General features: G+C 71.2%; 98 protein-coding genes (2 of these 98 running past the window's edge). 37 read left to right on the forward strand and 61 right to left on the reverse strand.

The features are described from left to right. The 7 genes from ACTWJ8_RS33630 to ACTWJ8_RS33660 all read right to left on the reverse strand — a co-directional run. A protein-coding gene (locus tag ACTWJ8_RS33630) for an LLM class flavin-dependent oxidoreductase (RefSeq protein WP_443261311.1) crosses the window boundary here: on the reverse strand, window positions 1-822 show its 5' portion. The gene continues 219 nt to the left of window position 1, outside the view; 822 of the gene's 1,041 nt are visible here — the first part of the coding sequence; its start codon is at window positions 820-822; the stop codon falls past the left edge of the window. After that, window positions 819-1,139, reverse strand: a complete 321-nt coding sequence (gene fdxA / locus ACTWJ8_RS33635) for a ferredoxin (RefSeq protein WP_443261312.1) — start codon at window positions 1,137-1,139, stop codon at window positions 819-821. Before fdxA ends, ACTWJ8_RS33630 begins: the two co-directional genes overlap by 4 nt. 7 nt (window positions 1,140-1,146) lie before the next feature. Further along, window positions 1,147-2,151, reverse strand: a complete 1,005-nt coding sequence (locus ACTWJ8_RS33640) for an NAD(P)/FAD-dependent oxidoreductase (RefSeq protein WP_443261313.1) — start codon at window positions 2,149-2,151, stop codon at window positions 1,147-1,149. Between the two features lie 134 nt (window positions 2,152-2,285). After that, complete coding sequence (locus ACTWJ8_RS33645; protein ID WP_443261314.1) at window positions 2,286-3,137, reverse strand: IclR family transcriptional regulator; 852 nt, start codon at window positions 3,135-3,137, stop codon at window positions 2,286-2,288. Continuing rightward, complete coding sequence (locus tag ACTWJ8_RS33650) at window positions 3,134-4,093, reverse strand: catechol 1,2-dioxygenase (RefSeq protein ID WP_443261315.1); 960 nt, start codon at window positions 4,091-4,093, stop codon at window positions 3,134-3,136. Before ACTWJ8_RS33650 ends, ACTWJ8_RS33645 begins: the two co-directional genes overlap by 4 nt. After that, complete coding sequence (locus ACTWJ8_RS33655; RefSeq protein ID WP_443261316.1) at window positions 4,090-5,454, reverse strand: M20 family metallopeptidase; 1,365 nt, start codon at window positions 5,452-5,454, stop codon at window positions 4,090-4,092. Before ACTWJ8_RS33655 ends, ACTWJ8_RS33650 begins: the two co-directional genes overlap by 4 nt. A gap of 115 nt (window positions 5,455-5,569) precedes the next feature. Next, complete coding sequence (locus tag ACTWJ8_RS33660; RefSeq protein WP_443261317.1) at window positions 5,570-6,814, reverse strand: aromatic ring-hydroxylating oxygenase subunit alpha; 1,245 nt, start codon at window positions 6,812-6,814, stop codon at window positions 5,570-5,572. 162 nt (window positions 6,815-6,976) lie between these two features. Between ACTWJ8_RS33660 and ACTWJ8_RS33665 the strand changes: the two genes are divergently transcribed. Beyond that, a complete protein-coding gene (locus tag ACTWJ8_RS33665) occupies window positions 6,977-8,470 on the forward strand; it encodes an AMP-binding protein (RefSeq protein ID WP_443261318.1) in 1,494 nt (497 codons plus the stop codon). Between the two features lie 75 nt (window positions 8,471-8,545). Here the strand turns inward: ACTWJ8_RS33665 and ACTWJ8_RS33670 are convergent, their stop codons facing one another. The 8 genes from ACTWJ8_RS33670 to ACTWJ8_RS33705 all read right to left on the reverse strand — a co-directional run bounded on the left by ACTWJ8_RS33670 (window position 8,546) and on the right by ACTWJ8_RS33705 (window position 17,648). Then, window positions 8,546-9,493 carry a quinone oxidoreductase family protein gene (locus ACTWJ8_RS33670; RefSeq protein WP_443261319.1) on the reverse strand — a complete coding sequence of 316 codons (948 nt, stop codon included), beginning with the start codon at window positions 9,491-9,493 and terminating at the stop codon, window positions 8,546-8,548. Next, entirely contained in the window at window positions 9,493-10,347 is an 855-nt protein-coding gene (locus ACTWJ8_RS33675; protein ID WP_443261320.1) for an alpha/beta fold hydrolase, read from the reverse strand. The genes ACTWJ8_RS33670 and ACTWJ8_RS33675 overlap by 1 nt, the downstream gene beginning before the upstream one ends. A gap of 43 nt (window positions 10,348-10,390) precedes the next feature. After that, window positions 10,391-11,239 (reverse strand): alpha/beta fold hydrolase, encoded by an 849-nt coding sequence (locus ACTWJ8_RS33680; RefSeq protein WP_443261322.1) that lies wholly within the window; start codon window positions 11,237-11,239, stop codon window positions 10,391-10,393. A 106-nt stretch (window positions 11,240-11,345) separates the two neighbouring features. Beyond that, on the reverse strand, window positions 11,346-12,107 hold the full coding sequence (locus tag ACTWJ8_RS33685) for an SDR family NAD(P)-dependent oxidoreductase (RefSeq protein WP_443261323.1): 762 nt from the start codon (window positions 12,105-12,107) through the stop codon (window positions 11,346-11,348). Between the two features lie 84 nt (window positions 12,108-12,191). Beyond that, complete coding sequence (locus ACTWJ8_RS33690; protein WP_443261324.1) at window positions 12,192-12,989, reverse strand: enoyl-CoA hydratase/isomerase family protein; 798 nt, start codon at window positions 12,987-12,989, stop codon at window positions 12,192-12,194. Continuing rightward, complete coding sequence (locus ACTWJ8_RS33695) at window positions 12,986-15,289, reverse strand: CoA transferase (RefSeq protein WP_443261325.1); 2,304 nt, start codon at window positions 15,287-15,289, stop codon at window positions 12,986-12,988. Before ACTWJ8_RS33695 ends, ACTWJ8_RS33690 begins: the two co-directional genes overlap by 4 nt. Window positions 15,290-15,403: 114 nt before the next feature. Continuing rightward, window positions 15,404-16,201, reverse strand: a complete 798-nt coding sequence (locus ACTWJ8_RS33700) for an IclR family transcriptional regulator (protein ID WP_443261326.1) — start codon at window positions 16,199-16,201, stop codon at window positions 15,404-15,406. A gap of 88 nt (window positions 16,202-16,289) precedes the next feature. Continuing rightward, entirely contained in the window at window positions 16,290-17,648 is a 1,359-nt protein-coding gene (locus ACTWJ8_RS33705; RefSeq protein ID WP_443261327.1) for an MFS transporter, read from the reverse strand. A 167-nt stretch (window positions 17,649-17,815) separates the two neighbouring features. On the opposite strand from ACTWJ8_RS33705, the gene ACTWJ8_RS33710 reads away from it, so the two are divergent. The 5 genes from ACTWJ8_RS33710 to ACTWJ8_RS33730 all read left to right on the forward strand — a co-directional run bounded on the left by ACTWJ8_RS33710 (window position 17,816) and on the right by ACTWJ8_RS33730 (window position 22,690). Further along, on the forward strand, window positions 17,816-18,802 hold the full coding sequence (locus ACTWJ8_RS33710) for an ABC transporter substrate-binding protein (protein WP_443261328.1): 987 nt from the start codon (window positions 17,816-17,818) through the stop codon (window positions 18,800-18,802). Between the two features lie 139 nt (window positions 18,803-18,941). Continuing rightward, complete coding sequence (locus ACTWJ8_RS33715; protein ID WP_443261330.1) at window positions 18,942-19,949, forward strand: ABC transporter substrate-binding protein; 1,008 nt, start codon at window positions 18,942-18,944, stop codon at window positions 19,947-19,949. Continuing rightward, the gene (locus ACTWJ8_RS33720) at window positions 19,946-20,839 is read left to right on the forward strand and encodes an ABC transporter ATP-binding protein (protein WP_443261332.1); all 894 of its coding nucleotides are present in this window, start codon (window positions 19,946-19,948) and stop codon (window positions 20,837-20,839) included. The genes ACTWJ8_RS33715 and ACTWJ8_RS33720 overlap by 4 nt, the downstream gene beginning before the upstream one ends. Next, window positions 20,836-21,666 (forward strand): ABC transporter permease, encoded by an 831-nt coding sequence (locus tag ACTWJ8_RS33725; protein ID WP_443261333.1) that lies wholly within the window; start codon window positions 20,836-20,838, stop codon window positions 21,664-21,666. Before ACTWJ8_RS33720 ends, ACTWJ8_RS33725 begins: the two co-directional genes overlap by 4 nt. Window positions 21,667-21,715: 49 nt before the next feature. Further along, window positions 21,716-22,690 carry a quinone oxidoreductase family protein gene (locus ACTWJ8_RS33730; protein ID WP_443261334.1) on the forward strand — a complete coding sequence of 325 codons (975 nt, stop codon included), beginning with the start codon at window positions 21,716-21,718 and terminating at the stop codon, window positions 22,688-22,690. A gap of 33 nt (window positions 22,691-22,723) precedes the next feature. Here the strand turns inward: ACTWJ8_RS33730 and ACTWJ8_RS33735 are convergent, their stop codons facing one another. The 6 genes from ACTWJ8_RS33735 to ACTWJ8_RS33760 all read right to left on the reverse strand — a co-directional run bounded on the left by ACTWJ8_RS33735 (window position 22,724) and on the right by ACTWJ8_RS33760 (window position 29,233). Further along, a complete protein-coding gene (locus ACTWJ8_RS33735; RefSeq protein WP_443261335.1) occupies window positions 22,724-23,209 on the reverse strand; it encodes a glutathione peroxidase in 486 nt (161 codons plus the stop codon). Window positions 23,210-23,284: 75 nt separating this feature from the next. After that, window positions 23,285-24,916: a carboxylesterase/lipase family protein gene (locus tag ACTWJ8_RS33740; protein ID WP_443261336.1), complete on the reverse strand. Its 1,632-nt coding sequence runs from the start codon at window positions 24,914-24,916 to the stop codon at window positions 23,285-23,287. Between the two features lie 78 nt (window positions 24,917-24,994). Then, entirely contained in the window at window positions 24,995-26,371 is a 1,377-nt protein-coding gene (locus ACTWJ8_RS33745; protein WP_443261337.1) for an MFS transporter, read from the reverse strand. 84 nt (window positions 26,372-26,455) lie between these two features. Then, window positions 26,456-27,409, reverse strand: coding sequence for a PDR/VanB family oxidoreductase (locus tag ACTWJ8_RS33750; protein ID WP_443261338.1), 954 nt, complete (start codon window positions 27,407-27,409; stop codon window positions 26,456-26,458). Then, window positions 27,406-27,942: an aromatic-ring-hydroxylating dioxygenase subunit beta gene (locus ACTWJ8_RS33755; RefSeq protein WP_443261339.1), complete on the reverse strand. Its 537-nt coding sequence runs from the start codon at window positions 27,940-27,942 to the stop codon at window positions 27,406-27,408. Before ACTWJ8_RS33755 ends, ACTWJ8_RS33750 begins: the two co-directional genes overlap by 4 nt. Continuing rightward, complete coding sequence (locus tag ACTWJ8_RS33760) at window positions 27,935-29,233, reverse strand: aromatic ring-hydroxylating oxygenase subunit alpha (RefSeq protein WP_356373474.1); 1,299 nt, start codon at window positions 29,231-29,233, stop codon at window positions 27,935-27,937. The genes ACTWJ8_RS33755 and ACTWJ8_RS33760 overlap by 8 nt, the downstream gene beginning before the upstream one ends. A 166-nt stretch (window positions 29,234-29,399) precedes the next feature. Between ACTWJ8_RS33760 and ACTWJ8_RS33765 the strand changes: the two genes are divergently transcribed. Then, window positions 29,400-29,708, forward strand: coding sequence for a hypothetical protein (locus ACTWJ8_RS33765; RefSeq protein ID WP_356373473.1), 309 nt, complete (start codon window positions 29,400-29,402; stop codon window positions 29,706-29,708). Then, window positions 29,705-30,988, forward strand: coding sequence for an amidase (locus ACTWJ8_RS33770; protein ID WP_443261340.1), 1,284 nt, complete (start codon window positions 29,705-29,707; stop codon window positions 30,986-30,988). Before ACTWJ8_RS33765 ends, ACTWJ8_RS33770 begins: the two co-directional genes overlap by 4 nt. Here ACTWJ8_RS33770 and ACTWJ8_RS33775 read toward each other — a convergent pair. Continuing rightward, window positions 30,975-31,580, reverse strand: a complete 606-nt coding sequence (locus ACTWJ8_RS33775; RefSeq protein ID WP_443261341.1) for a nuclear transport factor 2 family protein — start codon at window positions 31,578-31,580, stop codon at window positions 30,975-30,977. The two genes, ACTWJ8_RS33770 and ACTWJ8_RS33775, sit on opposite strands and share 14 nt — an antisense overlap. 133 nt (window positions 31,581-31,713) lie before the next feature. Here ACTWJ8_RS33775 and ACTWJ8_RS33780 point away from each other — a divergent pair, with 133 nt between their 5' ends. Next, window positions 31,714-32,517, forward strand: a complete 804-nt coding sequence (locus ACTWJ8_RS33780) for an IclR family transcriptional regulator (protein WP_443261342.1) — start codon at window positions 31,714-31,716, stop codon at window positions 32,515-32,517. A gap of 34 nt (window positions 32,518-32,551) precedes the next feature. On the opposite strand, the gene ACTWJ8_RS33785 is transcribed toward ACTWJ8_RS33780, so the two are convergent. The 7 genes from ACTWJ8_RS33785 to ACTWJ8_RS33815 form a co-directional block, all read right to left on the reverse strand. Then, a complete protein-coding gene (locus ACTWJ8_RS33785) occupies window positions 32,552-33,508 on the reverse strand; it encodes a 3-carboxyethylcatechol 2,3-dioxygenase (RefSeq protein ID WP_443261343.1) in 957 nt (318 codons plus the stop codon). Continuing rightward, the gene (gene mhpA / locus ACTWJ8_RS33790) at window positions 33,505-35,226 is read right to left on the reverse strand and encodes a bifunctional 3-(3-hydroxy-phenyl)propionate/3-hydroxycinnamic acid hydroxylase MhpA (protein ID WP_443261344.1); all 1,722 of its coding nucleotides are present in this window, start codon (window positions 35,224-35,226) and stop codon (window positions 33,505-33,507) included. Before mhpA ends, ACTWJ8_RS33785 begins: the two co-directional genes overlap by 4 nt. Window positions 35,227-35,268: 42 nt before the next feature. Next, the gene (locus ACTWJ8_RS33795) at window positions 35,269-36,129 is read right to left on the reverse strand and encodes an alpha/beta fold hydrolase (protein ID WP_443261345.1); all 861 of its coding nucleotides are present in this window, start codon (window positions 36,127-36,129) and stop codon (window positions 35,269-35,271) included. A gap of 212 nt (window positions 36,130-36,341) precedes the next feature. Continuing rightward, window positions 36,342-37,397 carry a 4-hydroxy-2-oxovalerate aldolase gene (gene dmpG / locus ACTWJ8_RS33800; RefSeq protein ID WP_443261347.1) on the reverse strand — a complete coding sequence of 352 codons (1,056 nt, stop codon included), beginning with the start codon at window positions 37,395-37,397 and terminating at the stop codon, window positions 36,342-36,344. Further along, window positions 37,394-38,341, reverse strand: a complete 948-nt coding sequence (locus ACTWJ8_RS33805; protein ID WP_443261348.1) for an acetaldehyde dehydrogenase (acetylating) — start codon at window positions 38,339-38,341, stop codon at window positions 37,394-37,396. Before ACTWJ8_RS33805 ends, dmpG begins: the two co-directional genes overlap by 4 nt. Beyond that, a complete protein-coding gene (locus ACTWJ8_RS33810) occupies window positions 38,338-39,174 on the reverse strand; it encodes a 2-keto-4-pentenoate hydratase (RefSeq protein WP_443261349.1) in 837 nt (278 codons plus the stop codon). The genes ACTWJ8_RS33805 and ACTWJ8_RS33810 overlap by 4 nt, the downstream gene beginning before the upstream one ends. Window positions 39,175-39,245: 71 nt before the next feature. Further along, a complete protein-coding gene (locus ACTWJ8_RS33815; RefSeq protein WP_443261350.1) occupies window positions 39,246-40,010 on the reverse strand; it encodes an IclR family transcriptional regulator in 765 nt (254 codons plus the stop codon). A gap of 204 nt (window positions 40,011-40,214) precedes the next feature. Between ACTWJ8_RS33815 and ACTWJ8_RS33820 the strand changes: the two genes are divergently transcribed. The 4 genes from ACTWJ8_RS33820 (at window position 40,215) to ACTWJ8_RS33835 (ending at window position 44,234) form a co-directional block, all read left to right on the forward strand. Further along, window positions 40,215-40,901 (forward strand): IclR family transcriptional regulator, encoded by a 687-nt coding sequence (locus ACTWJ8_RS33820; RefSeq protein WP_356373462.1) that lies wholly within the window; start codon window positions 40,215-40,217, stop codon window positions 40,899-40,901. Window positions 40,902-41,181: 280 nt separating this feature from the next. Then, complete coding sequence (locus tag ACTWJ8_RS33825; RefSeq protein ID WP_443261351.1) at window positions 41,182-42,567, forward strand: MFS transporter; 1,386 nt, start codon at window positions 41,182-41,184, stop codon at window positions 42,565-42,567. A gap of 174 nt (window positions 42,568-42,741) precedes the next feature. Next, window positions 42,742-43,593 (forward strand): patatin-like phospholipase family protein, encoded by an 852-nt coding sequence (locus ACTWJ8_RS33830; RefSeq protein ID WP_443261352.1) that lies wholly within the window; start codon window positions 42,742-42,744, stop codon window positions 43,591-43,593. A 203-nt stretch (window positions 43,594-43,796) separates the two neighbouring features. Next, entirely contained in the window at window positions 43,797-44,234 is a 438-nt protein-coding gene (locus ACTWJ8_RS33835) for a hypothetical protein (RefSeq protein WP_443261353.1), read from the forward strand. 20 nt (window positions 44,235-44,254) lie between these two features. Here ACTWJ8_RS33835 and ACTWJ8_RS33840 read toward each other — a convergent pair whose 3' ends face one another. Together ACTWJ8_RS33840 and ACTWJ8_RS33845 are read right to left on the reverse strand one after the other, a co-directional pair. Beyond that, a complete protein-coding gene (locus ACTWJ8_RS33840) occupies window positions 44,255-44,389 on the reverse strand; it encodes a hypothetical protein (RefSeq protein ID WP_443261354.1) in 135 nt (44 codons plus the stop codon). 531 nt (window positions 44,390-44,920) lie between these two features. Continuing rightward, a complete protein-coding gene (locus ACTWJ8_RS33845; RefSeq protein WP_443261355.1) occupies window positions 44,921-45,964 on the reverse strand; it encodes a LacI family DNA-binding transcriptional regulator in 1,044 nt (347 codons plus the stop codon). Between the two features lie 399 nt (window positions 45,965-46,363). Here ACTWJ8_RS33845 and ACTWJ8_RS33850 point away from each other — a divergent pair, with 399 nt between their 5' ends. The 4 genes from ACTWJ8_RS33850 (at window position 46,364) to ACTWJ8_RS33865 (ending at window position 51,147) form a co-directional block, all read left to right on the forward strand. Beyond that, window positions 46,364-47,674: an extracellular solute-binding protein gene (locus ACTWJ8_RS33850; RefSeq protein WP_356373458.1), complete on the forward strand. Its 1,311-nt coding sequence runs from the start codon at window positions 46,364-46,366 to the stop codon at window positions 47,672-47,674. Between the two features lie 115 nt (window positions 47,675-47,789). Then, window positions 47,790-48,737 (forward strand): carbohydrate ABC transporter permease, encoded by a 948-nt coding sequence (locus ACTWJ8_RS33855; RefSeq protein ID WP_356373457.1) that lies wholly within the window; start codon window positions 47,790-47,792, stop codon window positions 48,735-48,737. 15 nt (window positions 48,738-48,752) lie between these two features. Continuing rightward, on the forward strand, window positions 48,753-49,673 hold the full coding sequence (locus ACTWJ8_RS33860) for a carbohydrate ABC transporter permease (protein ID WP_443261356.1): 921 nt from the start codon (window positions 48,753-48,755) through the stop codon (window positions 49,671-49,673). Window positions 49,674-49,749: 76 nt separating this feature from the next. Next, window positions 49,750-51,147 (forward strand): GH1 family beta-glucosidase, encoded by a 1,398-nt coding sequence (locus ACTWJ8_RS33865; protein WP_443261357.1) that lies wholly within the window; start codon window positions 49,750-49,752, stop codon window positions 51,145-51,147. Window positions 51,148-51,168: 21 nt separating this feature from the next. Here the strand turns inward: ACTWJ8_RS33865 and ACTWJ8_RS33870 are convergent, their stop codons facing one another. Next, window positions 51,169-52,116, reverse strand: a complete 948-nt coding sequence (locus ACTWJ8_RS33870) for an MBL fold metallo-hydrolase (RefSeq protein ID WP_443261358.1) — start codon at window positions 52,114-52,116, stop codon at window positions 51,169-51,171. Window positions 52,117-52,252: 136 nt separating this feature from the next. Here ACTWJ8_RS33870 and ACTWJ8_RS33875 point away from each other — a divergent pair, with 136 nt between their 5' ends. Then, window positions 52,253-55,006, forward strand: a complete 2,754-nt coding sequence (locus ACTWJ8_RS33875) for a helix-turn-helix transcriptional regulator (RefSeq protein WP_443261359.1) — start codon at window positions 52,253-52,255, stop codon at window positions 55,004-55,006. Here the strand turns inward: ACTWJ8_RS33875 and ACTWJ8_RS33880 are convergent. Genes ACTWJ8_RS33880 through ACTWJ8_RS33890 form a run of 3 tightly spaced genes read right to left on the reverse strand, consistent with a single transcriptional unit; the run spans window position 55,003 to window position 58,201 of the window. Next, window positions 55,003-56,331: an amidohydrolase family protein gene (locus tag ACTWJ8_RS33880; protein WP_443261360.1), complete on the reverse strand. Its 1,329-nt coding sequence runs from the start codon at window positions 56,329-56,331 to the stop codon at window positions 55,003-55,005. The genes ACTWJ8_RS33875 and ACTWJ8_RS33880 overlap by 4 nt on opposite strands. Then, window positions 56,328-56,813 carry a nucleoside deaminase gene (locus ACTWJ8_RS33885; protein WP_443261361.1) on the reverse strand — a complete coding sequence of 162 codons (486 nt, stop codon included), beginning with the start codon at window positions 56,811-56,813 and terminating at the stop codon, window positions 56,328-56,330. The genes ACTWJ8_RS33880 and ACTWJ8_RS33885 overlap by 4 nt, the downstream gene beginning before the upstream one ends. Further along, window positions 56,810-58,201 (reverse strand): purine-cytosine permease family protein, encoded by a 1,392-nt coding sequence (locus ACTWJ8_RS33890; RefSeq protein WP_443261362.1) that lies wholly within the window; start codon window positions 58,199-58,201, stop codon window positions 56,810-56,812. Before ACTWJ8_RS33890 ends, ACTWJ8_RS33885 begins: the two co-directional genes overlap by 4 nt. A 292-nt stretch (window positions 58,202-58,493) precedes the next feature. Between ACTWJ8_RS33890 and ACTWJ8_RS33895 the strand changes: the two genes are divergently transcribed. Both ACTWJ8_RS33895 and ACTWJ8_RS33900 read left to right on the forward strand, forming a co-directional pair. Further along, complete coding sequence (locus ACTWJ8_RS33895) at window positions 58,494-60,017, forward strand: PucR family transcriptional regulator (protein ID WP_443261363.1); 1,524 nt, start codon at window positions 58,494-58,496, stop codon at window positions 60,015-60,017. A 120-nt stretch (window positions 60,018-60,137) separates the two neighbouring features. Continuing rightward, window positions 60,138-61,319: a PP2C family protein-serine/threonine phosphatase gene (locus tag ACTWJ8_RS33900; protein ID WP_443261364.1), complete on the forward strand. Its 1,182-nt coding sequence runs from the start codon at window positions 60,138-60,140 to the stop codon at window positions 61,317-61,319. An 18-nt stretch (window positions 61,320-61,337) separates the two neighbouring features. On the opposite strand, the gene ACTWJ8_RS33905 is transcribed toward ACTWJ8_RS33900, so the two are convergent. From ACTWJ8_RS33905 to ACTWJ8_RS33930, 6 genes are all read right to left on the reverse strand, one after another. Beyond that, window positions 61,338-62,666, reverse strand: a complete 1,329-nt coding sequence (locus ACTWJ8_RS33905; protein ID WP_443261365.1) for an ROK family protein — start codon at window positions 62,664-62,666, stop codon at window positions 61,338-61,340. A gap of 95 nt (window positions 62,667-62,761) precedes the next feature. Then, window positions 62,762-63,793 (reverse strand): sugar phosphate isomerase/epimerase family protein, encoded by a 1,032-nt coding sequence (locus tag ACTWJ8_RS33910; protein ID WP_443261366.1) that lies wholly within the window; start codon window positions 63,791-63,793, stop codon window positions 62,762-62,764. Continuing rightward, complete coding sequence (locus ACTWJ8_RS33915; protein ID WP_443261367.1) at window positions 63,790-64,908, reverse strand: Gfo/Idh/MocA family protein; 1,119 nt, start codon at window positions 64,906-64,908, stop codon at window positions 63,790-63,792. Before ACTWJ8_RS33915 ends, ACTWJ8_RS33910 begins: the two co-directional genes overlap by 4 nt. A 50-nt stretch (window positions 64,909-64,958) precedes the next feature. Beyond that, window positions 64,959-65,861: a sugar phosphate isomerase/epimerase family protein gene (locus tag ACTWJ8_RS33920; RefSeq protein WP_443261368.1), complete on the reverse strand. Its 903-nt coding sequence runs from the start codon at window positions 65,859-65,861 to the stop codon at window positions 64,959-64,961. Beyond that, window positions 65,858-66,256: a C-glycoside deglycosidase beta subunit domain-containing protein gene (locus ACTWJ8_RS33925; protein WP_356373442.1), complete on the reverse strand. Its 399-nt coding sequence runs from the start codon at window positions 66,254-66,256 to the stop codon at window positions 65,858-65,860. Before ACTWJ8_RS33925 ends, ACTWJ8_RS33920 begins: the two co-directional genes overlap by 4 nt. A gap of 40 nt (window positions 66,257-66,296) precedes the next feature. After that, window positions 66,297-67,838 carry a GMC oxidoreductase gene (locus tag ACTWJ8_RS33930; RefSeq protein ID WP_443261369.1) on the reverse strand — a complete coding sequence of 514 codons (1,542 nt, stop codon included), beginning with the start codon at window positions 67,836-67,838 and terminating at the stop codon, window positions 66,297-66,299. Between the two features lie 234 nt (window positions 67,839-68,072). Here ACTWJ8_RS33930 and ACTWJ8_RS33935 point away from each other — a divergent pair, with 234 nt between their 5' ends. Continuing rightward, on the forward strand, window positions 68,073-69,524 hold the full coding sequence (locus tag ACTWJ8_RS33935) for an MFS transporter (RefSeq protein WP_443261370.1): 1,452 nt from the start codon (window positions 68,073-68,075) through the stop codon (window positions 69,522-69,524). A 527-nt stretch (window positions 69,525-70,051) separates the two neighbouring features. Further along, window positions 70,052-70,393, forward strand: a complete 342-nt coding sequence (locus ACTWJ8_RS33940) for a MerR family transcriptional regulator (RefSeq protein WP_356373439.1) — start codon at window positions 70,052-70,054, stop codon at window positions 70,391-70,393. Window positions 70,394-70,423: 30 nt separating this feature from the next. Here the strand turns inward: ACTWJ8_RS33940 and ACTWJ8_RS33945 are convergent, their stop codons facing one another. The 4 genes from ACTWJ8_RS33945 to ACTWJ8_RS33960 all read right to left on the reverse strand — a co-directional run bounded on the left by ACTWJ8_RS33945 (window position 70,424) and on the right by ACTWJ8_RS33960 (window position 72,256). Beyond that, window positions 70,424-70,741, reverse strand: coding sequence for an SCO5918 family protein (locus ACTWJ8_RS33945; protein ID WP_356373438.1), 318 nt, complete (start codon window positions 70,739-70,741; stop codon window positions 70,424-70,426). Window positions 70,742-70,782: 41 nt separating this feature from the next. After that, window positions 70,783-71,070 (reverse strand): CBS domain-containing protein, encoded by a 288-nt coding sequence (locus ACTWJ8_RS33950; protein ID WP_443261371.1) that lies wholly within the window; start codon window positions 71,068-71,070, stop codon window positions 70,783-70,785. 228 nt (window positions 71,071-71,298) lie between these two features. Then, window positions 71,299-71,502 (reverse strand): cold-shock protein, encoded by a 204-nt coding sequence (locus ACTWJ8_RS33955; protein ID WP_356373437.1) that lies wholly within the window; start codon window positions 71,500-71,502, stop codon window positions 71,299-71,301. 247 nt (window positions 71,503-71,749) lie between these two features. Continuing rightward, on the reverse strand, window positions 71,750-72,256 hold the full coding sequence (locus ACTWJ8_RS33960) for a DUF4383 domain-containing protein (protein ID WP_443261372.1): 507 nt from the start codon (window positions 72,254-72,256) through the stop codon (window positions 71,750-71,752). A gap of 172 nt (window positions 72,257-72,428) precedes the next feature. On the opposite strand from ACTWJ8_RS33960, the gene ACTWJ8_RS33965 reads away from it, so the two are divergent. Next, a complete protein-coding gene (locus ACTWJ8_RS33965) occupies window positions 72,429-73,922 on the forward strand; it encodes a cryptochrome/photolyase family protein (protein ID WP_443261373.1) in 1,494 nt (497 codons plus the stop codon). A 3-nt stretch (window positions 73,923-73,925) separates the two neighbouring features. Here ACTWJ8_RS33965 and ACTWJ8_RS33970 read toward each other — a convergent pair whose 3' ends face one another. After that, on the reverse strand, window positions 73,926-75,173 hold the full coding sequence (locus ACTWJ8_RS33970) for an NAD(P)/FAD-dependent oxidoreductase (RefSeq protein ID WP_443261374.1): 1,248 nt from the start codon (window positions 75,171-75,173) through the stop codon (window positions 73,926-73,928). A gap of 98 nt (window positions 75,174-75,271) precedes the next feature. Further along, a complete protein-coding gene (locus ACTWJ8_RS33975) occupies window positions 75,272-76,270 on the reverse strand; it encodes a MerR family transcriptional regulator (RefSeq protein WP_356373433.1) in 999 nt (332 codons plus the stop codon). Window positions 76,271-76,488: 218 nt separating this feature from the next. Here ACTWJ8_RS33975 and ACTWJ8_RS33980 point away from each other — a divergent pair, with 218 nt between their 5' ends. Further along, window positions 76,489-77,094 carry a sigma-70 family RNA polymerase sigma factor gene (locus ACTWJ8_RS33980; RefSeq protein ID WP_356373432.1) on the forward strand — a complete coding sequence of 202 codons (606 nt, stop codon included), beginning with the start codon at window positions 76,489-76,491 and terminating at the stop codon, window positions 77,092-77,094. Between the two features lie 31 nt (window positions 77,095-77,125). On the opposite strand, the gene ACTWJ8_RS33985 is transcribed toward ACTWJ8_RS33980, so the two are convergent. After that, window positions 77,126-78,736: a sigma factor gene (locus ACTWJ8_RS33985; RefSeq protein WP_443261375.1), complete on the reverse strand. Its 1,611-nt coding sequence runs from the start codon at window positions 78,734-78,736 to the stop codon at window positions 77,126-77,128. Between the two features lie 228 nt (window positions 78,737-78,964). On the opposite strand from ACTWJ8_RS33985, the gene ACTWJ8_RS33990 reads away from it, so the two are divergent. Continuing rightward, window positions 78,965-79,405 (forward strand): SsgA family sporulation/cell division regulator, encoded by a 441-nt coding sequence (locus tag ACTWJ8_RS33990; RefSeq protein WP_443261376.1) that lies wholly within the window; start codon window positions 78,965-78,967, stop codon window positions 79,403-79,405. An 18-nt stretch (window positions 79,406-79,423) separates the two neighbouring features. On the opposite strand, the gene ACTWJ8_RS33995 is transcribed toward ACTWJ8_RS33990, so the two are convergent. The 5 genes from ACTWJ8_RS33995 to ACTWJ8_RS34015 form a co-directional block, all read right to left on the reverse strand. Continuing rightward, window positions 79,424-79,879 carry a VOC family protein gene (locus ACTWJ8_RS33995; RefSeq protein ID WP_443261377.1) on the reverse strand — a complete coding sequence of 152 codons (456 nt, stop codon included), beginning with the start codon at window positions 79,877-79,879 and terminating at the stop codon, window positions 79,424-79,426. Between the two features lie 639 nt (window positions 79,880-80,518). Then, entirely contained in the window at window positions 80,519-81,430 is a 912-nt protein-coding gene (locus ACTWJ8_RS34000; protein WP_443261378.1) for a pentapeptide repeat-containing protein, read from the reverse strand. A 44-nt stretch (window positions 81,431-81,474) separates the two neighbouring features. Then, on the reverse strand, window positions 81,475-81,675 hold the full coding sequence (locus ACTWJ8_RS34005) for a hypothetical protein (RefSeq protein WP_443261379.1): 201 nt from the start codon (window positions 81,673-81,675) through the stop codon (window positions 81,475-81,477). 37 nt (window positions 81,676-81,712) lie between these two features. After that, window positions 81,713-82,480 (reverse strand): hypothetical protein, encoded by a 768-nt coding sequence (locus ACTWJ8_RS34010; RefSeq protein WP_443261380.1) that lies wholly within the window; start codon window positions 82,478-82,480, stop codon window positions 81,713-81,715. Window positions 82,481-82,886: 406 nt separating this feature from the next. After that, complete coding sequence (locus tag ACTWJ8_RS34015) at window positions 82,887-83,174, reverse strand: hypothetical protein (protein ID WP_443261381.1); 288 nt, start codon at window positions 83,172-83,174, stop codon at window positions 82,887-82,889. A 266-nt stretch (window positions 83,175-83,440) separates the two neighbouring features. On the opposite strand from ACTWJ8_RS34015, the gene ACTWJ8_RS34020 reads away from it, so the two are divergent. The 7 genes from ACTWJ8_RS34020 (at window position 83,441) to ACTWJ8_RS34050 (ending at window position 93,857) form a co-directional block, all read left to right on the forward strand. Then, on the forward strand, window positions 83,441-83,956 hold the full coding sequence (locus tag ACTWJ8_RS34020) for a winged helix-turn-helix domain-containing protein (protein WP_443261382.1): 516 nt from the start codon (window positions 83,441-83,443) through the stop codon (window positions 83,954-83,956). Further along, entirely contained in the window at window positions 83,953-84,528 is a 576-nt protein-coding gene (locus tag ACTWJ8_RS34025) for a transposase (RefSeq protein ID WP_443261383.1), read from the forward strand. The genes ACTWJ8_RS34020 and ACTWJ8_RS34025 overlap by 4 nt, the downstream gene beginning before the upstream one ends. 369 nt (window positions 84,529-84,897) lie before the next feature. Then, a complete protein-coding gene (locus tag ACTWJ8_RS34030; protein WP_443261384.1) occupies window positions 84,898-85,857 on the forward strand; it encodes a LamG-like jellyroll fold domain-containing protein in 960 nt (319 codons plus the stop codon). 62 nt (window positions 85,858-85,919) lie between these two features. After that, on the forward strand, window positions 85,920-88,115 hold the full coding sequence (locus ACTWJ8_RS34035) for a PQQ-dependent sugar dehydrogenase (protein ID WP_443261385.1): 2,196 nt from the start codon (window positions 85,920-85,922) through the stop codon (window positions 88,113-88,115). Window positions 88,116-88,266: 151 nt separating this feature from the next. Beyond that, window positions 88,267-90,252 (forward strand): ATP-binding protein, encoded by a 1,986-nt coding sequence (locus ACTWJ8_RS34040; protein WP_443261386.1) that lies wholly within the window; start codon window positions 88,267-88,269, stop codon window positions 90,250-90,252. Between the two features lie 57 nt (window positions 90,253-90,309). Then, a complete protein-coding gene (locus tag ACTWJ8_RS34045; RefSeq protein WP_443261387.1) occupies window positions 90,310-91,632 on the forward strand; it encodes an SUKH-4 family immunity protein in 1,323 nt (440 codons plus the stop codon). Between the two features lie 68 nt (window positions 91,633-91,700). Beyond that, window positions 91,701-93,857, forward strand: a complete 2,157-nt coding sequence (locus tag ACTWJ8_RS34050) for a hypothetical protein (protein ID WP_443261388.1) — start codon at window positions 91,701-91,703, stop codon at window positions 93,855-93,857. A gap of 49 nt (window positions 93,858-93,906) precedes the next feature. Here the strand turns inward: ACTWJ8_RS34050 and ACTWJ8_RS34055 are convergent, their stop codons facing one another. The 7 genes from ACTWJ8_RS34055 to ACTWJ8_RS34085 form a co-directional block, all read right to left on the reverse strand. After that, window positions 93,907-96,099 carry an SUKH-4 family immunity protein gene (locus ACTWJ8_RS34055; RefSeq protein ID WP_443261389.1) on the reverse strand — a complete coding sequence of 731 codons (2,193 nt, stop codon included), beginning with the start codon at window positions 96,097-96,099 and terminating at the stop codon, window positions 93,907-93,909. 30 nt (window positions 96,100-96,129) lie between these two features. Next, window positions 96,130-96,405, reverse strand: coding sequence for a DUF6406 domain-containing protein (locus ACTWJ8_RS34060; protein WP_356373418.1), 276 nt, complete (start codon window positions 96,403-96,405; stop codon window positions 96,130-96,132). Next, window positions 96,402-103,289 (reverse strand): toxin glutamine deamidase domain-containing protein, encoded by a 6,888-nt coding sequence (locus tag ACTWJ8_RS34065; RefSeq protein ID WP_443265081.1) that lies wholly within the window; start codon window positions 103,287-103,289, stop codon window positions 96,402-96,404. Before ACTWJ8_RS34065 ends, ACTWJ8_RS34060 begins: the two co-directional genes overlap by 4 nt. A gap of 117 nt (window positions 103,290-103,406) precedes the next feature. Next, the gene (locus ACTWJ8_RS34070; RefSeq protein WP_443261390.1) at window positions 103,407-103,718 is read right to left on the reverse strand and encodes a hypothetical protein; all 312 of its coding nucleotides are present in this window, start codon (window positions 103,716-103,718) and stop codon (window positions 103,407-103,409) included. 67 nt (window positions 103,719-103,785) lie between these two features. Next, on the reverse strand, window positions 103,786-104,256 hold the full coding sequence (locus tag ACTWJ8_RS34075; protein ID WP_443261391.1) for a hypothetical protein: 471 nt from the start codon (window positions 104,254-104,256) through the stop codon (window positions 103,786-103,788). A 193-nt stretch (window positions 104,257-104,449) separates the two neighbouring features. Continuing rightward, window positions 104,450-104,920: a hypothetical protein gene (locus tag ACTWJ8_RS34080; RefSeq protein WP_443261392.1), complete on the reverse strand. Its 471-nt coding sequence runs from the start codon at window positions 104,918-104,920 to the stop codon at window positions 104,450-104,452. 186 nt (window positions 104,921-105,106) lie between these two features. Then, window positions 105,107-105,559 carry a MarR family winged helix-turn-helix transcriptional regulator gene (locus ACTWJ8_RS34085; protein ID WP_356373410.1) on the reverse strand — a complete coding sequence of 151 codons (453 nt, stop codon included), beginning with the start codon at window positions 105,557-105,559 and terminating at the stop codon, window positions 105,107-105,109. Window positions 105,560-105,689: 130 nt separating this feature from the next. On the opposite strand from ACTWJ8_RS34085, the gene ACTWJ8_RS34090 reads away from it, so the two are divergent. After that, a complete protein-coding gene (locus ACTWJ8_RS34090; RefSeq protein ID WP_443261393.1) occupies window positions 105,690-106,232 on the forward strand; it encodes a phenolic acid decarboxylase in 543 nt (180 codons plus the stop codon). A 22-nt stretch (window positions 106,233-106,254) separates the two neighbouring features. Here ACTWJ8_RS34090 and ACTWJ8_RS34095 read toward each other — a convergent pair whose 3' ends face one another. Next, window positions 106,255-107,739, reverse strand: a complete 1,485-nt coding sequence (locus tag ACTWJ8_RS34095; RefSeq protein ID WP_443261394.1) for an amidohydrolase family protein — start codon at window positions 107,737-107,739, stop codon at window positions 106,255-106,257. 178 nt (window positions 107,740-107,917) lie between these two features. Between ACTWJ8_RS34095 and ACTWJ8_RS34100 the strand changes: the two genes are divergently transcribed. From ACTWJ8_RS34100 to ACTWJ8_RS34115, 4 genes are all read left to right on the forward strand, one after another. Beyond that, window positions 107,918-108,781 carry a hypothetical protein gene (locus tag ACTWJ8_RS34100; protein WP_443261395.1) on the forward strand — a complete coding sequence of 288 codons (864 nt, stop codon included), beginning with the start codon at window positions 107,918-107,920 and terminating at the stop codon, window positions 108,779-108,781. A gap of 25 nt (window positions 108,782-108,806) precedes the next feature. Next, on the forward strand, window positions 108,807-110,846 hold the full coding sequence (locus ACTWJ8_RS34105; protein ID WP_443261396.1) for an ATP-binding protein: 2,040 nt from the start codon (window positions 108,807-108,809) through the stop codon (window positions 110,844-110,846). Then, window positions 110,833-112,467, forward strand: a complete 1,635-nt coding sequence (locus ACTWJ8_RS34110) for a hypothetical protein (protein WP_443261397.1) — start codon at window positions 110,833-110,835, stop codon at window positions 112,465-112,467. Before ACTWJ8_RS34105 ends, ACTWJ8_RS34110 begins: the two co-directional genes overlap by 14 nt. A 102-nt stretch (window positions 112,468-112,569) precedes the next feature. Beyond that, window positions 112,570-113,462 carry the 5' portion of a hypothetical protein gene (locus tag ACTWJ8_RS34115; protein ID WP_443261398.1) on the forward strand. It continues 637 nt past the right edge of the window, so only the first 893 of its 1,530 coding nucleotides appear in the window; its start codon is at window positions 112,570-112,572; its stop codon lies off the right edge, out of view.

The raw sequence follows: 113,462 nt of genomic DNA on the forward strand, positions 1-113,462 counted from the left end.
GTCCCAGTCCTCGGCGTGCACCAGGTCCGGATACACACCTTCGACGGTGTCGGGTACGTCGACGTGGATGCCGGCGAGTGCGAGGAACGGGGCGCCGCCGTTCTGGGCGATCGAGGCACAGATGGGCTTGATGCGACGGGCCGCCGCCTCGACGTCGTCGGTCACCTCGCAGTACGCGGACACCGTCACGGGCACCGTCCCCACCGCGCGGCCGGCCGCCCGCTCACCCTCCCGTACGCGGGCCGTGGCACCGGAGAGCGTACGCGGCGAGACACCGCTGAGGAGGATGGCACCGTCGGCCGCCTCACCGGCGAGGCGCAGATTCCGCGGGCCGCTGGCCGCCAGGTGCAGCGGCACCCCGGGTTGGGGATCGCGCAGCCGGGAGCGGACCGTTCCCGCGGGCCCGGCGAACTCGTGCTCCTCGCCGTCCAGGAGGGAGCGCAACAGGGCGAGGCCCGCACGCATCTCGCCGGTCGTGCTCTGGCGCAGCCCGACGGGACCGACGGAGCTGTTGCCCACACCGAGGCCGAGGGTGAAGCGGCCCGGTGCCAGTTCGGCGACGCTGCGGGCGGCGGAGGCGACGACGGCCGGATGGCGTGTCGCCAGATTGGTGACCGCCGTGCCCAGGCCGATCCGCTCGGTGCCGAGCGCGGCGGCCGTGAGCGTGGTGAACACGTCGCGCCACAGCAGCTGCGAGTCCGGGAACCAAGCGGCGTCGAACCCGAGTCGCTCCGCTCTGCGTACGGTCGCCGTGATCCGGTCGGCGCGGTCGCAGGGCGGGACACGTACGCCGACCGACACACGCTCCGTGGAGGCAGTCACCTGGCACTCACCAGCGGGGTGTCGACGCCCACGGGACCGAGCGGCGTCGCGCCGCCGGGGGAGCCGAGGGCGGCGTCGCGGCCGGGGAGGATCTCCACGAAGAAGGCCTTGTTGTCCTCGCGGAAGTCGGGGTCGGCCTTGCGGTCGACAGTGATCGCCTGCTCGGGGCAGGCGACTTCGCAGGCCCCGCAGTCGATGCACTCCATGGGGTTGATGTAGAGCTTGCGCTCGCCCTCGTAGATGCAGTCGACCGGGCACTCCTCCATGCAGGACCGGTCCATGATGTCGACGCAGGAAGAGCCGATGACGTACGCCATGGTGTGTTCAGTGCTCCTTCTCGGTGGAGTGGCCGGGGAACAGGGCCGCCTCCGGATCGATGACGGTGGCCGCGTTGTTGACGGCGGTGGCGGCCTCGCCGAAGCCGACCGAGATCAGGCGGACCTTGCCGGGGTAGTCGGTGATGTCACCGGCGGCGAACACCCGCGGCAGATTGGTGGCCATGTGGGTGTCGACGGTGATCTTCCGGGCGTTGAGGTCCAGGCCCCAGTGCTGCAGCGGTCCGAGGTCGGCGAGGAAGCCGAGCGCGGCGACGACGGTTCCGGCCGGGACGAGGCGGATCTCCTTGGTGGTGCGGTGCCGGATCTCGGCCCGCTCCACCCGGTCGGCGCCGATGAGCCGGCTGACCTCGCTGTCCGTGACGATCTCGACGCCGAGGTCGCGGACCTTCTCCACGGACGCCGCGTGGGCGCGGAAACGCGCGGTGCGGTGCACGAGGGTGACCGAGCGGGCGATCGGGGCGAGCAGCGCGGCCCAGTCGAAGGCGCTGTCGCCGCCGCCGACGACCAGCACGTCCCGGTCCGCGTGCGCGGACGGGTCCGGCACGAAGTACTCGAGCCCACGGCCCAGGAACTCCTCCCCGGCGGGCAGCGGGCGCGGAGTGAAAGTCCCCACGCCGCCCGTGATGACGACCGCCTTGGCCCGCACCGTCGCCCCCTGATCGCTGCGGACGACGGGCAGCCCTTCGGCGTCGTGCGTCAGCTCGGCGGCCCGGTGGCCAAGGAGGTAGTGCGGGGAGTACGGCTCGGCCTGGGCGACGAGGCCGTCCACCAGGTCGCGGCCGCGCACGGACAGGAAGCCGGCGATGTCGAAGATCGGTTTCTCCGGGTACATCGCGCTGATCTGCCCGCCGAGCTGCGGAAGGACGTCCATCACGGTGACGGTCAGGCCGCGGAACCCGGCGTAGTACGCGCCGTACAGGCCCGCGGGTCCCGCGCCGATGATCAGGACGTCGGTGGTCAGGACGCCGGTGTCGTCGGTGAGTTGGCTCATGTCGTGAGCGTAGGAACGGGGGAGCGGTTCCCCCTACGGAGTCGTTCCGGTGAGCAGGACGGTCCCGGCGGACATGCGTCACGACACGGCGAGGGGCCCGCCGTCCGGCGGGCCCCTTCGCGATGCGGGTGCGGTCAGGCGAGCGAGCGGCCGATGCCCAGCGCGGCGGTCCGCAGCGCCGTCGTGTGCCCGGCGGCGTCCATCCGGTAGGTGGGCGCCGTGATGGACAGGGCGCCCACCAGGGTGGTGCCTCCGGCGAACACCGGGACGGCCAGGCTCGCGTAGCCGAGCCTGATCTCCTCGGACTCCAGCGCGATGCCCTCGTCCCGGATCCGGTCCAGCTGGGTCCGCAGCCGCCCCGGTGAGACCACGGTGTGCCGGGTGACCGGCTTGAGGCCGCCCCGGACGACGTCCACGAAGAGCGAGGGCGGCGAGTGGGCGAGGATCGCCTTTCCGGTGCCCGTGCAGTACAGCGGGAGCCGGCCCGCGATCCGTGACTCGGCGTTCAGGCCGCGGTGCGGGAAGATCTTGTCCAGGTAGACGACGTCCAGGCTGTCGGGGATGGCGAAGTGGATGGTCTCGCGCGTGATCAGGAGCAGATCCTCCATGTACGGCTGCACGGCCTCGCGCAGGATGCGCTGCCGGTGCACCCGCTGCCCCAGCTCGAACAGCCGCAGGCCGAGCCGGTAGTCGCAGCCCTCGCGCTCCAGCAGTCCCCAGGTGACCAGCTCCTGGGCGAGCCGGTGCACCGTCGCCTTGGCCGCCCCCGACCTGCGTACCAGCTCGGCCAGCGACAGCGCCGCGTCGTCGGCGGTGAAGGCCTCCAGGATCGGACGGACCTTGCCCAGAACCGAGTTCATCGGGTCGGCCCCGCCCGCGGCGGCCTCGGGCACCGGCTCGTCGGGGCGCGCGGCGAGCACGAACCCCGCGGGCGCCGCGGTCCCCGGGCGGCGATCGGCCGTCGGTGCCCCGGCCGCCGCGCTCATGCCGACTGCCCCGCGTCCACGGCCGCGGGGTCGATGACCGCGACCCCCATCCCGGTGAGCCACTCGGGCATCGGCTCGTAGGCCAGCCGCCGGGCGGGTGCGTGGTCGAGGGCGGCGGCCATCAGCAGCCACGTCCGCAGCTCCTGCGCGCCGTTGCCCGCGGCCTTCTCCAGTTCCTCGGTCGTGTACGCGGTGAGGCGGTGGGCCTCGCCGCGTTCGAGGAGTGTGAGGAACTCGTCGTCGAACTCCGGGGTGAGGGACGCCTCCGCGGCCCGGATGATCTCGCGGCGCCGCTTGTCGTAGTCCTGCCAGTTCTCGCGGCCGTTGAGCCACGCGCCGACCATGAACTCCTCGTCGTCGCCGTGCGGTTCGCGCCAGTCGGGCCACGGCAGCCGGTGCGAGAGTCCACCCGAGCCGACCACCGCGACCCGCCGGTCGCCGGGGAAGGCCAGCACCGCCTCGCGGATGGCGTGCCCCAGTTCCTCGCACCGCTCGAGCGTCGGCAGCGGGTGGGCGAAGACGTTCACGACGAGCGGCACGATCTCCACGTCGAGCCCGTCCAGCAGGTACTGGATGGCGTGCGACTGCCCGTGGTCGATCTGGAGTTTCGCGGAGAACGCGGGGTCGAAGCGCCCGCTCTCCACCAGCGAGTCGGCGATGTGCTGGGCGAGCGGTACGTCAACCGGCTGTGGGCCCTTGGGAGTTCCGGACTCGCCGCTCGCGACGCATTCGCCGACACCGAGTGTGAACGGCGGGATCAGGTCGAGCCAGAACCCGCGGAAGTGGTTGGAGCCGATCAGGACGACGGTGTCGGGCCTGGCCCGTGCCAGCTCGTCGCGGGCCGCGCCGAGCGCGTCGCGGAAGCGTTCGGCGCGGTCCTTGTGGACCGTCTCGTCCCAGTGCGTGTTCATCAGCGTGCTGTGGGAGGCCCCCACGCCGAGCACGATCTCGCTCATGCCGTTGCTCCTTCCGGCTCCGGCGCGGCATCGCAGTCCGCGCGGGAGCGGGTGACGGTGTCGACCGCCGTACGGATCAGGTGGCGGGTCAGTCTCTGCATCTCCCGTACGGAGACGGTGTTCATGCCGCGGGTGAAGTCGATGTCGAACGGCGCCTCGGTCACCTTCGGCATCCCGATCCGCACGGTCGGGATGCCACGCCCGCGCAGGATGTTCGCGTCGGTGGCTCCGCTGTTCCCCGTGACGACCTCGTGGGGGCGCCCCTCCAGGGCCTCCCACCCGGCGACCGCGCTGCGGAACACCCAGCTCTCGCGGCTCGTGGAGGTCCCGGGAATCGCCAGGGTCATCTCCACCGTCGCGTCGAGCCCCGGTACGGAGCGCCGCAACTCCTCGACGGCGCTTATGAATTCGCGCTTCGCCTGCATCGGCGTCGTCCCCGGGGCGATCCGCAGGTCCACTCTCAGCGTGCACGCCGCCGGGGTGGCGGCGGCGAGCCGGGGCCAGCCGCCGCGCACCGACGACACGATGCCCTGCGGCGCGACGGTGCCGCTGGTGTGCCGCTTCGCGTACTCGTCGAACCACTGCTCCAGGTGCCGTACGACGTCGCCGGCGCGGTCGATGGCGTTCTCGTACGGGAGCCGGTGGCGCGAGCCCACGTACGTGTGGGTGCCGTGCACGGTCACCTCGAACCACACCAGGCCGACCTCGTCCCACGACACGGTCCAGCCCGGCTTCGCGATGACCGCGTAGTCCGTCCACACGCCCTGCTCCAGGAGGTACGAACAGCCCACGCCCTGGCCGGTGTTGAACCGGGTACTGCCGGGCCGGGCGTTGGTCGGCATGCCGCCCGCGCCGAACGCGGCCACCAGGTCACCGGTGAGCGGCACCCCGGCCAGCGCGATCGCCTCGGCGGCCAACATCACGCAGGCCGCGTGGCCCTTGGGGTTGGAGGCGCCGAGCCCGGTCACCAGGTCGTCGTAGACGGTGGCCTCGGGACGCATGTCCTCCCGCAGCTTCGGTCCGGCCCACGGCAGGTCCTCGCCCTCGTCGCCCACGGTGAACGTGTCGATCGGTGCGTACAGCATCAGGTCGGGCCCGCTGCCGTCGCCCTCCAGGCGGGCCCAGGCGTTCGCCTGCCGGGCGTCGAGCGGCTGGGCGGTCGCGCGCAGGCCGGCGGATTCGAGGGTGCCCGCGATGTGTTCGGCGAGCGGGCGCTCGTCACCGGTCGGGCTGGGGACACCGACGAGTCCCACGATCAGTTCGCGCAGCCGCTCCTCGGTGACATGACTCCATGCCTCCGACACCCACCCGCGGCGCCGTTCGTCGAGGCCGGCGAGGCCGTCCGTCGCGGCGGCGCTCACTGGTTGATCCGGTGGACCTGGGTCATCGTCGTCCGCGCGACGAGCCGCTTCGCGCGGGGCACCGCCACCGCGATCGCGACGCCGAGCAGAATCCTGATGAGGGTGCGGGCCATGGTCAGGCCTCCGTTTCCGTGGTGGTGGCGGGGTCGGTGACCCCGGCGGCGGCGAGCTTCTTGCCGTACTCCTCCTCGCTGAGATTGCGCCAGGAGGTCAGTGACACGTCGGGGCGGTACAGCTTCTCCGGGGGCGCGTCGGTGACATCGACCATCCATGCGTCCTGGCCGGAGAACTGCCCGTGGAACAGCCAGCGGACGGCGCCGAGGTACTTGGCGTAGAAGCGGAGCGTGTCCCAGCCCTGCTTGAAGTTGACCATCACACCGACGTACTGGTGGTGGTCGGCGTCGACCGGGACGTAGAACTCGTAGTGGATGAACTTCGGGTACGCGATCCGCAGCACGCCCGGCATCGAGAGGGAGGCGAAGCCGGGGAACCCCTGGGCCTCGATCACCGGGTCGACGGAGTCGGACCTGCCGGTGTTGCCGAGGTTGAAGGTCTCCTTCGGCGGCTGCTTCTTCCACCACCGCTTGTTGGACCAGCGGCCCACGCCGGGGAAGTCGGCCTCCCAGTAGACCTCGTCCTGGACGCGGTAGATCCAGCGGCCCTCGGGGACGATCCGGGTGATGTTCCAGGTCGGCATCGGCTTGAAGAGCCGCCAGAGGGCCGTCCGGTGAAGGTACTTGGCGTGCCCCTCGTCGAAGCCGTTCTCGCAGGCGAAGCGCCAGTTCCCGGCGCGCGGCTCGATGCGGCCGCCCATCACGAAGGCGTTCGACACCAGCTCCTCGGGAAGCTGCTCGTCGATCGGGTGCGGCTCCTCGTCGGCGACCGGGATGTACACCCACACCATGCCGAGCCGCTCCTCGACGGCGTACGTGCGCACGCCCAACTTGCCCGTGAGGCGGCAGCCGGGTCCGTCGGTGATGACCGCGGACAGCTTGCCGGTGGGCAGGTCGAACGTCCAGCCGTGGTACGGGCAGCTGACGGTGCCGGGGAACTGCTGGTTGCCCTCGGACAGCGGGACGCCGCGGTGCGGGCAGCGGTTGTGCAGCGCGTACACGGTGCCGCTGTCACGGATCAGCGTGATCTTCTCGCCGCACAGGGTGAACGGTTTCGGATCGCCGGTGATGTGGCTCGCCCAGGTGACCGGGTACCAGTAGCCGCGGAAACCGGACGCCGCCGCGTCGTAGTGGGGCCAGGACGACCAGTCCTGCCGGCCGATCTTGTCGGCGGCTCCGCGGGCCGCCCTGGCGGCGCCCTTCGCGGCGGAACCCTTCACGGCGGGGGATCGTTCGCTCGTCGTCATCTCGTCGTGGCCTCCTGCTCAAGTGGGTGTGCGGCATGAGCATCCGCCGCTGCCCCGACACCCGCCTATGAACCTGTTCCGGTGAACGGACCGGGGCGGCCGTGGACCGGTCAGTGAACCGGCGGCCTTGAACGGGCGGGCGACGGTGGACAGCATCTGCCCATGAACCGCATGACGATTCCCGGCCTCGTCGACGCGGCGGCCGCACACCACGGCGAGCGGCCCTTCCTCACCGTCGACGGGACCAGGCGCACGTACGCGCAGACGCGCACCGCCGCGGCCACCATGGCGGGCGCGCTCGCTGCGCGCGGCTGCCGGCCCGGCGACCGGGTCGCCGCGCTGCTCCCCAACCGTGTCGAACTCGTCGACCTCGTCCTCGGCTGCGCCTGGCTCGGCGCGGTCGTGGTCCCGCTCAACACGGCCCTGCACGGGCGACTGCTCCGGCACGCGCTGGACGAGTCGAAGCCGCGCTTCCTCTACGTGGACGGGGCGTGGGCCGAGCGCGCGGCGGAGACCGGATACGGGGGCGAGGTGTGGGTCACGGATACGTCGCGGGCGCCCGTCCCTTTCGTGCACGAGGCGCTCGACCCCCACCCTTCGCGGCCGGGGGACACGGCCGCCGTCCTGCTCACGTCCGGCACCACCGGCCCTTCGCGCGGGGTGCGCTGCCCGCACGCGCAGTTCGTCTGGTGGGGCAGGAACGTGGCCGACGCGCTGCGCCTGACCGCCGACGACACCCTCTACACCTGCCTGCCCCTGTTCCACACCAACGCCCTCAACACGCTGTCGCAGGCCATGACGGTGGGCGCCTCGATCGTGGTGGACCGCAGGTTCTCCGCCTCGCGCCACTGGGCCAGGGCGGCCGAGACGGGAGCCACGTGCGTGTACGTGCTGGGTGCCATGGCGCCGATGCTGCTCGCCCGGCCGCCGGGGCCCGCCGACCGGGCCCACCGGGCCTGGCGCGGACTGGGGCCCGGCACCCCCGGCGCGCTGTGGGAGGTGTTCCGCGAACGGTTCGGTGTGTCACTCGTCGACGGGTTCGGCTCCACCGAGACGAACCTGGTCATCGGCTCTGCGCCCGAGGACTGCCGGCCCGGGTACATGGGCACGGTCCGTGAAGGATTCGAGGCGCGGGTCGTCGACGCACACCTCGAAACGGTGCCGGACGGCACGCCGGGGGAGCTGCTGGTCCGCACCGACCAGGACCACGCCTTCGCCACCGGTTACGTGGGCGACGCGGCGCCGGAGCCGGACGCGTGGCGCCGCACCGGCGACCGTGTGGTGCGCGAGCCCGACGGCTGGTTCCGCTTCGTCGACCGCGTCAGGGACTGCATCCGGCGGCGCGGCGAGAACATCTCCTCGTACGAGGTCGAGGCCGCGCTGCGGGCGCATCCGGGCATCGGGGCGGCCGCCGCGTTCCCCGTGCCCTCCGAACTCGCCGAGGACGAGGTGATGGTGGCCGTGGTGCCGCGTGCCGGGCAGTGGCTGGACCCGGCGGAGGTCGCGCGGCACTGCGCGGGGGAGCTGCCGGCGTTCGCGGTGCCGCGGTACGTGGAGGTGGTGGGGGAGCTGCCGCTCACGGAGACGGGCAAGGTACGGAAGTCCGTGCTGCGGCAGCGAGGTGTCACCGACGCGACGTGGGACCGCTGCGGGTGATGGCGACTGCTCCTGGCAAGCACACGTCCCCGCGCCCCTCCGAGGGACGCGGGGACGTGTGCTTGCACGGGAGTGTCACGTGGGCAGCAGGACGGCCCGCCCCCGCACCCGTCCGGCGCGCAAGGCCTCCAGCGCCTTCGGGGCCTCCGCCATGCCGAACTCCTCGACGGCAAGCGCCAGTTCACCCTCGGAGAGTCTGCGTACCAGCTCGTCGGAGACCTCGCGGGCCCGGCGCTCCTGGCGGATCATGTTCACCGGCAGCAGCGCCACCTCGTCGAGCAGCCAGCTCGGCAGATCGAGTTCGACGCGCGGGCCCGCCACGTACCCGATGACGACGGCGCGACCACCCTGCCGCACCCACCGGCTGCGGCCGACCAGGCCGGAGCCGCCGAGCGTGTCGACGAGCAGCGAGGCCGACCGGTCCCCGCAGAGGCCCTCCGCGTCGTCGAGCGTCACGGCCGTCACCCCCTTCGGGACATCGGCCAGCTGGTCCTCGCGGCCCACCACACCGGTGACCCGCGCTCCCGCGGCCAGTGCCTGTTGGGCGACCATCGCGCCGACCGCGCCGGCGGCGCCCACCACGACGACGTCCTCGTCCGCGCCGATCCGAGCGACGTCGTGCAGGGCCACGTACGCGGTCGTGGCGGGCACGAAGAAGCTCGCCGCCACCGCGGGGGCGAGCGGGGCCGACAGCGGCGTGACGGCCTTGCGCTTCACGCTGACCCGCTCGGCCCACGTGCCGTCCCGCAGCAGGCCGAGGCCGCCGCCGCGCAGCACGACCTGCGTGCCGGGCGCGAGACCGGAGTCGGGGTCGGCCTCCAGGACCGTTCCCGCGCCCTCGACCCCGCCCACGTAGGGCAGTCGGGGCTTGAGGTCGAAATCGCCGGAGGCGACCGTGACATCGAGGTGCGAGACACCGCCCGCCGTCACCTGCACGAGCACCTCGCCCGGCGCGCGGACCGGCTCGGGCACGTCGTCGAGCACGGGAGCCACGCCCCACTCGTGGAACCTGACGGCACGCATCAGCCGGCCGCCTTGCCGATGAATTCGAGGCTGAGCGCGTTGTAACGCTCGGCCTGCTCGTGCTGGGGCCAGTGCCCGCAGTCCTCGAACAGTTCGAGCCGTGAGCCGGGGATGCCTTCGTGCAGCGCCTTCGCCTCGGGCACGTCGCCGAACGGGTTCTTGCGGCCCCACACCACCAGGGTCGGCTGGGTGATCCGGGCCTGCTGCTCGGGGGTCAGCAGGTTGCGCTTGCGGCGCTCCATGTCCTGGAGGGAGAGGAGGTTGTCGACGCCCGCGACGAACTCCGGCGTGTGGTAGATCGCGTGCCGCACCTCGACCAGTTCCTCAGTGGCGGAGGCGTCGTCGGCCATCAGTAGCCGCATCCGCTTGCGGGTGAGCTCGATGTCGTCGGAGGAGACGGCCTTCTTGGTGCTGGTGCGGATGCGGTCCATTACCTCCGGGTTGGCCACCGTGCCGCCGGAGCACAGGAGTTGGAGGCTGCGCACCCGCTCGGGGTGCTCGACGGCGGCGCGGGCGCCGACCCAGCCGCCGAGCGACTCGCCGACGATGTGCGCGCTGTCGACGCCGACGGCGTCCAGGTAGTCGATCAGGTGGGCGACGTAGTCGGCGATCTCGTACGGCTTGTCGGGCTTCCCGGTGTAGCCGTGGCCGAGCATGTCGATGGCATGCAGGTCGTAGGCGGCGTGCGCGGTGATGTTCCGTGCGAAGGCCTCCAGGTGGCCGCTGGTGCCGTGCAGGAAGACGACGGCCTGGGCGTCCGGGGCGCCGGCGCGCAGGGTGCGGGTGGGGACTCCGGCGGCGTCGACGTACTCGACGCGGAACGGGGTGGGGCTGATCTCTGTCCAGATCGACATGAGGTGTGCTCCGTAAGGAAGTTGGGGGAGAGGGCGGGACGGGTCAGTTCAGGGAGTCGAGGAATCCGCTGACCACGGAGTGGTACGCCTCGGGGCGCTCCTCCTGGAGGTGGTGGGAGGCGTGGTCCATCACGTGCAGGTTCCCGTGGGGCACCATGCGGGCCAGCATCAGCGGGTAGTCGGGCGTGAGGAACGCGTCCTGCATGCCCCACATGAACAGCGTCGGGGCCTGCACCCGGGCCAGCTCGTCGGTGAGGTCCTGCCAGTCGCCGCGCGGCGAGTCGGACATCGCGGCGAGGGCCCGCTCCTCCTCGTCGAGGCTCTGCTCGTAGCGCAGCGTCAGCGTCTCCTCGGGAAGTTTCGCGCCGTCGTACCACTCCAGCTTCGTGATGAGGTCGCGCATCTTCTCGCGGGTCGGGCCCTCGCCGCCGTAGTAGACGTCGCGCGCCGTCCGGCCGCGGTGGCCGTTCTCGGGGAGCGGGGCGAGCGGACCGTAGAAGACGGGCATGCTGCCGGTGATGACGAGGGACCGGACGCGGTCCGGGTGCTTCGCGGCGAGGTTGAGGGCGATGGTTCCGCCCCAGGAGTTGCACACGAAGTCGGCGCGGTCGACGCCGAGTGTGTCGAGGAGCCCGACGGTCTTCGCCGCGTGGTGGTCCCACATCGGGCCCTCGATGCGGGACTTCTCCGACTTGCCGTACTGGTGGATGTCGACGAGCAGACAGCGCCGGTCGGCCGCGAACAGGGGCGCGACGGGCCCGAAGTCGCTCCACGCGGTGCAGCCGGGGCCGCCGCCGTGCAGGAACACGGTGTCGGGCCCCGAGCCGAGGTCGTGGTAGTGGTAGCGGATGCCCGCGCCGTCCGCGTAGTGGCTCTCCGGTGCTGGTGACATGCGAGTCCTTCCGTACGAGTGCGGGGGTGCGGAGCCGAGCCCATCACCGTGCGGGGCGCGGGCCCAGCGTCGCGGTCCGTTCAGCGAACCGCTCCCGCTGGGTGGCTCACTGCGCGGTGTAGCCGCCGTCGACGTGGACGACGGCGCCGGTGGTGAAGGACGAGCCGGCCGCGAGCAGCGGCAGGACCGCGTGGGCCACGTCCTCGGGTGTGCCCCAGCGGCCGAGCGGCACCTTGGCGGTGAAGGCGGCCTGGGCCGCGGCGTCGCTCTCGGCGTCGGCCTCGTTCATCGCGGTGCGGATCGGGCCGGGGGCGACGCAGTTCACGGTGACACCGGTACCGGCGAGTTCCAGCGCCGCCGATCTGGTGAGGGCGGCGACCGCGCCCTTGGTGGCGGCGTAGCCGGAGCGCTCGGGGGCGCCGGTCGAGCCGAGCACGGAGCCGATGGTGACGATGCGGCCGTGACCGGCGTCGAGCATGCCGGGCAGGACGGCGCGGATCGCCAGCCAGGTGCCGATGACGTTCGTGTCGAGGGCGGCGCGGAAGTCGTCGGGCGTCAGGTCGAGCACGGAGCCGCGGGCCAGCCGTCCCGCGGCGGTGACGAGACCGGTGACCGGGCCGAGGTGTTCGGTGGCCCGGCGGACGGTGTCGGCCGGCGCGTCGGGGTCGGTGGTGTCTGCGACCAGCGCCAACAGGCCTGATCTTGCGGCGCGTTGGAGCCGGTCGGCCGCCGCGCGGCAGCGGTCGCCCGAGCGCCCGGTCACCACGACGGGACGTCCGGAGCGGGCCACCGCCTCCGCGACGGCCAGTCCGATGCCGCTCGTGCCACCGGTGACGAGCACGGTGCCGTTGTGCTGTGGGGAGGTCATCCGGCGAGGATGCGGGACGGTCGGCGACACACCAACGCGGGCGGTCCGGTCACCGGAACCGGGCCGCCCGTGTCGGACGGCACGTCACCGCCCGGTGAACACCGGCTTTCGTTTCTCCAGGAACGCCTGGAGGCCCTCCGCCGCGTCGGCGGTCCCCGTCAGGTCGGCCACACCCTTCTCCTCGTGTGCCAGGGCCTGCTCGACGGGCAGCCCGTGGCCCTCGTCGACGACCCGCTTGAGCAGCCCGATGGCGGCCGTCGGCTGCGCCGCGAGCCGGTGGGCCCGCTCGGCGACGACCGCGTCGAACTCGCCCTGCTCCACCACGACATCGACGAGGCCGAGCTCCAGGGCCCGCCGCGCCGTGAGACCGTCGCCCTCGATCATCAGCCGCTTCGCGAGGTGCGGGCCCACGAGGCGGGGGAGCCGCTGACTTCCACCGGCCCCGGGGAACAGGCCGAGGCGCATCTCGGGGAAGCCGAATGTCGCGTCCGCGGAGAGGATCCGCAGGTCGCAGGCGAGCGACAACTCGGCGCCGCCGCCGAGCGCATGGCCGTTCATCGCCGCGACGACCGGCTTCGGCGCCTGCTCGATCAACCGCTGGACGTCGATCCAGCGGCGCATCTTCGCCTGGTTGCCCGCCGACAGGTCCCGCATCACCGCGATGTCGGCGCCGGCGATGAAGAACCGGCCGGTACCGGTGACGACGATGCAGCGCACCTCCGGGTCGGCGGCCAGCGGCGCCAGGGTGATGAGGAACTCCTCGATCATCGCCGGGTTCACGGCGTTCGCCTTGGGTCGGTCGACGCGGACCGTGGCGACGGCGCCGTCGCGTGTCACGTGCAGTACGGAGGGCTGCTCCTGGGCCGTGCTCGTGTCGCTCATTCCGTCACTCCTTCGGCGGCGAGCGCCGCCAGTCGTCGATCGCTCAGGCCCAGCAGCTCCCGCAGCACCTCGTGCGTGTGCTGGCCGAGGAGCGGTGCGGGCCGGTCGAGTCCGCCGGGTGTGGCGGTGAGGCGCGCGACGATGCCCTCGTGCCGGACCGGCCCGGTCAGGGGGTGGTCGAGTACGGGATGGAAGCCGCGCGCGGCGAGCTGTTCGTCGGCCTCCACGAGATCCCGCCCCGTCGCCACGACCGCCGCCGCGATGCCCTCGGACTGCAGCAGTTCGGCCAGCTTGTGGGCGTCGTGCCCGCGCGTCCAGGCGGCGAGGGCGGCGTCGATCTCGTCCTCGTGCGCGCGTCGTTCGTCGAAGTCGCCCGCTGCGTGCGGGAGTTCAGCGAGATGTGCGAGGGTGCGCCACTGCGCGTCGTCCGTCACCGACACCGCCACCCACCGGTCGTCGCCCGCCGCCGGGTACACGCCGTGCGGCACGGCGTGCGGGGACCGGTTCGGATGCTCCGCCGTCCGCGGGTCGGGCCCGCCGGCGCCCAGGGCGGCCTCGACGGCCGCGGGCCCCATCGCGGCGGCCATCGCCTCCAGTTGGGACAGGTCCACGTGTCCGCCGTGCCCGCGCGCCAGCAGGTCGAGGGTGGCGAGGACGGCCGAGTTGGCCGCGATCATGTCACCGAGGCCGAAGGTCAGCCCCTGCGGCGGGCCGCCCGGATCACGTGTCTCGCTGGACAGGCCGGACATCGCGGCGAGGGTGTCGGCGAAGGTCACGGCGTTGCGCCAGGGGCCGGTCTGCCCGACCCCCGCCATCGACACCAGGACGACCTCCGGGTTCAGCTCGCGCAGCGACGCGTAGTCCATCCCCCACCTGGCGAGCACACCGGGGCTGAAGTTCTCCACGACCACGTCGCAGTGCGGGACGAGCTCGCGCAGCAGCCGTCGGCCCTCGTCGGTCCGCAGGTTGAGGGCGACGCTGCGCTTGTTGCGGTTGAAGTTGAGGAAGTAGCCGCTGTCGTCGGGGTCGGAGCCCGGCCGCAGATGCATCGAGGGTGCGAAGCGTGTGGGGTCCTGGCGGTGCCGGGACTCGACCTTGACGATGTCCGCGCCGTGCTCGCCGAGCTGCTTGGTCACGTACGGTCCCGCGAGCACCCAGGTCAGGTCGAGTACCCGAACACCTTCCAGGGCCCGGGACTTGGGCTCCCCGGAGCGATGAAGCCCATGCCCGAGGGCGCGCCAGGGTGTGTCTCCCGCCGCCTCGTGGAGCGCGGGCAGTGACACCGGCCGGGGCAGCGCCGCCCACGGGAAGCCGACGTCCTCGACACCGCCGTCCGGCAGCCCCTCGCCGGTGACGGTGACCAGGGCCTCGCGATCGCGCAGCTGCGGGTTGGCCGTCAGCCGCTCGGGAGGCACCACCTCGGCCCACGGCAGAGCCCGCTCGCGTGCCTCCGCGGCGAGTTCGGCGGCGGGCCACCGTGCCGCGAATCGCTGGACGATCCGGTCGACGTGGTCCCGCCGCTCCCACCGGTGGGCGGCGTCCCGCCAGCGTTCGTCGAGCAGATCGCCGGCCTCGCCCCGCTCCGCCATCCACGCCAGCAGGTCCGTCCACATCCGGTCGCTGCCGGAGTAGCCCCCGGCCGCGTGACCGTCCGCCGTTTCGAAGATCCGGTGGGCGACGTGCTCGTACACCCCAGCGCTGCGTACGGGGACACGTCCGGCGTGGATCCAGGCGAGGGCGCCGGTCTCCAGGGTGGCGGCGACGGACTCCTGGACGGAGACGTCGACGAGCTGTGGTGTGCCCGACACGACACCGAGCAGCGCCCCGATCGCCGCGTGGGCCCCGGCGGTCTGCACGGCCTGCTCCCGAGGCGGCGGCTTGGGCTGCCCGTCGGGGCGGCCGCCGAGCCACGTCATGCCACCCGCGGAGGCGAGTACGAGGTCGTCGCCGATCCAGTCGCGCCGGGGCCCGGTCAGACCGAACGGTGTCACCACCACGTGCACCGCGTGCGGCCAGCGGGACGAGCCGTCCTCCAGCAGTCCGCGCAGCCGTGCCACGGGCCCGCTCTCGAGGACGATGTCGGCCTCCGCCGCCAGCGCGTCCAGCTCCGCCGCGTCGCGCACCGACGTCCAGCGCTTGCCCGCGTGCCAGTGCGCGCGGGCCGCCGGTCCGAGGCCGGTGGCCGCATCGATCCGTACGACGTCGGCGCCGGTCCCCACGAGCAACCGCGCTCCCTGGTAGGCGAGTTCGTCGGTCAGGTCGAGCACGCGCAGCGCCGTCGGGTCCGTGTCTGTTCGCACCACGGCTCCTCCCCTTACGTGTCCGCAGCCTTTGCGGACTGCCACGATCACGTCGGGCGGGGAGGTGGACCACCGCGGTGTTCTGGTGACCGGACCGACGGCGCCGCGGCGTGCTCAGCCGGCGGCGTGCTCCGCTTCGTACGACGTCCTCCGCGCCACGCCGCGCTCGATGCTCTCCGCCGTGGCCCGCAGCCCGGCGAGGCCTCGGTCCACCGACACCTGCGCGACCGGCGCGGTGATGGAGAGCGCCGCGTGCGCGGGGCCGCCCGCGGCGACGGGCACGGCGAGGCTGGCGTACCCGGTCCTGACGCCCTCGACCTCCAGGACGTACCGCTGCCGGGCCGCGGCGGCCAGGCGCCGCATCAGCACCTCGGGGTCGGTGACGGAACGCGGTGTCATGGTGGGCAGGCCGCCACGGACGAGCGCGGCCACCTGCTCGGGGCCGTCCGGGGCCAGGGCGAGCAGCATCTGACCGGTCGCCGTGCAGGACGCCGGCAGCCGTCCGCCGACGTAGGAGTGGGTGAGCACGTTGGCCTCGCCCGCGATCTTCTCCAGGAACAGGACATGTGTCCCGTCGAGGACCGCGAGGTGCACGGCGGCGTGGGTCCGGCTGAACAGGTCCGCCATCAGCGGGCGCGCGACGGTGCGAAGGACCGCGGACGCCGGTACCCGCTGCCCCAGGTGGAAGAGGCGGATGCCGAGCTCGTACATGTCACCGTGCCGGTCGAGGAGGCCCCACTGCACGAGTTCCTGGGCGAGCCGGTACGCCGACGCCTTGGGCACCCCCGACCTGCGGCTCAGTTCGCTCAGCCGCAGCCGGTCGGCACCGGACTCGAAGGCCGCGAGCAGCAGCTGGGCCTTCCCGAGCACGGAATTGGGCAGCAGGGACTCTTCCTCGGCATCCGGGCCCATCGCGGCGTCCTCTCACTTCTTCACATGGCGCTACAGCCATTTGAAGTGCACCAACGCCATGTTGCATAGAGGGACGGGCATGTGAACATCAGGCAACAGGTGTGCGGTCCTCGTCCTCGGCGGACTCCGGGTCCCGCCCGTCGACGGGCTCCGCGCGCCCCCGGCCCTTCGGCACATGTGCGAAGAAGACCAGAGCCGCCAGGGTGACGACGGCCATCCCCATGGTGAGCAGTGCGACCGGCAGGAAGTGCCCCGTGGCGGCCAGCAGCGCCGTGGCCACGACGGGCGAGAGACCACCCGCGATCGCCGACGACAGTTCGTGGCCGAGCGCCATCCCCGAGTAGCGGGTGCTGGTGCTGAACAGCTCGGAGAAGTACGAGGGCTGCACCCCGATCATCGCGGCGATGGCGATGTGTCCGACGATGAACGCCACCCACACCGCCGCGGGCCGCCCCGTGTCCATCAGCAGGAAGAACGGCGCCGCCCACAGCAGCATGCCGATGGCACCGCCCAGATATACCGGCCGCCTGCCCACCTTGTCGGAGAGCCGGCCGAAGACGACCATCATCGCCGAGTCCACCAGCATCCCGACGATCCCGGCCCACAGCAGCACGCTGGACGAGATGCCCACGTACGCCCCGTAGACGAGGGAGAAGGACATGAAGATGTAGCTGGCGCCGCTGTCGGCGAACCGCAGGGCCATCGCGAACAGCACCTGACGAGGATGGCGCCGCAGCACCTCTCGCAGCGGCGAGTGCGCCGGCGCCTCCGCGGGCTGCGCGGCGTCGGCCTCGAAGCTGTCCGTCTCGCCGAGGTTGCGGCGGATGTAGAGCCCCACCACGAAGATCACGGCGCTGGCCAGGAACGGGAGCCGCCAGCCCCAGGCCAGGAAGCCGTCCCCCGACACCTGCTCGGCGAGCCAGAGCGCCAGCGCCGACAGGACGAAGCCGAGGCCCATGCCGCAGGAGCTGAACGAGGCGAGGAAGCCCCGGCGCTCGGCCGGCACGTTCTCGGTGATGATGAGGACGCCCCCGCCCCACTCGCCGCCGGCCGCCGCGCCCTGGAGCACACGGAGCAGAACGAGGAGGATCGGCGACAGCAGGCCCGCAGTGGAGTACGCGGGCAGCAGTCCCATGCAGAACGTGGTGGCACCCATCAGGGACAGCGTCCCCATGAGCGCGGCCTTGCGCCCCTTCCGGTCACCGATGTGCCCGAAGATCAGCCCTCCGATGGGCCGTGCCGCGAACCCCACGGCGTGCCCCGCGAGGGCGGCGATGGTGCCGAGCAGCGGGTTCTCGCCGGAGGGGAAGAAGACCGTGCCGAGGACCAGTGCGGCAGCGGTGGTGTAGAGGAAGAAGTCGTACCACTCCATCATGTTGCCGGCGACGGACGCGATGACCACGCGCCGCGTCCTGGACGCGCCCTCGGTCGTGCACTTGCGGGGCATGTGTGCTCCTTGCCGTTCGACCCTGAGATCGGTGGAGCGTACGAAGGGCTTCGAGCCACCTCAACGCGGTCGGTCCGCCAGACGGGACACGGTGCTTCCCGCGGGCCCCGCGCGGTGCCAGCGTGCCGCCACCTCGACCGCACCCCGAATCCGGAAGGTCGCACCAGATGACACGGCACCAGCGCACGGCCGGACGCCGAACGTCCGCCCTCGCCGCGCTCCTCGTCCTCCTCCTCGCCACCGCCTGCGGCGCCGGCACCACCGACTCGGCCGGTACGTCGGGCGGAGGCAGCCCCACCGTACGGATCGCCCTCGGAGTCGACGCCTCCTATGCGCCGCTGTACCTCGCCGCGCAGCGCGGCATGTTCAAGAAGGCCGGCCTCGACGTGCGGCTCGTGAAAGTGGAGGGCGGGCCCGCCGCCGCGCAGGCCGTCACCGCCGGCACCGCGCAGATCTCCGCGAACGCCGACTCCACGGCCCTGCCGCAGATGGTGAGCAATCCGCGGCTGCGTGCCCTGGGCGCCTTCCAGTCCTCCGGCCGCTACCTCAAGGTCGTGCTGCGCAAGGGCATCGAGTCGCCGCGGCAGATCAGGACCATGGCTTCGATCCAGGGCATCGGCCTGTACGCCACCCACGAGTACCTGCGCCACCACGGCATCGACCCGGACACTGTGAAGATCCGGCAGAGCGCGCCGCAGGAGATCCCCACCATGCTCCAGCGCGGTGACATCGACGGCTACATCCTCTTCGACCCGTGGGTGACCAAGGGCGTCGAAGCGGGCGGCCAACTCTCCGGAACCATCGGTGACTTCGGAGTCACCTACGTGCAGTGGCTGCTCGCCGACCAGAAGTGGCTCGAGGAGAACCAGAAGCTCGCCGGGAAGGTGTTCAAGGTGGTCGCGGACGCCGACCGTCTGGTGACGGACGACCCGCACGCCGCGGCCCTCGCGGCCCACGAGCAGGCCCAGCTGCCGGTGGCCGGAACGGAGAAGGCCATCGGCGAGATCACCTTCGAGTCCCGGGCCCTCACGTCGGCCGACGTCACCTCCTCGCGCCGGATCGTGGACTTCCTGCGGGAACAGCGCCTCATCAAGAGCACGCCCGACCTCGACACGGTCCTGCTGCGCGGCTGGTACGACCGGTACGCCCGATGACACCTCCCAGCCGCATTCCCCGACCGTTCCGCTGGGCGGACCACCGCGCATGCCCACGTGCCCCGGGTCGCAGTAGCGTGCGCCAACTCGCGGACCCACACCGGATGACCTGCCGAAACGCACCCACCCAGAGGTGACCATGCAGACAGCGCTCCGGCCGACACATCGCATCACCGGCCGTGTCCTGCTCGCCGCGGCGCTGCTCGCGGCGACGGGATGCGGCGCGGGCACCACCGACGCGGGCGCGGGCTCCGGTCCCGCCGCAGGGGCGAGCGGCCCCCAGGTGCGCATCGCGGTCGGCATCGACGCCTCGTACGCGCCGTTCTTCCTCGCCGACAAGCAGGGACTGTGGGCCGAGCACGGCGTGAACGTCGACCTCGTCCAGTTCGCCAAGGGCGGCGAGGGGGCCGACGCGCTCGGCGCCGGTCAGGTCCAGATGGCGGGGAACTCCGACGCCACGACCATCGGTGTCCTCGGGCAGAACCCGAACATCAAAGCACTCGCCGTGTACGAGGCATCCGGGCAGTACCTCAAGGTCGTCCTCGGCGCGAAGGTGCAGTCCGCCGCGCAGATCCGGAAGATGGCGGTGGTCCCGGGGCTGTCCGAACTCGCCGCCACCCGGTACCTCGAATCCAGGAACATCGACCCCGACTCGGTGGACTTCGTCACGAGCGACCCCGCCGAGATCCCCGCCCTCACCAAGAAGGGCGACGTCGACGCGTACGTCCTGTGGGAACCGTGGCCCGCCGAGGGCAAGGAGCTCGGCTCGCGGATCGTCGGGACCACGGGCGACTACGGGCTCAGCTACCAGCACTGGCTCCTGTCGACCTCCTCCTGGCTCAAGGGCCACGAGGACGTGGCCGCCAAGGTGGCCGAGACGCTCGCGGAAGCGGCCGAGAGGACGGAGAAGGACCCCGAGGCCGCCGCGCGGGCCACCAGGGAAGCGGCGAAGATCCCCACCGCCCAGACCCTGACGGCGGTCAAGGAGATCGACTTCGGCGTCCGCGACTTCACCGCGAAGGACCTGAAGGGCTACGACGACACGGCCCGGTTCTACCTCGACACCGGCAAGGCCAGGTCCCGCCCCGACGTGTCCGGCGCCGTTCAGCGCGGCTGGCTCCCCGACAACACGAAGGAATCCCGATGACCAAGGGCATCGAGAAGGACACGACGACCGAACCGGGGAGCACCGTGACGACGCCCCGCAACAGGTCGGACGCACCGGCCGGCCGCGGCGCGGCCCTGCGTGCCGAGAACGCCGGGATCGCCTTCGGCGACTTCCAGGCCGTCCAGGGCATCGACCTCGACATCCCGGCAGGCGAGTTCCTCTGCCTGCTCGGCCCGAGCGGCTGCGGCAAGTCCACGCTGCTGTCCGCGATGGCCGGCTTCATCAAGGTCAGCGAGGGGACGCTCACCGCCGATGGCGCCCCCATCAGCGGACCCGACCCCGAACTCGGCATGGTGTTCCAGAGCAGCGAGGCCCTCTTCGACTGGCTCACGGTGCGGCAGAACGTCACTTTCGGGCCCCGGATGCGCGGCCGGTCCCGCGCCGAACAGGACCGGGCGGCCGAGGAGTTCCTCGGCCTGGTAGGCCTGCGGCACTGCGCGGACCGCTACCCGAACCAGCTCAGCGGCGGCATGCGCCAGCGCGTCCAGATCGCCCGGGTCCTCGCCAACGAACCCGACGTCGTCCTCATGGACGAACCCTTCGGCGCCCTCGACGCCCAGACCCGGCAGGTGCTCCAGGAGGAGACGGCCCGCATCTGGCGGGCGTCCGGCTGCACCGTCGTCTTCGTCACGCACGACATCGACGAGGCGATCCTGCTGGCCGACCGGATCGCCGTCATGACGGCGGGCCCCGCCGCCTCGATCAAGTCCCTGTACGAGGTCGACCTGCCGCGCCCCCGCGACGAGTCCGACCCGGCCGCCGTACGACTGCGCCACAAACTGCGCGACGACATCGGAGAAGAGGTCCGCAAGGCCATGCGGGACCAAGGACTCGACGAGCAGCCCGACCGAGAGGCGAACGGCGCATGACCATCACCACGACCGGGTCACCTGCCCCGGCCCGCACACGCACCCGACCCCGCCGCGGCACGAGGGCGAGGGGACGCGCCCTGCGCACCCTCGGCCTGTACGCCCTCGCGGTCCTCGTCGGCCTGGGCGTCTGGCAGCTCGTCGCGATGAAGTACGGCCCCTCACTGGTCGCGTCGCCGGGCCAGACCTTCGCGGCCGCCGGGGAGCTGGCGGCCGACGGCACCCTGGCGAACTCGGTGATCGCCTCCAGCCGCCGCATCCTGATCGGCTGGGGCCTCGGCGTCCTCGTCGGCGCGCCTGTCGGCCTGCTGATCGGCCAGATCAGGGTCGTCCGCCAGCTCCTCGAGCCCTACATCGAGTTCTTCCGCTTCATCCCGCCGGTGGCGTTCGTCACCCTGGCGGTGGTGTGGCTGGGCATCGGTGAGTCGTCGAAGGTGGTCCTGATCTTCTACACGGCCGTCTTCATCGTCACCCTCAACACGAGCGCGGGTGTGATGGCCGTCAACGAGTCCAAGCTACGGGCGGCGGCGAGCCTCGGGGCGAGCCGCCGGCAGGTCCTCCAGCGGATCGTGCTGCCGTCCACCGTCCCGTACATCCTCACGGGCGCCCGTCTGGCGATGGGGAACAGCTTCCTGACGATCGTCTCGGCCGAGATCGTCGCCTCCCAGGTGGGCCTCGGCTCCCTGATCTGGACCTCGCGGAACTACGGCCGCATCGACTGGGTCTTCGTCGGCATCATCACCCTCGGAATCCTGGGCCTCGTCTACGACCGGATCCTGCGCCTCATCGCGATGCGTGTACTGCACAAGTACGGAGCTAGGGTGTGAGTGCGGGGACAAGCTCGGCCAACGGGGACAGGAACGGAGAACACAGCACGTGAGCACTTCCGCAACGACATCGAGGGCCCTGCTCCTGGAGGGGTTCGGCACCCTGCCCCGCCTCGCGGAGCGGGCCGTCCCCGAGCCGCGCCCCGGCCACACCCTCGTACGGATGGCTGCGGCCACCGCCGCCCATCTGGACCTGAACATCCTCGACGGACAGTTCGGCATCCTGCCCGAGCTGCCGTTCGTCCCCGGCACCCAGGGCAGCGGCCACGTCGTCGCCTCGGACACCCACCCCGTCGGAGCCCTCGTCCGGCTGCGCGGCGAGGGCCTCGGCCTGAGCCGCGACGGCGCCTGGGCCGAGCACGCGCTCGTCCCGGACGCCGCCGCCGAGGTCATGCCCGAAGGCACCGACCCTGCCCTCGCCTGCATCTACTTCTCCCCGGTCGGCACCGCCTGGGCCACCGTCCACGACATCGCGAAGGTGCGGCCGGGGGAGCGGGTCCTGGTCACCGGCGCGTCCGGCGCGGTCGGTGCGATGGCCGTCCAGCTCGCCGCGCGTGCGGGCGCCGAGGTGATCGGCGCGGTCGGCCGCCCGACGAAGCTCGAGCACGTCCCCGGCGCCGCCGCCAAGGCCCTGCTCGCCAAGGACCTCTCCGAGGACACCATCGGCGGCAAGGTCGACGTCCTCATCGACACCGTCGGCGGCCGGATCCTGCGCGACGCCCTCACCCTGGTCCGTCCGCGCGGCCGCGCCGCCCTCCTCGGCTACACGGCAGGACGCGAACTCACCCTGGACCTCGCGGACTTCTTCCTCGCCGACGTCACCCTGCTGCCGGTCAACATGATCTCCCGCAGCCAGGAGGTCGCCCCCGAGGTGCTCCGCCTGCTCCCCGAACTGTCCTCGGGCGCGCTGTCGCTGCCGTACGAGAGCTATCCGATGGACGAACTCGGCACGGCGGTGGAGCGGCTGCGCACCGGCACGGCGGTCGGCAAGATCGTGCTCGACCTCGGGAGCGTCGCGCGCTGACCCGGTGACGCCAGGCGTCGCGAGGGAGCTCTGTCAGGGGAGGATCTCCTCCAGCGCCTCGACGACCTCGAAGGAGTCCGGCGTCGTCTGCGGGGAGAAGCGGGCGCGGACCGTGCCGTCGGGGGCGACGAGGAACTTCTCGAAGTTCCAGCGGATGTCGCCGCGATACCCGTCCGCGTCCGCGGTGCGCACGAGCTTGGCGTACAGCTGGTGCCGTCGCGGGCCGTTCACCTCCACCTTCTGGGTCAGCGGGAAGGTGACTCCGTACGTGGACGAGCAGAACTCGGCGATCTCGTCGGGGGTGCCCGGCTCCTCCTCCGCGAACTGGTTGCACGGGACGCCGAGGACGGTGAACCCCCGCGCGGCGTACTTCTTCTGGAGCTGTTCCAGCTCCGCGTACTGCTGGGTGAGGCCGCACTTGGAGGCGACATTGACCACCAGGATCGCCTTGCCCCGGTACTGGGCAAGGTCCGCGGGGCCGCCCTGGAGGGCGTCGATCCGGACTGCGTGAAGAGACATGCCGCAGATGCTAGGTGGCCCGGCCGTCGGCCGGGCCACCAGGGCGGAGACCGCCACACGGACCGGCATGCCCCGTCAGGGCTGCGAAACCCCTGCCTGCTCGGCGAGCCGGTCAGGATCCACCGGGAGCCAGTCGTAGTCGACGGAGTTCCAGAAGGCGCACTGGCGGCGTGCCTCGTACACCTCGTTCTTCAGTGCCCGGCTCTCGCCGCCGGGCAGCAGGGACATGAACGTGCCCGCCCGGTACGAGGGCCAGGCGGCGAGACCCGGCGCGGACGGGTTCCCGTGCTTCACGAACGCACCCCAGCGGCCCACCATCTCCGCGGACAGCTGCCGCTGCTCGGGAGTGAACATCTTCGAGACATCCGAGGGCAGCAGGTACGGCATCTCGCTCGCGTGCGAGGCGCCCGGGTCGAAGTCGGTGTCCGGCCGGCCCGTCGGCGGGTGCGGGTCGTTGAACTCGTAGTAGTACGTGCGCGGTTGACGCTTCGAGAATCGGCCCGCGAGCTTCTGGTACTGGCAGCCGCCCAGCCCGTAGAAGACGCTGCTGTCGCCCCACAGGTCACTGAAGGCGTACGTGGCGGTGTACGCGTCGCCGTAGGCGCCGAACGGGTAGTGCGCGAGGACGGCGTCGGCCTCGTCCCCGAACTCGATCCGGACCGCGCGTTCGTACTGCTCCTTCGTCGCGTCGGCGAACGGCAGCGCCCAGGAGCGCACCTCGTCGCGTGTGTGACCGATGAGCAGCGGGACGTTCGCGGTCCGTCCCGTGCGTGCGGCTTCCAGGGGCGGGACGGGCAGTTCGGGACCGCCGGACGTGGGCAGCGGGCCGCTCAGGATGCCGCCGACGAAGTCCTTCGCCGCGGCCTGGAGTTGGTCGGCCGGCTTGGACCGCAGGCAGGCCAGGGCGGCGTGGTCGTCGGGGCATCCGGCGGCCGTCGCGTACTTCTTCCCCCGGGCTACGGCCTGCTCGGCCGTGTGGCTCGGGCAGCCACCGCTCTGGATGATCGCGCCGGAGAAGAGGCCGCGGGCCGGAGGCGATGCCATGAGCGCGCAGACGGAGTGCCCGCCCGCGGACTCCCCGGCGATGGTGACACGTCCGGCGTCCCCGCCGAACGCGCCGATGTTGCGCTGCGTCCAGCGCAGCGCCGCCTGCTGGTCGAGCAGGCCGTAGTTGCCCGCGCCCTGTTTGCTCAGCCCGGGCAGGTCGAGGAAGCCGAACGCCCCGAGGCGGTAGTTGATCGTCACGACCACGACGTCGTTGGTCTCGGCGATCAGCGAGCCGTCCTGCGTGTCCCCGGAACCGGTGGAGAACCCGCCGCCGTGGATCCAGAACATCACCGGCAGCGGCCGGTCGCTCTGGTGGGTCGGCGTGTAGACGTTCAGGTACAGACAGTCCTCGCTCCTGCCCGGGCCCGAGTCGGCACCGAACTGCATGCAGCGGGGGCCGGGAGCGGTGGCGGGCCGGGTGCCCGTCCAGGCCTTGGCGGGCGCCGGAGGCTGCCAGCGTGCGGCGCCGACGGGCGGGGCCGCGTACGGGATGCCCTGGAACAGGTCGACGCCGCCGGACGAGGAACCCGCGACCGCGCCCTTGTCGGTGGCGACGGTCAAGGGGTGCGTGGCGGCCGACGAGGGCGCCGCCGGTACGAGGGAACAAAGGAACAGGAGACTCGCCAGCGCGGCGAGTCTCCTGCGGACGGTGGATCGCACGGGATCTCCTGAGAGGTCGGAGCGATGGGGGCGCCATGATGTGCCGCGCGGCGCGGGCGCTCCACGTCTCCAGTCCGCTCAGCGGACCCCGGCGTCCCCGGGATCGGCCTTCAGCCGCACCTTCCCCACCACCCTCGGTGCCGTCTCCGGCAACGCCCACAGGCACACCACCGACAGCGCGCACGCCCCGGCGAGGTAGTAGCCGACGTTCAGGGCGTCGCCCGTGGACGCGATGATGCGGTTCGCCACCAGCGGGGAGATGCCGCCGCCGAGGACCGCGCCCAGGTGGAAGGCGATGCCCATGCCGGTCTGGCGCTGGTCGCGGGGGAAGAGCTCGGTGAAGAAGGTGTACATGGGGCCGAAGAGCAGGCCCGTCGTCGCGAAGCCGAGACACAGCGCGCCGGTGAGCGCGCCCATGGTGCCCACGCCCGCGAGCGGGAAGATGACGAGGACCGCGAGCAGCGAGCTGAGCGCTCCCGTGAACATCACGGGGCGGCGGCCGAACCGGTCGGACGCCCACGCCCCGACCACGTTCGACGCCGCGTGCACCAGGAGGCCGAGCGTGCTGGCGTTGACCACCTCCTGCCGGGGCAGCCCGAGGCCGTCGGGTGCGGCGGACGTGGCGTAGGACATCATGAAGGTGACCAGGGCGAACGTGCAGGAGTTCAGGCCGATGTTCACGCCCGCCGCGAGCAGCACCCGGCGCCAGTTGGAGCGCAGCACGTCGACCACCGGGCGCCGGTCCTTGAGCGCCTCGCCCTCCTCGCGCACCATCTGCCGGAACACCGGGCTTTCGGCCACACCGCGCCGGATCCAGATGCCGATGACGATGGCGATGCCACCGGCGAGGAACGGCAGCCGCCACCCCCAGGACTCCACGCTGGACTCCGGAAGGAAGAGCACGGCGGCGAACGCCAGGTTGGCGAGGATCGTCCCGAACGGCGAGCCGAGCGCGACGAACACCCCGTACCGTGCCCGTTTCTCGTCCGGCGCGTGCTCGATGGCGAGGGCCGCCGCGCCACCGGTCTCGCCGCCGCGGAACAGTCCGTGACACATGCGCAGGACGACGAGGAGCAGCGGCGCAGCGACACCGATCTGCGCGTACGTCGGCAGCACACCCATCAGGACCGTGGCCGCGCCCATGCCGATGAACGTGAGCAGCAGCGCGAAGCGCCGCCCGTACCGGTCGCCGACCCACCCGAACCCGGCCGCGCCGAGCGGAGCCATCAGGAAGCCGATGGCGAAGGTCGCCAGGCCGAGGAAGGTGCCGAACCACGCGTCGTCGGTCCTGAAGAAGGTGTCCGTGAGGACCAGCGTGGTGGCCGTCCCGTAGATGGCGAAGTCGTAGAACTCCAGGGACGTGCCCACCCCGCTGGCGATGGCGATACGGGCGAGTCCGCTGCGGGCGGGCGGTGGCGAGGTCGCCGGGGCCGCCGTCGATGTCTGCTCGGTCATGTCTCTTCCTCGGGGCCTGTCAGGGGGAGTCGGTGAGGTGATCCGCGCGGCGGTGCAGCGGCAGTGCAGGCGTCGGTACAGGTGTCAGTACAGCTCGATGCGGAGCCGCTCCGTGCGCGCCCGGGAGACGCACAGCGCGATCTCCGTGCCGGCCGCGTGGTCCGCGGCGGTCAGGCAGTGGTCCCGGTGGTCGGCCGTGCCCTCGAGCAGGCCGGAGACGCACGAGCCGCAGACACCCTCCTCGCAGGACTTGGCGACCGGGACGCCCGCCTCCTCGAGCACCGACAGGATCGACCTGTCCGCGGGGATCTCGAACTCCTCGCCGGTGTCCAGCTCCACGGTGAAGGGCTTGTCGTCCGAGGAGTCCACCGGCTCGGCGGAGAAGTGCTCGACATGAACCTGCTCCTCGCCGACGACCGGCGCGAACACGGCCGTGACCTGGTCCATGAAGCCCACGGGCCCGCACGTGTACACATGGCTCGCGGGGCTCAGCGTGGCCGCCGACGGCCGCAGGACATCCGGGTGCTCCGTGCGTGGTCTGCCGATGTGCAGGGTGACCCGGTCGCGGAACGCGGCACGCCGCTCCAGCAGGTCGCCGAAGGCCAGCTCGGCACGTGAGCGTACGAAGTAGTGCAGCGCGAAGTCGGCGCCCCTGCGGTGGAGTTCGTACGCCATGCTCAGCAGCGGGGTGACACCGATACCGCCGGCCACGAGGAGATGCCGGTCGGCGTCGTCGGCGATGCCGAGGAGGTTCCGCGGCGGGCCGATCGTCAGCCGGTCGCCGACCGCCGCCCGGTGCAGCGCCGCCGAGCCGCCCCTCGACTCCGCCTCCCGCTTCACGGCGATGAGGACGGACGAGCGGTCGGCCGGGTCGCCCGCCAGCGAGTACTGGCGCAGCACACCGGTCGGCCCGGTCACATCGACGTGCGCGCCCGCGGCGAACGGGCCGAACGCCGCCCCGTCGGCCCTGCGCAGCCGCAGCGAGCGCACCGCCGCGCTCTCCTCCACGATCTCCGCGACCTCGACCGCGACGCTCACAGCAGGAACCCCGCGGCGGGCACGGCGTCCTCGGCGTCCACGAGGCGGACCACCTTGCGCACGATCCGGTCCGCGGACCGCTCCGCGCCGAGCCGCACCGTGAAGTCGACGTCGCCCGCCCACAGTTGGTGGCGGCCCCGCTTGTACGCGACCAGAACCTGGGCCGCGCGCAGCGACACCGAGTCGTCGGTGACCTCGACGGGGACGAGGCGCGAGACGGTGCGCGCGGTCCTGGCCGAGTCGACGGCCGCGATGGCGTACCCCTCGGTGAGGCGTGCCACGCGCATGGCCCGCATCCGGGCGTCGTCGTAGACCATGTTGAGGGTGTCGTCGAAGTCGTCGGCATCGGCGTCGGCGTCCAGTGGGATGACGTAGATGCCGTCCTCCGCGTACAGCTCGTTCCAGGCGACGTACTCCTTGCGGTCGAGCAAGTCGGCCTCCCGCCACAGGAGTTCGACGGCGCGTACGACGCGGGGGTCGTCGAGCGGCGCGGCAAGGGTGACGGGGGCGGTGGGGGTGGCGGTGTCAGCCATTGCTCATCATCTTCTTCCACATCCGGTACGCGGCGCGCATACCGGTCTCGTCGGTGCTGTGCGAGGTGGCCCAGCCCTCGGGGGCCTGGACCTCGCGCTTCAGGCCGCGGTTCACCATGATCGGCATGTCGGGCGCGGCCTGGGCGCCGCGCTGGACGCGGTCCCAGCCCTCGGCGTCGTCGGGGGTGCCGAAGCCGAAGGGGCCCTGGAAGTGCTCGTGGATGCGCAGCCGTTCGCGGCGGATCGGTCGTGCGATCTCCTCGGGGGCGTCCACGCCGAGCGCCACGTGCTCGATGATCGTCTCGTCGACGCTGACAGGACGCAGCACACGGAAGAACGCCGAGGACAGGCCTACGTTGGGGAACAGATTGAGGTTCGAGCCCGTGCCGTGCATCGCGCGCACCAGCCTGCGGATCTGCGCCTCGTCGGCCCCGCCCTCCCGCAACTCGGCTACCAGGCCGTCGAACCGGGGCTGGAGCGGCTCGCTGCCGTCGTCGGCGTCGAGGTCGATGTGCGCGGGCACCATGTGCATCACGCTGTGCCCGTTGCCGAGGTCGTGGCAGGTGGAGGCCGGGTCGGTCATGAAGCTGAGCATGTCGGCCGTCTCGCTGTCGACCGAGCTCATCCAGGAGCGGTGCACGATCGGGAAGTGGTAGCCGTCGGTGGTGTTCTCCAGCTGGATCTTCCAGTTGCCCCGGAACCTGAAGCGGTGGGTGCCGAGCACCTTGAGCGGATAGCCGCCGCCCTGCTTCATGAACCGGTCGGCCCACAGCCGCACATCACCGAGGAACTCCTCCAGCGGCTCGGCGTCGTGGTCGAACGTGGCGAAGATCAGGCCCCGGTAGCTCTCGGTGCGCAGCTTGCGCAGGCCCATCTCGTCCTTGCTCAGGACACCCTCGTAGCCGTCGGGGTAGGGGATGCCGCGCAGCCGCCCGTCGAGTCCGTAGGACCAGGCGTGGTACGGGCAGGTGAAGCCGTTGGCCTCGCCGCGCGGCTTCTCGCACAGGCTCGCGCCGCGGTGCCGGCAGCGGTTGACCAGGGTGTGGATCGCGCCCTTGCGGTCCTTGGTGACGATCACCGGATTGCGGCCCACGTACGTGGACTTGAAGGTGCCCGGTTTGGGCAGCTCGCTCTCGTGCGCCACCCAGATCCACGTCTTCTCGAAGATCTGGGTCATCTCGCGCTCGAAGATCTCCGGGTCGGTGTAGACCCGCGCGGCGACGCGGTCGTCCTGCACCAGGTCGGCGGGCTCCAGCTGATGGATGTTCGCCGCGGTGAACTCGATGGTCATGCCTTCGTCTCCTTGGTGTTTCCGGGTCGCCCAACGGGATGCTCGGCCATCGGGGAGGGCGATGCGACGGATCGGACCGGTGAGTGGACCGATGCGGTCGGAGCGGCGCGGCGATGTGGTCGGATCCGGGGAGCGGCGGAGCACGGAGAAGGAGGAGTGGCGCACCATGAAGAGCGAAGAGCCGGTCGACGCAGTACCGGCGCAGTCGGCCGACGGCGCCCCGCGGATGACCCTCACCTGTTACAACGACAACCACGGGTACGGCTGGAAGCACGTCGACCTGTTCGTCCACGACGCGGCAGGACGCGAACTCAGCTGGGTGCACTGGGGTGTCACCCGCGACGGCCCGGACGCGGCGGACGAGGAGACCGCCCGGGTGGAACCCGCGCTGCGGCGCACCTCCGCCTGGCGTCACGGTGTGAGCGCGGGCGGCGTGGACTTCTGGGAGGCGGACGCACAGTGGGGGAGCGAATGAGCGACGACATCCGGCAGACCTGGTCCCTGCGCGAGCTGGTCGACGACCTGCGTACGGGGCGGTGCACACCCGAGGCGGCCCTGCGGCGCAGCCACGAGCGCATCGCGGAGACCGACGACGTGGTCCGCGCGTGGGTGGCCTTCGACGAACACCCGGCGACCGTCGGCGCGGGCCCCTTGGGCGGCGTACCGATGGGCGTGAAGGACATCATCGACCTGGCCGGGCTGCCCACGCGGTGCGGTTCGCAGCTGCGCGCCGACGCCCCGCCGGCCGAGCGGGACGCGCCCGTCGTCGAGGCCTGGCGGGCGGCCGGTGCGATCCCGGTCGGCAAGACCGTGACCACCGAGTTCGCGTTCTTCGCGCCGGGGCCGACCCGCAACCCCGCCAACCCGGCGCACACGCCCGGCGGTTCCTCCAGCGGCTCGGCCGCGGCGGTCGCCGCGGGGCAGGTGCCGCTGGCCATCGGCTCCCAGACCGCCGGATCGGTGACCCGGCCCGCCGCGTACTGCGGGGTCGCCTCGCTCGTCCTGCGCCACGGCCACCTGCCCACCGACGGTGTCGCAGGCCTCAGTCCCAGCCTCGACGCGCACGGCGTGTACGCGGCCACCGTCGCCGACGTCTGCCTCGCCTGGTCGGCGCTCACCGGCGAACCGGATCCGGCCGACGACGCGCAGGGCCTGCCGCGCCTCGCGCTCTGGAACGCCGCGCCCCTGGACGTCGTACAGGACGAGATGGCTGTCGCCCTCGCCGACACCGCGGCCCGGCTCACCGACCGCGGCGCGCACATCGACGCCTTCCCGCTGGAGGCACTGATCGCCGAGGCGACCGCCGCGCACCCGGTGGTGATGGCCTACGAAGCCGCCCGCGAGCGCGCCGCCGAACTGGAGCGCGCCGACCGGCTCAGCGCACCCCTCGCCGGGCTGCTGCGCACCGGAGCCGACACCTCGGAAGCCGACTACGACGCCGCGCGCCGGCTCGTCTCCGCCGCACGCGACGAGGTGTCCGCGCTCCTGACCCGGTACGACGCCGTCCTCGGCCCCGCCGCTCCCGGCGCGGCGCCGCAGGGCCTCGACGCCACGGGCGACCCCGTGCTCAGCCGGCCGTGGCAGGCCCTCGGGTTCGCAGCGGTGGCCGTGCCGGGCCTGCACGACGCGGCGGGCCTGCCGCTCGGGCTCCAGGTGATTGCGGAGTCCGAGGCGGCGGCCCTGCGCGCGGCGGCGCGGGTGGAGCGGCACCTCGGGAATCAGGTGTCTCAGGGCAGGTGCCTCAGGCGTCGGTGACGTGGGTGACGTGCTCGTTGGTGTGATTGGTGCCCGGCGCCTTCATCAGGACGGACTTCTTCGCATGGCTGGCGGCGAAGAAGTCCGGCAGGTCGGCGACGGCCACGTTCTCCGTCCTGGTCCTGCTGATCCGCCAGACGCCGTCGACCTTGCGGAAGGCGTTGTTGAGGCGGCTGCCGCGGATCAGCGACGTGCCGTCGTCGAACAGCCAGGGCTGGAAGTGGATCCACTGGCCATCGGCCTCGTCGCCGTGCACGTGGATCTGTTCGGACGTGAGCCAGTGCGCGTTCAGGAGCAGCTTCGGATTCTGGTCCTCGGGCCAGAAGCGCTGGAAGTGCGCGCGGATCGCCTCCTTGCCGACGGCCCGGCCGAACTGGCCGTCGTAGTAGTCGCCGACGCCCTCCCAGACTGCGTCGTCGGTGTAGAGGTCGAGGATCAGCTCGATGCGCTGCGCGTCGTTCTCCACCCCGTACTCGGGGCACGGTGTGTCGCACAGGAACATGTAACGGGCCTGGATGCGGCGGATGTCGGCCTCGGCCTCGAGGACCTCGATGCGCCTGACGAGACTGTCGATGGTGTCTTGGCTGCTCATGGCCGCAGCATCCCGGCGGGCGGCCCCGGACGGAACCGATCGGTCCACTGGCCGGATCGACGGGGGGTTGCCAATCCCTTGAAGAACTTTGAACAATCCCCCTTGTTCGGCGGGATCGGCGAGGGGAAGCGGCATGAGCGCGAACGAATCGCACCTGGGCTCCGTGCTCGGCAAGGCGCACCTGGTGCTCGGAGCGTTCACCTCCGGCTCCACCTGCCTCGGCCTGAGCGAGCTGAGCCGCAGGTCGGGGGTGCCGAAGGCGACCGTGCACCGGCTCGGCGGCGAACTCGTGGAACTCGGCTACCTGAGCCGCACACCGGACGGGTACCAGCTCGGCTGGCGCATCTTCGAACTCGGCCGCCTCGTGCCGGGCCCCGCCCATCTGCGGGCCGTCGCGCGTCCCGCCATGCTGGACCTGCGCTCCGCGACCCGAGCGGTGATCCACCTGGCCGTGCCGCACGGCACCGACTGCTGCTACCTGGAGCGGTTGGGCGGGCGCAGGGAGGCCGCCGTCGTCGCGGCCGTCGGCTCGAACGTGTCCCGGCCGCTCACCGTCTCCGGCCGCGTCCTCCTGGCGTACAGCGACGACCAGGAGGACGTGCTCGCGGACCTGGAGGAGCAGCGCGCGGACGGCGTCCCGGGCTCCGACCGGCTCGACCCGGTGGCGCTGCGCGCCGAGCTGGCCCAGATCAGGGCCCGGCGCTGGGCGCAGGAGCGGGAGAGCTGCATGCACGGCTACAACAGCTTCGCGGTGCCGATCATGTACTTCGGGGACGACCGCGTCGTCGCCACCATCTCCGCGACCGTCCCGGCCGACCGCCGCGACGACCAGCAGCTGGTGCACGCGCTGTGGGCGACGGCGGCTGACATCGGCCGGGGTCTGCACCGCCAGGAGACACGGACACACGCACGGCAGCGGGTCGGCGCGGCCGGCTGAGACGCCTTGGTCCTCGAGTGTCCGACAGGGTGTCTCACCGAGCCGTCGTCATCGCCGTCTTCGCTGTCATCACCCCGAACCCCGCGATGTACTCCTTGATCGGCCGGTAGAAGGAGTACGTGACGTCGTACGCGCCCGCCGCTCCGAGGGCCGCGAAGGCGGCCACCCACGTCCGCACCTCGTGGGCGGAGTTGCCGGCGTCCTCGGCCATCTGCTCGGGTGTCATCGCGTCGACGGGCGACAGGTCACCGGAGGCGAACGTCGCCATCAGGGCCGTGTCCCAGTCGGGGTTGAGGTCCCGGATCGGGGCGGTGCCCGCGGCGAAGGCCTTCGCCGTGTCGATGACGCGCTGCTGGCGGGCGTCGCGGGCCGCGGCCGTGGGATGGCGGCCGTTGAGGAGCAGGGCGCGGGCGGCGCCGTCGGCGGTGGCCCACTGGGGGACCGGCGGGTCGTGGGAGAGGCCGCCGGAGCCGATGACGAGGACCCGCTCGTTCTCCAGGCCGGCGAGGAAGGAACCGATGGCCTCGCCGAGCCGCCGCACGCGGCGCATCGTCACGAAGGGCTTGGCCACACCGTTCACGAAGACGGGAATGGTGGGCACGGTGTCGATGCCGTCGAAGAGGATCTCCAGCGGCTGGATCGCGCCGTGGTCGACCTCCATGCGCCGGGAGATCGCCACGTCGATGTCGCGCTCGGCCACCCACTGGGCGAGTTCCTCGGCGCGCCCGGTCGGTACGTTCAGGGGGCCCGCGGTGGTGCCGTAGTCGCCGACGCCCAACGCCTCGTAGCCGATGCAGAACGGTGGCATCAGATCGTAGAAGAAGCCGTTGTAGTGGTCGGGCGCGAAGGACACCACCAGGGTCGGGTCGTACTCCCTGACGAAGGTGCGTGCGGCGGAGAAGGCGCCCTGGACCGCGGCGTCGACCTCGGCGGGCGGGTCCGCGTACTCGAGGAGCGGGCTGTGCGACATGGTGACGAGCGCGACGGTCATGCCGGGGCTCCTTCCAGGGCGGGGGCGGTGGTGAGCGAGGCCGCCGTGCGCAGGGCCGCGAGCGCCCGGGACGCCTGACGGGTGAGGCAGGCCGCGGCCACGAAGTGGTCGGGACGCAGCACGACGAGCCCGCAGGCGCGCACGTCGAACCAGTCCTTGAGGGCTCCGGTGCTGTCGCCGACGACGGTGACCGGTGCGGGCGAGTTCGCGAACTCCTTCTCCGCCCAGGGGCGTTGGGTCTCCGGCATGAACGACACCAGCTTGACCCGGTGGCGCCGGACCAGCGCCAGATCGGCGTCGGTGAGGAAAGCCGTCGGGTTCGTGCCCCACGTGGCGAGCGTCCACCAGTCCCCGGTGACGTCGTCGAGCAGCACGTCCGCGGCGTCCGCCGTGGTGACACGCGGCTGGATGAACTGGAGCCCGACCGGGGACAGTTCACCGGCCGAGTCGATGAACGGCGCCAGGCGCCCACCGCGCTTGAACCCGGCGCTCGCCCGGCCCGGCGCGAGTGTCTGCTGGTCGACGACGACCCCGGCGGCGTAGCGCGGCATCGGCTTGAAGCGCAGCTCGGTGAAGTACGACTTCCACTTCGGTACGAGGTTGAGCGCGGACGCGGCGACGTCGCGGACCGCGCCGCCGAAGCGGCCCATCTTCATGACGGTGCCCGCCGCCATGTTCACATCGATCATGTCGGAGGCGTGCTTGCGGCGTTCCTCGGTGTACGTGTCGAGGAGCGCGTCGGAGGCGTCGCCCGCGAGGACGGCGCTGAGCTTCCACGCCAGGTTCGTGGCGTCGCGGATGCCGGAGTTCCAGCCCTGGCCGAGCCACACCGGCATCAGATGCGCGGCGTCGCCGGCGACGAAGACACGACCCTTGCGGAAGTCGGAAGCCACTCGGCCGTGGTGGGTGAAGGTGCGCTGGTTGATGACCTTCAGCGCGGCGGGGTCGGGGACGTGCCGCCGCAGCAGGGTGTGCATGAACGCCGGGTCGTCGCAGAGTTCGGTCGGCTCGTCGTCGTGCAGCATGAACTCCCAGCGGCGGATGCCCTGCGGCAGGCCGATGGAGACGTACGGGCGACGCGGGTCGGCGCCGAGGTAGACCGAAGGGGTGCCGATCGGATCGTCCGCCACGTCCACGACCACCCAGCGCGTCGACGGTGACTTCCCCTCGAAGTCCACGCCCATCCACTTGCGGGTGAAGGAGCTGCCGCCCTCGCAGCCGACCGCGTACCGGGCGGTGACGGTGACCGTGTCGGTCGACTCACCCTCGCTGCCGCGCCGTTCGGCGGTCACGGTGACATGGTCGCCGCGGTCCTCCAGGCCGGTCACCTTGTGGCCGAAGCGCAGGTGGGTGTCGGGGAACCGGTCGAGGCCCGCGGCGAGTTCCTGGTCGACGAGCGGCTGCACGAAGCCGTGCTTGCGCGGGTGGCCGAACTCCTGGGTGTGCGGGTTGTTGGTGGCGAGCACCTGTCCTGTGCCGTTGACGAGACGTACGACGTGGTGCGGGACCGTGTACGGCCGTACGCGCTCCCACAGGCCCGCGGTGTGCAGGGTGCGGATCGACTCGTCGTCGAGGCCGACGCCGCGCGGATAGTCGATGAGCTCGTCGCGGGCCTCCAGGACGGTGGCGCGGTGGCCACGGACGCCCAGCAGATTGGCGAGGGTGAGGCCGACGGGCCCCGCTCCGATGACGACGACGTCGGTGTCGAAGGTGGTCATGGGGTGTTCCGATCGATGCGGTGCGGAGTGCTGCGGGTCGGCTCAGTTGTGCGACAGGAAGTCGACGACGAGGCGGTTGAACTCGGCGGCGTGCTCGATCATCGCCCAGTGCCCGCACCGATTCAGCAGCACCAGACGGGAGTTGGGAATGTTCGCGAGGAGCCACAGGCTGGTCTCGTAGTGCAGGACACGGTCGTCCTTGCCGTGGATCAGCAGGGTCGGCGCCTGGATCCCGGGGATCCGATCGCGGTCCACCTTGATCGGGATCGGCGCGCCGTGGGCCAGGCCCTCGACGTAATGCGCCAGGTGGTCGGGGCGGGCGAGCGCCGCTTCCGAGCGCGCCCTGGTCAGCTCCGGAGTGGCGAAGCGCTCCTTGTCGTACGTCATGATCTCGACGAGCGCCCGCATGTTCTCGGGGCTCGCGTCCTTGTACGCCTTGACCAGCACCTTCAGGCCCTCGCTCGGTCCGTCGCCGGGGCCGAACAGGCAGGCGGGGCCCCGGCCGAGCGAGGCGCCCATGGTGACCAGGTGGGTGAGGCGCTCGGGGTGCAGCGTGGCGAAGCGGACGGCGGTGTGTCCGCCCATCGAGTTGCCGACGAGCGCGGCCTTCGCGAGACCGAGGGCGTCCAGGAACTCCACGAGCGTCGCGTCGTGGTCCATGTCCTCGGTGGCCTGGGCGTCGGAGTCGCCCCAGCCCGGCATGTCGGGTGCGACGACATGGAATCCGGCGTCGGCTATCGCGCCGATGTTGCCCGAGAAGTTCGACCATCCCGTCGCGCCGGGGCCCGAGCCGTGCAGCAGCACGACGGGCGTGGCGCCGGGCTCACCGGCCTCGTAGTAGCGCATGCGCAGGCCCGACGGCAGGGCGATGTCACGCGATGCGGCTTCCTTGGTGAGGGGCATGTCCCGACTCCTCGTTCTTTATTTGCACTCAATAGAGCGTTATTTACACGCCTGACACTTCGATGGAACGCCCGCCCGGTGGGAATGTCAAGGGGTGTTCGGTCACGCCTTTCGGGTGGCGCATGCCCGGTGACCAGGGGTTTCGTCGCTGTCCGAGCACGCCGAAGAGGGCCGGGAGCCCCTGCTCTCCCGGCCCTGCGTCGTCGCTGGTGTCAGCTCGCCTGCGCGAGGCCCAGCGCGACGTCGACGATCATGTCCTCCTGGCCGCCGACCAGGCCCCGCCTTCCGACCTCGACGAGGATCGTGCGGACGTCGACGCCGTAGCGCTCGGCCGCGGCCTCGGCGTGCCGCAGGAACGAGCCGTACACACCGGCGTACCCGAGCGTGAGCGTCTCGCGGTCGATGCGGACAGGGCGGTCCTGGAGCGGGCGCACCAGGTCCTCGGCCGCGTCCTGGAGCGCGAAGAGGTCGCAGCCGTGCTGCCAGCCGTTGAGGTCGGCGACCGCGACGAAGGGCTCGATGGGGCAGTTCCCGGCGCCGGCGCCCAAACCCGCGAGCGAGGCGTCCACGCGGGTCACACCCTCCTCCACCGCGACCATCGAGTTGGCGACGGCGAGCGAGAGGTTCTCGTGGGCGTGGATGCCCAGCTCGGTGGCCGGGTCGAGGACGTCGCGGTAGGCGCGCATCCGCTCGCGGACGCCGTCCATCATCAGGCGGCCGCCGGAGTCGGTGACGTAGACGCAGTGCGCGCCGTACGACTCCATGAGCTTGGCCTGCGTCGCGAGGGTCTTGGCGTCGGTCATGTGGCTCATCATCAGGAAGCCGGACACGTCCATGCCCAACTCGCGTGCCGTGGCGATGTGTTGGGCCGACACGTCCGCCTCGGTGCAGTGCGTGGCGACGCGCACGGAGCGCACCCCGAGCGCGTACGCCTGCTTCAGCTCCTTGATGGTTCCGATGCCGGGCAGCAGGAGAGTGGTCAGGCGGGCGTTCTCGATGTGCGCGGCGGCGGTCTCGATCCACTCCCAGTCGGTGTGGCTGCCGGGGCCGTAGTTGAGCGAGCCGCCGGCCAGGCCGTCGCCGTGCGACACCTCGATGCCGTCGACGCCCGCCGCGTCGAGGGCGGCCACGATCTTCCCCAGCTGCCCCGGCCCCAGGCGGTGCCGGATGGCGTGCATGCCGTCGCGCAGGGTGACGTCCTGGATGAACAGCCTGGTGTCACCCGCGGCGGTGTCACTGGTGGTGGCACTGGTGGTGGTGTCGCTCATGCGTCGGCTCCCTGGAGTTCGGTGGCGCGGGCGGCCATGGCCTCGGCCATCCGCAGGGCCGCGCTGGTCATGATGTCGAGGTTCCCGGCGTACGCCGGCAGGTAGTGCGCGGCCCCCTCGACCTCGAGGAAGACCGACACCTGGTGGGTGACGGGGGACTCGGTGAGGGTGTGCACGGGCTGGTCGGCGGGGACCGGCGTGATCTGCACCTGCTGCTTGAGGCGGTACCCGGGCACGTACGCGGACACCTCGTCGACGCGCCGGGCGATGGCCGCGCGGATGGCGTCGTGCGTGGCCTCGTCGGGAGCGTTCACCAGCGCGAGCACGGTGTCCCGCATGATCAGCGGGGGCTCGGCGGGATTGAGGACGATGACCGCCTTGCCGCGCGCGGCGCCGCCCACCGTCTCGATGGCGTGGCTGGTCGTCTCGGTGAACTCGTCGATGTTCGCGCGGGTACCGGGGCCCGCGCTCTTCGACGCGATCGAGGCGACGATCTCCGCGTACGGGACCGGGGCCACGGAGGACACGGCAGCGACGATCGGGATGGTGGCCTGGCCGCCGCACGTCACCATGTTCACGTTGTCCGCCCCGACATGGTCGTCGAGGTTGACCGCCGGGATCACCATCGGGCCGACGGCGGCCGGGGTCAGGTCGACGAGCTGCTTGCCGTACGGGGCGAGCGCGGCGGCATTGGCGACATGCGCCTTCGCGGAGGTGGCATCGAAGACGATCTTGATGTCGTCGAAGCCGTCCATCGCGATGAGCCCCCGCACACCCTCGGCGGTGACCGGCACCCCGAGCCGCTTGGCCCGCGCGAGGCCGTCGGATTCGGGGTCGATGCCGGCCATCGCCCCCATCTCGAGGGTGTCCGAGAGCCGGAGCACCTTGATCATCAGGTCGGTACCGATGTTGCCCGAGCCGATGACGGCGACCTTGGTCTTCATGCGGTGGCTCCCTCAGGGGTGGAGGCGTGGAAGCGGACGGAGACGGAGCCGAGGCCGCCGATGTCGGCGGTGAACGTGTCACCGGCCGCGGCGGGCACCATCGGGCCGAGCGCGCCGGACAGCACGACCTGGCCCGCGCGCAGCGGATCGCCGACGTCGCGGGCGGTCCGGGCGAGCCAGGCGAGCGCGGTGAGTGGATCGCCCAGGCAGGCCGCACCGTTCCCTGTCGAGACGGTCTCCGCGCCCCGCTTCATGGTCATCTCGGCCTCGACCGGCTCGAACCCGGCGAGCGGCTCGGCCGGGGAACCGAGGACGTAGAGCGCGGAGGAGCCGTTGTCGGCGACGGTGTCACCGAAGGTGATGTCCCAGTCGGCGATCCGGCTGTCCACGATCTCCAGGGCGGGCACGGCGTGCGCGACGGCGGCCCGGACCTGCGCGGCGTCGAGCGGGCCATCGGCGAGGTCCGCGCCCAGCACGAACGCGATCTCCGCCTCGACCTTCGGCTGGAGCAGCCCGTCGACCGCCACGGACGCGCCGTCCTCGACGCTCATGTCGGCGAACAGCACCCCGAAGTCCGGCTGATCCACGCCGAGTTGCTTCTGTACGGCGGGGGAGGTGAGGCCGATCTTGCGGCCGGTGACACGACCGCCCGCGTCCAGGTGATGGGCGGTGATCAGCTCCTGGACGGCGTACGCCGCCTTCACGTCGTCGCTGCCGATCAGGTCGCGGACCGGGGCGCAGGGGGTGTGGTCGGCGGCGGCGCGCAGCAGCCGTCGCGCCGCCTGTGCCACGGCGTCGTCGCCGGGCCCGTGTGCGGGGGAGGTGTCGTTCATGCCCTCAGCTTGGACAACGGGATCGCTTGCGGCCCAGCAAAGAGTTCCGTCCGGCGGAACTCGTGCGCGAATCAGTGCCTGCGCAGCTCCGCGCGGCGCCCGAGCGTCGCGGAGATCCCCGCCGCGGCGGCACGCACGCTGTTGGCGTGCCGGGCGGGCTGGAAGCGGTGGACCGGGCCCGTCACGCTGACCGCTGCCACGATCTCGTCCGCCGGACCGAAGATCCCGGCCGCGACGCACACGATGCCGACCGCCGACTCCTCGTACTCGAAGGCCACGCCCTTGGTCAGGACGTCGGACAGCTGACGTGTCAGGACGTCGACGTTGGTGATGGTGCGCGATGCCTTGCGTTCCAGCGGCCCGCGCAGCGCGGCCTCGCGGTCCTCGGCGGGGGCGTGGGCGAGGAGCACCTTGCCGATCGCCGTCGCGTGCAGCGGCATCCGGCCGCCGAGCCGGGAGGGCGAGTCGGCCTGCTGGTGGCCGCCCATCTTGGCGACGTAGACGACCTCGGTGCCCTCGCGCGTGCCCAGGTGGACCAGCTCGTGCGTGCGCACGTAGAGGTCCTCGAGGAACGGGGTGGCCACTTCGAGCAGCCCGCGCTCGACCGAGGCGCGCATGCCCAGCTCGAAGACGAGCCCCGAGAGCCGGTAGCGCCCATGGACGCGGTCGAGGAGCCGGGCGGCCACCAGATCGCCGAGCACCCGGTGCAGCGTGCTCTTCGGGAAGTCCGTGCGGCGCTGAAGCTCGGCGAAGCCCAGGGTGGTGTCCTCGACGGTGAAGGCCTGCAGGACGGTGAGGGCCTTGGCCAGGACGCCGCTCGGCGCGTCGTCGCTCACGGGGTGTTCCTTCCGGGGGCTCGCTTCCGGGGCCTGGTTACCAGGGGGTGTCTCGACTGTACGGGACGGTGTGCGCGGGTACGGGACGGTGCGCATGGTGCGGGACGGTGTGCGCGAGTACGGGACGGTGCGCGCGGGCACCGGTCCGTGCGACGGCCGATCCGGGGTGACGGTGTGTCACCAGCGCGCACGTAGACTGGGCGGATGAGTGACAAGCAGGTGGGCAAGGCCGTCGGGTCCCAGACCCTCTCCCGTGGACTGCGCGCCCTCGAACTGGTCGCCGCGCAGCCGGGGGGCCTCGCCGTGCAGGACGTGGCGGAACACCTCGGCGTCCACCGCACCATCGCGTACCGCACCCTTGTCACGCTCGCCGAGCACCACCTCGTCGTCCGGGACTCCGACGGCCGCTACCGCGCCGGGTCCGGCACGGTCACGCTCGCCCGCGGCTACGCGTCGGGCGTCCGCGAGGCCGCGCTCCCCGTGCTGCGCCGGGCCGCCGACGAGCTCGGCGCCACGGTCGCCCTGATCGCGACGGAGGGCGAGGAGGCGGTCGCCGTCGCCGTGGTCGAACCGCGGTCCGTGGACTACCACATCGGCTACCGGGTCGGCAGCCGGCACCCCGTCGGGGTCGGCGCCGCGGGCCTCGCACTCGCGACCCTGCGGCTGCCCGCGCCGGGGGAGTCCCCCGAGGTCACGCACGCCCGCGAACAGGGCTACGCCCGCACCTTCGGCCAGATCGAACCCGGCGCGCACGGTGTCGCCGTGCCCCTGCGCATGGCGGACCCGGCGCTGCACATGTGCGTCAACCTGATCACCTCGCGGGAGGACGTGGCGGACGCGTCCGTGGCGGCGATGAAGGCGGTCGCCAAGGAGATCTCGGCACTGGGCTGAGCCCCGCGCACCACACGGAGCAGGCCCTCGCGTCCGACGCGGGGGCCTGCTTCAGGTGCGCGTCGGCGAGCAGGGAAGAGAGCGTCGGCGGCTTTGATCGATCATCCGGGTGCCTCTTGACACTCTCCGGGACCACCCGCATCGTGTTCGCTATCTACAAGCGCTTGTGCGGAGAATGCACACGAGGCGGAACGCATACGAGGCGCGTGGTGGCCGAGGACGACCGGCCGCCCGCCCGGTGCCCAGGACTCCGCAGCGCGCCGAACCCCCGGAGCCGAAGATGCCCCTCAACGACGCCGAGCGTCGCGCCGAGTCACGCCGGATCGCCCTGTCCAGCTTCGTCGGCAGCGCCATCGAGTTCTACGACTTCCTGCTGTACGGCGCCGCCGCCTCCCTCGTCTTCAACGAACTGTTCTTCACCGACCTGAACCCGCTCGCCGGCACCGTCGCCGCCTTCGGCACCCTCGCCGTCGGCTACGTCGCCCGCCCCCTCGGCGGCATCGTCTTCGGCCACTTCGGCGACCGCGTCGGCCGCAAGTCCATGCTCGTCCTCACCATGACGCTGATGGCGCTCGCCAGCTTCGCCATCGGCCTGCTGCCCACGTACGACACCATCGGCATCTGGGCGCCGCTGCTGCTGGTCGCCTGCCGCCTGGTCCAGGGCATCGCGGTCGGCGGCGAATGGGGCGGCGCCGCCCTGATGGCGATGGAGCACGCGAGCACCGAACGCCGGGGCCTGATGGCCTCGTTCGCGAACATGGGCGGACCCGCAGGCGCCGTCCTCGCCACCGCCGTCTTCGCCGCGTTCTCCGCGCTGCCGGAGGACGATTTCCTCGCGTGGGGCTGGCGCGTGCCGTTCCTGCTCAGCCTGCTGCTGATGGCGATCGGCCTGTTCATCCGGATGAAGGTCACCGAGAGCCCGGTGTTCGCGGAGGCGCGGCGCAGGGCGGAACGGCAGGCGACCGAACAGAAGGCGGCCAAGCAGGAGGCACCCCTGCTCACCGTGCTTCGCCGCTACCGCAAGAACATCGTCCTGTCCTGCCTCGGCGGCTGCGCGGCCCTCGTCGTCCAGTCGCTGCTCGCCACCTTCATGCTCACCTACGCGACCGGGGTCGGCTTCGAGCGCTCGACCGTCCTGCTCGCCCAGACCGTCTCGTCCGCGCTGCACATCTTCACCATCCCGGCGTTCGCGATCCTGTCGGACCGGGTGGGCCGCCGCCCCGTCATGATCACCGGCGCGCTGGTCACGGCCGCGGCCGCCTTCCCTCTCTTCGCCCTCGTCAACAGCGGTTCGGTGGCGCTCCTCTTCGCGGCGTACATCATCGGCAACCCGATCCTCCAGGCCTCGATGTACGGGCCGATGGCGGCGTTCGTCAGCGAGATGTTCGGCACCCGCGCCCGCTACACCGGCGCCTCACTCGGCTACCAGCTCGCCTCCACCCTCGGCGCGGGCACGGCTCCGCTGATCGCCGGCAGCCTGCTCGCCGGTGCGGGCGGCGGCACCCACTCCGCCCCGGTCAGCCTCTACGTGATCGCGGTCTGCCTGGTCAGCGCGGCGGCGATCGCCCTGACCCGCGAGTCCCACCGGGCGGACATCACGGAGAACGCGGACGTGGCACCGAACGCACAACTGGGGGCCGGGCGTGCAGGGGTGTCGGCGGGCTGATCCGGAACCCTGCGACCTGGCCGACTACGACCCTGGGCTCGTCCGCCCGGGGTGGTGGGTTCGGTGACGCCACGGTCGCTGGTCTTCACCGTCGGCGCCCTCACCGTGCGATGAACGCGTAGAGAGGGATCATGGGTGGGTTCCGAGTGGTTCTGTCGAGCGAGGAGTCATCCCATGGCACATCCCATCCAGCCCCTCTCGCGCGCTCTCGTCCTCGGCGGCGGCGGTGTCACGGGGATCGCATGGGAAGTCGGCGTCCTGGCAGGGCTCAGCTCCCGGGGGATCGACTGGAGCAAGGCCACCTCAGTGATCGGGACCTCGGCGGGATCGTTCGTCGGAACGGCCGTCGCCAGCGGCTACGACTTGGAGCGGCTCTTTGCCTCCCAACTCGCCCCGGACGAGCACGAGGTGGGGGTCAAGGCGTCCGAGGCCACCATGAACGCCTGGTGGGCGGCCCTCGCCGAGGGCGGCGACGACCCGCGCAAGGTCGGCGCGGCGATGGGGCGCGTCTCCAAAGCAGACCCCGAGCCCGTGCCCTCGGCCACCCGACGGCAAGTCGTCGCCTCACGTCTGGTCACCACCGACTGGCCCGCCAACTTGAAGGTCACCGCGATCGACGCCGACACGGGCGAGCTGCATCTGTTCGACGAGCACGCGGGCGTCTCGCTGACCGACGCTGTCTCCGCCAGTGGTGCGGTCCCCGGCGTCTGGCCTCTCGAACACTTCCTGGGCCGTTCCTGGGTGGACGGCGGCATGGTCTCCACCGCCAACGCACGCCTGGCCGCCGGCCACGACAGGATCGTCATCCTGGCACCGATGCCTGACGGGTACGGACAGATTCCCGGTGCGGCCGCGGATGCCGAAGCCTTGGCCGAGCAGGCCGAGGTTTGTCTCATCGCGCCGGACGAACACAGCGTCGAAGCCATCGGCCCCAACCCCTACGATCCCCAGCGCCGCAAGGCCGCGGCACAAGCCGGCCGAGCCCAGGGCGAGGCCCTGGCCGAAAAGATCGCGCTGCTGTGGTGAGAAGCCGCGCCACCCGCGAAGCGCACCGCGCGTTTGTCGAACCGGGTGACGACCGCTGCTCATCACCCCAAAGCCTCAAAGCCCCAAAGCTCTAAAGCCCTAAAGTCCCAAAGCCTCAAAGAGTACGCTCCAATGAAGTCATTGTGCGCTGTGCGGGGTACGTGGGGCCTTGGGCGGCGCTGTGGGCCGGTGGAGGGACATGGATGTTGAGGATCACCAAGACCATCGCTCTGAATATCGACGGCACGACCTATCGGGGTGACGTCGGCGACGATGCGGACCTGTCCGCCCTGCGGGACGCCGCGGCGGCGTACGAGGAAGCGGCGCGAGTGCTCCGGGAGGCGGCGGAGGCGTTGGGCATCGCTCCACGCTCAGGGCCACCGGTGACCGGGCTGCCTCCTCTCGGTCGGGACACCGGCGCGGCCGGCCGGGCGGCCCACGCCGACAGGCGAGACCGTCTGTGCGCGGAGAAGTACGGCGGAACCTACGACGAGATCAAGGCTTGGGCCCGAGAGCACGGCTATGACATCAGTGGCGCGAAGGCGAACATGCCGAAGCCTCTCGGCAATGCCTTTGCTGAGGCTCACAACTTCGTCGTGCCGGACTCACACAAGGCCACCGCGGCGGAACCGCTCAGGTGACAGCGCGCGAGACGGTTGCGCTACCGGTGCTGCCTCCGCAGCCGATACCAGATGACCGCGGCGACCACGACTCCCAGGCCGAGGTAGAAGCACCGCAGATCTGACGTGCTGCCCAGGGCGTAGTAGTGGGCCATGGGTACGACGGCCACAGCCACCGCACGAGTCCGAGGCGCAGGGCGACGCCGCGACACGCCTTGTCGAGCGCGAGCCCACATGAGCAGGCCCCAGGCGACGAGGACCAGGGCAAGACCTGCGAGAGGCGCCGCCAGCCCCGGCTCGGCACCACGAGGAGACTGCAGCGCCACACCGGCGCCGAACATGACTGCGCACACCGGTGGCACCCACGCGGGCAGGCGCACGCGGGGTGCCTCGGAGCGGTGAAGGTCGGCCTGGGTGAGGTGCTCTTGGTTTGCGGCGTCCACGCCGGCCAGTGTGGCAACGGCATGCGTGCGCCCGCCCTCCGAGCGCCCGGCCCGCGTGCACACCCGTCGCCAACTGGCCCTGTGGGGCTGGACCGGAGACCAGTACGACACCACGGTGATCGCCTCCGAACTCGTCACCAACGCCATCAATCACGGCCTGATCGTCGGCCACCTGCTGGACGTGCAGCCGGCCCTCCTGGGTGAGTTCATGGTCGGCAGACCGCCATGCGGCACTGACAACCAGGGCCCGGCGGGCGGGGCGCGTCACGACGACTCCCGCACCACCAGCTCCGTGTCGAGCACAAGCCGCGTGCGCGGAGCCGACGGGTCGCCGATCTCGCGCAGGAGGGTGCGGGCGATCGTGCGGCCGATCTCTTCCGTGGGCTGGCGGACCGTCGTGAGCGGCGGGTTGGTGTGGCGGGCGAGGTAGGAGTCCTCGAAGCCGACGACCGAGACGTCCTCCGGCACACGGCGTCCCTGGGCGCGCAGCTCCAGGAGGACGCCCGCCGCCATCAGGTCGGACGCGGCGAACACGGCGTCCAGGTCGGGGGCGCGTTCAAGTAGCGAACGCATCGCCGCGCGGGCGCCCTCCTCCGTGAAGTCGCCCGTCGCGACCAGGTGTTCCGCGGCCGGGATGCCTGCCTCGGTGAGCGCCTCCTGGAATCCGTGCAGTCGGCTGCGGCCGACCTCCATGTCCTGGGGGCCCGCCACGGTGGCGATGCGGCGCCGGCCGCGCTCCAGGAGATGCCGCACGGCGGTGGCGGCCCCGCCCCGGTTGTCGGCGCAGACGTAGCTCAGCGGGTCGTCCTCGCGGCGCCGCCCCGCGAGGACCGTCGGAAGGCCCGCCGACTCCAACAGACCCGGCAGCACGTCGTGTTCGTGCACCGAGACGAGCAGCACGCCGTCGACGCGGCGCTCGGCGACGGACCGGGTGAGCTGGTCGCGTTCGCCCTGGTCGCGGACGAGCGTCAGCTGGAGCTGGGTGCGGGTGTCGGCGAGTGCCGCGCTCACGCCGCGGATCACGGCGGAGAAGTACGGCTCGGAGCCAAGGCGGCTCTCGGACTCGGGGATGACCAGGGCGACGGCGTTGGTGCGGCTCGTGACCAGGCCGCGGGCGACCGAGTTCGGGACGTAGCCCAGCTCGGCGATGGCCGCGAGCACGGCCTCGCGCGCCTTCTCGCTGACCAGCTCCGAGCCGTTCACCACGCGGGAGACGGTGGTGCGCCCGACGCCGGCCCGCGCCGCCACCGTCTTGATGGTCGGCCGGGAGGCGGCCGCCCGTCCCTGTACCTGTTCGCCGTTCGTCATCGCTCCCGAACCTCCAATTCGCCACCAGGGCCGCCCCGTTGGATGTGCCACCCGTCCAGGAACCCCACTGGCACCCTCCCGGCCTGCGCATTCTGCCAGTCGCCACCCCGATTCTGCCCGCTTCCCGGCCGCCTTCAGGAAGCGTTCGTCGATAACGAGGTGGAAACGAGCTGGATTCGACTTCTTGACACAGGAGTTGGCGCCCGCCAGTCTTCCAGCAACTCAGTGGGCACGTTCCCACCAACTCTTCAGCAGGTGCGCAGAAGACCGTGAACCTTACGCGGCGGCCTTCGGCGCACCCGCTCTGAGCTGGGAACTTCGTGGTGCCTGCCGCGGGCGGCCGGGCTTGGGGCCGACTCGTGCCACCGGTGCGTCGGCGCCGTCTCAGGGAGGACGTTCATGCTCAAGGTCGAGCGGAAACTGCGTACAAAAGTCACAGCTGTGCTGGCCTGTACGGCGGCGGGCGCCCTGCTCGCCGGGTGCGGCGGCGGGGGCGCGAGCGCCACCGGCGGAGGTGTCGAGGACGGCAAGGTCACCATCACGATGGGCCTGTACGGCGTGATGGGCTTCAAGGAGACGGGCCTGATCGAGAAGTACGAGAAGGAGCACCCGAACGTCACCGTCAAGGTCGAGGCGGCCGGGGACGAGCAGACGTACTACACCGCCCTGCAGACCCATCTGGCCAGCGGCTCCGGGCTCAAGGACGTCCAGGGCATCGAGGTGGCGCGGGCGAAGGAGATCACCGAGACGCAGGCCGACAAGTTCGCCGACTTCGCGGGCACCAAGGGCACCGACCACTTCCAGCCCTGGAAGCAGGCGCAGATCACCACGAAGGACGGCAAGGTCCTGGGCCTCGGCACGGACACGGGGCCGATGGCGGTCTGCTACCGCAAGGACCTGTTCGAGCAGGCCGGGCTGCCCACCGACCGCGAGAAGGTCGGCAAGCTGTGGGAGGGCGACTGGAAGAAGTACGTCGAGACCGGCGAGAAGTTCGCCAAGGGCAACAAGGACAAGAAGGTCTCCTACCTCGACTCGGCGTCCGGCCTGTTCAACGCCATGGTCTACGGCAACTCCGAGCAGTACTACGACAAGTCGGGCCAGTTGATCTACAAGACCAACCCGGCGATCAAGGAAGCCTGGAAGCTGTCGACCGAGGCCGCGCAGAAGGACCTGACGGCCAAGCTGCCGCAGTTCCAGCCCGGTTGGGACCCGGGGCTCGCCAACGGCACCTTCGCCACCACCGTCTGCCCGGCCTGGATGCTCGCCCACATCACCGACAAGGCGGGCAAGGCCAACAAGGGCAAGTGGGACGTCGCCAAGGCCCCCAAGGGCGCCAACTGGGGCGGCTCCTTCCTCGGTGTCACCGAGAAGAGCCCGGTGAAGGACGAGGCCAAGAAGCTCGTGGCATGGCTGACCGCGCCCGAGCAGCAGGCCTACCTCTTCGAGAAGCTCGGCAACTTCCCGTCGTCCAAGACCGCGCTCGACGACCCGAAGGTGAAGGACGCGAAGTCGGAGTACTTCTCCGGCGCCCCGACCGGGCGGATCTTCGGCGCCGCGGCCAACGAGGTGCCGTCGGAGCAGGTGCTCGGACGCAAGGACGGCACCATCAAGGACGTCTTCCAGCAGGGCCTCCAGCTGGTCGAGAACGGCAAGTCGCCTGCCCAGGCGTGGAAGACCACCGACGAACGGGTCAAGAAGGCCGTCGGCTGACGCGTACGGCACCGGGCGGGGGCGGCCGGATCGCCCCCGGCCGTCCCCGCCCCGCCCCCCGACGCCGTATCGCCCGCTCGCCCGCCAGCCCGCCGCCCGACCCGGAAGGACCCCGGTGGCCGCCTCAACTCTCGTTACGGAAAAGGCCCGTTCAAAGGTGCCGCTGCTGCACCGCCTCGACGTGAAGGGCGCCCCGTACGCGTTCGTCGCGCCCTTCTTCATCATCTTCGCGGCCTTCAGCTTCTACCCGCTGATCTACACCGCCTGGATCTCCCTCCACCAGGTCGAGCTGTCCACCTTCGACGTGATGACCTGGCGGGGCCTGGACAACTACACGGCGCTGTTCGCCGACGAGCGGTTCTGGAACGCGCTGCGCAACACCATCACCATCGGTGTGATCTCCACGGTTCCGCAGTTGCTCATGGCCCTCGGCCTGGCCCATCTGCTCAACTACAAGATGCGCGGCTCGACCTTCTTCCGCGTCGCCGCCATCACCCCGTACGCCACCTCGGTCGGCGCCGCCGCGCTCGTGTTCACGATGCTCTTCCAGCGCGACTTCGGGATGATCAACTGGGGTCTCGGCCTCGTGGGCATCGACCCGATCGACTGGGAGAACTCCACGGGCGCCTCCCAGACCGCCATCTCCGCCATCGTCATCTGGCGGTGGACCGGCTACAACGCCCTGCTCTACCTGGCCGCCATGCAGGCGGTGCCGCTGGAGCGCTACGAGGCCGCGGCCATCGACGGCGCCAACCGCTGGCAGCAGTTCCGCACCGTCACCGTCCCCGGCATCAAGGCGACGATCGTCTTCACCATCGTCCTCTCCACGATCGGTGCCACCCAGCTCTTCGGCGAACCACTGATCTTCGGCCAGGGCCCCAACGGAGTCACCGGCGGCACCAACAACCAGTACCAGACGCTCGGCCTGCTGCTCTACGAAGAGGGCTGGAAGAACTACCAGATGGGCCGCGCGGCCACCGTCGCCTGGGCGATGTTCCTGCTGCTCGTCCTCGTCTTCGTCCTGCAGCGCGTCGTCTCGCGCCTGCGCAACCGCACGCACTGACCGGGGAGTCACGCCATGACCACCGACATCGCTCCGGTCCGCACCCGCGCCGGAGGCCGCAGCGCCGCCGAACCCGCCGCGCCCGCACGCCGCAGGCGCCTGAGGCAGGGCGCGGGCAAACAGCACCACGCAGGGCCGCTCGCCTACATCCTGCTCGGCATCACCGCGCTGGTCTCGCTCTTCCCGCTCTACTGGACGCTGGTCGCGGCCTCCACGGACAGCGCCCGGATCTCGCGGACCCCGCCGCCCTTCCTGCCGGGGCCGAACCTCTTCACCAATCTGTCCCGGGCCTGGACCGAGGCCGCCATGGGCAAGGCGATGATCAACTCGCTGATCGTGGCCGGCGCCATCTCGCTGTCCACGGTCCTCTTCGCGACGCTCGCCGGATTCGCCTTCGCCAAGCTCCGCTTCAAGGGCCGCAACGCCCTGCTGATGGTCGTCATCGGAACCATGATGGTGCCGCCCCAACTGGGTGTCGTACCGCTGTTCATGATGATGAGCGACCTCGGCTGGGGGCAGCAGCTGCCGTCTGTCATCTTCCCGACCCTTGTCAGCGCGGTCGGTGTGTTCTTCATGCGGCAGTACTTCGCCGAGGCACTGCCCGACGAACTCGTCGAGGCGGGCCGGGTCGACGGCGCGCACTCGCTGCGCATCTTCTGGTCCATCGTGCTGCCGATCGCCCGCGCACCCATGGCCGTCATCTTCATGATCACGTTCGTGCACGCCTGGAACGACTTCTTCTGGCCGTTCATCGCCCTCGACATGACCAACCCGACGGTGCCCGTGGCCCTCACCCAGCTCAGCGCGGGCTATGTCCGCGACCAGTCCCTGATCATGGCGGGCGCGCTGCTCGGCACGCTGCCGCTGCTCGCGATGTTCATCGTCTTCGGCCGCCAGATCGTCGGCGGCATCATGCAGGGCGCCGTCAAGGGCTGAGCCCACGCGCCCGGATCCCGCCCCCTTGCTTCAACTCCCTTTCCTTTCCCGCCCGTTCTTCTCCGAGGAGCCCTCCATGTCACCCGCGCTCACGTTCCCCGCCGACTTCCTGTGGGGCACGGCGACGGCCTCGTACCAGATCGAGGGCGCCGCCCAGGAGGACGGCCGCACCCCGTCCATCTGGGACACCTACGCGCGCACCCCCGGCAAGGTCCTCAACGGCGACACCGGCGACATCGCCTGCGACCACTACCACCGCTGGTCGGAGGACGTCGACATCATGGCCGACCTGGGCGTGAAGGCGTACCGCTTCTCGCTCGCCTGGCCGCGCATCCAGCCGACCGGCCGCGGCCCCGCCCTCCAGAAGGGCCTCGACTTCTACCGCCGCCTGGCCGACGCGCTGCGCGCCAAGGGCATCAAGCCGGTCGCCACGCTCTACCACTGGGATCTGCCACAGGAGTTGGAGGACCTCGGCGGCTGGCCGGCCCGCGAGACCGCCGAGCGGTTCGCCGAGTACGCGGCCCTTGCCGCCGAGGGCCTGAGCGACCACATCGACACCTGGACCACCCTCAACGAGCCCTGGTGCAGCGCCTTCCTCGGCTACGCGTCCGGTGTGCACGCCCCCGGCCGCACCGAGCCCGTCGCCGCCCTGCGCGCCGCCCACCACCTCAACCTCGGCCACGGCCTTGCCGTGCAGGCGCTGCGCTCCCGCCTGCGCCCCGCCGCCCAGGTCTCGGTGACGCTCAACGTGCACCACGTGCGCCCGCTGACCGACGCGGCCGGGGACGTGGACGCCGCTCGCCGCATCGACGCCCTCGCCAACCGTGTCTTCACCGGGCCGATGCTGCGCGGCGAGTACCCGGAGGACCTGCTGCGGGACACGGCGCCGCTGACCGACTGGTCCTTCGTCGAGGACGACGACCTGAAGCGGATCCACCAGCCGCTGGACTTCCTTGGTGTCAACTACTACTCGCCGACCTTGGTCTCCGAGGGCGACCCGGCCCACGGCAACGACGGCCACGGCGCCAGCGCGTACAGCCCCTGGGTGGGTGCGGACCGCGTCGCCTTCCACTCGACCCCCGGCGACAGGACCGCGATGGGCTGGACGATCGACGCCTCCGGCCTGGAGGAACTCCTCATCCGCCTCGGCGCCGACCACCCCGGCCTGCCCATGGTGATCACCGAGAACGGCGCCGCGTTCCACGACTACGTCGACCCCGAGGGCAACGTCAACGACCCCCAGCGCATCGCCTACGTCCGCGACCACCTGGCCGCCGTGCACCGCGCGATCTCCGCCGGCGCCGACGTCCGCGGCTACTTCCTGTGGTCCCTGCTGGACAACTTCGAGTGGGGCTACGGCTACAGCAAGCGCTTCGGCATGGTCCACGTCGACTACCCGACGGGCAGGCGCACACCCAAGGCGAGCGCGCGGTGGTACGCGCGGGTGGCGGAGACGGGAGTGCTGCCGGGGTGACACGCGGTCCCGGCCGTGCCATCACGTGAGGGAGAACGGAGCCCAGTCGGCGATCCGGAATCCGGAACCCTCACGGCGCAGCTCGAAGGCGCCGTGGCCGGGGAGGTGGGCCGGGAGGACGAGGGCGTTGGTGTCGGCGGCGCGCGCGAACATGCGGGCGCGGCTGGCGCGGGCGCCGTCCTCGTCCTCCTCGAAGCAGCTGTTGATGTGCGGCTCGTGCACCTGGATCGCACCGTGCAGAAGGTCCCCTGCGAAGATCGCGCGGTCACCCGCCGACTCCAGGTGGATGATCGAGGAACCCGGTGTGTGTCCGGGCGCCGACTCCAGGCGGAGATGGGAGTCGATGGTGTACGAGTCGTCCCAGGTCTCCACCAGCCCGGCCGCGACCACCGGCTCGACGCTGTCCTCGTAGACGTTCTGGTTGCCCCGTCCGAACACGGTGTTGTGGAGGTTCTCCGGCTTCCAGTACTCGACGTCGCGGCGCGGCATGAGGTATGTGGCGTTGGGGAACGTCGGCACCCAGTCCCGGCCCACGAGCCGGGTGTTCCAGCCGACGTGGTCGTCGTGCAGATGGGTGTTGACGACGAGGTCCACGTGCTCGGGGCGCACACCGACCGCGGCCAGATTCTCCAGGTAGGACGTGTTCAGGTAGGACCAGATCGGCTGGAGCGGACGGTACTTGCCATTGCCCGCACCCGTGTCGATCAGGATGATCCTGCCCTCGCTGCGCAGCACCCAGGACTGGGTGGCGGCACGGGTGAGATCGCTTTGCGGATCCCAGTGGTCGGGTGCGAGAAGCTCGGTGTGACGCCGCCACTCCTCGGGCGTGCTGTTGGGGAAGAACACGTCGGTCGTCATCGGGGTGGTGTCGGAGAACTCCATGACGCGGTGGACCTGGACGTCACCCAGTTCGAGCGTGGTGACCGCCGGGGCCTCGGCGCCGGTCGTGGGGGAGCTGTGGGGAGACATGGCACTCCTCGGGGGGCTTGTCGGCCGTGGTGGCTTCGGTCGTTCTCCACCCTGCGGGCGACGGGTGCCTCGGCGGTATCGGTCACCTGACTGCACCTGCGCGTACGCCGTGCCCGCCTTCGTACGATGTACGGGGGTGAGGAGACCTGTGGACGACGTGGTCAGGGACGCGGAGCTGCGCACGCTGCTCGCGGCGGTGCGGTCCCCGCGCGCCGGAGGGCTGCTGCTGACCGTGGTGGGAGAGCGGGGGTCGGGCAGAACCACCTTGCTGGAAGCGGTCGCCGACCGGTTCGTCGCGGACGGCGGACGCGTGCTGCGGGCTCACGGCAGCCCGTCCGAGCGCGACCTGGCGTACTCCGGTCTGCATCAGCTGCTGCGTCCCGTCCGCAAGGACACGGAGGGACTGCCCGCACGGCAGCGTGAAGCCCTGAGTGCCGCCTTCGGCCTGGCGGAGCCGAGCCGGACACCGGACCCCATGCTCGTAGGGGGCGCCGTGCTGAGCCTGCTGACAGAACTGGCGGTGGAGCGACCGCTGTTGGTGGTCGTCGACGACGCCGAGTGGGTCGATCGAGCCTCGCTGGACGTGCTCTCGTTCGCCGCTCGACGGCTGTCAGCCGAAGAGCGGGTGACCCTCCTGGTCGCCTCGCGGGACGATGCGCCTCAAGGCATCGAGGCACGGGAGCCGACCCTCGACCTGGCGCCGCTCGACCGGGACGCGGCGGCCCGACTGCTTGACCTCCAGCCCAAGGTGCCGACCGGGCTCCTCCGCACGCGCGTCCTCGTCGAGGCCGAGGGCAACCCCCTCGCGTTGGTGGAGCTGGCCCGCGCCGCCACTGCTCCCGGTGTCGATGCCCTGCATGCCTCCGACGGCCCGCTGCCCGTGCCCGGCCATGTGGAGCGGCTGTACGTGGGCCGCCTGGCGGCCCTCCCCGAGGCGACCCGCCGTGCCGTCGTACGCCTGGCCGTCGCGGACGCCGAGGACTCCGCGCAGGCGGTGCGGTCCTGGCTGCCCGACATCTCCGACCCGGTGTGGACGCCCGCCGAGGAGGCCGGGCTCGTCCGGCGCGACGCGGGACGGCTGCGCTTCGCCCACCCGCTGTCCCGGCCGGCGATCCACCAGGCGGCCCCCGCGCGGGAACGGCTGGCGGCGCACCTCGAACTCGTCGAGCTCTTCCGTGCGCAGGACCCCGACCGGCACGCCCGGCACCTCGCGGCGTCGACCTCCCGGCCGAGCGCGCGCGTGGCGGCGCCCCTGGAGCGCGGGGCCGAGCGGGCACGGCGGCGCAGCGGGCACGCGGCCGCCGCGCACCTGCTGGAGCGGGCCGCGGACCTGCACCCCGACCGCGGCGAGAGCACCCGACTGCTCGCCGCCGCGACGAGGGCGGCCGTCCTCACCGGTCACCTCGATGCCGTCGAGAGACTCGCCGCCCGCGTCCGCTCCTCCACCGACGATCCGAGGACCGTGGCCCTGACGGCTCTCCAGGTCGGCCGGCTCATGGCACTCACCGCCTCGCACAGTGCCGCCTTCGGACAGCTGACGCGCCCCGCGGCCGTGCTCGCGGAACTCGACGAGCCCGGCGCGGCCCTGGAGGCCGTCGCCGCCGCGGCGGTGGTCCGCTTCTACTCAGGCGACACGGGCCAACTGGACGAGATCGACGGCCTGTTGACGCGCGTCCGGGAGCGGTCCTCTGCTGCGTACGGCGAGCGGGAGAGGTTCCTCGCGGCGTGGGCCGGGACCGTCGCGCACCCCGAGGCGGCCGGGCGGTGGCTCCCCGAGGCGCGCGACGAGCCGGAGGCGCTGACCATGCTCGCCGTGGCAGCGTGGTTGCGGGACGAGACCGACTCGGCCGCCCGGATCTTCGACGATGCCTTCGCCTCGTGGCGGGCGCAGGGGCCGCTGCCGGACGGCCTCGCCGGGGTCGCCGCCCTCGCCTACCTGGACCAGGGCCGGTGGGCCCGCGCCCGGAGCGCCTGCGCCGACCTGGAGGCCGTCGCGTCGGACGCGGGCCTCGACCACGCGGTGGCCTGCGCCGCGTCGACCGACGCGCTGCTGCGCGCCCTGCGCGGTGACACGGCCGGAGCCCGCACCCGAGCCCGCCACGCCCTCTCCCTGGTCGACCCCGACGAGAGCCGCTCCGTCCTCGTCCTCGCCCACCGCGCGCTGGGCACGGCCGCCACCGTCGAGGGCGACCACGAGACCGCGTACGAGCACTACCGGACGCTCTTCGACGGCCGCGGCAATCCGATTCACTACCACCTCTCCCACCCGGCGCTGCCCGAGCTCGCGACCGCCGCGGCCAGGACACACCATCAGGAGGAGGCCACCCGGATCGTCGACGGAGTCGAGCGGTCCCTCGCGGATGCCGGTGTCCTCGCCCCACGCAGGCGTGCATTGGTCGAGCTGAGCCGGGCGGTCCTTTCCGCTGTCGACGCGGCGGAACCGCACTTCACCGCGGCGCTGGGCCATCCGGCGCTCGGCCGTCGGCCCTTCGAGCTCGCCCGCGCGCGCCTCGCACACGGCGAGTGGCTGCGCCGCCGGCGGCGGATCGCGGACGCCCGGCAGCCGCTCGTCGAGGCCGAGGCCGTCTTCCGCCGGCTCGGCGCCCGTCCGTGGACGGAGCGGGCCCAGGCCGAACTGAGGGCGGCCGGAGCCCGCGGCGGCCCTGGGGAGCCGGATGCCTTCGCGCTGCTCACCGCCCAGCAGCAGGAGATCGTACGGCTCGCCGCGCTCGGCCTGACGAACCGCGAGGTGGCTCAGAAGCTCCACCTGTCCCCGCGCACCGTCGGCTCCCACCTCTACCGGGCCTTCCCCAAGCTCGGCATCACGGCCCGCGCCCAACTCAGGGACCTGGTCGAGACGGTGACCCCGCCCCGGGACCGGGACACCTAGAGCGCCGCCCGGCGCCGGAACAGTTCCTCCGCCGCGCCCTGGGCCCGTCGCCGCACCTCCTCCGTGTCCACGCTCAGTACCTTCCCGCCCGACACCCGCAGCTCGCCGTCGACCCACACATGGTCGACGTCGGAGGCGGACGCCGAGAACACCAGGTGGGGGACGGCGTTGAAGTCGTCGCCGTGGAGGAGGGGAGTGGTGTGCAGGGCACGCAGGTCGACCGTGACGACGTCCGCGCGTCTGCCCGGAACCAGGGAACCGGTGATGTGGTCGAGGCCGAGGGCGCGGGCGCCGTCGCGAGTGGCCATGTCGAGGATGTCCCACGGGTCGCCGGTCGTCGGGTCGAGGGAGGTCACCTTCTGGAGCAGGGAGGCGAACTTCATCTCCTCCAGCAGGTCGAGGTTGTTGTTCTCCTTCTCGCCGTCGCTGCCGATACCGACGGCGATGCCCCGGCGGCGCATGTCGGCGACCCGGGCGGGCCCCGACGACAGCTTCATGTTGGAGCAGGGGCAGTGCGCGACGCTCGTGCCGGTCTCGGCGAGCAGGTCGAGTTCGCGGTCGTCGAGCCACACGCAGTGGGCGATCACGGTGCGCGGCCCGAGGATTCCGCGGTGGTGGAACTCCTCGACGGGCCGCCGTCCGAACCGCCGCAGCGACTCCTCGACCTCCCATGTCGTCTCGGACGAGTGGGTGTGCAGGCCGGTGTCGAACTCGTCGGCGAGCGCCGCCGCCGCCCGGAACGCCTCCTCGGAGCAGTAGAAGAGGTGCTCGAGGCCCACCCACGAGCGCACCCGGCCGTGGGCGTGCGTGCGGTACTCCTTCAGGAGGCGGCGGTTGGTCTCCAGCGTCTCGAAGTAGTCGTAGCCGGGGAGATCGGCGACGTACGGGACGAGGGTGGCGCGGATGCCGACCTGTTCGGCGGCGTGTGCCGAGCCCTCCATGTGGCGCCACATGTCCATCACCGACGTGGTGCCCGCGCGCAGCGACTCCGTGTAGCAGAGCAGCGACGCGGCCTCAGCGATCTCCGGTGTGAGCGCCTTGTGGGCCGGGTCGACGTAGTCGCGCAGCCAGTCCCACAGCGACTTGGACTCGGCGGTGCCGCGCAACAGGCCCGAGTGCAGGTGGGTGTTGTGCAGGCCGGGGATGACAGCACGCCCGGTGGCGTCCACGATCCGCGCGTCCGTGGTGGCGAAGGCCTCCGGGCGGTCGACGGCGAGGATGCGGTCGCCCTCCAGGAGCACGGACCCGGGGTCGAGGACCGTCCTCGTGCCGTCGCAGGGGATGACGATGCCGTTGTGGATCAGGGTGCGGTGGGTGCGCGTCATGCCCAGAACCCCTCGTGGACCGCGGCCGCTTCCGTGTGCAGGCACGGGCCGACGACGGCCACCTCCCGCTGTCCGGCGGCCAGCACCTCGCGGCACGGCAGCGCCATCGTCGGGTTCTCCGGGTTCGCGCCGGTCAGGGCGAGGAGTTCGTCCTCACCGAGGGCGTACACGATCCGGCCGATGCCGCTCCAGTAGACGGCTCCGGTGCACATCGCGCACGGTTCGGTGGAGGTGTAGAGGGTGGCGCGGGCGAGTGTGTCGCGGTCGTGGGCTCGGGTCGCCAGGCGTACCAGATTGGTCTCGGCGTGGCCGGTGGCGTCGCGCTCCGTCACGACGGTGTTGCCGGCCTCCAGGACCTGCTCGCCGTCGAGGACGAGCAGCGCGCCGAAGGGATGGTTGCCGTCGGCGCGGGACTTCGCCGCCGCGGCGATGGCGGCCCGCAGGAAGGCCTCGTCCTGCGCGGTGGTCGTGGTGGTGGTCATGCCTGGCTCCTCAACTTCTCGTACGAGGTGGTGGGTCGGGGTCGGTCGTCGGACGGGCGGGGGCGCGGACACACCACGGTGTACGCGGCCCCCGCCACCGCGAACCCGACGAACAGGCCGAACGAGCCGAGCATCGGATGTGCCTCGGCGAGCGGCCCCGTGTACAGGGACTGGTTCATGAACGGCAGCTCCGCGGCGACGGCGAGCAGCACGCACGGCAGGCCCCGGCCGAAGCGGTGCCCCGGGTCGTACGGATCGGCGAGCGCGCGCCGCCCGCGCCCCCAGTAGGCGACGATCATCACCGCGCCCCACGGCGCCAGCCAGTACCCCGTCATCAGCAGGAAGTCGTTGAGCTGCGATGCGAAGTCGCCGTGACCCGCGTACCAGGCGAGCGCCGTGCCGAGGCCGCCGACGACGAGCACCGACACCCAGCGCGGAATGCTGAACCCCGCGACGAGCGCGGCCATCGCACCGGAGTACAGGTCGATGACCGTGGAGGCCAGCGTCGACAGCAGCAGGCACACCAGCACGACGGCCCCGACGGCGTGCGGCAGCAGGCCGCTGACCATGGCACTCGGATCGTCGAGGGCGCCCACTGTGCCGAGCGCCGCCCCGAGCGAGCCGATCCACACCCCGGCGAGCGCACCGCCGCCGCCCGCCGCCAGGAACACCCGGCGCGGCGGGCTCTGCGCCGGCAGATAGCGGCTGTAGTCGGACGCGTACGCGGACCAGCCGAGCACGCGGGCCGACGTGACGGCGACGACCAGGAGGAAGGCCGACACCGGGCCGCCGCTCGGAGCCACGGGCGCGGACGCGTGTGCCGCACCGAAGCCGTACACCGACATCACGGCGAACACCACGACCAGCACCACCGCCAGCACCCGCTCCACGGTGTGGATCAGCCGGTACCCGACGATCGCGATGCCGAGCTGTGCCGCCGCCATCAGGGCGAGCGCCGGCCCGAAGCCCATGCCCGTCAGATCGCGCAGGATGAAGACACCGAGCAGCGAGTCGACGACACACCAACCGACGCCGTTGACCACCGTGAACGCCGCCGACGGCAGATTCCCGAGCCGGCCGAAGGGTCCACGCGACTGGATGAGTTGCAGCACCCCGGTCAGCGGCCCGCGCGTCGAGAACAGGCCGACCAGCGCCGAGCTGAGCAGCGTGCCCGTGACGATCGCGAGGACGGCGGGCAGCAGGTCGAGGCCGAAAACGGACGTCGCGAGGGCGCCCACGCTGAGCGTCGCGAACTGCACGTTCGCACCGAACCACAGCGTGAACAGCGACCAGGGGCGGCCGTGCCGCTGAGTGAGCGGCACGGGCTCGGCCCCGAGGCGTTCGACGGTCGGGCGTAGCTCGGGGGCGGGTCGGTCTTGGGCGCGCATGGTGGGCTCCTCACCAGGACAGGTCGGGAGTACGGAGCGGGGTGGTGCGGGACATGCGGCTCGTTGCGTGACGCAGTTCGTCACGTGAATCAGTGCGTCACGTGAATCAGTGCGTTGCGTGACTCAGTGAACCGGGAGCGTGGCGCTCGCGGGATTGCAGATCTCTCCAGACGAGCGGCCGTTTTCACGCGGCGGGCCCGTACTATGCTCCAAACCCCTTGCACGCCGGTGTGCATGCCTGTAACACGAGTCGCTCCGCCCCTTCCTCGGGCGGTGCCGAGGAGGCCGACCGGTGGAGCTCGCCGAACTGCTCGCGATGCCACGACTCGGGCTGCGGTCCGTCGTGACGTCCCCCGCCGACGCCCCGCGCATCCGGGGCGTCTACACCACGGACCTGCCCGACCCCGGGCGCTACCTCGACGGCGGGGAACTCGTCCTGACCAGCACCACCTGGTACCACGAGCCGCGCGACGCGGACGTGTTCGTCGCCGCGCTGTCCGGGGCGGGCGTCGCCGCGCTCGTCGCCGGGACCGCGGACGTGGGCGTGGTGCCGGGGCCGCTCGCAGAGGCCTGCGCCCGGCACGGTCTGACGCTGCTGACCATCGACGACGAGGTGTCGTTCGCCGCGCTGACCGAGACCGTGCTCGCCGCGCTCGGGGGCGGCCACCGCCGCGCGCCGTCGGTGAATCTGCACCGCGGCCTCGTCGCCAGCATGGCCGCGGGGGAGGGCGCCGAGGGGCTCATCGACGTGTTCGCGCGGGCGACGGGAGTGTGGTGCGCCGTGCTCTCCGCGACGGGCGCGCCGCGCGCCGGCGGGGTCCCGATGGTGACCGAGCGGCAGCTCGCCCGCGCCCACCACGACGCCCTCGGCGCGGGCGGCTTCCCCGCCGTGCGCACGGTGCCGGGCTGCGGCGAACTCACCCTGTTCCCCGTCGCGTCGCCCGCCGCGCACCGACCGCCCTCCGCGTACCTCGCCTCCTCCGGCGACTACCGGGACTGGGCGCCGGGCGTGGCCGACGCCGCGTGGGAGGTGTGCGCGCTGCTCGCGCTCGACGGGGCAGCGGCCCAGGAACGCCGCCGCGTCGAGGCCCGCTTCCTACGGGAGGCGGTCGACCTGCTCACCGCCGGACGCGAAGAGGCAGCCGCCGACCGCCTCACCAGCCTCGGCCTCGCCCTCGACGTGCCGCTGCGGGCGGTGTACGTGCGCACCACCGGCAGCCCGTACGGGGCCGAACTCGCCGCCACCGTCCTGGAGGACGTCGCCGAACGACTGCCCGGCTGCTCGGTGCCGATCCTCGCCGAGGACGGGGCGTACCTGATGCTCGTACCCGAAGGCGATCACGACGCCACCGGCGCCGCCGAACGCCTCGCGCCCCTCCTCGCCGACGGGCACGCCGCCATCGGCACCGGGGAGCCCGCCACGGGCCCGGCCGCCCTGCGCCGCTCCCTGGAGGAGGCCCGCAACGCCCTGCGCGTGGCAACCCTCTCCACCGGCACGATCCGCACCGCCTCGACCGACTCCCTCTCCTCCTACCAACTCCTCCTCTCCGCCGTCCCCGACGATGTCCGCCGCTTCTACCGCGACCGCCTGATCGGTGTCATCGAGCGCTACGACGCCGCCCACGGCAGCGACCTCCTCGCCACGCTCAGCGCCTTCCTCGACGCCTCCGGCTCCTGGCAGCGCTGCGCGGAGCAACTCCACATCCACGTCAACACGTTGCGCTACCGCCTCCAACGCGTGGAACAACTGACCGGCCACAGCCTCACGACCCTCCACGACCGCATCGACTTCTGCCTGGCGCTGAGCATCACCTGAGCGTCTTTCACCCATGTCGCGGTAACCCCACCCCTCCCCACAGGCGCCCGCCGCCCCGCGGAGCGAGACTGCACAGGAGAAGCAGGCGGACCGAGCCAGGACGGCCCAGGGAGTGATGACGTGTCGGTGCCCGAGACCGCGGACGGTGTCCTCGGGGAGTTCCTGGCCGACCCGGAGAACGCCGCCGTCGACCTGACCACGGCCGTGGCACGGTGCTCCAAGGCGCTCGGGCTGCAGGGCGCCGTGGTGTATCTGGCCGATCTGCAGCAGCGGCAGCTCGCCCCCTTGAACGACGTCGTGCCGACCCTCCGCATCGACGGCTCCCTCGCGGGCTGGGCCTACCGCACGCAGTCCCTGCGCGTCGAGGAGTCCGACCTCGGCGGCATGACCGCCTGGCTGCCGATGGTCGACGGCGTGGAGCGGCTCGGTGTGCTGGCCGTGCACACGCCCGCCCTCGACCCGCTCGCCCTGCGGCGCGGCAGGACGCTGGCCCATCTGTGCGCCATGATGGTCACCTCCAAGCGGGCCTTCAAGGACACGTACGTACGCCGTGCCCGCACCGAACCGATGCGGCTGCCCGCCGAGATGCTGCGCGCCTACCTGCCGCCCCGCACCATCGGCACGACACACGCCGTCTCCACCGCGGTCATGGAGCCCGCCTACGAGATCGGGGGCGACGCCTTCGACCACGCCCTCACGGACACGACCCTGCACGCGGGGATCCTGGACTCGATGGGGCACAACCTGGCCTCCGGCCTGACCACGGTGGTGTCACTCGCCGCCTGCCGCAACGCGCGCCGCACCGGCGCCGACCTGTCCGAGCTCGTGGGCTCCGTCGACGACGCGCTGACCGAGTGGCTTCCCGACCAGTTCTGCACCGCGATCCTGTGCCAGCTCGACCTCCCCACCGGCGCCCTGAGCTGGATCAATTGCGGTCACCCCGCGCCTCTCCTGATCCGTGACCAGCGCCTGGTGACCGGAGCGATGGAGCGGGACTCGGACCCGCCGCTCGGGCTTCCTGCCACCTTTTCCTCGACCCCGCGCCGCGTGCACGAGATGAACCTGGAGCCGGGGGACCGGGTCCTGATGTACACGGACGGTGTCACCGAGTCCCGCACCCAGCACGGCGACGAGCTGGGCCTCGCCCGCTTCGCCGACTACATCATCCGCGCCACGGCCACCGGCGAACTCGCGCCGGAGACCCTGCGCCGTCTCATCCACTCCATCGTCGACGCCCAGGACAGCCGACTGCGGGACGACGCCACCATCGTCATGTTCGAGTGGCGACCGGAGCGCCGCTGACGCCAACTCCCGGACGGGTCAGATGAGTTCGGCCGACAGACGCTGGAGCGTCGTCGCGTGGCCGAGAGGCGTGCCGGACTCCACCCAGTGCGTCAGCGGCGCCGTCGAGAAGATGCCGGACGCGGCGAGGAGACCCGCGCCGATGACACCCTCGCGGTGGTCGAGGGACGCGGCGCGGATCGTCAGGCCTGCCGTGACGAGGCGGATGCAGCGGCTGCGGACCGTCGAGGCGACGACGTCGAGGAAGCGGGGGCCCGTGCGCAGGACGCCGCCGCCGAGGACGAGGACGCCGGGGTTGCAGAAGTTGACCAGGTTGGCGATGACGTCGGCGACATGACGTGACCGGGTGTCGATCATTTCGAGGGCGAGGGCGTCGCCGGTGACCGCGGCGGCGCCGATCTCGCCGAGCGTCAGCCGGCCGTTCCGGGCGAGGACCTTGGTGAGGTACGCGCTCTCGTCCACCCGGCGCAGCGACTCGTCGAGCATCGACCAGCCGCTCGCGACCGCCTCCAGGCAGCCGATCTGACCGCACCGGCACACGGCCGACGGATCGTCGGTGATGTGCGTGTGGCCGATGTCGCCCGCGGCCCCGCGGTCGCCGCGCAGCAGCCGGCCGCCCGCCACCAGGCCGGAACCGATGCCGGTGCCGGCCTTGATGAACAGCATGTCCCGGCCGTCGCGCGGGGTGCCCCGCGTCCACTCTCCGAGGGCCATCAGGTTCACGTCGTTGTCGACCCAGACCGGCGCGTCGTAGTGCTCGCGCAGCCAGGAGCGGACGCTGAAGCCGTCCCAGCCCGGCATGATCGGCGGCTCGACGAGACGTCCCGTGGCGAACTCGACGGGGCCGGGCACACCGATGCCGATGGCCCACGGCCTGCCGAGCCCGGTCTTCGCGGCCAGCGCGGCGAAGGCCGCCTGCACCCGCTCCATCGTGGCCTGGGGCCCGGCGTCGACGTCCCAGTCCTCGTGGTGCGAGGCGATCGTCACGCCCGACAGGTCCGTGATCGCGGCGTGGAACTCGGACGCCCCTATGGCGGCGGCGTAGATGTGCCCCGCGTCGGCACGGAAGCGCAGCGTGCGCGCCTGGCGGCCGCCGGACGACGCGGCCAGCTCGCCGTCCTCGAGGAGCCCGAGCTCGATGGCCTGGTCGACGCGCTGGGCGACGACCTTGCGGCTGAGCCCGGTCGTGGTGACCAGCTCGGGCCGGGTGGCGGCGCGGCCCGTACGGACGAGGTTGACGACTATGGCCAGCGGCGCCGCCTCCAGCGTCGGGAGGGTGGCGGCCGGGAAGAACCGCGTCGGCTGGTCCGGTGTCGGAGCGCTGCCGAGCGGGACCGGGCGGCCCATGTCTTCCCCGTTCGTCGTGTCCGCGGTTGCCTTGTGACGCGATGTTACGACAGCGGGCCCCCGCCCCTGGTGCGGGGCGGGGGCCGCGGGCGCCGTCACTGGTTCTCGAACGCGGCGTCGAAGGAGGCCGTCGGCAGCGGCCACAGCAGGGATCTGACGCGCCGTACGGCCTCCGCCGCACCGTGCATCCGGTCCATGCCGGCGTCCTCCCACTCCACGGAGATCGGGCCCGTGTAGCCGATCGCGGCGAGGGCGCGGAAGGCGTCCTCCCACGGCACGTCGCCGCGGCCCGTGGACACGAAGTCCCAGCCACGGCGCGGATCACCCCACGGCAGGTGCGAGCCGAGGACGCCCGAGCGCCCGGTGGCCGGCCGTACGCGGGTGTCCTTGCAGTCGACGTGGTGGATGCGCTCGGCGAAGTCGGTGATGAAGCCGACCGTGTCGATGCCCTGCCACAGCATGTGCGAGGGATCCCAGTTGAAGCCGAACGCGGCGCGGTGGCCGACCGCCTCCAGGGCGCGCACGCTGGTCCAGTGGTCGTACGCGATCTCCGCCGGATGCACCTCGTGGGCGAACCGCACACCCTCGGCGTCGAACACGTCCAGAATCGGGTTCCAGCGGCGGGCGAAGTCCTCGTAGCCGTCGTCGATCACGGACTGCGGCACCGGCGGGAACATGGCCACGTACTTCCAGATCTTGGATCCGGTGAAGCCGACGACGGTGTCCGCGCCGAGCCGCCGGGCCACGCGGGCGGCGCGCTTCATGTCATCGGCTGCCCGCTGCCGCACGCCCTCCGGATCGCCGTCGCCCCAGGTGGAGGGCCGCACGATCGCCTGATGGCGGAAGTCGATGGGGTCGTCGCAGACGGCCTGCCCGGTGAGGTGGTGGGAGATCGCCCAGCAGCGCAGCCCGTACGTGTCGAGGATGTCGAGCCGGCCGCGCAGATACGCCGGGTCGGCCTCGGCGCGCTCCAGGTCGAGGTGGTCGCCGGACGCGGCGATCTCCAGGCCGTCGTATCCCCACTCGCTCGCCAGCCGGGCGACGGTCTCGAAGGGGAGGTCGGCCCACTGCCCGGTGAAGAGGGTGACCGGCTGGCGGGCGGAGCCCTGCGGCGGTGCGGATGTCATGCGGTGTGCTCCTCCTCCGTGTTGTCGGTGGGGACGTCGGCCCAGTCGCCGGTCCCGGCCGATGCCAGGACCGCCTCGGTGATCCGGGCGGCGCGCAGGCCGTCGGCGAAGCGGGGCAGGCCGTCGGCGGGTTCGCCTCGCACGGCGGCGTAGGTGTCGGCCACGAAGTCGGCGAAGCACTCGTAGTAGCCCTGCGGGTGACCGGCGGGCAGGGTGCTGCGGAGGGGCGCGGGGGAGCCGGGGCGCCCGGGATCACGGGCCACTGTCGTGTTGGTGTCCCGGCCGCCGATCCAGAGTGTCTCCGGTGTCTCCTGCTGGAACGCGTAGCTGGCGTCCGGCCCGTCGAAGGAGAACGACAGGGCGTTCTTGCGGCCCGCGCTCGCCTGGCTGACCACGACACTGCCGAGCGCCCCGGTGTCGGTGGTGAAGGTGACGACCGCGCCGTCCTCGGTGGTGACGGGGACGGGGGTGCCGTCGGGCCCCGGGCGGGACTGCGCGGAGCGGCCGACGTGGGCGTGCAGACGGACGATGCGCTGCCCGGTGACGTACTCCGCGAGGTCGCACCAGTGGACGCCGATGTCGGCGAACGCCCGGCTCGGGCCGCCGAGTTCGGCGTCGACCCGCCAGTTCGTGCCGTTCGGGTCGGCGAGCCAGTCCTGGAGGTAGCTGCCGTGCAGCAGCCAGGGCGGCGTCGCGCCGGGTGCCTGGATACGGGCCCGTGCCTCGCGCACCGACGCGTAGTAGCGGTACACGAACGGCACGGCCGCGACGAGTCCGTCCCGCTCCGCCAGGGCGGTCAGACGGGCGGCGGTGGCCGCGTCCGTGGCGAGCGGCTTCTCGCACACCACCGAGCAGCCCGCCTTGATCGCGGCCTCGGCGAGGTCGGCGTGGGTGGCGTTGGGCGTGCAGATGTGGACGACGTCCACGCCTTCGGCCAGCGCCTCGTCCAGGGTGCCGACGCCCGAGCGGGCGCCGAACGCCTCGGCCGCCGCACGCCCCTTGGCCGGTGTGGAGCCGACGACGGCCACAAGCTCGCCGCCCGCGGCGACGATCGAGCGGGAGTGGACGGCTCCCATGAAGCCGGTTCCGACGACGGCGGCGCGTACGGTGCGCATGAGACCTCGCTTCTCGTTCGTACGGGAGGGTGCGACGGCGGAGGCAGGGCTCAACGCCCTCGTGCCTCTCGCTCCAGCTTCCGCACCAGCGCGTGCTGACGGCGGACCTGCTCGATGGAGCGGGCGGGGATCCGGTCGCCCTCGTACTCGCTGGAGAGCCAGCCCGTGTAGCCGTGCTCGACGAGGGTGTCGACGATCTCGGGCCACGGGATGTGCGGGTCCTTCAGCTCGTCGGTGATGTCGAAGAACTTCGCCTGGATGAAGGCGACATACGGCAGGACCGCCACCAGATCCGCCATCGGCACGGCGAGCGGACGACGCCAGCCGGCCTCCTGGGCCTCCTCGTCGAGCCCCGCGTGGTGGGCGTCGGTGGCCGCGCGCTGGAAGACACCGGTGTCGATGAGAAGCCGGAAGTGATCGGTGCCGGTGCGCTCGATGAAGGCGAGGTAGTCGTCGACGACCTCGTGCTTGATGGGGGTGGGCGCGTGGATCTCCGGGCAGATGACGATGTCGAGCCCGGCGGCGTGGTCCAGGACCCGCTCGATGACCGCCTCCCAGATGGGGTGCGGCTTGAGGTCCTGCGAGATCACGCCGATCTTGGGGCGCAGGGTGGTGAAGCCGAGGGTGGCGGCGAGGTCGAGGTCGCGGCGCAGGATGATGACACCCTCGTCGACGGTCAGGTCGCGGTGCTGCCACATCCGGGAGTCGATCCACGACCCGTAGTTGGTGGCGGTGAGGCCGTGCCGCTCGAGACCGGCGTGCCAGTCGTCGATCCACCGGGTGGTGGGCGTGGGGTAGCCGCTGATGTTGCCCTCGCCGAGGATCTCGATGCCGGTGGCGCCGATGTCGGCGATGTGGGCCATGGCGTCGTCGAGGGTGAGCAGGGTGTACATGTCTCCCGTGTAGCTGTAGAGGGAGACGCCGTACTGGAAGGTGTCGTGTCCACTCGTCACAGGAGCGTGACCTTTCGCTCGGCGTGGAAGACCGAGGGCTGGAACTCGGCCGGGATGTACGGGGCTTGGAGGGCGATGTCGACCTCGACGAGGTGCACGCCCGTCGGCAGGCCGCCGGGGTGCGGAACGGTGATGACGGCCGGCTCGTCGAGCTGCCAGCGGACATCGGTCGACGTGCGCAGTTCGGCGCAGGTGAACTCGCGGCCCTGGAGCGTCCACCGTGGTGTCTCGCGGTCCCACCGCAGATCACCGACCTGCACGGAGACACCTTCGATGAGGCTGCCCCACAGGCCGCGGTAGTTCGGCATGCGCAGCTGGAACTGGAAGCCGATGGTCTCGCCGTCGACGCGCACATTGCGTACGCCACGGCTCTGGATGATGTCCCGGTCGAGCATGAAGCCTCCGGTGAGTAGGAACGGGGGAGTAGGGGGGCGGTCAGCTTTCGGCGGCAGCGATGCCGCGCGCGCCGCCGACGGCGAGGGCGACCGACGTCAGCGTCGGATTGCAGGCGGTGGCGGTGGGGATGACACCGTTCCCCGCGACGAACAGGCCGCGTACGCCCCACACTTGACTGTTGGGGTCGCACACCGAGGCGCCGTCGTCGATGTCGCCCATCCGTACGGTGCCCTGGTAGTGCAGCGACGCGCCGGCGGGGAAGAGCAGCGGGGGTGTGTCGTCGAGCGGCTCGCCGAGGGCCTCAGCGGCGCGCAGGATCTCGGTACGGGCGCCGTCGATGGCCGCCAGGTCGGTCTCGGTGAGCCGGTAGTGGAGCTCCATCGCGGGCATACCGTAGCCGTCCATCTCGTCGTCCCGGAACGCGATCCGGTCCTCCGCGCGCAACTCCTTGGCACAGAACCACCCGAGGCCCACGACGGAACCGGGCGCCAGATCGTCGTCCTCCAGTGGCACCGGCGAGGCGTCGAGCTGCATGACCTGCCCGTGGTACGGATGCGCGTCGGTGTACGGCACCCAGGCCACGCCACTGCTGGCCGACACACCCACCCCGCCGCCAGCGGCGGGCGGCAGGTCGGGCAGGTCCCGCATCCGTACGGCGTAAACGAGTTGGGGCTGGTCGTTGAGGTGGCGGCCGAGGGCGGCGGGCCGCACGCCGGAGGCGTGGAGGAGCTGCGGGGTGCGCAGGCTGTCACCCGCCACCACGACGTACCGGGCCGCCACCTCGTGCTCCGTGCCGGTCCGCAGGTCGCGCACCCGCACACCACGTACGCACTGCCCGTCCTCCTCAAGGACGACGCGCGTCACCAACGCCTCGGAGAACAGCTCGAAGCGCGGATTGTCCCGCGTGACATCACCGAACACGGTGTCGGCGCCACACCACAGCAACCGGCCGTCCGCCGCGCGCCGCACGGCCATCGGCATCGCCTGAACCTGCCGGTCACCGGCCCGGTCGTGGTCGAGCGCGACGGAGAGCCGCTTGCGGACCTCGTCGGCGAACGGCGCGTCGGCCAGCACCTCGGCGGACACATCGAGGAGCCGCTCGGCCTCGTCCAGCCACGCGCCCAACTCGGGCAGGAAACCGATGACTTCGGCGTCACCCGGGCGCGGGCAGGCGCCGGTCCAGTGGGCGCCCATGCCGCCGACGTTGCTCGACATGGCCGCGGCGGGCATCCCCGTATCGCCGTCCCCCTGCGGCCCGTTCGGGAGCAGGAACGTCCCCGGCCGCTGCAACCGCGCCCGGTCGGTGGCGTAGTCGTCCATGGTGTCGGTCGACGCGGCCTCGACGAGCGGTCGCGGCCCCTCGGAGTCGCGCTGTGCGCGGGCCCGCCGCGCGGTGTCGGCGATGTTCTTCACGTGCGTGCCCGGCGGGTCGCTGATCAGCGGTCCGGCCTCGAAGACGGCCAACCGCAACTGGGGCGCGCGCTCGCTCAGCACCCGCGCGTACGCGGCGCCCGCGGGGCCGCTGCCGACGATCGCGACGTCGACATCGGCGGGAAATCCGGCACGGGGGGAACGGGGCATGGGGCCTCCTCGGGCGCCGCACGGAGCGCGGACGCCGCGTGCTTCGGAACGAACGCCCTCAACTTAAGTGCGTGAGGAACATAAGGCAAGAGCGATCGCGCTCGACCGTCCCCTTCCTGTGAAGTCGGTGGTTACCGGAACTTGTCGCGCCTGAAGCGTTGACTTAGGTCCGTGAGGCACACAAGATGCGCTACACGCCATCCAGGCAATGACGCTGAGGTGAAGGACTCGATGATGAGCAGCACCAGGAAGCCCGAAACGCCCGGCAGGGACGCGGCACGGCCGGCCCCGGCCCAGGACGACGGCGTCGCCGACGGGCCGCGCGACGCGGCGGACGACCCGCGCGCCGTACGCCGCGGCGAACGAGCCGCCTTCGCGCTGGGGGACGTGGCGTCCAACCTGACGTGGACGACGATCTCCAGCTACCTGCTCTTCTTCTACACCGACGTCGCCGGCATCGCGGCGGGCACGGTCGGCGCGCTGATGCTGATCGCCCGCCTCCTCGACGCCTTCTTCGACCCGGCCGTCGGCCTGCTCGTCGACCGCACCAGCACCCGGTGGGGCCGCGCCCGCCCGTACCTCCTCTTCGGCGCACCCCTCCTCGGGGTGCTGACACTCCTCACGTTCCTGACACCGGGCGGCGGCGGAACGGCCGCGGTGATCTACGCGTACGTGACCTTCGTCCTGGTCGGCCTGGCGTACTCGCTGGTCAACGTCCCGTACGGCGCGCTCATGGCGATGGCCACGCGGGACTCCGGGACACGCATGCAGCTCGCGGGCATGCGCTCCTTCGGTGTCGGCATCGGCCTCATCGTGGTGTCCACGGCGACCCAGCCGCTCATCACCCTGTTCGGCGGCTCGGCGACATCACGCTCCGGATTCGCCTGGACCATCGGCCTCTACGCGGTGGTGGGCATGGCCCTCTTCTGGGCGGTGTACGGCCTCGTCAAGGAACGCGTGCCCACCACGCCGCACACCACGGAGGGCGGCGGCGCCGGGATCTGGACCTCGATCAAGGCCCTCGCCGGCAACCGCCCCTGGACGACCGTCTTCGCCTTCTCGATCCTGTCCTTCGCGCGGCTCGGCATCATCACCGGCGGCGCCGTCTACTTCGCGCTCCACGTCCTGCACAAGCCGTCGGCCGTCCCGGTCATCCTGCTGGCGTTCTCGCTCTCCGCGGTGCTCGGCTCCCTGCTCACCGCACGCGTCCTGCGCCTGCTCGGGCAGCGCCGCGGCATCCTGCTGGGCCTGGTGGCGTGCATCGTGCTCAGCGCCGTGCTGTTCTTCCTGCGCGACAACCTCATGGCGTTCACCGCGGTGTTCTTCGTGGCGAACCTCGTGGGTGGCTTCGGCTTCGTGGCCGGTCCCGCGCTCGTCGCCGACAGCGCGGAATGGCACGAGTGGCGCAGCGGCCGCCGCGACGAGGGCCTGCTGTTCGCCGGTTACAGCATGAGCACCAAGATCGGCGCGGCGCTCGGCTCGGCGTGCCTGGCGTGGGGCCTGGCGGCCATCGACTACAGCCCGGGCTCGGTGACCTCCTCGGTCGGCGACGGCATCGCCTGGCTCTTCATCGGCCTCCCCATCGCGGTGGCGGCCCTCCAGGCGGCGGTGATCGCCACGTACTCCCTGGAGTCGAAGCTGCCGGACATCAAGGCGGAGAACGTGCGGGTGCGGGAGGGGCGGTAGTCCCGACAGAGGGGACAGATTTACGCGACTGGCCACTGCCAAAAATCTGTAGCGACGAGAGTAGACATTCGGGTCGGCCGGGCTTATGTTTTCTGTGTAGCCCAGAAGTCCAAGGACGCGGCAGAGGCGAACTGCCGTGCAAGCAAGGTCAACGCAGGGACGGCCTGGCAGTGGAGGGGTGGAGCCGGAAGCAGTGGGCTCTTCCCCTGGCTGCCGGGTCGGCGCCCCCAGGGGGCGCACGCAGGACGGCGTTTCCTGCCGGCAACAGGTAATGGATCGAAAAGGTAAGGAGCAGAGCGCCATCAGGATCGCCCGGGCACGGACGGAGTCCACCCGGGTACCGCAGGCCCCGGATTGGAAGGTGGTCCCCGGTCACGCAGTCGCGATCCCGCAGTCCCGCCCCATCGGGCGGATCGGCGGAACAAGAAAAGCCGGTGCAGTTAGCCGGTAGATGGTGTTAACAGCTCGGGGCCCGGGCGCCAGGACGGCGTCCGGGCCCCTCGACGCGTCCCCGGAAGAAGAGGTTTATGCCGGCTCGCAGTACCAGCCCCGCCGACAAGTTCGACGACGACGACTACCCCGCCTACACCATGGGCAGGGCCGCGGAGATGATCGGGGCCACGCCCGCGTTCCTGCGTGCGCTGGGCGAACACCGCCTGATCACACCGCTGCGGTCCGAGGGCGGCCACCGCCGTTACTCCCGCTACCAGTTGCGCATCGCGGGCCGCGCCCGCGAACTCGTCGACACCGGCACGCCCATAGAGGCCGCCTGCCGCATCATCATCCTCGAGGACCAGCTCGAGGAGGCCCGGCGCATCAACGAAGAACTCCGCAGCCGCGGCACCGACGAGGCGCGGGCCGCGGACTGACCGACGCGGGGCGGCACGGCCTTTCCCCGCTCAGGCGGGAGAAGGGCCGAGCAGGGCGGCGGCCCGCTCGTACTCCGTGGTAGTCCCCGAGGGCTCGGTCGATGGTGGGGTCGAGGGTGTGGTGCGGCAGGTGAAGCCGAGGCGGGTCATCGCCCTCAGTACCTCGCCCGCGTTGAAGTCACGGCGGTCCTGCCCCGTGATGACCTGGCCCACCTGCATGGCGGGGTAATGACGTCGTCCGATGACGACGAAGCCACCGGTGACCGGCTCGGGTCGGATGCCCTTCATCGACTCCATCACCCCGCTCTTGGTCAGGTCGAACGGAAATCGTGCGATGACGCAGCGCATGATGCCTCACAAAGGGGAAGTGGCCTGGTGGTGGGGGGCGTTCAGTGAGTGTGGGCGAGTGCGCCCTGAGCGCTGTCGCAGGGATCGGCGTGGCGCTCCGAACCGTCGGTGATGTCGCGCAGACGGACCTGATCCGTGTATCCGAGGCCGTCCCGGACCGAGTTGAGCCCGGACCGAGTGACCCTGCCGGTGCGTTGGCCGTCCTCGTCGCAGATGACGAGGTGGTGGGTGCGGGCTGCGGCCATGACCGAGAGCGCGACCTCGACGGTCATCGCATCCCATACCTGTGGTCCGGCCGTGTCCGGGGTGTCCAGCTGGATCAGCGTCAAAAGGTGCCTCCTGCAGAGATTGCCGAGTTTCCTGATTGCAGACGTGTCGGGCCGCCGCTCCGGAGCCGGGTCGCACCTGGGTGGGCCCTCGTCAAGGAAATTCCGCGGTGTCGAACAGCGGAGGGAATCGCAAGAATTGGCCGAAATGGCGAGGCGGGAAAAGTGCGTGCAGCTGGGGCCCGCACCCCGAAGGATGCGGGCCCCAGCTGCACGTGCGTATCAGTCGCCTCAGGCGGGAACGATGTTCTCCGCCATCGGGCCCTTCTGGCCCTGCGCGATGTCGAAGCTGACCTTCTGGCCCTCGCTCAGCTCACGGAAGCCCTGGGCGGCGATGTTCGAGTAGTGGGCGAACACGTCCGCGCCGCCGCCCTCCTGCTCGATGAAGCCGAAGCCCTTTTCCGCGTTGAACCACTTCACGGTACCTGTGCTCATGTCATTCTCCTTCGGGGCAGTGCAGCAGACATTCGCACGGCGCGAATGTCTGTGTCGCCGCGATGATCGCCCTGCCCGGAGAAAAGACCGGAGTTTTTCTTGGGAACCACAACCACAACTGCAACTGACGCCGACAGTAGCACGCCGAAGCGGCCCGTGTTCACGGGAGAAATTCGTTCCGGCTGCTGCGGCAAAAACCTGTGAGTCACCCCGGGGAAATTCTCACTCGGCCGGAACAGATAATGGTTCAGCGGCGGCCCAGTTCCCTTCGTGCCAGGGTCTCGCGGGCGGCCTCGCGCGGGTGACGGCGGCGCCAGTACGGGTTGTCGTGCGGGAGGCCGCCCGAGACCCGCCCGTACATCCCGAAGATGGCGATGATCAGCCCCATGACAAAGCTGAACACGACATTGGTCATGCCGAAGCCCAGGAAGTTGGCGGGACGGTCCAGCACGAAGACGTGGTAGAAGCCGCTGAGCACGAACAGCGCGCCGATGGTCATGTTCAGCGTCGACGCGAAGTTTCCTCCGATCACGGCGCCGCCGATCAGCAGCACGCCCACGACGATCGAGATGACGCTGAGCGCACCATTGGTGGACAGCCCCGCGATCCTGGTGCCGTCCGTGCTGAACGGGCTGAGTCGGTCGGCCAAGCCGAGAGTGCCGAAGACCAGCAGGACGACGCCGCACAGCCCGGCGCCGTAGCGGTACACGCGTGCCAGTCGGCCGTCGACCGGCAGTTCCTCACTGAGCCTCATGACGGGTCCTCTCCCTCGTGGAAACGCCCCTCCCGCAACTGACACCTCTTCCGCCGACACGCCCCGAACGGTTGCACCGGCGTCCCCGGCGCATCCGGCGGGCGGCGTCGGCACGAAAACCGGTAGGTATCCCGGCGTACGTGTCCGGGAGCGTCCGCGAGGAGGAACTGTCATGGCGGCGCCCCACTGGCTCTTCGGCGACCAGCTCGGACCGCACCACCTCGCCGGCCTCGCCGACGCGCCCGTGGTGATGATCGAGGCGCGGTCGGTCTTCCGGCGCCGCCGCTTCCACCGGGCCAAGGCGCACCTGATGCTCTCCGCGATGCGGCACCGGGCCGCCGAGCTCGGTGACCGGGTCAGGTACGTACAGGCAGAGACGTACCCGGAAGGGCTGCGCGAAGCGGTGCCGGGCGTCGGGCCGGTGACGGTGCATCACCCCACCTCGTACGCGGCACTGCGCCTGGTGACACGCATGGAGGAGGTCGAGGTGCTGCCCGCGCGCGGCTTCCTCGTGGCGCAGGCGGACTTCCGTGCGTGGGCCGACGGGCGCGGTGCGAAGCGGCTTCGGCAGGAGGACTTCTACCGTTGGGTACGGCGCTCGCACGACCTCCTGATGGACGGCGACCGGCCGGTCGGCGGGCGGTGGAACCACGACCACGACAACCGCGAACCCCCGCCGAAGGGGGCCGACACGCTGGGCGTCCCCGCGCCCTACAGGCCGCGCGAGGACGAGATCGACGAGCAGGTGCGCCACGACCTGGACCGCTGGGAGCGCGACGGCGACGTGCGGTTCGTCGGACGGGACGGGCCGCGGCTGTTCCCGGCCACGCGGCGGGAGGCACTTGCCGCGCTGCGCCGCTTCGTCGCGCACCGGCTCGCCGCCTTCGGCCCGTACGAGGACGCGATGCTCGCCGCGGACCCGGTGATGAGTCACAGCCTCCTGTCGTCCTCGCTCAATCTCGGCCTCCTCGACCCGGCAGAGTGCGTGGAGCGGGCGGAGGACGCCTGGCGGGCGGGGCGGGCCCCGCTCTCCAGCGTGGAGGGTTTCGTGCGGCAGGTCGCCGGATGGCGCGAGTACGTCTGGCAGCTGTACTGGTACCTCGGCGAGGACTACCGGCACCGCAACGCTCTTCGGCATCACGAGCCGCTGCCCGAGTGGTTCCTGGAACTCGACGCCGACGCCGTCCGGGCGCGCTGCCTGTCCACGGCCCTCGCCCAGGTACGGGACACCGGCTGGACCCACCACATCCCTCGCCTGATGCTGCTCGGCAGCCACGCCCTCCAGCGGGGCTGGGACCCGGAGGGGGTGACGGACTGGTTCCACCGCTGTTTCGTCGACGGCTACGACTGGGTGATGGTGCCCAATGTCGTCGGCATGTCGCAGTACGCGGACGGCGGCCGGATGACCACCAAGCCGTACACGTCCGGCGGCGCCTACGTGCACCGGATGAGCGACCTCTGCAAGGGATGCGCGTACCGGCCGGGGGACCGGACCGGTGACCGGGCATGCCCGCTCACCGCCGGTTACTGGGCTTTTCTGCACCGCCACCGGGCGCGCCTCGAACGCAATCCGCGGACGGCGCAGCCGGTGCGCGGGCTTGACCGCCTGGCGGATCTGGACGAGCTGCTGCGCCAGGAGCGTGGGCGCGGCAGCGGCGCTCCCTGAGGTTCACCCTCGCAGGTCGTCCAGTACCTCGCGGGCCGCTCGGGCGCCGGAGGCCAGCGCGCCCTGCACCGATCCGGTGGCCCGGTGGTCGCCGCACACGTAGCGGCCCGGGGACACACGGGTGGTCCGGGTCAGGGGGAGGGGAGGCGTCATGACGGGGAGCGCCTCCTCGACGGTGCGGTGGGTCAGCAGATCCCAGCCGTCGGATCCGGCGCCGTAGGCCTCGCCCGCCGCCGCCCTTGCCTCGCGCTCCCGACCCGCCGTGTCCCGGCCGAGGACCGAGGTCGCCACGAGGGCGTGCCCTGGCGGGGCGTACGCGGGGACGACGTCGCTGAGGACGCAGGTGTTGAGGAATCGGCGTCGCGTGTCGACCAGCAGGGTCGGCTCGCCGAGCGGGGACCGCGGGGCGACGTGGTAGTACGTCGTGACGACACGACCGGCGGGCGGGGTGACGCCGGGCAGCAGCCCCGGGACCGCGCCGGGCCCGGTGGCGACGACGACCGCGCGTGCGGGGATCTCCCGGCCCGCTGCGGTGAGCACGCCGTTGTCCGTGAGGCCCGCGGCCGGTGTTTCCAGGCGCACGACGTACGGGGGCAGGTCGGCCGCGAGGGCCCGCGGGAGCGCGCCGACGTCGGTGATGGGGAGGCACTGCGTCCCGCGCAGCATGCTCCGCCAGACCAGGTGGAACATCCGGACCGACGTCTCCAGCTCGTCCTCCAGGAACACACCGGACAGGAACGGCCGGAAGAACCGCTGCACGAATTCGTCGGAGATCCCGGCGTCGGCGAGCGCGGTACGTGTCGTGGTGTCCGCGGACCGCTTGAGCAGGCGGGGCGGCGTCAGCATGTCGCGGGCGGACAGCACACCGAGCGCGGCCAGGTCGCGAGGGCCCGCGAGGCGGCCGGGCAGCAGGTCGGGGAGCGTCCGCGGACGGCGGGTGGGATCGCTGAAGCGAAGCCGCCCGTGCGGGCCGTGGACCAGGACGCCGGGGGTGAAGGGCCGCAGGCCGAGGCGCCTCAGCGGCACTCTGCGGCGGACCTGTGGATAGGACGTGTTGCAGACCTGGAACCCGCGGTCCACCACGAATCCGTCGACCCGGTCCGAGCGCATCCGGCCGCCGACGGCGTCGCCCGCCTCCAGCACCTGCACGTCGACGCCCGCCGACAACAGGTCCCGGGCGCACGCGAGTCCCGAGACACCGGCCCCGACCACGAGAACGTCCGAGCGGCGCTCGTCTCCACCCGCCGGCATTCGACCACCTCTTCCGTCCGTGGACCGTACTTCCGCGGGGCGGCGGCGTTCGGATGCGCCGCCACCCGGACGAGACCTCGGGTGGCACGGGCGCGGCGTCAGCGGCTCCGTAGCGTGGCGACCGCGTCGGCGAGGGTGTGCGGGTACTCGGCGCCCTCGACCGTCGTGCCCCGCCAGCCGGGGCCGGCGAGCTGCACCACCGGTTTCTGGCGTGCGCCCTTCTGTCCCCAACTCACGCGCAGGAGGTGCTCGGCGAGTGGCGCGCCGGCCGAGGAACGCGTCTGGGACCACAGCATGACCGCCGCCGGGCCGGTGCGGCGCACCGCCTCCGCCAGCGCCTCCACGGGGACGGCCGCGCCCAGCATCCGGACCGGCCGCCCTTCGAGAGCAAGGGCGGCGTGCAGTGCCTCCAGCGGAAGCGTGTGCCGTTCGCCGGGGGTGCAGGCCAGGAGGACGGGCGCGCCCTGTCGCTGAGCCCGGCGGCCGACGAGGTAAGGGGCGCAGCGCAGAGCGGTGGACACCTGCCAGGACAGCAGGTGCTCGACCTCTACGAAGCGGTCGCCCGCGGCCTCCCACTTGCGGCCGACGGCGTGCAGCGCCGGCATCATGAGCCCCTCCCACGAGTCGACGACGCCGTGTTCGCGCAGGAAGCCGCGGAGGCGTTCCTCGACGGTGTCGGCGTCGAGCCGCATGGCTGCGCGGGAGAGCCCGCGGCACTCCCGCCGCACCATGTCGGCGTCGAGGCCGTCGCGCCCCGCATCCGGTGCGTTTCGTTCGCCGTCGACGGCCGGGGGCGGCGCTTCCTCGTAGAGGAGGGGCGTCGTCCCGGCGGCCGTGCCGCCCTTGGCCAGGCGCGCCGCCTCGCCCGGAGGTACGCCCTGCGCGGTGAGTCGGCACATCGCCTCCAGCACGGCGACGTCGTCGGGCGACCAGCGCCGGTGGCGCCCTTCGTTCCTGCGCGCAGGACCGAGGCCGTAGCGCCGGTCCCAGGAACGCAACGTGGTGGGCGAGACTCCGAGCCGGCGGGCCACGGCGCCCGAGGTGGCTCCGGCCCCGTGTGCGGCCCCCGCCTGCTCCTCGCCCGCATGACGCTCCATGCCCTCACCATATCGACGCAGGAACAGTGCGTCACTCCCGAAGCCTGGCAAAGGGGTGCCGATCCGACGCCGTGCGCGGGGCGCCGACCTCGGTCTTTGCTCCTGTGTGACGCTCGATGAGGCGGCTGAAGCAAATCGATGCAACTTCGTTTCATGTCGTACCCGGCGCCGTCCGTCGAGAGAGTGATCTCGCCACCCATCGGCGAAAGGACCGGGCGATGTCTGCCGTCATGATGACGAAGGAAGATCACTCCGACGGAGATGTGTCCGAGCGGGAACTCTCGGACGAGGAGCTCGCCACGGAACTGCGCCGCGGAAGCGAGGCCGCCCTGGAGGGCATCTACCGTCGTTGGTCGACCTTCGTGCACACGCTGGCCTACCGCTCGCTCGGCGATGCGCGCGAGGCGGAGGACGTGACCCAGCAGGTCTTCCTCGCGGCGTGGCGGGGCAGCCGGAACTTCGACCCGCAGCGCGGTCGGCTCGCCGGCTGGCTCGTGGGCATCACTCGACGCAAGGTGGCCGACACCCTCGGCGCGCGGACGCGGCGGACCGAGCTGATAGGGGCCGCGGGCGCCCAGCTCTCGGTGCGTCGTCCGACGCAGGAGAGGGACGTCCATCGCGTGCTCGACCAAGTGGTCGTGGCGCACGAGTTGCACCGGCTTCCCGCGGCGCAGCGCCGCGTACTGGAGCTGACGTTCTACGACGACCTGACGCAGACGCAGATCGCCCAGCTCACCGGATGGCCGCTCGGCACCGTCAAGAGCCATGCGCGCCGCGGGATGCTCCGCATGCGGGACCAGCTCCTGGCGTCGGACGAGCTCTGAGCCGTCTCTGTGAACTGCCGTGGGGAAACCGTCATTTGATGATGTGACAGATGTGGATCGGGCCGAGCCAGCGGGTGCAGCTGGGGGAAGGGGCGGGGTTCGAGGGTTCGGGACTGGTGGGCTCCGGAGTTGGTTCCGTCGTCGTCGGGGTGGGCGAGGGCTGTTCGGTCGTCGGGGTGGGTGTCGGTGTGGGCTCGCCGGAGGGTGTGTCGGTGGGGGACGGTTCGGCGGGCGTGGACTCCTTCGGCGGCACGGCGCGGTCGAAGGCCGACGGGGACGGGGGAGTGGACGGGGTGGCGGGGGAGTCGGAGGTGTCGGGCTCCGGCTCGGCGCTGGTGTCGGTGTCAGTCGGGCGCGGGGCGTCCTGCTCCTTGCTCGGCTCGTTCGACTCGTTGGACTTGTCCTGCGGGGAGGCGGGCTCGGGGGAGGAGGAAGAGGAGGGGGTCGAGGGCTGCGCAGAGGGCGAGGTGTCCGACGGTGCGCTGTCACGCGCGCCGGTCTCCTGCCCTTTCTCGCTCTCCTGGCTCTCCTGACTCTTCCGACCCTCCTGGCTCTTCTGGGCCGTGTCGCCCTTCTCGCTCTGGATCGCCGCCGAACGCTGCGGCGGCACCGTGTCACCACCGTTCGACGTCAGTACGAGTCCGGCCGCGACCGCGGCACCGGCGACCGAGACACCAAGCACCCCGGCCACGGCTCCCTGGGTCTTCGACCCACCGGTGAGCACATGTCGTACGCCGTGCAGCAGACCGGAACCGGCCTCGTGCCCGCTGGAGGCGGACCCCGCGGCACCGGCGGCGCCCACCCCGGCTCCCGCGCCCGCCCCGACGGCGAGCGGCAGCAGGAACTTCCCGGCTCCGCCGAGGACGAAGATGAGCAGCGCCGGGCCGACCAGGGCGGGCAGCCGGTCGTTGGCGCTGAGCAGGACCGTGAGCCGCTTCCGGCAGTCGTCGCAGTCGTCGACGTGCGCGAGGAGCTTCTCGGACTGGCGCGGGGAGGCGTTGCCGCGCACGTAGGCGGGCATCCGCTCCCAGTGCCCCTCGCACGCCGGGTCGGCCGGTGCCCCGGGATGCGTCCGCAGGAAGGCCTGCCGCATGCCTTCGCGCGCACGGTGCAGCAGCACGGCCGTGGCCCCGCTGCCCGCGCCGATGCCCCGGCCGACCGCCTCCAGCGGCTGACCCTCGGCCTCGGAGAGCCACAGGGCCTTCACCCACCGTTCCGGCAGCTGCCCGAGGACCTGGGACAGCAGGTCGACCTCGGAGGCACGGGTGGCCGGGTCCTGGTCGCCGTAGGCCCCGGACCCGTACGCGGCGGTCGACACCTGGACCGGCTCGATGCCGGTGTGCGGGTCGAGCGGTGTCTCGCGGGCGGCCCCGCGCCCGGCCGAGGCGGCCAGGTTCCGCACGGTCGTCGTCAGGTACGCCGCGACGTTGTCGACGTCGTGCCCCGCCGCGAGGCGCCGCCAGACCCGGAAGTGCGCCTCGGCGACGAGGTCGTCGGCGAGCCACGGGTTGCCGGTGAGCGAGCGGGCGTACGCGACGAGCCGAGGCTGCTCCGCCTCGTAGATGCGCGCGTACGCGGCGGGGCTGAGGCCGCCCTCCGTGGCGGCGGGGGGTATCGGCGCGGCGGCGGGGCCGTCGGTCATGGCAGAAAACTTCCGTTCCGTCCGGCATCGGCGGGGCTCTGCTCTGCCCGACTGCGGATCGGGAGAGGAGAATGAGAAGGAGTTTGAAACCGTAATTCACAAATGTCTGATTACGGGAGGGGTGAGTGGCGCAGGTCACAACGACCTTTTTCGGAAACGCCGTAATGACGTGGCCCGCCGCCGCGTCGAACGGGCATCTGGAACATGCAGCGCAGAAAGGGACCTGCCATGCCGACCACGCTGCCCGTCACGTTCGAACAGCCCGCCCGCGCCCGGCTCGTCACGTCCGAGGGCGAGGGCCCCGAACGCAACGTCACCGTCACCCTCCGCTACAAGTCCACCGACCCGCTCGCCCTCCAGGTGGTGTTCCCCGCGGAGGCCACCCTCTCCGGTGCCGAGGTGACATGGGCCTTCGCCCGCGCGCTCCTCGACGACGGCCTGCGCGTGCCGACCGGGACCGGGGACGTCCACGTGTGGCCGTGCGGCCGCGCCCGCACCGTCATCGAGCTGCACTCGCCGGAGGGCATGGCGGTGCTGCAGTTCGACACGTCGGCCCTGCGGCGTTTCCTGCTGCGTACGTACGCGCTGGTGGCGGCGGGCCAGGAGGACGTGGAGGGCGTCGTCGACCGCGCCCTCGCGGAGCTCTTCGGCCCCGACCTCGAAGCTTGACCCCGTCCCTTCTTCTCCTCAGCCCCGGTCGCCCTCGTCGATGACGGGCATGACGGCACCACCTGGATGCCACCGGTCGAGGAAGGGCCCCTGCCTCTCGACGTCGACGAGTTCGATCCGCGCGCCGATGCTGTCCACCTGGTGGTACGCGAACGGCCGGCCATAGGGACAGCCGGAGAAGTCCACGGGCAGCCCCTCCGCCTCCAAGCGGCGGGAACCCTCCTGTACGTCACTCGTCCAGAAGCCGATGTGATCGAACCGGGCCCCGCCCGACGCGTCCCACGGACTGCCCGGCGACCCCTCGATCAACTCGATGAACGGCGGCCCACCGGTCGTGAACACGATTCGGTACTCCCACTCCCCGAGCCGATCGCCCGCGGGCTCACTCCACTCGACCCCGGCCGAACGCCGAAAGTCCCGCATCGCCCGCTCGAGGTCGGGGACGGCGAAGCACACATGGTAGAAGGCGGTCATCCACCCATGATCGAGCACAACCCGCGCTTCCGTGACGGCTTGTGCCCGACCGGCGGGCCAGTGCGACGACTGGGCAACAAGCGGTGGCCGGGGCGTGATTCACCCCGTGCGGCCCCCATAAGATGACGTCGTACGGTCAACACGACGTGACGGTGCCGGACGGACCCAGACCCCAGAGCAGGCCAGTGTCACCTGTGAGCCCCACCCGTACATCGGGGGGGGCGCAATGCCGCGCTGCGCGTGCTCGCGGCTGCTCACCGGGTTCCTGATGCTGTGCGACCCGGAGTACCGCAAGGGGCTCGACCTCGACGCGTTCGATCCGGCGACCGTGCCGCCGGACCTGCCCGCGCCCGCGGTGCCCAGCGTCGCGGGGCTGACGGCGGCGCAGACTCTGTGGCTGCTCGCCGACCACTACGGACTGTCCGCGACCCGCGCCGCCGACATCTACCCCGAGCTGGGGCAACTCGCCGCGTCCGGGCGGCTGGTGACGATCGTGGTGCCGGACGTCGACCGGGCAGGGGCTGCGGTCGCCAACCCCTCCTGGACGCGTTCGACGTATTCGGGCTTGAACGCTACGGATGACGGCCGGGGCAGGGTTTGGCGTTCACACCCCTGTCCGTGGCCACCTGCACTGCTCGATCATTCCGGCTGTCCATTGGCTGGCGGGACCGAGTTGTCGCCTGCGGCGCGATCTGGACCGTTCCCCCTCTGGAGCTTGGCCCTGATACGGCGGATGAACCGGGTGGCTTCCTCTTCGGTGATCTCGACGTGGTCGTCCTCGTTGTGGCCCAGTTCGTGGCGGCGCAGGTACTCCGTCGGTTCCCAGCGCAGGTTGCGGGTGAAGGCCTCGTCGCTGAGGGCCCTTCCGGCTCGGCGTCGGCGGACGATGCCAGCGGGACGCTCGCGCGGGAATTCGTGGTCCACGCGGGCGTAGTAGGTGACGGTGCCGGCAGGGGAGTTGAGCACGCTGACCGACGCCCCGCGACCGTTCAGCCACAACTCAAATTCCAGTCCGGCGAGTTCACGTTCCGTATCGCCTTGAGCGAGCCGGGCCGGACCGCGAATCTCACCGGTGAGGCCGGCGACGACGGTGCTCTCGTCGACGGCGACATTGAGTGTCACGTCGTGCGCGGATACACCGGTGAGGTCGGCGCCGAGCAGGGACACCTCCTGGAGGGAGGCCCCGTCGAACACCGCATGACGGAAACAAGCCGATCGTGCATCCACCTTCCAGAGCGCCGCGCTGCCGAGATCGGCGCGCGTGAGGTCGGCGCCCCGCAGCCGTGTGTCACGGAAGTCGGCCTTCACCAGCGACGCCCCGGTGAGGTCTGCGTGATCGAGTATGGCATCGGCACTCTGGGCCCGATACAGGTCCGCTTCCACGAGCTTGGCGGCGGTGAGGTCGGTGTCGAAGAGAGTCGCCAGCGCGAGGTCGGCCCCCGACAGATCGGCCCCGGACAGATCGAGTTGAGAGGCGTCCAACGTCGTATCGTCATCGCTCGCCTCACACCAGGCCAGCAGCGCCGCCGCGCCCGCCGGATCGCGCGGCATGACCCGCACCGTTCTGCTCACATCACGGGTACCAGACAATGCGCTCACTCCAGCTGTTCTCTTCGCGGGAGCGTCCGTGTCACCAGGCGTTCCGCCTCGGACGAGCGTCGGGCGTCGTGGTGGTCCTCCAGGGCGAGGAAGGCGAGGTGACCGCCACGCCCGCCCTCACGCCACCACGTGCCGATGCGGTCGGCGGCCTCCCCTTCGGGGATCGCGGCGGAGGTGTCGGTGGACGGCTCGGGCACTGTGTCTCTCCCCGGTTCGTGTCGGCCAGTCCCGGACTCAGGAGGAACGGGACTGCCTGTACTTCTGAATCACCCGGTCGATGAAGGCCGCCGCTTCGATCTCAGAGATTTCCACGTGGTCGGTGTCATTGTGTCCCAGCGCGTACAGGTCGAAATAGTCGGTGGGTTCCCAGCGCAGGTTCCGGCTGAAGGCCTCGTCGTGCGTGACGGGCTCCCTCCCGACCGCCCGACGTCGTATCAGCCCCATCGGCCGCTCCCTCGGGAACCTCTCCTCGACCACCGCGAAGTACGTGACTTTCCCCTTCGCGTCGGAATCCAGGGCGTCGAGCGTCGCTGGGCCCACGGTCAGGAACGGCGGAGCGGCGATGGCCGTGTCGAGGCCCCAGCGGGGCAGGCTCACGCCGTTGAGGTCGATGGCTTGATCGACGTAGAAGCCGCCCCCGCGTTCGTACATGAGCAGCAAGGGCTCGTACGGTTCGGGGAGGTCGGGCAGGTCCGTGCGCCCCTGACGACGCAACTCCGTCCAGCGGACCGCGCCCGTCACGGTTCGCTCGACCGAGTTCGGCCCGATCCCGCCGCGCAGGAACGCGTCGAGGTCGCTCGCGATGTCTAGGGGCAACTGCACGCAAGGGACGATGTGTTCAGCGATGTCGAAGAACGGCCAGACGCTCTCCGCACCGTAGTGACGGGCCCACAGGGCGGACCGGCGCAAGTACTCGCGCATCAGCAGGGCGCGCGACCGCGAGTGGTCGAACGCCACTGTCCAGTCGTCCCAGTCGATGGCTCGCAGGCGGCGGAGAATCAACTTACTTTCCAGGAGGTGTGGGGGTGTTGGTGTCCTCGGGGAAGGCCCTGTATGTCTGGAGGGGGTTGCCTCGCCTGTCCCACTTGCGGCCGCACACGCCTATGCCGCGATCGGAATAGAAGGTGCGCCTGGCCAAGTGGCCATTGCGGTGCCATGAACGCCACTCGCCAACGTGCGCTCCCAGACGGAGGGTTTCCTCTGCCTTCAAGGACCCGTCAGGCCACCGACGGCGGTACGGGCAGGAGGACACACCGTCGACGTACGTCTGGAGTTGGATCAGCCGCCCCTCCTTGTCGTGCGATACGACCTCACCCGTATAGGGCTTGCCCTCGTAGCGCACGATCACGTTGTCGTCCTCTGTGCACGTGTCTGCCCTGTCGACTCGCATCGTCAATCCGTGTACCACCTACTCGGGTGGCATCGGCTGGGCGGCGCCGTTCTCGAAAAGGTACCGGTACATGTCCCGCAGGTAGGAGTACAGGACCTCGTCGCTCTCGAACTCGATGTCGGTGATTCTCTCGTAATCGGCCGTCGAGAGCGGGCGATCCCGGAGCACGGTCGCCAAACCCTCCCGCACGCGTTCGACGTATTCGGGATTGAACACGTACAGAGTCGGGCGAAGCGTTCCGCTGGTGTCGTAGGCCTGGTCGTAGTCGAGGTAGACCTTGATGAACTTCTCGAGTTCCGTGTTCACGGATGATCCTTGCTGTCGGCGGTCGTGGGGAACTCGTCGCCCACGCGAGCGTAGTAGGTGACGGTGCCGGCAGGGGAGTTGAGCACGCTGACGGACGACCCGCGGCCGTTCGGGCGCAACTCCAGTGTGCGGCCCGTGAGTTCGCTTTCCGCGTTGCCATCCCATGGGTGGGCAGGGCCACGAATCTCGCCGGTGAGGTCGGTGTCTACTGAGCTTTTCGTTAGTTCCGTGGGTGCAGGGGCGTCGGCGGTGTGAGCATGTTGGGGGTGTCTTCCGAGTCGCAGGCTGTTGTTTCCGACGTCTCTGTTCCGCCGCTGACACGGCCGCAGTTGGCCGAGGCCCGGCGGGTGCGCGCGGCCGAGTTGTTCGAACTGGGGCGTTCTACCTCCGAGGTGGCACGGACCGTGGGGATGCACCCCGAGAGCGTGCGCCGGTGGAGACGCCAGTGGGAGCAGGGTGGGGCTGATGCGCTGCGGCGGCGGACGGCCACCGGCCGGCCGCCCAAGCTGGACGATGCCCAAGTCGAGCTGGTGCGGGCCGCATTGGAGCAGGGCGCCAAGGCGCACGGGTTCGAGGCGGATCTGTGGACCCTGGAACGGGTCGGCGTGGTGGTGGAGCGGATCACCGAGGTGACGTTGTCCCGGGCCTCGGTGTGGCGGCTACTGACCGGACGCATGGGGTGGAGCCTGCAGCGGCCCAGACGTCAGGCCGTCGAGCGGGACGAGTCCGAGATCGCCCGATGGGCCGCCCAGGAGTGGCCACGCATCAAAAAGGGGCGGTGAAGAAACGTGCCTGGCTCGTCTTCTTCGACGAATCGGGTGTCTCGCTGCTTCCCCAGGTCCGCCGCACCTACGCACCCCGCGGGCACACCCCCGTGCTTCGACACCGGCTGAACTGGAAACGCGCCGGGATGGCCGCCGCGCTCGGCTACCACGCCACCGACCCCGAACGCGGCCCCAGGCTGTGCTTCCACCTCAAGCCCGGCAGCTACAACACCACATCCCTGATCGATGTGCTGGAACACATCAAAACCTTCTACGCCGGCGAGTCGGTGGTGCTGGTATGGGACGGACTGTCGGCCCACTGGAGCCGGGCCATGCGGGCCTGGGCGGCCGAACAGGACTGGCTAACCTTGGAGCGGCTGCCGGCCTACGCCCCCGAACTCAACCCGGTGGAACTGCTGTGGTCGGCCATCAAAACCCGCGAGCTGGCCAACCTCGCCGGCGACCACCTCGCCGATGTTGCCGACGCGGCCGAACGCGGCATCCACCGGATCTGCTCCAACAACCAGCTCCCGTGGTCCTTCCTCACCCACACCGGCCTAACAATCCATCACGAACCACCACGGAACTAACGAAAAGCTCAATAAGAACGTCGCCGGCGCGGGTCGGACCCCGACAGATCGGCGCTGAGCAGGCCGAGCTGAGAGGCGTTCAGCGTCGTATCGTCGCCGCTCGCCCCGCACCAGGCTAGTAGCGCCGAGCCGCCCGGCATGACCCCGCCGCCCATCGTGTCCTGATGCGCGCCGCGCGCGTCAAGGGTGGCCGCGCTTTCGGTACTCGTTTCGACAACGTTGTCCAAACCCTTGTCGCCCGCCCACGATGTTTGTACGTTGCACCAGGCATCACGTAGGAAGCGCTTTCACCGCTTGCTCCCGGGAGGGGACATGGCGCCTCGCACAGTCACGTCGTCACGCCGAAGCAGACCCTTGAGAGTCAGATCTTTGCCCCTCGCGACGGCCGCCGGAGCCGCACTGCTCGCTGCCGCGCTCCTCACCCCGCCCGCCGGGGCAGCCTCCGCGCCGGGCGCCGATTCCCCGGCCGCCGGGACAGGTATCCGGGAAAGCCTGGTCGCGGGCTACAACTTCGAGCATCCGGACCCCGTCGACCCCGCGCGTGAACGTGACATCGGACCTTCCGGCACCACCTTGTCGCTCGTCAACGGCGGCGCGGCGATGCGCGTGCGCGACGACGCCGATCCGCGGCGCGGCCACGTCCTTCAGACCCGGCAGGTCGCCCCGGACGTCGCGGGCAACGACGACTGGAAGGCCGGTGTGTACGACCCGGACGGCGCGGCCTCGCTGCACGCGTTCAACGGGGCGCGCCAGGCCACCGTCATGGGCTGGTTCCGCACCACGGGGCCGAACCCGAGCCCGAATTCGGGTTCGGCCGACCCCGACGACCGCTACAACGCCATCGGGCTCTCGGGCCTCCTCACCGGCGACTCGAACGGGCACGACGTCCGGGCTCTCCTCGAACTCATCGACGTAAAGGGTGAGTTGCGGCTGGTCGCCCTGGGGCGTCGCGTGGACGGGTCCGCGTCCCAGACGTTCGCTGCCGACGGTGACTGGCGTACGCACCTGCCCGACGGTCAGTGGGTCCACCTGGCCGCGACCTTCGACTTCGACACGGGCGAGATGGCGCTCTACCGCAACGGGCAGGCTCTGCCCGGAAGTTATGTGCGCGACGACGACCCGTGGGCGCTCGCCGGGGAGCCGGAGCCCGACCTTGCGTCGGCGACCGACCCGCGCGGAATCAAGATCGGCGGGAGCTTCCCGCAGAACACCCGCGAAGCCAACCCCTGCAACTGCCGCATGGACGACCTCCTGTTCCTCGACCGTGCCGCCACGCCGGGACAGGTCATGGCCGAGTACCGCCGCAGCGGCGGGCGCCCCGCGGCGTGAGCCCCCGGGACGTCCCCGCCGTCGAACGCACCTTCCGCGCGTCCCACCCGAAGGGAGCCCCCTTGTCTCCATCGGCCCCGCACGTCCTGCCCAGTAAGAGCCCGAGCCGCCCACGCGCTCGGCATCGTACGAGATCGCTCCTCGTCCAGCTCGTCACCGGCGCCCTGCTGACCGCCGCGCTCGCCGCGGCGCCGTTCGCCTCGTCGGCGAGCGCGGCCGAAGCGCCCATCGACGCCGCGTCCGCCGACGCCGCGTCCGCCACCGCAGTTACCGATCCCATTCCCGGAAAGCCCGTCACCTCCGGAATCGGCCTGGAGGTGAAGGAGTTCGCGCAGCTGCCGAAGTCGGAGCCGCGCCCGGGGCCCGTCGAGGACGAGCGGCTCATCCGGTACAACCGGATCAACTACCTGACGCCGTTCCCCGACGGCTCGAACCGCCTCGCCGTCGCGGACCAGAACGGCATGTTCTACTCCCTGAACAAGGACGGCTCGGGGCAGCGCCCCTACCTGGACCTGTACAAGGAGTTCTCCTCGGCCTACTACGCCAGCCGCGGCCTCGGCACCGGCTTCGGCTACGTCACCTTCGACCCGGACTTCCGGCACAACGGCCGCTTCTACACCGTCCACACCGAGAAGCCCGAACTGACCGACGCCAAGCCGGACTTCAACCAGCCGAGCGGCAACGGCTTCCACGGCATCGTCACCGAGTGGACCGCCGACGACCCGAGCGCCCCCACCTTCTCCGGCACTCACCGCGAACTGCTCCGCATCGGCTTCAACGGCCAGGTCCACGGCATCCAGCAGATCGACTTCGACCCGACCGCCAGGCCCGGCGACGCCGACTACGGGCTCCTCTACATCGCGGTCGGCGACGGCGGAAAGGGCAACACCACCGGCGACCCGCAGAACCGCGCCCTCCCGCACGGAAAGCTCCTGCGCATCGACCCGCGCGGCCACGACAGCGCGAACGGCGAGTACGGCATCCCGGCCACCAACCCGTTCGTCGGCGAGCCCGGCACCCTCGGCGAGATCTACGCGATCGGCATGCGCGACCCGCACCGCTTCAGCTGGGACACCCGCGGCAGCCACCGCATGTTCCTCTCGCACGTCGGCGAGCACGCCATCGAGTCCGTCTACGAGGTGAAGGCCGGCGACAACTACGGCTGGAGCGAACGCGAGGGCGCCTTCGTCTTCGACAAGAAGGCCACCGACCCCTGCGCCAAGATCCTCCCGCTGCCCGAGGACGACGCGAAGTACGGCTACACCTATCCCGTCGCCGCCTACGACCACGACCCGCCGGCCGACTGGAACTGCAAGTCCGATGTCGGCGTCGGCATCTCCGGCGGCTACGTCTACCGGGGCCACGACCTGCACGGGCTCCAGGGCAAGTACATCTTCGGCGACATCGTCGACGGCAGGCTCCTCTACTCCGACGCCGCCGACATGCGCCGCGCCAAGCCCGGCAGCGAGCAGCGCCTGGCGCAGCTCTACAGCCTGATGGTCTACGACGCGCAGTCCGGCAAGCGGGTCACCATGCAGCAACTCGCCGGTGACAAGCGCGTCGACCTGCGGTTCGGACAGGACGCGGACGGCGAGCTGTACATCCTCTCCAAGGCCAACGGCAAGATCTGGAAGGTGACGGGGACCCGCACGTTCGCGCGTTGCGACACGAGCGGGACCACCCTCACCGATGTCATGTCCGAGGAGAACTGGGCGCCCGTCACACCCTCCAAGTGGCAGTTCAAGGACGGCGAGGCCGTGATGACGGAGCCGGGCGCCGAACGCCCGGGCCCCCGCCGCCCCTACGAGTACGCGGTCCTCACCGCGGGTCCCGCCTACCGCAACGTCCGCATCGACGCCCAAGTTCGCATCGACACCCCGACCGACATCGACAACCGGGACGTCATCGTCGTCTTCGGCCACGAGTCCGACACCCGCTTCGGCTACGCACACCTCTCCCAGGACAACACCATCTACCCGCACAACGGCGTCTTCACGGTCGACGACGCCGACCGCCTGCGCGTGGAGGACCAGTGGAACGGCACCACCGGCGCCCCACCCGCGATCAGCGACATGGCCTGGCACCGTGTCACGGTGGTCCGCTGCGGTGACACCGGCGAAACGGCCGTCTACATGGACGGCTCGCGCCACCCCCTGATGACCGCGGTCTCCACCCGCCCCGGCGACGGCCGCGTCGGCTTCGGCTCGTTCGACAACGTCGGCCGGATCCGCGACCTGAAGGTGTCCGGGAATTCGTAGCGAAAGTGTGGGGGCGGCCGGCGACAACTGATCGCCTGCCGCTCTCACTGTCATGTGGTCCCGCAACAGCCCCCCGTGTCGCACCCATAGGATGAACCCGTACGGTCAACTCTCTTTGACGGTGCCGGACGGACAGGACAACGGGGGAACGATGACCAGCCCGATCAAGGCCCCAGAGCAGGCCCAGGCAAACTATGAACCCCACCCGTACATCGGGGGACGCAACGCGGCGCTGCGCGTGCTCGCCGCGTGGCGCATGGAGTGGCCCGGTGCGCCCAGGGTCGTGATCCTCACCGGGAGCCCGGGTACCGGGTGTTCGCGGCTGCTCACGGGATTTCTCATGCTGTGCGACCCGGAGTACCGCGAGCGGCTCGACCTGGACGCCTTCGATCCGGCGACCGTGCCACCGGATCTGCCGGCGCCCGCCGTGCCGAGCGTCGCCGGCCTTACGGCGGCTCAGACGCTGTGGCTGCTCGCCGACCACTACGGACTGTCCGTGACCCGCACGGCCGACATCTTCCCCGAGCTCGGTCGGCTCGCCGCTTCGGGCCGCCCGGTGACGATCGTGGTGCCGGACGTGGACAGGGCCGGGCCCGTACGGGGAGCCGGTGAACCCGGGCGCCTGGTCCGGGACGTCCTCAAGCCGCTCGCCGCCGTCGAGTCCCTGCGTCTGCTCGTCGACGTGCCCCGCGAGTTCGCCGCCGAAATCGCGGACAGCCTGCCGACGGGCACGGCCCGGATCATCGACCTCGACGCGCCCGAGTGGGCCGACCCGGAGGGGCTCGTGTTGCAGGCCGACGCGCTGCTCGACCCTCGGTTCGGCGCTCCTGAGCTGCCGTTCACGAGCGATCCCGCCGCTCGGCGTTCCCTCGCCGAGTCGATCGCGCGGCGCGCGGGCGACGGCGCGGGCAGCCGTCTGACGGCCCACCTCGCCGTACAGTCGATCCTGACGCACCCCGACGGCTTCGACCCTGGCGCCGATGACCAACTCCCGGGCAGTATCGCCGAAGCCGTCGACCTGCACGCCCAGCGGCTCGGCGCCCACCCTCGCACCCTTCGGCAGATCCTCGCGCCCCTCGCTCTCGCCGAGGGCGACGGCCTGCCCGTACCACTGCTGACGCCGCTCGCCTCCGCCGTCGCCGGACGGGACATGAGCGACGACATGGCGCGCGGCATGCGACTCGCCGCCCCCTTCATCCGCCCGGTCGAAAGGGCCGACGATGCCCTCCCGGAGAACGAGCGGACACTGGTGGCCTTGCACCACCCCGGTATCGCAGAGGCCGTCCGGGAGGGCATTCCGGACGTGCCGGGCGCTCAGGCACGGATCGCCATGGAGCTGCTTGAGGCCGTCCCCGACCAGGACTGGGCCAAGGCAGGGGAGTACGTGCGCGATCGCATCGCGGGGCACACCTTGGAGGCCGGTCTGCTGCCCCGGCTCCTCACCGACCCCAACCTGTTCGCGCAGGCCGACCCGGTGCTGCTGCGCGCCGCGGTCGACGCCCTGCCCGCCGGGCAGTTGGACGCGCCGGCGCGCACATATCTGCGGACGGCGCCGCTGCTGACCCGTACCCAGGCACCGGCCGTGCTGCGTGCGGCGCTGCTGGAGACCGCGTTCGTCGAGGACGCGCTGCCGGACTACGCGGAGGTGCTGCGCCGCTCGCTGCCCGAACTGCCCTGGCACACCTTGTGGAGTGTGCCGGTCGCCGGGGTGGAAGGCGTGACCGTCGGCACGGTCGACGGCGTCGGTGAGCAGGTGCGCGTCCCGGTCGCCGTCAGTGCGGTGCCCCACGGCACACCCGGTTCACGGCCGTCGAGGGCTGACGATCCCCAGGCGCCCGCCGTGGTGGTGCACGACCTCGCCACCGGGGCCGTCGTCGACGCGGATCCGGCCGGTGTGCGGCGCCCTTCGGAGGAGGAACGTGCCGCGGGGCCGCTCGGGTACAGCCGTGGCGCCGACTACGTGCGCGTATGGCGACGTGCCGAGACGAACGGTGAGGAGCAGCTGGTCACCCTGTTCGTCTCCGCAACGCCCTTCACGGGAACCGACCTCTCTCCCTCGGGCATCCTTCTCGTTGCCACGGAGAACGGTGTGAAGGCGCTGCAGATCCGCCCGGAGCGCCCCGACACGACGGCCTGACGGACTCAGGTCTCCCGAAGCCCGGACGACAACACGTATCGCGAAGACTCGAAGGGAATGCCCGTGATCAGCCAGGAGCAGGCGCTCGCGACCGCAGAGGCGTGGCTCAACCCCGAGGGGCAGCCGCGCCGAGAGGTGCGGATTCAGGAGTTCGACCTGGGCTGGGTGGTGTGGGCGGCGCCCCCGCCGCTCGAGCGCGACCCGGTCACGGGCAAGCGTCGTCCGCCGGCCACGTTCGGACACTCCTGCGGAGTCGTCGACCGCCGCACCGGCGAGCTGAGCACCTGGCCGTCCGTGCCGGTCGAAGAGGTCGTCCGGATGTACCGGCAGAAGCACGGAGGCGGTGAAGAGGCGGAGCCTCCCGCGCAGCCACCCGTCACCGGGCCGGGCAACACCGCGGTCTTCACCTACATCGACCCGGCCACCGGGGAGGAGACGAGCCTCGCCAAGAACTCGGCGCCCGGTGAGCCGCATGCCGAGTACCAGGCAGTGGTGGAACTCGACGCCCTCGGTGTCCCGCCGCGGAACGTGATCGCGATCCACACCGACCTCAGCCCCAGCCTGCTTCCCGGCGGCTACCCGGGCCTGCTGCTCGAACGCAACTTCCGTTTCGCCACGTTCACCTGCCTCCACGAGTACGGGATTCGGGGCGAGGAGCGCGCCGAGGCCGTCGCCGCGCTGGTCGAGCACGTCGAAGAGACCCACCGCATCGCCGGGCAGGAGCCACCGCCGCGGCCGCACCGGGCCGCGCTGCCGTCCGACGTGGAACCGGCCGAAGCGCTGCGCGACGTCGCTCTGGGGCGCGTGCTCACGGATGCCGTGGGAGCCGAGGACGTACGCCGTTACGACGCCGATGACGTGGCGGGCACGCCCCTTCCGGAGTCCGCCAGGAACACGCTGATCTGGGCCGGGCTCCCCGACGTTCCGTTCTTCTTCACGCCCGAGTCCCCGGAGACGCCGCTTCCGGGCGGCCTGTTCGGCAACGCCGCCGCCCATTTGCGCGCGACCGGCTCCGGGGCAGGGGCCGACGCCTTGACGTTCCTGGAGAACCACGTCCGGATCGGAACCGACGGCGTCGCGCTGATCACCGTCCAGTGCACGGAGTCCGACCTCGACGGCGAGCCGGTCGGGCAGGTCTGGGCCGTCACACCGGAGAACGGCGCGGGGCGCCGCGTCAACGCCTCGGTGGCCGCGTTCGCCCGCTCCCTCGCCCTCCTGGACACCACGCGTACGGGGATGACCGCGCTCGACCCGGTCATGGCGGGCGCCGCCGTGGCCGGCCTCCAGGAGCAGCTCGTCGCCATCGACGCCTCGGCCCTGGACGATCCGCGGAACTGGTGGTCCGTGATCGTCGAGCAGATGTGGCACGGGCTGTTCTGAGCAGTACGCAGGTGCAGAGGAGTTCGTCGAGTCGGGGGAAGCACGGGAGCATGCTCGGACGTTGTGAAGTGGACGGCTACACCGCGGAGTTGGGCGACGACCTCAGGTTCGTCTTCCGGAACCCACGCGGCAGGGCGCTTCAGCAGGTACCCGACTGGCTCTTGGACAGCGCGGGCGTGCGCCGTCTGTACCGGCTGCGACGGGGTGTGAGGGGGCATCGCGAGCGCGCGAGCGCGCAGGCCGGGGCATGGGCCGCCGCGCACACGCCCGTACCGGCGGCTCTCGCCGAGTCCGATGCCGTGTGGCGCGATGCGCTCGCCGATGCGGGAGTCGAGCTGCTGTCGACCCGACCCGCGCCGTGTGCCGACGAGGACGACGACGGGACTCCGACGCTGACCGCGCGGTCGTACGTCCACCCCGAGGGCCCCACCATGACGCTGCTCATGGAGCCCACACCCTTCGTACGTCATTGGGACGCGCTCCTGGCGTCGAAGGAGGAGTGGGAGCTGACGGGCACGTTCGACACCGGAATCCCGGCGAAGGCTCCCACGGCGGACGCCCAGGACGAGGCACGTGAACTTCCGTTCATGGAGCGGCTCATGAAGGCGTACCCCGGCCAGGAACAGGAGGCCCTGGAGGCGGCCTACGCATTCGGCTGGAGCTTCTGGGGCAGCCCGAGCCTCTACAAGTCCATCCTGGACGACAAGCTGGAGGACCTGGCCGGGACGGCACCCCGATTCCTGCCCGCCGTCCTCGACGAACTCGCCGACATGTGCCTGAACGAGGGCGGGAAGCACACGGAGTTCGCCACCGGGTACTTCACGCGTGCACGGAACGCCGAACGCGAGCAGCACACCAAGCCCGACGAGCGATGGCTCGACTCCCGCTACGTCGCCTTCGCGGACCACAGAGCGCTGGCCGTCGGTGCCGTACGGGCGCGTGCCAAGGAACTGGCCCCCAAGGGCGCGGCGGTCTCGCCCGACCGGCTGCGGAGCTTCCGCGAGCTGCTGGTGCGACGCGTGCACACGCCTGCGGACCTGTATCCGGGCATGGCCGCCGACCTGCGCAGGGTGGCCCGCGCGGCGAAGACGGATCCCGAGTCCGAAGTCGCGACCCTGCTCGAGGACATCGTGCCGAAGACCGGGCTGTGTGCGGGCGACGTGCACAAGTTCTGGGCCGATGCGCTGAAGGGAAAGGCCCTGGCGCTGTTGGTGGAGCGACGCCCGGAGACGGTGCACGACGTGCTGCGGCTGATGCCCCGCGACGTGGCCGACGCACAGGAATGGCAGTCGCTGCTCCGGCGGAGCGGGGCCGTGGACCTGCTCATGGACGAGCGCGCGGGGCTTCCCGCAGGTGAGGCCGAGCGCCTGCTGTACGACTGGCTCGCGGGCGAACCGCTGGGGCAGGCGCGCACCGAGGAGCTGTACGACGTGGCGGTGAGCCTGGCCCCGCGCCTGGCCGCAGACGCCGTTCCGGTGCGCCTGCCGTACCGGGACCCGGCGCCGGGGTGGTTCGCGCCCTTGCCGCTCGACCTGGCGGACGAACTCATGGAACTCGGCGTCCCGTTGGCGGACCCGCCACGGGGTCTCGGCGTTCCTGGGGCCTGCCACCTGCTCGTCCACCGACGCCCGCACCTGACCCGTCTCCACGCCGACCCGCGCTTCGCGCGCGAGCTGCGCAACGCCCTGGACATCGAACTGGAAGGCGTGGCGGTCCAGCGCGGAGGAGACCCGTACCGCCACGTCTACCTCCCGCACGAGACCGCACCTCACGGCAGTTGGCCGTACACCCCCGGTGTCTGCCGCACGGAAGCGGGCCAGGAGGCTCTGCGCGTCTGGCTGGACCGCCAACGCGCACGCCTGCGCGCGGGACTCGACCTGAACGGGCTCGTGTGCGTGATGGTCCCCTTCGTGCACATCGGCGGGGCCGTCGACGAACTGCTGCAGGACGATGCCGCCGCACGCGATTTCGCGGCCGTGGATGTCGTCGCTCTGGTCCTCGCCGACCTCCCCTGCGAAGCAGACCGGGAGTCGGTCGAGACACTGATGGCCACGATGCGCCCGGCGAACCTGACCCGCTGGCCCGTTCCGACCCTGCGCACCTGGATCGACGGGGCCCTGCCCGAGCTCACCGACCAGCAGATCGCACGGGCCTGGGAGACCCTCCAGACCGGTGTCAACTGCCAGGAGGGGCTGAGGCGCTTGGTCGGAAGGCTCTCGGGGTGACACGTCCGGACTGCTCGGCAGGCGGTCCGCGAGCTCTCCGTGGCCCGAGTCACGCGTTGTGGAGTGCGTACGCCCAGGCCGGCTGTCGGCTGCCCTCCTCGTCGACCTCTGCCAGGGCTCCCTCGACCCAGTAGGGGATCTGGTCCCGTTCGGAACTGATCGGGGGAGTGGTCTCCCGCGATCGCAGTCCGGTGACGAACAGCGCGACCATGGTGAGGAAGCCTTCGAGGCTGTGCGCGACCGGAAGGCCCGCGAGGTGGTCCTCGCCGGGCTTCGTGGGGACACGCAAGATGTCTCCGGTGGGTCCGTCGATGACGAGCCTGCCGCCCATCCACTTGCCGAACTGGAAGAACGGGCCGGTTTCGGGGACGGGGTCGAACTCCTCGGGCCAGGAGGGGAGTTCGTCCAGCGTTCCCATGCCCCAGCCGCCGTAGGGAAAGATCCCCATGGCCCCCTCGTTCATGTAGGGCAGTCCGAAGTCGAGCAGCAGCTCGCGCGAGGCCGGGTGCGTCAGCCCGTCCGGAAGGTCCTCCTGCGGGATGGGGCAGAGCAGGTCCTCACCGAAGAGGGCGATGATGTCCTCGGGACTCGGTGCCGGCCCGTCGACAGGGGAGCAGGGGCCCGCGTCCGCGTAGTCGCCGCTCAACAGCTGCAGTCGGGCGCCCCACTCGTCGATGTCCACGCCGCTCGCCGGTTCGACGGCGATGATCCCCAAGTCGCCCGCGAAGAACGCCACGTCTCCTACGGTCAGCGGCGCGCAGGGGAGCAGGAACGCACGGCGATCGCGTCGGGGAGACGACGGGGCGAACAGGTCCCGTACCTGTACGGGCAGGGTGGTGTCGCTCTCGGACGAGGCGGGCCAGGCGAGGTCCGCGAGGTGCGCCGGCGACATCTCGTCGTGTTCCCAGGGGCCCGCGGCCAGTTCTCCCGTCTCCGCGTCCCAGACCGAGACGTACAACTCCTGTTCCTCGAGCACGGTCCGCTGCTGCAGAGCGGCGATGGCGGGCCGGCCCTGCCACCGCACTTCCGTCAGGGCCACGAACCTCCCCGCCCGCAGGAACCGAGCGTCGTAGCCACCCGGCGGCCGCCAGTGCGCCCACTTCGCACGCCAGGGCAGGGTCACACCGGAGGCGGCGACCGCGGACGCGAAGTCCAGGTCGTCGCGTGAAAGCGCCATTAGGTGCAGCCACGCGGCCCACTCCGCCTGACGTCGGGGTGCGATTCCCCAGCCCCACAGGTGGAGTGCGTCGGCCGCTGCCGTGTTTCCGGGGACGAGGTAGGTGATGCTGCGCGCGGCGTCCATGAGCGCGGTCTGCGGCAGATTGGCGATGAGCCGCCCGTCTCGGAGCACCTCGTCGTACATCTCCGCCTGTACGGCGTGCATGGCAAGCCCCGCGGCCGCGTACAGGCCGACGGCACCGCGCCTGGCCCAACCTTCGGGGTGGCGGAGGTGGGGTGCCGAGCGCGTGAGCCAAGCGACCACATGCCGGTGAATACGCGTCAGTTCGGGGGAGTGGGCTTCCCGGCGCAGGGCCTCGGCCAGTCCCTCGTCGACGAAGGAAACGCCCAGCGGGCCGACCTGAAGTGTTCCGGACTCCTCCCGGGCGAACTCGGTGAGCTCGGCTTCGGGCACGGCTTCGCCGGTCAGCGCGGCCACGAGTTCGGCCCAGACGGGGAAGGGCACGATGCGCGGCTCGGCCAGCGCCAGGGCGCGCAGGACCGCCGATTCCGGCACCACCGTCGGCCCGTTGGCGGGCGTGGCTACGCGGAACACCGACTCGGGGGCGGCCCAGGTGGGCACCGAGCGAGGGACCACATGGGTCATCACGGCCAACTTGCCGCACGCCAACCGCCGAAGCACACGTGGCACCAGGCGCTGAGCCTCGAACGACCGCCGCGTCGGCCCGGCGCGGCGGGCGTTGACGATCAGCAGCAGCCGCTCCTCCGGCCATGACCTGAGAGCGGAACGCCAGCCCTCCCGCCCGCCCGCGGACGGGTCCACGCCGAGCGCCGTGAGGGCCTGCCTCATGACCTGCTCGGCGGTGAGGCCGGTGGCGTCGACGACAACACTGCCGGGCGTCCGCTCGTGCGTCTCCTGCACGAGGTCCGTGGCGTCGTGGCCGTCGGCAAGGGCGAGAAAGGCCACTTGACCGCCACGGCCACCCTCACGCCACCAGGCGCCGACATGGTGGGCGACCTCTTCCTCGGGGATTTCGGGGGTGCTGGTGGTTGGCTCGGACATGATCCTCCTGGTCGGGTACCGACGCCGACCTTACGTGTGCCCGGGAGACGTGAGGCGACGAAGTACCACGGTCCAGTCGTGGTGGCTCGGCCACCCCTCCAGGTCGGCCAGTTGCCATGTCTCGTTGCCCACGATGAACGTCTCCCCGACTTGGAGGACGTGCCTCTGCTCCTCTTCGGCGACACTCACGAGGCGAACCCTGACCGAGGAGCCGGGATCTCTGTAGATGTCGTTCACCGAGAACCTCACGTTCTCGGACTCTCGCTGGATCCCATGCCAGAGATAGATGATGTCGGCGCTGCTCACTGCCCATCCTTCAAAGTCGTGTATTGGTCGCGGCAGTATTTCATGAGCTCCTTGGCCGTCAGAGGGTCGGGTTGGTCGGAGTTGTGGGGATTGCGCAACTGGATCAGGCCCCTGTCGTCGACCGATACGATCTCGTAGACGTGTTCACTCCGAAGGTTCTTCTCCATTCTGTTCTCTACGCCTTCGCCCCTTTGCTGGGTGCCGATGAGGACCGGCCTGCCGCTGTCGAGGAGTTCCCGCAGATGATCCAGAACTTGTCTCTCTCGGGATCGGCCGTTCATGTCGTACTGCGTCGGGAACTCGTGGTTCTCCGTTGCGCGTCCCGTGATCTGAGCGAGCAGTTCGGCGCGTTCGCCCACGTTGGTCCCCCTGGTCAGACGGGAGTAGCCCGTCAGCAAATTCTTGTCGGAATCCCTGTTCTTGGCGAACAACAACTTGTTTTCACGGGTTTCTTCGTCCCAGAACTGGTCCAGGCCGGCGATGGCCTTCTCCATGATGGCCGGCCAGGCCACGCCCATTGCGTGGGCATTGGCGAAGACTGTCGAATGCGGGAAGTCGCTGTAAATGGGAAGTTCCGGGGTGACGCGCACGGTCAGAATGCGTCCGGTCGGAGCGAAGCCACCCGGGTTGCTTCGTGCCGCCTCGTGGAAGCGGACCTCATAGTTGCCGTCCTCCGTCTCGCGAATCATGTCTTGGAGGAGATCCGGATACCTGCTCGCGACGGCCCCCATGGTGGCGATGACGCCACAGTCGCCGATGGAGCCCTGTTGCGTCTGCTCACGCAACGGGGGCCCGTCGAACAGCGGCATGCGTGTTCCGTCGGGACGGTCCAGTGGCCTGCCGTAACTGTCGGGTTGGCGTTCCGGCAGCTTCGCCTCGTCGTAGAAGCTCGGATGGTCCACCTCAGTGGTGGACTCCGTGGGCTCGGCCGGAGCCGTCGGCATCATGGCCTGCCACACGCGCTGCAAGCGGCCCCGCTTGGCGGACTGCCTGTCGGGGGCGGGCGAGCTCTCGCGAGGCCCGTCGTCCAGCCGGCTCGAGCCGTCGTGTTCGCCCGGACCGCCGGACGCGGGGGCGGCGCGAGGGATGTCTCGCGTGCTCGCGGAGTCGAGGGTGCTCGCGACGTCCGCCGTAGGCGCAGGGGTGCTGTCGGTCCGACTCGTGTTCGATGTGCCTGCCGGACTGGCCGAAGGCCTGCGGGCCTCTCCAGGGCTCTGCGGACCCGCCTGGTGTTCCTGGATTGGAGGGCTGCTCTGGCCGGGGGCCGGAGGTGGCATCGAGGGCTGCCTCTGGGGAGCCAGGGTCTGCACCAACTCGTCGACGAAGTTGAGGTGCTCGTTGAACTCCGCGTCCTGGAGAGTCTGACTCGGCGTGCGGTAGTTCCGCATCGCGGTCCTGACTTGGGACGGTGTCAGGCCTTCTTCGTCGCGGAGCCTGTCCGGCTCGGCGGCCTTCAGGTCCTTGGCATCCGGGTCCGCTCGATATGTGGTGCCGTAGTAGACGGGAACTCGGTCCATCGCCTTGGACTCGTTGATCGTCCTACTGCAATTTGCATGGCCTGTGGGGTGATGGGAAACCTTGCCGTCCGGGCCGGTCTTCGTGCTGGTGGGCAGGCCACAAGGCTCACGCTCGGTGAAGAGACCCTTGATCTTGACCTGCGATTCGGGCGCCAGATTCGCATTGAGGTCGTCGATCCACTTGAGGATGTGTGACTCGGAGTGCGCCGGGGTGGCGCCGTCCACACCGGCGGGAACCGAGGAATCGACGATGAAATGACTCTCGTTGGTCTCCGGGTCGAAGACCTCGACAACCGCGTAGTTCTTGCCGGTGAGGTCGGGCGAATCCAACTCCGCTGCCTCGACCAGCCGCTTGATGTCCTCGATGCCCTGAGGGAGCGTCCCCTCCGGGAGCAGGGATTCCTCACGCCGCCAGGCGGCCGCTGATTCGTGGAACTGGCCGTCGCCGTATGCGTCGTTGTCCGTGGCCGGGCGAGGGTTCGAGCCCACCGCGTTATTGGCGTGGAAGGACTGGCTGATGCGGGCCATAGCGGCGATGGAGGCGTACCGCTCGCCATCGTTCATCTGCGACCAGGCGGGATCGAGATGGTTCCGGAGAGTGCTGTCGGTGAAGCTCGTCGACGGCATCGGGACGTTGCGATGCGCCTCCATCGCCGCCTTGTGGGCGGTCTCGGCCGGGCCGAGGATCTGCATGGCCTGGGCGAGCCGCTGCTCCGCCTCTACCCGCTTTTTGTGAGCCGCCTGCCTCGCCTCATCGGTCTTCGCGTTCTCCTCGGCTTTCTTCGCCCGGGTGCGTGCTGCCGTGGCGGCGGAGACTTCCTTCTGAGCCCTGTCGTAATCGTGCCGTGTGGCACGAACATGGCGTGCCGACTCCGCGTGTGCCTGGCGGCGATCGAGGGACTCGCGCAGCAGCTCCGACAAGGGCGACCGGGGCGGGGTGCCCGTGGGCTCGGCCCAGCGCCGCATCTGTGCCTGGACCGGGTCCAGGTCGATGCGACGGACATTGTGGGAGCCGCGAAGATCGCGCTGCGCCTGGTCGGGAGGGAGATTCGCGTGTTCCTGGTCCTTGGCCTCCGGGTCGGGAAGGCTCTGGTTGCGTTGTGCGCGCGTGGCCTCCGCGCCTTGGGCGCTGGAATCAGGGCTCGTTCCTGCGGGGCGCGCGGGTGTTGACGTGCTCTGGTCGTCGGGCTGAGGGGTGGTCGCGAGCGGACGACGGTTGGCGTCCAAGGGGATGGCGAAGACGCCGTTGTTGCCGCTGTGGAGCGGGGTGGTGCTGCTCTGGCCCGTCTGGGGGTCGGCGTAGACGATCTGGCCGTTGTGGTTGACGACGTTCCAGGCGTGGGCGCGGCCGTCGGCGTTCTGGGTGATGATCACGGCCTGCGAGCCGTGGCCCTCGTTGAGGAGCGTGGTCTCCAGATTGTCGTACGCGTCCCGGCCGTCGCCGAAGTCGTCGAACTCGGCGCCCAGGGTGCTCTCGATACGGTCGCGGCCACCCGGCTCGGGAGTGTCCGCCGGGGTGCCGTCCTCGTTCGGGCTGCGGCGGGCGGCGACCGTGGGGTTGCCGGCGTACGAATCCGCGAACGCGAGGGCTCCGTCGGCGCAGTTGACGTCGCGGCCGGAGTCGTCGGGGTTCTGGCCGCGGATGTCGTCGAGCCAGGAGCCCTCGCGCGGGTCGGGAGCACGCTGGAACGAGCCGTCCTCGTCGCGCGGGAATCGTTCCTGCTGAGCGCGGTTGTCGGCGTCCGTGGGGTCGTCGTAGCCGTCCGGGGGGCCGGAGGGGCGGGTCGCCGTGGAGGGCGTCGGTGTCTGTGCCGGCTCCGTCGAGTCCTGGTGCTGGTCGGTGCTGTCGTCCGGGGTCTGTGTGTCGTCGGTGCTGTCGGTGTCGGTGTCGGTGTCGGTGTCGGTGTCGACGTCGCTGTCGCTGTCGGGGGAGTCCTGGGAGTTCTGGGGATCCCGCGCGGGGTCAGAGTCCGGGCTGTCCTGCGTGTCCTTGTCTGCGGCTTCCGGCTCCTGCGGCGTGTCCGATTCCGGGGTCGTGGTGGGCTCGGATGCCTGGTCCTGGGACGGGTCGGACGACTGGGCTTCGGGCGTAGACGTGTCGGTGCCCGAGGTGTTGTTCGTCGTGTCCGGGGTGTTCTCCGTGGACGTCTGAGGCGTCGACGGCTGGAGGAAGTACGGGGTGATCGGGTTCCTGTTGGCGTCCAGCGGGGTGTAGAAGACGTCCTTGGCGCCCTGATGGATCGGGGTCTCGCTGACGACGCCCGTCTGTGGGTCGACGAAGAGGACCTGGCCGTTGTGGTTGACCGCGGCGAAGGCGTGGCCGCCACCGCCGGGCCAGTTGACGGCGATCATGGCGGCGGAGCCATGACCCGCCTGCGTCAGCTCGTGGGATATTCGCGCGTACGGGTTGGGGTGGTCGCTGCCCGCGTACGTACTCGGGGCGCCGGCCCAACGCTCCTGGTTCTCGACCGAGTTGCGCTCCGCCGAGAACCTGTTCAGGCTGCCGTCCGGATTGGTGTCCAGGGTGCGCGGAGCGGACACCGTCGGGCGGCCGAACCACGTCTCGAGGAACGAGCGGGTGCAGTCGGCGCAGTTGTTGGAGCGGCCGGGCACGCCGGGGCCGCCGTCGTTCTGGAGACCGGCCCAGTTTCCCTGCCGGGGGTCGGCGAACACCTGAGGAGTGCCGTCGGGGTTCCTCGGGTGGGCGTTCTCGAGGTCCTGCTGGTGGGCAGGGTCGGGGGTGGTCAGACCCTCGTGCGGGATGTTCAGGTCGCCGCGGATGTCCGACAGGTTGTCCGCCTGGGGCGGGGGCGCAGGTGCGGTGGGCTGCTGGTTCTGGTTCTGGTCCGGTGTCTGGGACTCGTCGGGCGTTTGGCTCTGGTCGGGCGTCTGGTTGTTGGCGTCCGGCTGTGGGGTGTTCGGCTGGTGGTTGTCCGCCTGGTGGCTGTCCGGCTGTTGGTTGTTCTGCGCCGGCATCCCCTGGTTGTTCGGCGTGGGCGTGGGGGACTGGGACGGTGACTGGGTGCCCGTCGGACGGTCGCCGCGCGGGGGCGTGGTCGGGCGGCTCGGCGTCTGCGTGCGCGGGCTCTCGCGGCGCGGCGGTGATGCCGGGCCGTTCTGGCCGTTGTCGCGGAACGGTGTCGTGGGCCGGGTGCCCGGCTGATCCGTACGCGGTGTCGTGGCGCTGGGCGTATTCGCCCGTGGCGTGGTCGTGGGGCCGCCCGCCGCCGGGGCCTGCGTCGGAATGGGGCCGGCCGTCGGGGGCGGCACGGCACCAGGGGTCGCAGTCGGGGGCGCCGCGGAGGACTGGGCCGCCTGCTGTGGGATGCCGGCGTCACCGGACTGGGCATGAGGGGCCGGGGGCGCAGCGGTGGCGGCACCACCCATGAGGCTGATGCCGTCCGGGTCGCTCGGATCGCTCGGGTCGTGCGGTGTCGGGGTGGCATGGGTGGGCGCGTGGCCCTGGCCGGGGCTTGCGTGCGAGGTGGGAGCGTTGCCGGGCATGGCGCCGCTCGGGATGCGGCCGCTGCCGGTGCCCTGGTTCTGGTTGTCGTTCGTGGTGCCGTCGCCGGAGTCGCCCGGCGTGGGGCCCTGGGCGTGCGCGGGCATGGTGGAGACCGAGTCGGGGTCGACCTGGTGCACACCGGGGTCGGGGGCCGGCGTCGGCGCGCTCTCGGGCGGAGTGGACGGCGTGGGCTCGGGACCGCGCTGGTCCGGGATCGACGCGCCCTGGCCCGGGTTTGGTGTGTCGGCCCCGTCCGGGCGGCCCGGGGCGGCACCCTCCGGAGTGGTGTCCGGTGTCGGGGACGTGCTGACATCCGGGGTTGGGCCCGCCGTTCCGCTGGGCGAAGGGTCGGAGGACAGGGACGGTTCGTTGCCCGGAGGCGTGCTCGGTGCGGGGGCAGGTGTGCTGTCCGGGCGGGCGTGGTCCGGGGTGTTGTCCGGAGCCGGCCCACCTTCGATGTCCGGCGTCGAGGCGGACGGCGTGGACGAGTCCGGAGCGGAGTTCGTAGAGGAACCTGGAGAGGAGTCCGGAGAGGAGCCCGGCGTGGACGAGTCGGGGCCGGACGAGTCCGGAGTGGAGGTGTCACCGCCCGACGGTTGACTGATGCTGTCCTGGTACGCCTGGGTGCCCACGTCGAACGGGCTCGGCGGGTCGGAGCCGCGGCTCGGCGCCGGCGAGGACGACGAGGTGTCGCCGCCGTCCGAGCCGCCACTCGGCGCCGTACCCGGAGAAGAGGAGGGAGAGCCCGACGCGGAGGTGTCCGCACCGCCACCCGACGGCGACGACGAGGACGTCGAGGACGAGGAACCACCGAAGTCCGGCGCCCTGCGCCCGGAGTCACCACCGCTCGAACTCGTCGAACTGCCGGAACCGGTGGAGGAGTCGCCCGCCCCCGAGCTCGACGGCCCACTGGATGAACTGCCGTCACCCGACGACGAGTTGCCGCCCGACGACGAACCCCCGGAACCCGACGACGAACCTCCGGCACTCGACGACGAACCACCGGAACCGGACGACGAGCCACCCGAGCTCGACGAGTCACCACTGCCGGAACTCGACGAACTGCCACTCCCGGAACTCGACGAGCCGTCGCCACCGGAGCTCGACGACGACCCGTCGCCACCGTCGTGCCCACCACCGGTCAACCCGCTTCGCGCCCCGTGCCCCGCGCGCGAGCCCGCGCCGTCACGCAGGGACTCGCCGAACGTGGACCCCGAGTTCTCCAGGGCGCTCTTGCCCTCTTCGTAACCCGCCTTGGCTGTGCGCCCCAGGTCGTAGCCCGACTGCTTGCCGAAGTTCTGCTCGACGGTCTGGGAGACGACGTCCGAGACCATCGCTTCGAGCGCGGAGACGAAGGGTTCCTTCGCGGTCTCCAGCACCGCCTGCAGGATCTGCTGGGCAACTTCCTTGAGGAGCTTCCGCAGGATCATGCGCGTGGCGGCGGCCGCGCCCATCGCGCCGATCTCCGACAGGCCCAGGGTGAACGGGGCGGCGGCCTGGGCCGCCGCGATTTCGACCGCGAGGATGACCAACTGCGCGATCACGGCGATCTTCAGCCCGATGATGAGCATCGCCGCGGCGTCCATGCAGATGGCGATCATCTCGGCGCCCTGCCGGGCGTCGTCCAGGTAGCCGGAACCGCCGGCGAACTTCTCCCAGGTCTTGTTGAACCCGTCGATGGAGTCGCCGGCGTTCTCCGCGAGCACGTTTCCGGCGGCGGTCAGGCCGCGTGACTGGAGGTCCGCCACGTCGGAGGCGAACTGGCGCCAGGTGTTGGCGCACTCCATCATCTTGTCTTCGTCGCCTGTGGGCCAGTCGAAGCCACACATCTCGAGAAGCCACTCAAGCCCGTTGGGCAGCATCAAAGCCACGACGAAGTTCCCCCGTTACGTCATGCAGTCTGTGTTGCGCCGGCCTTGTGGGACGGCTCGTTGTTGTTGCTCAGCGGCTCAGCTGAAGCCAGTCGGAAGCGCGCTGCCTCACCCGTTGGACCGGCGCATGCTCCGGTAGAGGTCGATCGCGGAGTCCGGCGGAAAATTGGGGACGTAGGTGACGGCCCCGTCGGTCTTGGAGATCACCATGTGGCTGCCGCCCAGCGGTGCCTGCGTGCCGGGCGGCGGCGGAGGCAGGACGGCGTGGACGAGGAAGCCGAGATCGAACTCCGCGACGTGCAGCGGCGCGGGGTTCCCCTCCTGGTCCAGCACCTCGAACCGGGACCGGGCGGCGGCCAGGGCCTCGTCGGCGGTGGTGGGTACGGGTTGCACCGGTTCCGGCGTGCCGGGCTGTGACACGAACTCGCTCCTGCGAAGTAGAAGGACGACTGCTGATAACAGCTGATGGTCGGAGTGGAGATGAGAGCTAGCGACTCGCGGACTTCAGGACATGGACCTCGCCGCCGAACTGGTTCTCCGGCGTCTGCTCCTTGACCAGGGCCTCGTTGAAGTCCTCGTTCTCCTCGTGGTTCTTCGCCATCCGCTCCAGCGCCTTGCCGATCTCGTTGAGCTTGGTGGCAAGGTGGTCCATGGAGTCCGTCATGCCGTCGCGCAGGCCCTCGTAGACCACACCGAACTTCTCGCCGAGCTCGTCGTCGCCCCAGGGCGGGGTGCCCGCCTTGTCGCTGAACGTGGTCATGCCCTTCCAGGCGTCCTGCGCGACGCTCGCGAACGACGTGTCCTTCGGCGGTTCGCCCCCGCCGCCACCGCCGTCGCCCTGCGCCGCCAGGCCGCTCCGTAGCCTGTTCGTCGCCGCGTAGAAGTCCCTGCCGATCTCGGAGAAGCTCTTCCCCTCGGTCCTCAGAGACTCCGGATTGCTCCTGAATCCATCACCCATGACCACGCCCCCGTTTCACCAACCAGCCGCGCTGTGCCGCCGGTTCGCGTCCGCCTCATGTCTGTTCCAGAGTACCCAAAGGGACTGACACGCCCTCAACCTCCGGGCGTCACAGTGCTGTTCCAAGAGTGCGCGCTCAGCAGGGTGCACAGCGCGCACTCCGGGCGCGACCGGCATCATTCGGACGCCGGGTTCAGCCCCGGTGGCCGCCGCCCTGCCCGCGCTTCTTCGACCCGGTGAACAGGTTGGTCGAAGGGCCGTCGCGCTCCTCGCGCTCCTTCTGTGCTTCCTCTTCCCGCTTGCGTTCCCACTCCTCGCGCTTTCCGCGCTCGGCCTCGCGGTCCTGCATGGTCTGCGACTCGGCGGCGTGCCGGATCTCGGTCATGCGGTCGCCGAGCGCGCCCATGTACCGCTCGTCCTTGATGGCGTCGGTCATGCCGATGCGTCCGGACAGGATGCCCTGGGCCATCTCCTGGAGCGGGCCGTGCACATTGGGGTTGCGGGCCAGGGTGCGCAGGGCCTTGTGGAGGCTGTGGGCCTGCTCCGGATCCTGCGCGACGTCCATCAGCTCCGAGTCGTCGATCTCCCGATCGTTCGACGCCGACCCGCTTCCGGGCCCGTTCCCCGGCCCGTATCCCGAACCGCTTCCCGGCCTGTTGGCCATGAGTTCCCCCTTCGGGCCCGGAGGGCCCTTCTCGCGCACCGAACGCTGCCTGCGCACTCATCGCGTTGCGTCGCAACTGTTCACGAGCCTACCGAGACAACCATTCGAACCGTCAACCCGACCTCGTGCGCGGCCTCTTCGGCGACGGTGCGGGCGGAGCGACGGTTGACGGTGCCGCCTCAGGTCCTACTTCTCCGTGAGCCCCGCCGCCAGACGGGACAGGGCCGGGAGCGCGGCGCGCAGTGCGGTCCGTTCCTGTGGGGTCAGGTGCTCGATGCCCCGGGCGAGGGCGGCGGCGCTCGCGTGGTCGTAGCGGTCGAGGAGGTCCGTGGCCTTCGCGGTGGCGGCGAGCAGGACGGTGCGGGCGTCGTCCGGACGGGAGCGGCGCTCGACGAGGCCGGCCGCGCGCATGGACTTCACCAGGTTGCTCACGGTGGACGGGGCGACGCGCAGGCGGTCGGCGGTCTCGCGGGCGGGGAGCGGTCCGTCCGCCAGGACGCGCAGCAGCTCGATCTGGGCCTCCGGGAGGTCGGGCAGGTCGGCGGCGTTGCGGGTGGCGCGCAGCACCGCGCGGCGCAGGGGGCCGAGGAGGTGGCTGAGTTCGCTGGCGGCGGCCTGGTCCGCCTCGGTGATGTCCATGGAGTCATTGTGCCTGCTCAGCCTGTTTGTTTTGCAGCAAAATCATTTTGTGGCAAACTTGAATTGCGGCGCCGCGGGGCCCGAGCCCTGGACGACGGCGCCGAGAGAGACAGAAAGAAGCTGAAGCACCATGGCAGTCACCACCGACATCCGCCCCACCACCGTCGAGAGCCCCGTCCCGCCCCAGGACCTCTCCGGGATCGTCGGCCACCGCTTCATCTACACCTACGCCAACGGCTGGCAGTACGAGATGTACGTGAAGAACGCCTCGACCATCGACTACCGCATCCACACGGGGCACGTGGGCGGGCGTTGGGTCAAGGACCAGAAGGTCGACCTCGTACGGCTCACCGAAGGCGTGTACAAGGTCTCCTGGACGGAGCCCACGGGAACGTCGGTGAGCGTCAACGTCGTCCCCGCCGAGCGGGTTCTGCACGGCGTGATCTTCTTCCCGCACTGGATCAAGGAGCACGGCGAGCGCACCGTGCTCTTCCAGAGCGACCACCTCGACGAGATGCGCGCCTACCGGGACGCCGGACCGACCTACCCGATCTTCGAGGTCCCGGAGTTCGCCCACATCACCCTGTTCGAGTACGTCGGTGAAGACGACGAGAGCGTGGTCGCCATCGCTCCCGGTGACCTCCCGGAGGGCTGGTCGGACCGCACCAACTGACGTCCGCCGGCCGACAGGCAGCTCAGCGCGCCTCCCCCCTCACCGCCCTCCCCGGCAGCGCATCCTCCCGCAGCGCCCCCTCCGCCACGACCGGCACCCCGCTCACGAACAAGTGCCGCACCCCGACCGACGGACGCGTGGGATCCGCGTACGTCGCCGTGTCCGTCACCGTCGTCGGGTCCAGCACCACCACGTCCGCGTCCGCGCCCACCGACAGACGGCCCTTCGTGCGGGCCGACGGTGCGATGTCGTCGAGGATGCGGGCCGGGAGGTAGGAGCAGCGGCGGAAGGCCTCAAGCCAGGTCCAGGCACCCGTCTCGCGGACCATCAGGCGGAGCGTCTTGGCGAAGGTCCCCGCCGTACGGGGGTGGGTCGTGCCGCCCGGCGGGAGGGGCCACCGGGTGCTGTCGTGGGTGCCGTCCGGCCAGAAGACCGGCATCGCGTCGCTGGCCACCACGGCGTCGGGGAAGGCGAGTGCCTGGCGCAGGAGGGAGAGGTCGTGCGGGTCGTCCTCGTCGAGGAATTCGAGGAGGCAGGGCGCGCCGGGGTCCTGCGCGCGGAGCTGTTCCAGGCGGGCCGCGTCCGCGATCCGCTCGCCGGTCTCGACCATGATGACGCTGCTGGGGCCCAGCCCTTTCAGCCGCAGCCGCTCCGGCGCGATGAAGGCCGCGCCGACCGCCGTGCTGCCCGCTCCGTACGGGTACGCCTCCACGGTGACCCGTGAACCCGATCGCCGCGCGGCCTCAAGGGTGCTGAGGACGCGCTCGACGTGGCGGCCCGAGGTGCTGTTGACGTGGCAGTGGTGCATCGCCGCGCCCGTCTCCGCCGCCGCGATCGCGATCTCCGCCGAGCCGTCGACGGGCGTCGCCGGATCCATCTCGACCAGTTCCCTCACGTGCGTGAACGTGGGCGCCCCGGCCTTCGCCGCGAGCCGGGCCACCGCCAGGAACTCGGCGGGGTCGGAGGCGGGCGCGTAGCCCATCAGGACGCCGATCCCGAGTGCTCCGGCGGCCAGTTCCGCTTCCAGGAGTGAGAGCCAGGCCGCCAACTCGCTTGGTGACGAGGAGCGTTGCCACCGTGGGTCGCCCAGCACGGACAGGCTCGACGTGATGCGGGCGTCGGGGGTGAGACCGGCGAGCACCTGGGCCCGCGCGCCGCCCCAGGAGGCGGAGAAACCGTAGTGGAGGGGGCGGCCCGCCGCCGCTGCCTCGGCGTAGGCACGCTCGACCGGCATCAGGCCCGCCTCCAGGTCGAGCGCCGTCGTCACGCCGTCCATCGCCTGCAACCGGTGCCCGGCGATGGAGTGCACATGGCTGTGCAGGTCGACGAAGCCGGGGCCGACGATCAAGTCGGTGGCGTCGATCGTCTCGGCGTCAGGGGGCGGTACGAGGTCGGGGCCGCGTGCGGCGATCCTGCCGTCGGTCATGAGGACGTCGGTCACTTCGTCGACACCCGTGGACGGGTCGATGACGCGGCCGCCCCGCAACAAGGTCTGCTTGCTCGCCATGCGTGCGACTCCCTCGCGGTGTGAGCGCTTCCGGATACTGCCCAAGTCCTCAGGTAATCACGGGAGTCGTGGGGCCGCCGGGATGTCAAAGATCTGGTGACGGCTCCTCCGGAGGGGTACATTCGACTGCTCAAACAGCTTGTCTCATGCATCTGCGCCAACGGGGGTTGGGCTGACGATGACGCTGCACGCGGCCTCGCCCGGCCGCCACGAAGTCCGGTTGCTGCTGTGGCTGTACGAGCAGTGCGGCAGGCAGACCGATGTGCCGGTGCCGACCAGCGGTTTCGGGCAGCAGAAGAACATGCCGGCGCTCGGTGTCGCCGCGCTCGTCGAGGCGTTGCAGGAGCGCGGCCTCGTACGCGTCCACGAGGACGAGGAGCAGCCACCGCCGGACGCGGAGCTGACCACGGCGGGGCTCGCGCAGGCGGAGCAGTACGTCGCCGACCTGGGGAATCCGGACGCGGTCCGGCGATACACCGAGAACGCCCTGGTGATGTGGGCGTACGAGGAGGGCAGGTCCGGGCGCACGCCGCGGCTCAAGGAGTTCTTCATCGCCGAGCGGTCGTCGTTCCACGGCGAGGTGCTCGCGCAGAGCGTCGTCGAGGGCAGTGCGGTGTATCTGCGCGAGGCCGGGCTCGTCACGCTCGACGGGGACGGGATCGCCGCCCGTGTCCGGCTCACCGACCACGGGCGGACCTGCGCGACCAGTGGGGAGGGCGACGTGGCCGCCTACGTGGCGCACGCGCCGCCGGCGATGGGCATCACCATCGGATCGGTCACGGGGAACGTCAACGTTCTGAACGGGGCCATCGAGAACTTCAACCAGGAGACCGGGGTCAACCTCGATCCCGAACAGATACGTCAACTCATCCAGGCCGACCAGGACTTGCGCCACGGACAGGACGGGGCGCCGCCGAGTCCCGAGACACGTTCGCTCGCCGCCCGCGTCCGCGCGCAGCTCGCCGCCGCGCCCGAATCCACGGCCGCGCAGGTCCTGTTGCAGACCATCGGCCCCGTACTGACGCGCGTGCTGGGCGGCTGAACGAACGTAGCGAAGGAGGACGCGCGTGAGCAGACTGTACGGCCGGGACGCCCTCCTCGACGACCTGGTGCCGCGCCTCGTGGGACACCCGCGCGAGGACGGTGCCCGGGACGTCGAACAGGTCCACAGGGACGATCCGCCCGCGCTGCTCCTGACCGGTCCGCACGGCCGCGGCCGCACCGCCGTCCTCGACGCGCTGTACCGCTCCTACAGCGGCCGCGTCCCGGTCGCGGAGGTGGACTGCGCGCAGGGCGCGGGCAGCGGTGACGGGCTCGTCGGGAACACCTCGCAGGGCGCCGACTTCCTCGTCGAGGCGGCGTGCGGGCTGTGCTCTGCGGTCGCGGGGGAGCGGAAGCTGCTGCGGCTGCCGCGGCTGTGGGTCGGGCTCGTGGCCGTCTGCGCCTGGCGGTTCGGTGACACCGCGGAGCAGGACGCCGCCCAGGAGCGCGTACGGCGGCTGCTGACCGGCTGCGGTCTCGCGGAGGCGGCCGTCGCGGACGACTGGGTGCGGGACGTGAACGACCGGCTGCCGAACGGTGTCGCCCCCGAAGAGCTCCAGCCCGTCGTGGACGCCTCGGTGGAGCTGTTCACCGAGCGCTATCTGACGAAGAAGGAGCAGGCGGGAGACGTTGTCGCGTTCTACGCGGGGCGGCCGGGCACCCGCCGCGACGAGTCTCCCCTCGTCGCCCACTCCCGCGCCTTCCACCAGGGCGGCGACCTGCGTGAACTCGCCGAGGCTTCCCTCGCCGTCGCGCTCCTCGAGGATCTACGGGCCCGCTACGGCACCCGCTGGATGCGCTTCAACCGGCCACCCAGGCCGCTGCTCCTGCTCGACAACGCGCAGACACCGGCCGGCGCCCACCTCCTCGACCAGTTCCTCGCCCACCGGGCCAAGCAGCCCGGGGACCCGCTGATCGTGGTGGCCGCCGCGCGTGGCAGCGCCCGCCGCCGCTCGTTCCCCGACGCCACACACCTCACCCTGGAACAGGTCACCGGCGGCGCCGCCGACTGGCAGCGGCCCGAGACCGGCACCGCGTCGGCGGGGCTCGTCACCGTCGAGCTGCCCCGGCTCGACCGGCACGACATCGTCACCATGCTGAGCGACGCCGCGCCATCGCTGCGCGGGGAACTGCCGCGCGTGGTACGCCGTTTCACGCAGGGCTCGCCGCTCGGGTGCGGGCTCCTGACCGAGGCCGTACGGGCCGCGCCGAACACCGCGGCCACCCCCGGCTTCGACGTCGGCGCGCTGCAACTGAACGGTCAGTCGGTCACCCGGCAGATCGCGGTGCGCCTCGTCCCCGACCCGGAGCTGCGCCGCAACCTGACGCTGTTCTCCGTGGCGCGCGACACCGCGGCCGCGCGCGCCCTGGCCGCCGCGTACCTGCCGGCCGACCCGGACCGCGCCGCGGTGGAGACCGCCCGCGGCCACCTGCGGGCCGAGCACGGCGCGCAGACGCCCCGGCCGTTCGTCACCGACCCGTTCCTGCGCGCCGTCCTCGTCCTCGAACTGCGCCGCCGCAGGCCTCAGCCGGCCGGCACCACGCCGACCTGGCACGCCCTGCACGAACTGCTCCGCGCCCACCACGAGCGCGCGGGACAGCACATCGACGCCCTGCACCACGCGCTCGCGGGCGGCGCCACCGGACACGTCGCGAGCAGCCTGTACGAGCGGTTCGTGGAGGAGGGCGACGCCGAGCAGTGGCTGCGCGACCTGTGGCAGGTGGCGACGGCGCCGCATCCGCCGGACGCCGGCTGGGCCAGGGACTGCTGGAACAAGGCCGGAGGCAAGAGCGGCACCGAACCCGTCGGCGACGACGTGCTGCGCTCCGTGCACCGCCTCCTGCACGCGGTGTGGCTCGCCGCCGATCCGTTGACCGCACCGGACGAGCGGCTCTGCGAGCGCATCCGCTTCGACCTGGAGCTTCTGTCGGGCCGTCATGTCACCGGCGCAGGAACGCTGTTCGACGCCGCGCAGGAGTGGCACGACGACCTGCGCGAGCTGCGCACCCCCGCATCCGCCCTGCCCGCGCTCGGCCCCGAAGGGAGCCACGGTGAGCTTCACTGACATCTTCGTCCGCCCTTTCGTCAGGGGGCGCCCGCTCAGGCGCGGTGAGCGGATCCTCGGCCGCTGGATCGCCGGGTTCGTGGCCCTCGTCCTCGTAGGAGCGGCGGCGTGGATCGTCGTGCCGATCGTCACCGGCAGCGACTGCAAGGACGGGCTCGAGGAGAAGGACGGTGAATGCGTCGGCCTCGTCGACGCGACCGTGCGCGCACCGGTGTTCAAGCCGGGCGAGGACGGGCCGGGCAAGCAGATATCCGGGCTCGTCGCGCGCATCGCGAAGGAGAACGGGCGGGTACGGGACCTGTGGGAGCACCCCAAGGGCGCCGCCGACAAGAAGCCGTACGTGAAGGTCGCCCTGCTGCTGCCGTTCAACACCTCGAAGTCCGGGGCGATGACCGCGCCGCTCCTCGAACGCAGTCTCGCGGGCGCCTACGCCGCGCAGCGCGACGCCAACACGTCCAGCAACAGCGTCAACTTCCAGATGCTGCTCGGCAACATCGGCGCCGACCTCGACCTGTGGGAGCCCGCGGTCGACGCGGCGGCCGAGCTGACCGGCAGCGGGAAGCAGCAGGAGGGCGACTCCCCGCTGGTGGGTGTCATGGGGCTGCCCAACAGCGAGCAGGACTCGCAGGACGCGGCGACCGCCCTGGCCAAGCGGAACATCCCCGCCGTCAGCGGCGTCCTCAGCTCCCCGAACATCAAGGCCAGGACGTTCTACAAGACGGCGCCCAACAACCGGAACTCGGTCCTCGCCCTCGCCCACTACCTCGAGGAACACCCCGGCAACGGCAAGGGCTTCCTCGTCTGGGACTCGCGCTCCGGCGACGACTACGTCACCAACACCAAGGCCGAACTCCTCAAGAGCTTCGGCACGAAGTACCAGCTGGCGGTCAGGGACCGCTCGTACATCGGCACCATGGGCCCCTACGAGGGCGCGCCCGCCGCGATGGCACCGGCCGCCTCCCGGCTGTGCCAGTCCGGCGCGGACACCGTGTTCGTGGCCGGACGGGACTGGGACCTGCCGGAGCTGGTCGAGGCGATCGCCAAGGACGCCGACTGCCAGGCCCGCAAGGACAAGGCCAAGCACCCCATCCGCGTCCTGCGCGTCTCCACCGGACTCACCTCACGCCTGACCGGCGACGCCATGCGCGCGGCGATGAAGGAGGCCAACGTCGTCACCCTCAACGCCGCGCCCACGGACAACCTGTCGTGGAGCCGGGGGCAGGACGCGCCCCGCCAGTACGGGACGTTCGCCGCCACCGTCGCCAAGGACGCGGGCCTCAAGGGGAGCGACCTCGACGACGGGTACGCGATCATGCACTACGACGCGTTCCAGGTGCTCATCAAGGGCGTCACCCAGTTCACCAACGACGAGGACAACAAGGGCCAGTTGCCCACCAAGTACGACGTCAACAGCAACATCAGCAACATGAAGGTGGGCACCGACGGGGACTGCGGGGACTGCGTGCGCGGCGCGAGCGGCGACTTCGGTTTCACGTCGGAGAACGACAACTGGCCCGTCTGCAAGATCGTGCCCGTCGTCGAGTACCCGCGCGCGTCCGACTACCGCCCACCGAAGCCCTTCCGTACGAGCCCCGGCAAGGGCGGTTCGTGCCCGGCGTGAGGAACGTCAGGCCTTGAGGCCCCGCCGGTTCCGCGGCAAACGTTGCGGTTCCGTGATCGGCCGGTACCCGAGGTGTGGCAGGGGGACTGTTCCACTGGGGCGATGCCCCGTCTCGACACCGCCGCCCCCGTGCGGGCCCTGCTCGCCGCCGTCCTCACCCTGCTCGGCTGGGGCGCGCTCCCGGCACCCGCGGCGCACGCCGCCGACCCGCAGGGGCTCAGCGCACCCGCGTCCTTCCGCGTCGCCCCGTACGGCGGAAAGCCGCGCCCCGACCGGGAGAAGCGCATCCTGATCAGCTACGACAGGGGAGTGCCGCGCGGCACGGCGCACGGGTCGACGCTCACCATGGACGTCACGGACTCTTCCGACGTCCTGCGCCTCAAGCAGTACGGCAACGGGTGTTCCGGCACGGACCGGAAGGTGGTGTGCCGGGTCGGCGAGGCGTACGACAGCTGGACCGACTGGGCCGGAGCGCTGCCCCGCGCCGCGCCCGGCAGCAAGCCGGGCGACGAGGGCGAACTGCGCGTCAGTTTCCGCACTTCAGAAGGGGAGTTGAGCCGGGCGACGACCCGTGTCGTGGTCGGCGGGCCGGTTCTGGCGCTGCGCGAGCAGGACACGCTCCGGGTCGGTTCGGGCGCCAGGACCGACGTCGCGCTCGGCGTGCGCAACACCGGCGAACTGCCCGCCGACGGCTTCGCCGTCACCACCACGGTCGACGACGGGCTTCGCCCCGTACACCGATCCCGCTCGTGCACGTACCTGCCCCACGGCGGTGCGACGACCGTGACATGCCGCTTCCCGAAGACGGCCCTGCGGCCGGGGGAAGAGGTGTACGTGAAGGACTGGCTGCGCCTCGACGCCTCCGAAACCCTGATGGACTCCTCCTTCCGCACCACCGTCACGCTCGTCGGCCGCGGCGCGGAGAACGGGGGCCTCGACGGCTCCTCCCGCTCCACGAAGGACCCCACCCCGCCCGGCACACCCCGCGCGGGCAC

It is taken from the genome of Streptomyces sp. SDT5-1, from assembly GCF_052245995.1.
Lineage (GTDB): Bacteria > Actinomycetota > Actinomycetes > Streptomycetales > Streptomycetaceae > Streptomyces.

Bases quoted from the DNA above. Each gene is read 5' to 3' on its own strand.
- fdxA (WP_443261312.1), bottom strand. From the start codon at position 1,139: ATGGCGTACGTCATCGGCTCTTCCTGCGTCGACATCATGGACCGGTCC.
- ACTWJ8_RS33640 (WP_443261313.1), bottom strand. From the start codon at position 2,151: ATGAGCCAACTCACCGACGACACCGGCGTCCTGACCACCGACGTCCTG.
- ACTWJ8_RS33645 (WP_443261314.1), bottom strand. From the start codon at position 3,137: ATGAGCGCGGCGGCCGGGGCACCGACGGCCGATCGCCGCCCGGGGACC.
- ACTWJ8_RS33650 (WP_443261315.1), bottom strand. From the start codon at position 4,093: ATGAGCGAGATCGTGCTCGGCGTGGGGGCCTCCCACAGCACGCTGATG.
- ACTWJ8_RS33660 (WP_443261317.1), bottom strand. From the start codon at position 6,814: ATGACGACGAGCGAACGATCCCCCGCCGTGAAGGGTTCCGCCGCGAAG.
- ACTWJ8_RS33665 (WP_443261318.1), top strand. From the start codon at position 6,977: ATGAACCGCATGACGATTCCCGGCCTCGTCGACGCGGCGGCCGCACAC.
- ACTWJ8_RS33670 (WP_443261319.1), bottom strand. From the start codon at position 9,493: ATGCGTGCCGTCAGGTTCCACGAGTGGGGCGTGGCTCCCGTGCTCGAC.
- ACTWJ8_RS33675 (WP_443261320.1), bottom strand. From the start codon at position 10,347: ATGTCGATCTGGACAGAGATCAGCCCCACCCCGTTCCGCGTCGAGTAC.
- ACTWJ8_RS33680 (WP_443261322.1), bottom strand. From the start codon at position 11,239: ATGTCACCAGCACCGGAGAGCCACTACGCGGACGGCGCGGGCATCCGC.
- ACTWJ8_RS33685 (WP_443261323.1), bottom strand. From the start codon at position 12,107: ATGACCTCCCCACAGCACAACGGCACCGTGCTCGTCACCGGTGGCACG.
- ACTWJ8_RS33690 (WP_443261324.1), bottom strand. From the start codon at position 12,989: ATGAGCGACACGAGCACGGCCCAGGAGCAGCCCTCCGTACTGCACGTG.
- ACTWJ8_RS33700 (WP_443261326.1), bottom strand. From the start codon at position 16,201: ATGGGCCCGGATGCCGAGGAAGAGTCCCTGCTGCCCAATTCCGTGCTC.
- ACTWJ8_RS33705 (WP_443261327.1), bottom strand. From the start codon at position 17,648: ATGCCCCGCAAGTGCACGACCGAGGGCGCGTCCAGGACGCGGCGCGTG.
- ACTWJ8_RS33710 (WP_443261328.1), top strand. From the start codon at position 17,816: ATGACACGGCACCAGCGCACGGCCGGACGCCGAACGTCCGCCCTCGCC.
- ACTWJ8_RS33715 (WP_443261330.1), top strand. From the start codon at position 18,942: ATGCAGACAGCGCTCCGGCCGACACATCGCATCACCGGCCGTGTCCTG.
- ACTWJ8_RS33720 (WP_443261332.1), top strand. From the start codon at position 19,946: ATGACCAAGGGCATCGAGAAGGACACGACGACCGAACCGGGGAGCACC.
- ACTWJ8_RS33725 (WP_443261333.1), top strand. From the start codon at position 20,836: ATGACCATCACCACGACCGGGTCACCTGCCCCGGCCCGCACACGCACC.
- ACTWJ8_RS33735 (WP_443261335.1), bottom strand. From the start codon at position 23,209: ATGTCTCTTCACGCAGTCCGGATCGACGCCCTCCAGGGCGGCCCCGCG.
- ACTWJ8_RS33745 (WP_443261337.1), bottom strand. From the start codon at position 26,371: ATGACCGAGCAGACATCGACGGCGGCCCCGGCGACCTCGCCACCGCCC.
- ACTWJ8_RS33755 (WP_443261339.1), bottom strand. From the start codon at position 27,942: ATGGCTGACACCGCCACCCCCACCGCCCCCGTCACCCTTGCCGCGCCG.
- ACTWJ8_RS33760 (WP_356373474.1), bottom strand. From the start codon at position 29,233: ATGACCATCGAGTTCACCGCGGCGAACATCCATCAGCTGGAGCCCGCC.
- ACTWJ8_RS33765 (WP_356373473.1), top strand. From the start codon at position 29,400: ATGAAGAGCGAAGAGCCGGTCGACGCAGTACCGGCGCAGTCGGCCGAC.
- ACTWJ8_RS33770 (WP_443261340.1), top strand. From the start codon at position 29,705: ATGAGCGACGACATCCGGCAGACCTGGTCCCTGCGCGAGCTGGTCGAC.
- ACTWJ8_RS33775 (WP_443261341.1), bottom strand. From the start codon at position 31,580: ATGAGCAGCCAAGACACCATCGACAGTCTCGTCAGGCGCATCGAGGTC.
- ACTWJ8_RS33780 (WP_443261342.1), top strand. From the start codon at position 31,714: ATGAGCGCGAACGAATCGCACCTGGGCTCCGTGCTCGGCAAGGCGCAC.
- ACTWJ8_RS33785 (WP_443261343.1), bottom strand. From the start codon at position 33,508: ATGACCGTCGCGCTCGTCACCATGTCGCACAGCCCGCTCCTCGAGTAC.
- mhpA (WP_443261344.1), bottom strand. From the start codon at position 35,226: ATGACCACCTTCGACACCGACGTCGTCGTCATCGGAGCGGGGCCCGTC.
- ACTWJ8_RS33795 (WP_443261345.1), bottom strand. From the start codon at position 36,129: ATGCCCCTCACCAAGGAAGCCGCATCGCGTGACATCGCCCTGCCGTCG.
- dmpG (WP_443261347.1), bottom strand. From the start codon at position 37,397: ATGAGCGACACCACCACCAGTGCCACCACCAGTGACACCGCCGCGGGT.
- ACTWJ8_RS33805 (WP_443261348.1), bottom strand. From the start codon at position 38,341: ATGAAGACCAAGGTCGCCGTCATCGGCTCGGGCAACATCGGTACCGAC.
- ACTWJ8_RS33810 (WP_443261349.1), bottom strand. From the start codon at position 39,174: ATGAACGACACCTCCCCCGCACACGGGCCCGGCGACGACGCCGTGGCA.
- ACTWJ8_RS33820 (WP_356373462.1), top strand. From the start codon at position 40,215: ATGAGTGACAAGCAGGTGGGCAAGGCCGTCGGGTCCCAGACCCTCTCC.
- ACTWJ8_RS33825 (WP_443261351.1), top strand. From the start codon at position 41,182: ATGCCCCTCAACGACGCCGAGCGTCGCGCCGAGTCACGCCGGATCGCC.
- ACTWJ8_RS33830 (WP_443261352.1), top strand. From the start codon at position 42,742: ATGGCACATCCCATCCAGCCCCTCTCGCGCGCTCTCGTCCTCGGCGGC.
- ACTWJ8_RS33835 (WP_443261353.1), top strand. From the start codon at position 43,797: ATGTTGAGGATCACCAAGACCATCGCTCTGAATATCGACGGCACGACC.
- ACTWJ8_RS33845 (WP_443261355.1), bottom strand. From the start codon at position 45,964: ATGACGAACGGCGAACAGGTACAGGGACGGGCGGCCGCCTCCCGGCCG.
- ACTWJ8_RS33850 (WP_356373458.1), top strand. From the start codon at position 46,364: ATGCTCAAGGTCGAGCGGAAACTGCGTACAAAAGTCACAGCTGTGCTG.
- ACTWJ8_RS33860 (WP_443261356.1), top strand. From the start codon at position 48,753: ATGACCACCGACATCGCTCCGGTCCGCACCCGCGCCGGAGGCCGCAGC.
- ACTWJ8_RS33865 (WP_443261357.1), top strand. From the start codon at position 49,750: ATGTCACCCGCGCTCACGTTCCCCGCCGACTTCCTGTGGGGCACGGCG.
- ACTWJ8_RS33870 (WP_443261358.1), bottom strand. From the start codon at position 52,116: ATGTCTCCCCACAGCTCCCCCACGACCGGCGCCGAGGCCCCGGCGGTC.
- ACTWJ8_RS33880 (WP_443261360.1), bottom strand. From the start codon at position 56,331: ATGACGCGCACCCACCGCACCCTGATCCACAACGGCATCGTCATCCCC.
- ACTWJ8_RS33885 (WP_443261361.1), bottom strand. From the start codon at position 56,813: ATGACCACCACCACGACCACCGCGCAGGACGAGGCCTTCCTGCGGGCC.
- ACTWJ8_RS33890 (WP_443261362.1), bottom strand. From the start codon at position 58,201: ATGCGCGCCCAAGACCGACCCGCCCCCGAGCTACGCCCGACCGTCGAA.
- ACTWJ8_RS33905 (WP_443261365.1), bottom strand. From the start codon at position 62,666: ATGGGCCGCCCGGTCCCGCTCGGCAGCGCTCCGACACCGGACCAGCCG.
- ACTWJ8_RS33910 (WP_443261366.1), bottom strand. From the start codon at position 63,793: ATGACATCCGCACCGCCGCAGGGCTCCGCCCGCCAGCCGGTCACCCTC.
- ACTWJ8_RS33915 (WP_443261367.1), bottom strand. From the start codon at position 64,908: ATGCGCACCGTACGCGCCGCCGTCGTCGGAACCGGCTTCATGGGAGCC.
- ACTWJ8_RS33925 (WP_356373442.1), bottom strand. From the start codon at position 66,256: ATGCTCGACCGGGACATCATCCAGAGCCGTGGCGTACGCAATGTGCGC.
- ACTWJ8_RS33930 (WP_443261369.1), bottom strand. From the start codon at position 67,838: ATGCCCCGTTCCCCCCGTGCCGGATTTCCCGCCGATGTCGACGTCGCG.
- ACTWJ8_RS33935 (WP_443261370.1), top strand. From the start codon at position 68,073: ATGAGCAGCACCAGGAAGCCCGAAACGCCCGGCAGGGACGCGGCACGG.
- ACTWJ8_RS33940 (WP_356373439.1), top strand. From the start codon at position 70,052: ATGCCGGCTCGCAGTACCAGCCCCGCCGACAAGTTCGACGACGACGAC.
- ACTWJ8_RS33945 (WP_356373438.1), bottom strand. From the start codon at position 70,741: ATGCGCTGCGTCATCGCACGATTTCCGTTCGACCTGACCAAGAGCGGG.
- ACTWJ8_RS33955 (WP_356373437.1), bottom strand. From the start codon at position 71,502: ATGAGCACAGGTACCGTGAAGTGGTTCAACGCGGAAAAGGGCTTCGGC.
- ACTWJ8_RS33960 (WP_443261372.1), bottom strand. From the start codon at position 72,256: ATGAGGCTCAGTGAGGAACTGCCGGTCGACGGCCGACTGGCACGCGTG.
- ACTWJ8_RS33965 (WP_443261373.1), top strand. From the start codon at position 72,429: ATGGCGGCGCCCCACTGGCTCTTCGGCGACCAGCTCGGACCGCACCAC.
- ACTWJ8_RS33970 (WP_443261374.1), bottom strand. From the start codon at position 75,173: ATGCCGGCGGGTGGAGACGAGCGCCGCTCGGACGTTCTCGTGGTCGGG.
- ACTWJ8_RS33975 (WP_356373433.1), bottom strand. From the start codon at position 76,270: ATGGAGCGTCATGCGGGCGAGGAGCAGGCGGGGGCCGCACACGGGGCC.
- ACTWJ8_RS33980 (WP_356373432.1), top strand. From the start codon at position 76,489: ATGTCTGCCGTCATGATGACGAAGGAAGATCACTCCGACGGAGATGTG.
- ACTWJ8_RS33985 (WP_443261375.1), bottom strand. From the start codon at position 78,736: ATGACCGACGGCCCCGCCGCCGCGCCGATACCCCCCGCCGCCACGGAG.
- ACTWJ8_RS33990 (WP_443261376.1), top strand. From the start codon at position 78,965: ATGCCGACCACGCTGCCCGTCACGTTCGAACAGCCCGCCCGCGCCCGG.
- ACTWJ8_RS33995 (WP_443261377.1), bottom strand. From the start codon at position 79,879: ATGACCGCCTTCTACCATGTGTGCTTCGCCGTCCCCGACCTCGAGCGG.
- ACTWJ8_RS34000 (WP_443261378.1), bottom strand. From the start codon at position 81,430: ATGCCGCGCGATCCGGCGGGCGCGGCGGCGCTGCTGGCCTGGTGTGAG.
- ACTWJ8_RS34040 (WP_443261386.1), top strand. From the start codon at position 88,267: ATGACCAGCCCGATCAAGGCCCCAGAGCAGGCCCAGGCAAACTATGAA.
- ACTWJ8_RS34045 (WP_443261387.1), top strand. From the start codon at position 90,310: ATGCCCGTGATCAGCCAGGAGCAGGCGCTCGCGACCGCAGAGGCGTGG.
- ACTWJ8_RS34055 (WP_443261389.1), bottom strand. From the start codon at position 96,099: ATGTCCGAGCCAACCACCAGCACCCCCGAAATCCCCGAGGAAGAGGTC.
- ACTWJ8_RS34065 (WP_443265081.1), bottom strand. From the start codon at position 103,289: ATGCTGCCCAACGGGCTTGAGTGGCTTCTCGAGATGTGTGGCTTCGAC.
- ACTWJ8_RS34075 (WP_443261391.1), bottom strand. From the start codon at position 104,256: ATGGGTGATGGATTCAGGAGCAATCCGGAGTCTCTGAGGACCGAGGGG.
- ACTWJ8_RS34080 (WP_443261392.1), bottom strand. From the start codon at position 104,920: ATGGCCAACAGGCCGGGAAGCGGTTCGGGATACGGGCCGGGGAACGGG.
- ACTWJ8_RS34085 (WP_356373410.1), bottom strand. From the start codon at position 105,559: ATGGACATCACCGAGGCGGACCAGGCCGCCGCCAGCGAACTCAGCCAC.
- ACTWJ8_RS34090 (WP_443261393.1), top strand. From the start codon at position 105,690: ATGGCAGTCACCACCGACATCCGCCCCACCACCGTCGAGAGCCCCGTC.
- ACTWJ8_RS34095 (WP_443261394.1), bottom strand. From the start codon at position 107,739: ATGGCGAGCAAGCAGACCTTGTTGCGGGGCGGCCGCGTCATCGACCCG.
- ACTWJ8_RS34100 (WP_443261395.1), top strand. From the start codon at position 107,918: ATGACGCTGCACGCGGCCTCGCCCGGCCGCCACGAAGTCCGGTTGCTG.